The following is a 95,016-nucleotide window of genomic DNA, read 5'->3' on the forward strand; positions in this document are numbered from 1 at the left end:
AAGTCTATTATTTCAAGTATTCCTGTTGGTCGTTTAGGACGTGCAAAAGAAGTCGCTGATGCAGTTGCTTTTTTAGCATCTCCAGATAGCGGATTTATTACCGGCGCGAACTTGGACGTGAATGGTGGACAATATATGTAAACGGATGCTCAGGGTTTGATGTTGAGAACCTAGGCATTGTAGTGTTTTTTTATTCTCAAACCTCTTAACTTATAGAGAATCCTATGCAACATAATAATATCGTTTTGATAACTGGTGGTACTGGAGATATAGGCACAGCAATTGCGAAAGAATTAAATTCTTCTTACAAACATGTTTTTGCTCTTGATTTAATTGCTGAAGAGGATGGCAAGGAGTGGCAGAAAGAGCTCATTGAGCAAGGACACAAGAATATCTATTTTCGTCATATGGATGTCACTGATTTTGATCAATGCGGAATGGTTATTTCTTCTATTATTGAAGAGTTTGGAAATATCGATGTGTTAATTAATAACGCCGGTATCACTCGAGATGCTGTATTTACAAAAATGACTAAAAAACAATGGGATGAAGTATTAACTGTAAATCTTGATGGTATGTTTAACGTAACTCGCCATGTAGTTGAAAACATGAGAGAGCACGAATCAGGACGAATTGTTAATATATCTTCGGTGAATGCCCAAAAAGGACAGTTTTCGCAAGCAAATTACGCTGCCTCAAAAGCCGGTGTCTATGGTTTTACCAAAAGTTTGGCACAAGAATTAATGAGTAAGAATATCACCGTAAATAGTCTTTCACCCGGTTACGTTGATACTCGCTTAATGAAAGGTATTAGACCCGATATTCTGGATGCGATTATTGCTCAAATTCCTGCAAAGCGCTTGGCTCAAACACAAGAAATTGCTTGGGCTGTTGAGTTTTTAATTAGTGAGAAGAGTCGATATATTACTGGAGCTAATCTAAGCGTCAACGGCGGTCTTCACATGTATTAAAGAGAAAAATTATGGCTCGATTAATAAAAAAATACAAAAATCGTCGACTCTATGATACTGAGACAAGTCAGTACATAACCCTTGAGGAGTTGCAGCGTTACGTTGTAGATGGCATACAGTTTACAGTGGAAGATTCCCTAACCGGGAAAGATTTAACTAACTCCATCCTGTTACAAATTATTGTAGAGATGGAGGCTGGTTCAACTCAATTTTTGTCTTCCGATATTTTGCGACAGATCATTGCCCTGGCAAATCATCCTATGCATGCTTCTTTGAAACAAATGATGGAGCAAATGTTTCAGGTGATGGAGAAACCGTTACAAAATAATCCTTATCTTCAGGCGACTGAAAATTGGAATCAACAAATGCAAAAGATGATGCAACAATGGCAGAGTTTATTCAAAAGTTAAAAATATTATTTTGCTTATGAATGGCGTAGATATTTGAAGATTATTTTTATGGTGCACTGCAAAAAAAAATTAGTTAACCCATTGACAAATTTGTCATCAATATACTAATATTAAATTGTGCAATGCAACATAGTGGAGAATATCATGAGTCAACAAAATTTTGAAAGATGGACTGAGGTGGCTAAAAAGTTTCAAGAGCCTTTTCAAGCAATCGCTGAATTGAATGTGAAAACTTTACAAGGTATGACTTATCTCAAACCTGAAGAGCTTGCTGGTATTAAAAAGCCTGAAGAATTATTAGAAAAACAAATTAACCTAGCGGTTGAAAATGGTCATAAGGCTTTGGATTATATGCAAAAATCTTTTCAAATTCTTGAGAAAGCGATGTTAGGTTTCGTTCAAGAAGCTAAAAAAGCGACTGAAGTAAAGCATTAATTAAATATCTTATTTGAAAGCAGTTGAAGCTATTACGCTTGAACTGCTTTTTTTATTTCGATCTAATTCTATGAATCTATTGGAAATGCCCCACTAGACCGACTCAATATGCTCTATCAAGAGTGATCCGCATTAACTGCGAAGAAATTGATTTTCTAAAAAAAGTTATACGTTTTGATTTATTTTTAACCAAATGCGTGATTTTTATAATGATTAAGGAGATTAATCCAAGGAGGTTATGCCTCGGTTGTAAAATAACTCATATCAATTGAATAGATCATGCAATTCTATATGTCGATTGTACCTGTTGAAATTTTTCCAAGGGTTCTCTTTGTTTGCCAAACGTTGAAATATATTGTTTATGTGAAAAGATTGTGGATTTAATGAATTATCGTTGAGTTCTTCCCATTCAAGCGGAGTCGCTATAGGAGCTCCTTTTTTAGCACGTAAAGAATAAGGGGCAATTGCAGTCATGGCATAATCATTCCGTAAAAAATCGATGAATACTTTATTCCCTCGTTTATCTTTTCTTTGTTCTAAAGTAGTGATTTGAGGGGTTTGTTGATGCAGTTTTTCTGCTATTTTTTTTGAAATTTTTTTGATTAGATCAAACTTATAGTGCACTTTAATAGGAAGATGGATATGCAGGCCGCGAGAACCTGAGGTTTTGACAAAGGTCGTGATTTCATACTCATCTAGTATCTTTTTTAGAGTGAAAGCGGTTTTACGAATTTTTTCAAAATCATTATCTTGGGGATCCAAATCAAAAATAATTTGATCTGGTTTTTCAAGCGCAGACATTGTTGACAACGAAGTATGCAACTCTAGAGTATTTTGCCCAGCCAGATAAATCAAAGCCTTTTTAGAACGAATGCCGGTCATCTTCATTTCCGAATTATTTTGTACCGTTGGTACCGTAAATTCTTCAATGAACCCTGGAAAGTAATCAGGGCGATGTTTGTTATAAAAGCCCTCTTCATTAATCCCATTAGGATATCGTTTAAGCGATATCGGTCTATTTTGCACAAAAGGCAGGAGATGGTCTGCGATTTTATAAAAATATTCTACAACTTCTTTTTTTGAAATTTTGTCATCTGGATAAAGTAATTTATCGGCATGAGGTATATCAACACCTGCAATTTTCATAGTGACTTACTCCAAGATGGTCCTATTCTTTGTTCTTCAATAAATTATCCCTTTACAAAATCAATTGAAATTATGGTTAACAAATAACCTATATATAAATTTATTATTCAATTGATTAAATTTCAATAAAATAATCTTGAGGATTGATTGTTTCTTAGTGTGGATAGAAAAAGACTTTTTTAGTTCTCTGCAAGAGGATACAATGCTTCAAGGTTAGAAAAGAAAAAGTTAGAAAAAGTTAGAAAAGTTATTGAAATAGGGGCATTGGGTGATCATTTTTCGTTATTTAGCTAAAGAAGTGTTCCTTACTTTAATTGCGCTCACCACCATACTCGTATTAATTTTTCTGAGTAATCAACTCATTCAATACCTCAATCGGGCTGCTTCTGGAAATATTCCAGGTGTCATTATTATGAAGTTAATGATGCTTGAATTACCTACGTTACTGAGTTTACTTGTTCCATTAGGTTTTTATATTGCCATGTTGCTCGCGTATGGCCGTTTGTATGCTGAAAGTGAGATGACTGTATTGCGTGCATGTGGCTATGGCCCAAATCAGTTATTAAAACACAGTTTTATCATGGCGACCGTAGTAGCCATTATCGTAGCTGTAATCATGATTTGGGGGAGTCCGTTAATTTACATTGAACGAGCCAAGCTGTTGCGAACCACAGGGATAAAAACTTTAGTACAAACAATTATGCCTGGACGTTTTCATGCGATAAATGAAGGTCAAGAAGTGTTTTATGTTCAATCCATGAGTCGTGATCATACCAAAGCGGAACAAGTATTTTTGGCAAAACGAAGCACTGTCAATGATCAAATCCGCTGGGATATATTATGGGCGGATCAAGCCTTTGCAGAAACTGATGCGAAAACGGGGGAGGACTATATCATTCTGCAAAAGGGCAAAGAATACCAAGGCATTCCTGGACACGCAGATTATCAAGTCGCGGAATTTGGCCAATATAAAGCACGATTACCACATCCTGTTATAGAAATCTCGGAAGATCTACGCACGATGAGTACAGCCAGTTTATTACCTTTTAATAATGAAGATGCTGCCAAGGCAGCTGAATTACAATGGCGTTTATCGGTACCTATTATGGTATTTACCTTAACTTTAGTCGCTGTTCCTTTGAGTCGTATTAACCCACGTTCAGGGAAATATGCCAAGTTACTCCCTGCAATCATTATTTATATCTTATATGCTAATTTATTGTTTATTGCGCGTGATGCAATGGTTTCTGGGAAAATGCCGCAATGGATCGGTTTGTGGTGGATACATCTTATCGTAGTGGCCTTTGGATTGTTTTTAATTCGGCGTAATCAGGCGAAATTGGCATGAGTATGAAAATATTAGATCGCTACATTGCGAAAACTGTTCTTGGTTCTATTGGTTTAGTCACGCTCATGCTCGTAGGATTACAAATTTTTATTTTATTTGTTGATCAAAGAAATGACATAGGTCGAGTGGATTTCGGGATTACACAGGCTGCTTTTTTTGTCTTGTTACAAATGCCCTACCAAGTCTACTTATTTTTTCCTATGGCAAGCCTTCTTGGCTGCTTGATTGGTCTTGGAATTTTGGCCAATCATAGTGAATTGGTGGTTATGAGAGCCTCAGGAATGTCTATAGGACAGATAACTTGGGCAGTTTTAAAAGCATCAATAGTACTTATTGTGTTGGTAACTGCATTAGGGGAAACGTTAATTCCTTCCTTATCTCATTATGCCAATGATTATAAGACAGCTGCGGTCAGTGGCGGACAAACATTAAGAACTTCAAAGGGATCTTGGTTGCGTTATGGCAATGATTTTATTTCTGTGGGGTTAATACTCCCTGATAATATTTTAAATAACATTTATCAATTTCGTTTTGATAATCATCATCATTTAAAAATGTCTCGTTTTATTAGTGAAGCCCGGTATACCCCCACAGGTTGGGTGGCGTATAATGTACAGCAAACAGATTTTGAAACAGATAAAACCAAAACTCAGACTTTTGCTTCTCTTCCCTGGGATGTATCCGTAAAACCAAAAATTTTGACGATTAGCAGTATTGCACCTGATGAAATGACGTTACAGGAACTAAATCGTTACATACGAGAACAAAAGCGTAATCATCAAAATGCGGATAATTATCAGTTTGCTTTTTTACAAAGGATTATTCAACCGGTTACGACTATGGTTATGATGATCCTCTCCATCCCATTTATTTTTGGTCCTTTGCGTTCAACGACTATGGGGTCAAAACTATTGGTTGGGGCTGCAGTGGGATTTAGTTTTCATATTTTGAGCCGTTTTTTTGGTCCGCTGAGTACCGTATTTCAATTACCGCCTGAATTAGCTGCTTTAGGTCCGACCTTTATTTTTGCTTTATTAGGTTTGTATTTGATGAGAAGAGTTAGGTAATAAAACTGTTTTGAGGTAGTTTTTCTGTTTCTCTTCTATTTCATGGTAAAATATTAGCCATATAGTATTAAAACCTAATAATATGAAAATCCAGTGTAAGTTTTGCCGACAGCGCATGGAACCTACTGTGTGTTGGGAAAAAAGATTAGTCACCACGGACCAAGCGGTTTATTATTGCAGTTTATGCAAAAAACAATTATTTGTTCTAGGCGGTTTTTTGGATAAACCATTTTGGCAACGCCCTATCTATTTATGGTTTTGTGGCTCGTTTATCGTCGAACTGATTGATTATTGGGAAAAAGCGAAAAATCTTTTAAGTGAGCTGCATCTTGGTAAATTAGCTTATTTAGTTTTATCCATAATCTTAACTGTAATTGCTTATTTCTTTTTGAAATAAATTCGCATGTAGCCTGGGTGCAGCGAAGCGGAACCCGGGATCAAGTGGTTCATATGATAGAAAACCCGGTTTACGCTACGCTACACCCAGGCTACAGAGCTATACCACTTGTCCAGCAGCCCATCCTGATGACCAAGCCCATTGAAAATTATAGCCGCCTAGCCAACCGGTGACGTCTAAGGCTTCGCCAATAAAATAAAGTCCTGGAATATTTTGGGTTTCCATAGTTTTTGAGGAAATTGCGTGGCAATCCACACCGCCAATGGTTACCTCAGCGGTACGATACCCTTCAGTACCATTAGGTTTTACCTGCCAAGAGTTGAGCTGTGTCGCTACGGACTCCAAATCTCGATTTGAGAGTTCAGCAAGTTTTTTTTCGACAATCTCTGGCGCAATGAAGAGTTCAATGACGCGTTTGGGTAAGTGCAAAGACAAGATTGAATTTAATTGTTTTTGAGGTTTTTCGGATCGTGCGGTTTTTAAGTAGTTCAGAAGATTGATTTCAGGTAATAAATTAATACAAATACTCTCTCCTGCATGCCAATAAGAAGACAATTGCAAAATGGCGGGGCCACTCAAACCGCGATGAGTGAATAAGGTATTTTCACGAAATTCAATGCGTGCATTTTTAACTAAACTGTCAACACCAATCCCAGAAAGTAGGGCTATTCGTTCCTTTTCCAAAACGTCCAGAGTAAGAGGAACTAATCCGGCGCGAGTTGGCCATACTTTGATACCAAATTGCTCCGCAACTTTATAAGCAAAAGGACTGGCTCCCATTGTGGGTATGGATAAACCGCCACTGGCAATAACCAGTGATTCACAATGAAAAATCCCTTTAGTGGTTTGTATTTTAAAGCTTTGTGATTTTTGAATGTTTTCTATGCTAGTATTCAATTGGATTGTAACTGTTGCAGCATCACATTCTTTAAGTAACATATCAACAATATCTTTTGATTTATTATTGCAAAATAATTGCCCTAAGGTTTTTTCATGAAAGGGAATCTTATGTTTTTTTACAAGATCAATAAAATCCCATTGGGTATAGCGAGTTAAAGCGGATTTAAAAAAATGCGGATTATGGGAGTTATATTTTTCAGGTTCGATGTAATAATTAGTAAAATTACAACGACCACCGCCAGACATTAAAATCTTCTTTCCAACTTTATTGGCATGATCCAGTACCAAGACTTTACGGCGACGTTTGCCTGCTTCAATCGCGCACATTAAACCTGCGGCACCTGCACCTATAATAACGACATCAACTGCTTCCATAATCGGATTTGACTTGTATTAAATAATCGGGTCCAAGGGTACCATGCATCAAGGGTAATGCAAAGGGTGATCCTTGATCGGATTGAGATTTTTTTATACGATGATTATTCACACTTTATAAAATAAATGGATTTTATGTCTTTTTTGACACGACTTTGGGCAATCTTACTAGGAAGTACTGTCTTACCCTTACGTATTCTGGCAAACAATGCCCTATATGCAATGGCAGCATTCCTTTTAGGAATTGTACTTGTAATCGATTTTCCTATTAAGGTGGCGATTAATTTTAAAAATATGGGTGTGTCAAGCGGGACGAATTTTCTGTTATCTACGCTAATTGTTTTTCCGCTGGTGGCGATAATAATTACAGCAGCTCTTGCAGTTGCAACGGCTTATCTCACTTACAATACTGTCATTAATGTGCTTGAGTCATTCTGGCTTGGTTTTAAAAATGGTTTATTCTATGGCATGGACGGTTTTTGGAGTGCATTAGATTCACAATCTCTTTTTGATCCAAGTTTGTATCTAAGTGCTTTTCAAGGGGGAGTGAGTCCAGATCAATTAATTGATGATGTAGATTTTGATGGGTTTCAACGGGTCCCAGCGGAGTTGCGAGACGTTGAGGTGGTGCACGAGGATTTGGAAGTTCCTGATTTGCAAGATATCCCTCCAAAAATCGCTACCAAGTTATTAAGTGACATTGAATTTAAAAAAATTGATGAATTAATAAACCTGCTTAGCCTTCCTAAAGAACCTTTACGGCCAGAGATAAAAAGAAAATTAGATGTTTTAAAAACTTTGTATACCCAATATAAGGACTTGACGAAAAAATTGGAGGATGTACGTACTGCTTTAGTTGAGGGTGATAAGTCCAAAATTAAGGATGAAATGATCGCTTATAATGAGGTGGAAACGCCTATTTTGTTGGTTAAGCAATATAAAGACGGAGAAAAATGGCATAATGTTCCCGCTGCCAGTTATGTGACGGATAAAGGGAGTTTATTGCGTTGGTTAAAACTAAATCCAAAACATACTTTACTTAAAGATTTTCTGAAAACCCCCGACCCTTATAACAAAAAGGAAACCAAATATATTTGGTATGAACTTACAAAAGATGATTGTTCTTCCCAAGAATTAGATGAGGCAGCTGTTGAGATGCGTGTTTTGGCTAATACCTTATTGCCTCTATTATCAGAACAACAAAAATTAGATTTAGAGCCAGGGTCTTCCCCGCAATCATTTTTTGTTCTTGGAGTTCATGATAATTCTGATCTGTCTCACGATAAGGTGAGTGCAATCAATCCTCAAATTCTTTAGGGAAATTTATGGTTCAAAAAAAGAGCACATCCGTTTTTTTTCTTTTTTGATTTATAACCCAGAGGTCAATTTAAGCTTATACTGTAAATATGCAAAAATGATTCAGTTAAGGGTCAACATCATGAATGAACTTGATATTTTACAATTATTTTATGATGAGATGAAAAATCGTGGAATCACTCGGGATCAAGTATTTTTAAGTATGGAAGAGGACGCAGCGGCAATGCTTTCTCAAAAATTACAGCAGCCTGTATCAGTGGAAGATGTACAAAAGTTAACTGACATATGCATTGCCAATGAATGGCTGGAACGGACGACAGCGGATCCTCATTATAAATATTTGTCGTTAACTGAAGCGGGATTACAAATCATTTTAGCAAATCGATACAGTTAATTACGCCTCAAGGGTATAAACTTTAAGCAAAAGTAGGTAAAATACGTCAATTTTATTCTTTTTTGTTGTCAATATGCCAAAACGAACCGATATTAAATCCATTCTTATCCTCGGAGCAGGTCCTATTGTGATAGGACAAGCATGTGAATTTGATTACTCTGGTACCCAAGCGGTACGCGCCCTAAGGGAGGAAGGGTATCGAGTAATCCTGGTAAATTCTAATCCTGCTACCATTATGACTGATCCAGAACTTGCTGATGCAACTTATGTTGAGCCTGTTTCCTGGAAAGAAGTAGCGCGTATCATTGAAATTGAGCGCCCAGATGCTCTTTTGCCTACTATGGGAGGACAAACAGCTCTGAATTGTGCTCTGGATCTAGTACGTGAAGGAATCTTGGCGAAATATGATGTTGAAATGATCGGCGCAACACGAGAGGCAATTGATCGCGCTGAAGATAGAGAAAAATTTCGTCAATTGATGATTAAAATTGGTTTGGATATGCCACGTTCGGCAATTGCTCATAGTATGGAAGAAGCGATCCAGGTACAAGCACAATTAGGTTACCCAGCAATTATTCGTCCTTCATTTACTATGGGTGGTAGTGGTGGCGGTATTGCTTATAACCGAGAGGAATTCGAAGAAATTTGTATGCGTGGTTTGGAGTTGTCACCAACCCATGAATTGTTGATCGACGAGTCAGTGCTGGGTTGGAAAGAGTTTGAAATGGAAGTAGTCCGCGACAAAAATGATAATTGCATTATTGTCTGTACCATAGAGAACTTTGATCCTATGGGGGTGCACACTGGAGATTCGATTACTGTGGCTCCAGCACAAACGCTCACCGACAAAGAATATCAACGCATGCGTGATGCAGCCATTAAAGTGTTAAGAGCTGTAGGAGTGGACACAGGGGGATCGAACGTACAATTTGCTGTTAATCCAGAGGATGGTCGTATGCTTGTTGTAGAAATGAACCCTCGAGTTTCACGAAGTTCTGCTTTGGCTTCCAAGGCAACTGGTTTCCCTATCGCAAAAGTTGCAGCAAAACTGGCTGTAGGCTACACTCTTGATGAGTTAAAAAATGAAATTACAGGTGGCAAAACCCCTGCTTCATTTGAACCAAGTATTGATTATGTTGTCACAAAAGTACCCCGATTTAATTTCGATAAATTCCCTCAAACCTCAGATACACTGACTACACAAATGAAGTCCGTGGGCGAGGTGATGGCCATCGGCTCCAATTTCCAGGAATCGTTACAAAAAGCAATTCGTGGATTAGAAATAGGGCGTTCTGGTTTGCACCCTCTGTTCCAAAAAGGCGATTTAGCACGTTTAAGAGGGCATTTACGCGAGCCAACCCCAGATCGACTTTGGTACATTGCTGATGCATTTAGAAGCGATATGTCGCTTGAAGAAATTCACCAGGAAAGTCGTGTTGATCCTTGGTTTTTGGCCCAAATCGAAGAACTGGTTGCCCTGGAGCGTTCAGTCGCAGGTAAAAAACTGGCGGATGTGGATGCCGTGACCTTACGGTTGCTGAAACGACGCGGTTTTGCTGATGCTTATTTAGCTAAACTCTGGTCGTGTGCCGAAGAACAAGTACGTACACAACGTAAAGAACTAGGCATTGTTCCTGTTTACAAGCGCATAGATTCTTGCGCTGGGGAATTCCCGAGTGATACGGCTTATATGTATTCTTGTTATGAAACCCGTTGCGAAGCTCGCCCAGATACTACTGACAAGAAAAAAATTATGATCCTTGGCGGTGGACCTAATCGTATTGGTCAGGGTATTGAGTTTGATTATTGCTGTGTGCATGCCGCTATGGCGCTTAGGGAAGCGGGTTGTCAAACCATCATGGTCAATTGCAATCCCGAAACAGTATCTACTGATTTTGATACCTCAGATCGCTTGTATTTTGAGCCGGTGACTTTAGAGGATGTTTTAGGTATTGTCGACGTAGAAAAACCAGACGGAGTTATTGTGCATTACGGTGGTCAAACCCCCTTAAAATTAGCACGTGCTTTAGAAGCAAACGGGGTTAAAATCATTGGGACTTCTCCTGACGCCATCGATAGAGCGGAGGATAGAGATCGGTTTCAAAAGTTAGTGACGGCGCTGAAATTACATCAACCTGATAATGGTACGGTACGTAGTGAGGCAGAGGCTATTACTTTAGCAAATAAGATTGGTTATCCATTGGTCGTTAGACCTTCCTATGTTCTCGGAGGTCGAGCAATGGAAGTTGTCTACCAAGAAGATGATTTACGACATTATCTCTCGCATGCGGTGGCTGTATCTAATGATTCACCCGTATTGTTAGACAAATTTTTAAATGATGCCATCGAAGTAGATATTGATGCAGTTTGTGATGGAAAAGAGGTATTGATTGGTGCTGTAATGGAGCACATAGAGCAAGCGGGCATTCATTCGGGAGATTCTGCGTGTACCTTACCTCCATTTAGCCTCAGTGTTGTGGTGCAACAAGATTTAATGGAGCAAATGCGTCAAATGGCATTGAATTTAGGCGTAGTGGGTTTGATTAACGCGCAATTTGCGATTCAAGCGGATGACATTTATGTTCTAGAAGTTAATCCAAGAGCGTCAAGGACAGTTCCTTTTGTTTCCAAAGCGACAGGGCTTCCTTTGGCTAAAATTGCTGCGCTTTGCAAGCTGGGAATTAGTCTAAAAGAGCAAGGTTTAAGTCAAAATCATCATATGCCATCGTTTTATTCAATAAAACTCCCAGTTTTTCCTTTCATCAAATTTTCTGGAGTAGATTCTATTCTTGGCCCTGAAATGAAATCAACAGGTGAAGTAATGGGTATTGCCAGACGTTTTGGACAAGCTTATGCTAAGGCACAATTGGGAGCAGGCTGTAATATAGCCAAACGACGACGTGCATTTGTCTCCGTTCGTGATGCAGATAAAACACGAGTGGGGGAAATTGCAAAGCGATTGATTGAGTTGGGTTTTGAAATCATTGCAACGCGTGGCACTGCTTTGGCTTTGCAGGCAGCAGGTGTGGATTGTCGCAGAGTATTTAAAGTGAATGAAGGTAGACCACACGTTTTGGATTTTATAAAAAATAACGAAATTGATTTTATTGTCAATACAACCGAGGGCAAGCAAGCAATCGCCGATTCTTTTGCAATCAGACGCAATGCATTACAACACAAGGTTAGCTATACTACGACTTTGTCAGGTGCTGAGGCAGCTTGTTTGGCTATGAAATATGAGGATAGGGAGACTGTAACCCGGTTACAGGATTTACATTAGGTGCGGTTGATAATTGTCAACGGACCATAATAAAACGTGTAACCCGGATGATTGGATATCGTATTCCCGGGTTACGCTTCGCTGCACCCAAGCTACAACGGTTTCTTTAACTTAATGCGAAAGCTCTTTTTCTTGATGTATTGGAGAAAAGGTAGAATTACCAGGGAAATATTTTTTTGAGGTAGATATGAGTAAACACCCCATGACAGTACATGGTGCAGAAGCACTGAAAGAAGAATTACAACGTTTAAAATTTGTTGATAGACCTCGTATTGTTGAAGCGATTGCTACAGCACGAGCTCATGGCGATTTGAAAGAAAACGCTGAATATCATGCTGCTCGCGAACAGCAAAGTTTTAATGAGGGACGTATTCAGGAGTTAGAAGCAAAATTATCTCATGCACAAATTATTGATATTAGTAAATTGCCTAACAATGGCAAGGTAGTTTTTGGTTCAACCGTTACCGTTAGCCATACAGCAACAGATGCTCAGGTAACTTACAAAATTGTGGGTGAAGATGAAGCCGACATTAAACAAAATAAAATCTCCTACAGTTCCCCTATGGGTCGTGCTTTAATCGGTAAAGAGTTGGATGACTCAGTCACAGTCAATACACCAGGCGGTATGGTGGAATACGAAATTATTGATGTTCAATATGTATAAAAATATTGAGCTATCGTAGCCTGAGTGCAGCGCAGCGCAACCCGGGATTGAGGCTTATTCATTTCCAAAAAACCCGGATTCCGCTGCGCTGCACTCAGGCTACCTGAATTGAACTTTTCAGATGTAAAGGTCTATAATATAAAGAGCATTCTTTGAGCGCTTCACTGCCTAACTTTTAATTTAATCTTTGTGTTTCTATTACAGGAAGTAATAATGGACACTTTTTCTGAGTGGTTTCAAACAACTTCAATTCCCGCTGATGTAATAACGGGTCATTATGATTTGAAGTTAGTGTTCTTATCCTATGTAATCGCAGTTTTTGCTTCTTATGTTGCATTAAATCTTGTAGGCAGGCTTCGCGCTACAAAAAATAAGCAGGCACGAATCTATTGGCTTGCTGGTGGTGCTTTTGCCATGGGGGCAGGAATATGGTCAATGCATTTTGTGGGTATGTTAGCTTTTATCATGCCTATGCCTATGGAATATGATTTAAGTTGGACTGCTGCCTCGCTAATTGTTGCCATACTTGCATCTGCCTTAGCTTTGTTTATTTTACAGAAAAAAGATTACTCCATCTTACATTTTGCGTTGGGGGGGTTAATCGTAGGTCTTGCTATATCCTGTATGCACTATGCGGGTATGGAAGCAATGAAAGTTCATGTAACTATTCATTATTTACCGGGTTTATTTTTTCTTTCTATTGCTATTGGAATCGCTGCTGCAGAAGCCGCAATTTGGTTAGCATTAGAAAGTAACTATGGTTCAAGTAAAAGACAATTTAATCTGAAAATCATTAGTTCTTTACTAATGGGACTCGCTATTTGTGGCATGCATTATACTGGAATGTCAGCAGCAGTATTTACCCCCAATTTATCCCATGTGATGGTAAGTGAAAATGCAGGGATACAACCTAGTTATTTAGCCTTTTTTATTGCAGGAATTAGTGGATTGATTTTTGCTCTTGCACTGACTGCATCAAATTATTACAAAAAAATGGTCACGGCGATTTCAAATGAGAAGGAGTTTCTCAATGCAATGCTTGATAACTTAGAAGATGGAATTATCGCATGTAACGCAGATGGGCGAATTACTGTCTTGAATCATACGATTCAAAAATACATAAACTCAGACAAGTCAAATAAAAATATTAACAATATATTGGATTATTTTAACCTTTACACACCGAATAATAAGCCAATTAACCCCAATGATTTTCCGCTCAAGCGAGCCTTAAACGGCGAACGTTTGCGCGGTGTTGAACTCATGATGCACATTAAAAATAATGGGATTCGCAATGTGGTCATTGATGGACAAAAAATTATTAATTCAGAGGGAAAGAACCTAGGCGCAGTGATTGTAATCCATGATATCACTGATCTGAAACAAACTGAAAAACTAAAGAATGAGTTCGTTTCCATCGTAAGTCATGAGTTACGAACGCCACTTACTTCAATACGTGGCTCCTTGGGGTTATTAGTGAGTGGGGTTATGGGTAAATTCTCCGAAAAGATAATGAAATTGCTTGAAATAGCAAATAATAACTGCGAACGTCTCCTGTTGTTAATTAATGATATTCTGGATATTGAAAAAATTGAAGCCGGTAAAATGGATTTTGAATTAAAAGTCATAAACTTAAATGAAATAGTACAAGAATCAGTTGATGTTAATAAGATGTATGCAGATAAGTTTGGGGTGAAAATTGAATTCATCCCTCCTGAAAAAGAATATTTAGTAACAGTCGATTCAGACCGTTTAATGCAAGTTTTAGCCAATTTAGTTTCTAATGCGTGTAAGTTTTCTTATGAAAATGAGAAGGTGACTTTAAGAATTCAACAAGTAGATTCTTCTGTTCGTGTATCTGTTTCAAATAAGGGGAATGGAATATCACCTGAATTTCAGCCACGAATTTTTCAAAAATTTTCTCAAGGAGACTCCTCAACAACCCGTGGAAAGGGGGGGACTGGCCTAGGGTTAAACATTAGTAAGACCATTATAGAAAAAATGGGCGGGGGGTTAAATTTTGAGAGTAAGCCTAATGATCTAACTACATTTTATTTTGATTTACCATTAGCACAGCAATTACTTATTAGCCAAGAAAAAAATCAAATAGTCGTCCCGGAATCTAGAAAGAAATTGCTTATTTGTGAAGACGATAGTGATCAATCCAATTACATCAAATTACTTTTGGAATCAGCCGGTTTTCTTGTAGAGGTGGCCAATACTGCTGACGAGGCACGAAAATTGTTAAAAAAACAGGAATACCATGCACTCTTGTTGGATCTCATATTACCGGATCAAGATGGAGTTTCATTTATCAGAGAACTGCGTGCCAACAAAAAAACGAAGAATTTGCCCATCATTGTACTTTCAGTCATTGCTGAGACAGGAAGGGAGTTGTCAAATGGGGATGCTGTGTCAATACTCGATTGGTTGGATAAACCAATAGACTTTAATAAGCTGCTTTTTACAATCAGCAAAATACAGAAAAATAACGCCCACGGCATACCGCACATATTGCACGTTGAAGATAATAAAGACACACAAAAAATTTTAGAGGTTCTTCTGGAAAAACATGCGAAAGTTTCAGCCGCGAATAACTTAAACGAAGCAAAAAAGATGCTCGAAAAAGAGAAATATAATTTAGTGATCTTGGATTTATTGTTGCCAGATGGAAATGGCGCAGACATTCTACCCTTGATATCGAAATATCATGCGCCAGTGCTTGTATTTTCTGATACTAAATTAAATGAAGATTATTCTAAATACGTGAGCCAAGCCTTGCTTAAGTCGAATTCTTCAAATGAAATTTTATTAAATACGATTAAAAACCTTCTTTAACAGATAGATTAAAAGAGAGAAATATGACTGATAAAGAACTTAAAAAGATTTTATATGCTGAAGATGAAGAGGATATAAGGGCAATTGCTCAAATTGCATTGGAAGATATTGGTGGTTTTTCAGTAAGGTATTGTTCTAATGGGAAAAAAATTCTTGAAGCAGCAAAAGAATATATCCCGGATTTACTTTTATTGGATGTCATGATGCCTGAAATGGATGGACCTACTACGTTACGCGAATTACGTAAGAATCCAGATTTTATAAAAATACCGGCTATATTTATGACTGCTAAAATACAAAGTAATGAGATAGAGGATTATAAATCAATTGGAGCAATTGATGTCATTAAAAAACCTTTTGATCCTTTGACTCTTGCAACGTCAATAAAAAATGCATGGTTGAAATATAATGGATGAAAAAATACAGAAAAAATTACATGATCTTTTTGTTCTCTATAGTAAGAATTTACCCGAGAAAATTCATAGTATAGAGATGCAATGGCATGAGCAACTCAAACAATGGGATTTGACGGGTTTTCAAAGCTTTCATCGCGATGTCCATAGTCTGTGTGGCTCAGCAGGAACCTATGGTTATACCGAATTAAGCGGCACAGCACGCAAGATGGAAATATTATTAAAGGAAATTCTAGCTAAGGGTACATTAACCCATGATGATCAAGAAAAAATTAATTCCTTTTTTGGTCAACTAAAGAGTGCATTGGCTCAAGAGGCTCCTAAAAAACCGTTAACTTTTGCAGATGGAGCGAAGCTTACAGACAATAAATTGGTGTACATATTGGAACCGGAAACTGAGTTAGTTGATGAACTGAGTGAAAGTCTTAAACAGGCTGGTTATCACGCACAAACCATCAAAGATACATCATCATTATTAAGTTTAATTCAAGAAAAACAGCCCATTGCTCTAATTATTAATACTCATTATTTGAAAAAATCAGCTCTGGATCAGCTGCTTGACCTACAAAAAAAACAAAAAACACCGACCCAATTATTTTGTATCGTTCCAAATGCTGATTTATTCCCTCGGCTTACGGCCATACGCGCTGGTTGTGTGGCTTATTTTCAAAAACCCCTCGATGTATCTTATCTGGTACAAGAATTAAATATAAATTGCAGTTCAACTATGAATGAAGCATATCGCATTTTAATTCTGGATGACTCTAAACCATTAGCTGAATACTATTCACTGATTTTAAAGCAAGCGGACATGATTACTCGTGCCATCACTAATCCATTAAACTTATTAAAAGAGCTTGAAACGTTTCAGCCAGATTTGCTGTTAATGGATATTTACATGCCAGAATGTTCTGGTTTAGAGCTTGCTGCGTTGTTACGTAAGGATAGACGATACACAAAAATGCCTATTATTTTCCTCTCTACTGAGGATGATAAAAATAAAAAATTAGCAGCCATTAGTTTGGGTGGAGACGATTTTCTTACCAAACCTGTTTCTCCACATGATTTGGTTTCAGCGGTACGCTCGCGATCAAATCGCGCGAGTATTTTAAATTATTACATGACTACTGATAGTCTGACTGGTTTATTAAACCACTCGAGTATTTTGAATCGCTTAAATATTGAAGTAGCAAGAGCAAAACAGCAGAATTTACCTTTGTCTTTTATCATGATCGATATTGATCATTTTAAATTGATTAATGACACCTACGGTCATCCATTTGGTGATCTTGTAATTAAAAAGCTGGCCTCTTTATTTATGGTGAGTTTACGTAATCGAGACATTATTGGGCGATACGGTGGAGAAGAATTTGCACTCATATTGCCCGGTGCTGATCTTGAAAGCAGTCAAAAAATTTGTAATGACTTGCGGCTTCAATTTTCTAAAAATTATTTCACTGTGAATGAACAAAAAGTACATGTAACGATTAGTGTTGGAATCTCTTATTTTAATGGCAATCATGATATCAACAGCATCGTAATCCAAGCAGATAAGGCTTTATATAAAGCCAAGGAAAATGGCCGAAATCAAGTAGTAGTCTTTGATGAGACTCTGATTTTGAATTAGTTTCTCAATTTATCACTAGCTATCATCTTAAAACTCTGCTGCGCTTTATTTTCCATTTGGAGCAAAATGCTCCCTCATTAGAAACTTTAAATCTTTCTCAACAAAGCTTAGAAGTTGGCGAGTTAATAGCAATTCTAGAGGTGCTTGAAAAAACCACCGCTTCTATCCATCAAAACAGTCTTACTGCTCTGACCGTTTAGATAAAGTAGGGTCGTAAAATTTCTAGAGCTTTTTCCCAAGAGGAAAAAGTTTCTTCAAACCGTATGCTTAAACACCATCGCTCTTTTTTAAGATCTTTCATCACTACGTTGTGTGGAATGTCAGTTCTTACCAACGTGGGGTGAATGATCTCCACAGACTCGAGTAACTGTAACTGGTGTGGTTCGAAGTAAATGTTCGAACGTGTGCCATAGTGAATGCCATTGAGTATATCAATACCTGGTATGGTTGCCTCTTGCTCAGAAGGCCATATTTCGGAAAGAGTACATTTCCACCAATTCATGATAGAGGAAGCCTTTGTTAGATTCCAATTAATTGCACATACACACCGCTCCCAACGATACCCATTGCGAATCACATCAGAATGAATTAAACCAGATGCTCCTGGCTTTTTATAAAAAAGAATCACCCATTTGATTTTTAATCCCACTTTTTTAAATAACTGAAAAATTTCTTTATTCAATATTTCATCGGGAAAATAAGTTATATATCTAGCTTTCACATCTTGATTCATATGTGGGTATTCAAAATAGGGACTTAGAGGATTGTGATTTAAGTTTAAAACTTGATAGTAAGATGGCATAAAAACCTTGCAAGCTGGAAGCATAATATAGCACCTATTAAAGGTGATTCTCTCTTATTATAGCCATAAATCGACAAGACCAGGACAAGCGCGTGAGTGCTTAAAAAATAACAATTCTCAGTTATATGCTTATAACTAATCAAAATACTATCAGAGAGTTATTTTGGAGCCACTATTTGGGCTAGGCTTGTAATGCTTCAATGATTAAATCTGGACCGATGCCCACAATCCAAATGAAGTAGGTCATGAGAAATCCTGGGTCTCACTGAAACCCAGGATAATTTAATGTTAAGGCTGAAATACGTCTTGCTGAATCCCACCGACAACCCATTGAGGACTGTTAGGGAATTGGCGAAAGTGCCAAATTTCATCAAGCTGGCTTATAGGCTCATCATTTTCTTTAATAGAGCCAGTAAAGCGAACACTAGCGATTAGGGAATTAGATTGTCTTGAAACATCAAGTAATTCAGCCTCCAAAGTGATTACTTCTGTTTTATTGGGTGCATCTCCCCGTTCATCTAATTGCATTTTGATTTCTGCAAATACTTCAGGTGCTGTGAACTCACTCAAATCCTGAATATTTTTTTTGTCGTAAGCGGCTTGTAACCGATTAAATGTTACTTTGGCTTCACGTAAAAAGGACTCAGGAACAAAACCTACAGGATATTCAGAAACGCCATTATCGGTATTGCTTCCTGAACTGCTATTGAATGATTGAGTAAAATTACTAAAAGGACTTTGGTTAAAAGAGTTGGTTTGTCCTTGTCCTGATTGAAAACCAGGTTGCATTCTTTTGCGGAAAAAACCGACAATAAAGAAAATAACGACACCTAGAATTAACCATGACAAGATCCCGCTAGTAAGACCATGTCCCATAAATAAGCTAGTAAGCAAGCCGCCAATTAATAAACCACTAAGTAGTCCACCCCATCTGCTTGGATTTTTAGTACTTTGTCCCATAACACTGGATTTCTGTACTTTATTTTGGGAAAACAGGGCGTTTTGTGAACGCTGTATACCGAAACTTCTACCGGCACCAAAACGTTTGGCAGAGGCTTCGTTAATTAACAGTCCAAAACTTAATAATGCAATAAGCAAATAGGAAATAAACGTACGCATAGAATAGACCTTTTCTTTTTTCAATAGAGATCAAGAGTATATATGAATTTGAATGAATCTGCCTCTTTGTTGTTAAAATTTTAACTAGGGTTTGTTTGCAATTCTACCATTTTGGCTCAATCTAGCGAATTGCAATCAGACCCTATATTAATATAAAAAATTGGACGATTTTAAAAATTCATCTCAGACAAGTAGAATCGGATAAAATTCAATAAGGGCTAGAATCTCTAGACTATTGAGTCACGCAATGTAAATCCATTCAAAATTCCTGGTGTGAAGGGATTAACTTGATTGTTTGTTTTTAATAAGTAACGCCCTGAATTACTGTTAATTTCAAAGAGAATTTGCAAGCTGGAACTGTCTTGCTCATCAACCAGAACATTTACTTTTTCGAGTAGTTTAAATAATGCCCAGGCTCCTTGTTCTGCAAGTTCGTAATGATTGCCTTCAATGGAATCCAGTGCCAGTTTTGCATTGGCTTGCGGCCAGGTAAAACGAATGACTGAGTCACTTCCTTGATTATCAGTTAATTTAGTGCCACCGATTTCAAGCACTAGATTAGCAACTACAGGATCAAGGCTGATTTTTTGTAAACTAAAATCAATTTTGCTTTCTTCGCCATGATTGGGGAAAAACATATTGGTAATAATATTGGCTCGTATGAGTGCATCTAATGTTTCTGAAGCTATGGGTAATACTGAATCATTGACTGCTTTAGGTTTCCACTCTGCGTTGGAAACATCTAAGAAGGGTTTCACAAAATTTTCAGTAAATGTGTTCAAGGAACCATGAGTAGAAAAGAAATGATTAAAATCATTGATTGCTATTTCTTCGCGCTGTGATGCGTCAAAAGGATAGCGGCTGGCAATCGTTGTTTGGAATTCTCTATAAACAGTTTGTTGCCATTGTTGGTTGATATACTGACGGCTGTCTTTTATTAAAATACCCCAGGTGTCGCTTGCTAATTGTTTTGTCCAAGTGCTTAAAGGCTCCGGTAATTGTCGCGCTTGATTGTAAAGCAGACTTACTGGATCGGATGCAGTATCACTGGCAAAGCGTGTTCTAATAATATTAAACGCGGTTTTGCCGCCATCATTTATCATGGATAAGGTTGAAATAAAGCGTTCCAAATCAACGATTTTCAGACTAAGTTCTTTAGTACTGGAGTGGCTCATCAAGTTTAAATCAGTAAACTGATTGGCAATAGAATGATTAAAGGGAGAGGAGTTATTGGTTAGATCCGCTTTCGTTTCTTGTTGAATTAAGGCAATTATTTTACTTAGTGCATGAGACTGCTCTAGGTTTTTAACTACCTGTCGTCCTGCTTGATAATCTTGGTAATGCAACGGTTGTGATTTTCTCATGAACGTTTGCCACCAAGTAACATAATCAAAACAATACGCTTGGGTTATCATTTCCTGTAATTGGGCCAAATCATTGCGTGCAAGCACCCAGTTTTCTTTTTGCAGGTTATGGCTAATATCAGGAATTTTTTGCATGATTTCATTAAAACCAGCTCGGGTAAAGTAAACCGGAAGCTCGTTGGTTGCTACCACAAACCCATTGATTGCAATTTTTTGTTTTGCAGAAGGGAAGGACTCTTTTGCAATGGAGTAATAGAGATAACTGGAGGGTAATGCATTTAAATAATTTCTGGCATCACTAATTACTTGTGGTTTCACAGTTATATTTTTAGGGGGTTTGCTTAATAGAAGTTTGAGTAGTGCTAATTGTTTCTTTAAAGCACTTTCAGGTTGATTTTTCCATCGTGTAGCAAACCAATCATGTACTTGTATTGTTGAAAAATGTTCAGGCTGGCTAAGCATCAAGTAAATTTTCAATGCATTATAGCGAACAATAGGTGTATTTCCTGGATTGTTGATTACCTCTTCCAGTTCATTGGTTAATGAGGGCAAAAATTCACCATGAAGACGATTTTCTGCATTGCGGTGCAAATTAAATTTTAATTGATGTACTGTAGGTAGTGACAAGGAGTTGCTCGGAATATGACTCATCGTTTTTGCAGCATTAGATAAATGATAAAGAGCTTGCTTTTCTTTGTTTTGTTGACTATTAAGTACATCGTATGCGAGTAATTCTTTGCTTGCCTCATCCAATAGATGAGCTGTTTTGTAATGGTTGTAGCTTAAAAGTAGCAAACTGATGCCGGCAATACTTGCGGTAGCTGCAATAATGGGCTTCTGTGAAAATCTTCTCACTTGTGGCACCTGGCTACAGTGTTCTTGAATCGTTTTTAATGCCCCTTCAACAAAATAAGCCCTGAAATTTGTAGCTTGTGGGAAGGTATCTTGTACGATTAATGCATATTCATGCTGAATTTTCTTATTCAGACGATCAATACTCACACCGCCTTGCTCCGCGCTACTAAAATAAATGGAATGTAAATTAAAAAGCTTAGGTGAGATCCCTTGAATTAATGCTTGGATAGGAGCGCGTAAGCTTGCTACCTGTAATGGAAATTCCCGAATTAAACTGCGTCTCATTGTCGAACGAGCGGGATGCATTTTATTAATTACTTGTTGACCAATTTGTTCAGTAAGTTGATTAAATTGTAATGAATAGGCTTCTACTTTTTTCTTGAGTTCGTTTCTACAGTCAAGCGAAAATCCTAGAGGTTTCGATAAATCGGTTGCATGATCTGCTTGGTAAAATTCAGTGAAACCCGCAAGGGTATCCATTTTAGTAAATATTAGTGCAAGATTGACAGAATAACCTAAATTTATTCCAAATCGTTCCAGTAGTTGCAAATGTGCTTTTTTATGCTCTGCAAATTGCCCCGGATCAGCAATAAGTAACTCGTTTACATCAATACATAAAACAAGGCCCGTAATTTTTAGAGATGCGTTGCATCGATTTAATTGTTTCAGAGTAACTTGTAATAAGGTTTTGCTGTTGGTTAGCCAATTTTCACCAAGCTCAATGATGATTCCTTTCTGATTGAAATAAATTTTGGCATGTTGTTCGCTAAAAACGGGTATTTCTTCCATATTGCTTTGCTTTAATATGGCCGATTTTCCCTGGGCATTTCTCCCGGTAATTACAATAAAAGAGAGTGGATTACTTTGAGGCTTTAGTTGTGAAAGTATTTTTTTTAAAGCATCACATAATGCGCGTAAAGAATTGTCCATCAGCTATCCAGAAGAGCAAGTTGGGTATGTCCAAATAAAACGGTTTTTGCCTTATTTTCCAATAGATATTGGCTGGTAAAAAAAGCAAGTGCTACTACAGCAACCGCGGAAATCAGAGTTATTATGACTGCTTTATAATTCTTTTTAACTATTTTGGGTATGGGGTTTTCATTAAATAAGCGACGTGGCTGATTAAACCGATTTTGTTGAATTATTTGATAGAGATCTTCAATGTAATTATCTAAAGCTTGTCGCCCATCAGGTTTGAGATGGTAATGGCCTTCAAAACCAACAATCAGAAAAAAATAAACCAGCTCAATCAGATCAAGGTACTGAGTTGGTCGTTCCTTAATGTAATTAAGAATTTCAAAAAAACGATGTTGTGGTTGCGCACTATCACTCGTCAGAGGCGTAAATGCTTTAAATTCAGCATTAAGTTGATACACGCGCATGTAATTTTTACCAATTAGTTCATCTATCGTTGCTGACATTAGATAATAGGCAATAGCAGCAAAGTCTGTCGGGTATTTGGATGCGTCCATCTTGCTCTGAAAAGCAAGTAATTCATGCTCAATGTTGTCCCTGATGTTCTCAATGGGGGGGAGTGAAGGACTAAGGCAGAGTCGTTCCAATAGTGATAATAGAGGACCCGCTGCTGCAACTAAAGCATTAGTAGAAAAAGGAGCAATAAATAATTTTGAGCGATAGTAACCTTGCGGGACAAGCATGGATCCCGAATTAACAAGATGACTGCTGACCAGTGAGGCTGGATAATGCGCAACGGTCATGGTCGTGCTCCTAATGGGTCTTGATTCAAGCATGAAATCGTAGTGCAAACACTCTCATATTTAAAAAGAAGATGATACGTTATATAGCGCGCATAGTTCAAGTGATCAAGTTATGGGTGTGACCCTATTTTATCGGGCACGGGCACGTATACGGGCACTGGCATGTGAATAAGCGTTAGCGCTTCGTTTTCGTGCCTATGCCGTGCCCGATAAAATTAAATTGCCCCATGCGTTTGAATATTTCATTTGCATCATTCCTTAACAATAATGTACTATTCATGTTTGCCAGATATAGAACTATTTTGGTACTATATTTATATATATAGATAAAAAATTAATTAAGCCGGATTTTTGTCTCTAATTAAGACTTATTCAGTACTAGATTATTCGATTTCGAGGTGTTATGCTGCGCATCAGCAAGTTGGCCGATTATGGAACAGTGGTGATGGTTTATCTCGCAAGGCACGCGCAAGGATTATGTAATGCTCGTGATATCGCATTACATACCCATCTGACTGTACCTACGGTAAGTAAAATTTTAAAGCGTTTGACGAGTGCAGGTTTGTTAACTTCGGTGCGTGGAGTGACTGGAGGATATCGATTGCGACGACCTGCAACTGAGATTTCAGTGTCGCAAATAATTTTTGCATTGGAAGAGCATCGTGGTTTCACAGAGTGTAGTTTGCAACCTAATGATTGTTCATTACAAGGCGTTTGTACTATCCAGGGTAATTGGCGGTTGATTAGTCAAGCAATTGAAACCGCTTTGGATAGTGTCAGTTTAGCTACTTTGGCTAAACCAACGTTACAAGCACATGATGTGGAGCGAGTTCGACAATTGGCAAGTGGAGTTAATCGTGGCTAAAAGCAGTGAGCAAATTAATTCTCTGCTCGATAGAGAATATCAACATGGGTTTACAACGGACATTGAAGTAGATACTTTTGAGCCTGGGCTGGATGAAGAGGTTATTCGTCGTTTATCCAAAATTAAAGGCGAGCCAGAGTTTTTGCTCGAGTGGCGTTTAAAAGCCTATAGGCATTGGTTAACCATGTCGCCTCCTCAATGGTCCAGCGTGCATTATCCGCCCGTGGATTACAATGCCATTTCTTATTATTCAGCACCTAAAATGAAAAAAGATGCGCCCAAGAGTCTGGATGAGGTTGATCCCGAATTACTGAGGACCTATGAGAAATTGGGTATTCCTTTAAGAGAGCAAGAAATGCTGGCGGGTGTCGCTGTAGATGCTGTGTTTGATAGCGTTTCTGTGGCCACTACATTTAAAGCCAAACTCGCTGAGAAAGGCGTTATTTTTTGCCCTATTTCTGAAGCAGTACATAAATATCCTGAATTGCTGATGCAATATTTGGGTTCCGTAGTGCCTTATCGTGATAATTTTTATGCTGCGTTGAATTCAGCTGTTTTTAGTGATGGTTCTTTTGTTTATGTGCCCAAAGGGGTACGTTGTCCTATGGAGTTATCTACTTATTTTCGGATTAATGCAGCTTCTACAGGACAATTTGAACGTACTTTGATTATTGCGGATGTGGACAGTTACGTTTCTTACCTTGAAGGGTGTACTGCGCCTATGCGTGATGAAAATCAATTGCATGCAGCTGTGGTAGAGCTGGTTGCTTTAGATGGCGCACAAATTAAATATTCCACAGTCCAAAACTGGTATCCTGGTGATAAGGAAGGGAAAGGGGGTATTTATAATTTTGTGACCAAGCGTGGCGCATGCCGTGGCAAACGCTCTAAAATTTCCTGGACACAAATTGAAACAGGTTCAGCAATTACCTGGAAATATCCTAGTGTGATTTTACAAGGGGATGATTCCGTTGGTGAATTTTATTCTGTGGCCTTAACCAATAATTATCAACAGGCTGATACAGGCACTAAAATGATTCATATTGGTAAAAACACGCGTTCAACCATTATTTCCAAAGGAATCAGTGCAGGACGTGCACATAATGCTTATCGTGGGTTGGTTCGTATTGCACCAACAGCGACTAATGCGCGTAATTATACTCAATGTGATTCCATGCTAATGGGTTCTGAATGTTCCGCACATACTTTTCCATATATAGAGGTCAAAAACCCAACAGCGCAAGTAGAACATGAGGCAACAACTTCAAAGATCAGTGAAGAACAATTGTTTTATTGCCAGCAACGAGGAATCGACACAGAGGACGCTGTTTCAATGATTGTAAATGGTTTTTGTAAACAGGTATTGAAAGAATTACCTATGGAATTTGCGGTGGAAGCGACTAAATTGCTAGGTCTGAGTTTAGAAGGGGCAGTAGGCTAATATGTTAGAAATTAAAGACTTAAATGTTGAAGTAAATGAGCAAGCCATTTTAAAAGGCATTAATCTTCAAGTAAATGCTGGGGAGGTTCATGCCATTATGGGGCCTAATGGTTCCGGGAAAAGTACTTTGTCTAAAGTATTAGCTGGTCATCCTTCATATCAAATGACTGGTGGAAAAATTAGCTATCTAGGCAAGGACTTGGCTCCTTTATCTCCCGAAGAAAGAGCGCGGGCGGGTATATTTTTATCTTTTCAATATCCTGTAGAAATACCGGGTGTTACTAACGTTAATTTTCTTAAGGCTTCTGTTAATGCAGTACGTAAAGGCCAGGGAAAAAATACATTAGATGCGATTGAGTTTCTGACCTTCATTCGTGAGAAATGTCAGTTACTGGAAATGGATGAAAGCTTTTTATACCGCAGCATTAATGAAGGCTTTTCTGGTGGCGAAAAAAAACGTAATGAAATTTTGCAGATGGCTGCGCTGGAACCAAAGCTTGCTATTCTTGATGAGACGGATTCAGGTTTGGATATTGATGCATTGCGTATTATTTCTCATGGTGTTAATGCGATGCGTTCACCAGAACGCTCTATTATTTTAGTAACGCATTATCAGCGGTTGCTTGATTATATTGAGCCAGATTTTATTCATGTGTTGGTCAACGGTCGTATTATTATGTCTGGTGATAAATCATTAGCACTTGAATTAGAGAAAAAAGGGTATAGCTGGCTTGAGGAAACGGTGTAGTGATGAGCGAGATTTTGGATTTTTACCAACAACGGGCAAAAGCCAGTTTTTCTACTTTGCCATGGCTTGCCCAATTGCAAACTAAAGCATTAATGGATTTAAGTCGGCATGGTTTTCCAACACGCCATGATGAAAATTGGAAATATACCAGTGTTGATGCCTTGTTAAATCAACCCTTTATGCATTCTGATGCGGCAGAGAGTCCTAAAGATTCTAGGATCGCTGCATCCGATGAAAAAGTGCACTCTGATTTGCCGATAAAACAGAATTTATTGATTCTAAATGGATCCATTTCTGGTGAAGAGCAGCTTGCTAAAGTACTGCCTAAGGGGGTATTGGTACTTCCTTTATCTGTAGCGTTAATTCAGCATCCTGAGTTGTTGAAACCCTATTTAGGCACTATTTTAAAACAAGAGCATGGTTTTCATTATTTAAATACAGCCATGATTGACTGCGGCGTGTTGATTTACATACCCGCAGGAGTTGTTATTGAAGAACCGATCGCTTTAACCCATATGCAAAACCGAATGAATCAAGCGGTCTATTTGCGACATCTGATTATTGCTGAAGCAAACAGCCAGGCTACAATCATTGAAGATTATCAAGGTTTGACGGATTGTTGCTATTTGACCAATAAAGTAACCGAGGTTGTGGTGGGTGTTGGTGCAAAATTGACACATTGCATGATTCAAAGAGAGAGTAAATCTGCTTTTCACTTAGGTCATCTATCAGTGAAACAATTAGCAGGTAGTGAGTTTGCTAATCATTCGCTAAGCCTTGGTGGACAATGGGTGCGTTCTGATATCAGTTTGTATTTGCAAGAAGAAAAAGCACATTCCTTGATGAACGGGATTTATGCGCCTGCAGAGGGACAACATGTGGATCATCACACAACGGTGCAGCATCTGGTACCTTATTGCAGCAGCGAACAGGATTATAAAGGCATTCTCACAGGGCGTTCGCGTGCGGTATTTAATGGCAAGGTGATTGTTGCAAAAGATGCACAGCATACAGATGCCAAACAACAAAATAAAAACCTGTTACTTTCAGCAAATGCAGAAGTAGATACCAAACCGCAGTTGGAAATTTTTGCTGATGATGTATTGTGTTCTCATGGTGCAACAGTTGGACAATTGGATGAGGAAGCATTATTTTATTTGGCAACTCGTGGAATTGATCGACTTGAAGCATCGCAGTATTTAATTCATGCCTTTGCCAGTGATAATCTACGGCTTATTCCGCATCGTCAATTGGCAGACTACATGGGTCATTTATTAACACAACAGTTGGGGTAAACTAATGGACGCTTTGAATATTCATGCAATTCGTAAAGATTTCCCTGTACTCAATCAAAAAATAAATGATTTTGATTTAATTTATTTTGATAACGCAGCAACGGCTCAAAAGCCTAAAGCAGTGATTGATGCTATGTCTCGTTATTATGAGCATGATAATTCGAACGTCCACCGTGGTGTTCATACGTTAAGTGTCAGAGCAACAGAGCATTTTGAAGCAGCTCGTTCCAAAGTAAAACGTTTTATCAATGCTAACTCTGCATGCGAGTGTATCTTTGTTCGCGGAACAACTGAAGCAATTAATTTGGTAGCGCAAAGCTTGGTTGCACCGCGTATTCTACCGGATGAAGAAATTTTAATTACTCATATGGAACATCATTCCAATATTGTTCCTTGGCAGATGGTGTGCAAAAAAACAGGAGCAAAACTGCAAGTTGCTCCTATTTCACTTGATGGTGAAATTTTATTAGAAGAATTTGCCAAAAAATTAAATAAAAATACCAAGTTTGTTGCGATTACTCATGCTTCTAATGCCTTAGGTACGATTAATCCAGTAAAAGAAATGATTAAGATGGCCCATGAGTATGGTGCTGAAGTATTACTAGATGGTGCGCAAGCCATTCCTCATTTGCCTGTAGATGTACAAGATTTAGGGTGTGATTTTTATGCATTCTCAGGGCATAAATTATATGGTCCTACAGGCATAGGTGTTTTATGGGGTAAAGAAGAGCTTTTGAATGCCATGTCTCCTTATCAGGGAGGGGGCGAGATGATTAATTCCGTGAGCTTTGAGGCAACAGAATACGCGGCTCTTCCACATAAATTTGAAGCAGGCACGCCTGATATCGCAGGTGTAATTGGGTTAGGGGCTGCTATAGATTATTTAGAATCTTTGGATATGGACGCAGTTATCGCTTATGAGTCCGGGTTATTAGAATATGCAACTGCCGGGGTTCAGTCTGTAGGCGGATTTAAGATTATTGGAACTGCTCAACAAAAAGTACCGGTTGTTTCTTTTATACATGGAACAATCCATGCTCATGATGTGGGGACTATTTTGGATAGTGAAGGCATTGCAGTACGTAGTGGCCATCATTGTGCCATGCCCTTGATGGATTTTTATAACGTTGCTGCTACGTCACGGATTTCCTTGTCATTTTATAACACCAAAGAGGAAATTGATCGGTGCATCAAAGCGTTGCACCGAGTTAGAGAGGTATTTGCATGAGTGCTGAACTGCGCGAGCTTTATCAGGAAATCATTATCGATCATAATCGCAACCCACGCCATCATTATGAAATGAAAGATGCGACGGTTCAAGCGAATGGTTTTAATCCTTTATGCGGCGATAAATTAACTGTTTATGCCAAAATCGAAGAAGATTTGATCACTGAATTAAGTTTTTTAGGATGTGGTTGCGCCATATCCCAAGCCTCAGCCTCTTTGATGACTGACTCTATAAAAGGGAAAACCATAGAGGAAGCCCATGAAATGTTTCATCGCTTTCATCATATGTTGACGCAAAATGAAGAAAGCCAGTTACTTTATATGGACAAGTTGATGGTTCTTGCGGGCGTGAAGGCTTATCCAGCTCGAGTAAAATGTGCTACTTTGGCATGGCATACCTTGGAAGCGGCATTGAATAAAGACAGCAACATAGTCAAAACAGAATAGAAAGGATTGTAGCCTGAGTGCAGCGAAGCGAAACCCAGGAATAATGAATAATGACCGATCCCGGGTTCCGCTTCGCTGCACCCAGGCTACAGTTACCCAGAAAACGCAGGTACTTTTATGTTTGGTTTTAAGAAAAAACAGGATGCAGAATTACTGAAAGAGGCCATTATTAATGCGCTTAGGGAAATTTATGACCCTGAAATTCCTGTTAATATTTATGATTTGGGTTTAATTTATGATGTATCTGTTGATGATGAAGCCCATGTTGCCATTCAAATGACTTTAACTACTCCTGGTTGTCCTGTTGCGCAAACTTTTCCCGGAACAGTAGAACAAGCAGTCAATAAAGTTGAAGGTGTTCGTGATTGTACTGTGGAATTAGTCTGGGAACCGCCTTGGACTCAGGAGAGAATGACCGAAGCAGCACGCCTTGAGTTAGGAATTTTTTATTAAAATGTGGCAACCATCAGCGCCTATTGAGCTCTTGCGCCAACGCGCGGAAATAGTAACAAAAATACGTCATTTCTTTACCGAACGTGGTTATTGGGAAGTTGAGACGCCAATTATGGCACGTTATGGTACAACCGATATTTATCTTAGTAATATCAAAGCAATTTTTCGCGGTGAAACCTATAGTTTACAAACTTCCCCTGAATATCATATGAAACGTCTGCTCGCGGCGGGAAGTGGTTCTATTTTTCAAATAGCACGCGTATTTCGCGACGATGAATTAGGACGTTGGCATAATCCTGAATTTACTTTATTAGAATGGTATCAACTGGGTATTGATCACCATGCATTGATGGATGAGATGGATCTTTTTTTACAAATGGTGATGCAATCGAAACCCATGATCAGAAAAACCTATCAACAGGCTTTTCTTGAAGCGTGTGCCATTGATCCATTAACTGCGACAATACCGCACCTTCGCCAAATATTGGTACGTTTTGATTTGGATAATGTATTACCTCCCCAGGAAGAAGATAGAGATCAATATCTATTTTTACTGATGAGTCATGTTGTAGAGCCTTTTCTAGGAAAAGAAAACGCGCCCGTTGCAGTGTATAATTTTCCAGCATCACAAGCTGCTTTAGCAAAAATTAATGAAGGAGTCGCAGAACGTTTTGAGGTCTATTACCATGGGGTGGAATTAGCGAATGGCTTTCATGAGTTGACGGATGCGGATGCCCAAGCAAAACGCTTTATTGAAGACCAAAAACTAAGAAGCGAAAAAGGCTTTCCCTCTGTAGAGGCAGATCACTATCTTTTGCAGGCTTTAGAGCATGGGTTGCCCTCATGCAGCGGCGTGGCTTTAGGTATTGACCGGTTATTGGCTTTAGCCTTAAAACAATCTGAGATTGCTAAAATAATTTCTTTTGATTTTGCCAGGGCGTAGCCTGGGTTCCGCTGCGCTTTGCCTAGGCTACACTCTAAAAATGGACTCTAAGGAAAATTGGTTTAAACCATAGGGGGTTCAGAGCCTTTATGTTTTTCTTGCTGAAACACGATGTAATCTCTTTGTTCTTTTTCACTGAATTTGCGAAATTCATTTATTTTTGCGGTGATTCTTTCCTTAAGAATTTGTTGATACTCAGAATAATCCGCAGCAGATTTCACAAAATCTTTAGGGGTATTAAAACAATAACGTATGTAGTTTAGTTGATCTTGTGTTGCTTTTGGAAGGACAATTTTGGGACAAAAAATGCTTTTAATAGCCAAGACAAAATCTGAGGTAATAATATTTTGTAAGTCTTGAGCAATTAAATTAAATTCTTCGCGTCGCTCCATGGGAATACTATCCAACTCCCAATTAATCATTTCAATATAATCTGCTTTTAATTTAGTAGAAAACGGCATATTACAAATACTCTTCCTGATATTAATTGTCCGCATTATATAAAATTTGATCACGCGATATCAATAGGATTGATTGATCTTTATCTATTAAAAGTCCATTTCATAATAAGCAGGGTCTGCTTTTGTATAATGATTATTTTCTGTAGTTAATTTTATAATTAAATTTTGACAGTCTTTTTCAGAGATACAAAGTTTCAAGTGCAGGGAACATAAACCTGGTTTTATTTCATCGGCTGGTAATACGGCACATAATCCCCCCTTAGTTTTAATCACATCAGGGTTTTTGACTGAAAACAAGGGAGCGTAATTTTGACAATCTTTACTTGTTTCGACGGTAGAAGAATAAAGTGATGTTTTATTGGTATTAATTTTGATTACGGAAATTAAATCACTTTGTTTTGCGTATAAATTTTCTAATGCCAGTTGGCAATAGTCTGTTTCGGCGAAAGTAATATTGGCTACAAGAGAAAATAGTAGTGATAAGATAAATTTTGTCATAATGTTTGGTTTTAAGTGAGGATGCTTTAATTATATTGGAGAATTTTGCTCGTTAAATATATTTTTGTTTCGGTACCCTCACCCGACGCTTTGCGTCGACCTCTCCCACAAGTGGGAGAGGTGATCATTCCTCAGTAGAAATATTTAAGATCATTTTTATTTTGAAAATGATCAGAATCACCTCTCCCACTTGTGGGAGAGGTCGACGCAAAGCGTCGGGTGAGGGATATTGAACATGAGTATTTACTCCAATGCCTTTAATATTATCTCTAAAACCCCATCGATATGATTAAGAACATCATTATTCCACACACGCAATACAGTATAACCATAGGTTTCTAAATGTGCGGTGCGCAACTTATCATATTCCACAGCCTCCATATGTTGGCCACCATCAATTTCAATAATCAATTTTTTCTCACGACAAACAAAATCTACAATATACTGCTCAATGACATATTCTCTTATGAATTTACATCCATTAAACCGTCTGTTTCGTAAAAAATACCACATTCGTTCTGTTGCAGGAGTACGATTTTTTCTTAGATCTCGAGCTTTCTCCTTCATGAATTTTCCTTGTCGATGCTCGTTATTACACCAAAAGTCCTCCCGACGCTTTGCGTCGACCTCTCCCGATCATTCCTCACATATCGATTTGTTTTCGGCAATGATGGAATAAACCTCGTTATCGCCAATAATTAAATGATCGAGTAAACGTGCATCAACTAATTCTAAGGCATCCCGGATGCGTTCAGTTACAACGATATCCTGATGACTGGGATCGGATAAGCCTGAAGGGTGATTGTGGGCGAGAATCAGTGCTGCTGCATTGAGTTGAAGAACGCGTTCTATGATGGGTCTTGGATGAATCGTTGCTGTATTGATTGTACCAGAGAAGAGCTCCTCGTAAGCAATGATGCGGTGCTGATTATCAAGAAATAACGCAGCAAAGGTTTCATTTTTACTATCGCGCAAACGTTTTTTTAAATAAGCATAGGTTTGCTTGCTGTTGGTGATTTGGGTTTCTTTTTGTAATTGGATAAAATCACTACGTCGACACATTTCTTTGGCTGCTTGCAGCTGGGCATAACGAACTTCCCCTAAACCAGGTACTTGCTTGAAACATTGTTTATCCGCGTTAAGAATGGCTCGTAAGTCACCCAAATGTTTGAGGAGGTCAAAAGCTAATTGCACGCAGGATTTTTTACTATTACCAGAGCTGATAAAAACAGCGAGTAACTCGGTATCTGAAAGGCTTTGTACGCCCTGGGTGAGCAGTTTTTCACGCAGGTTCAACTGCCGTGTTGATTGGACAACCGTCATTTTTCTATTCCTTTATTGCGAAGTTTATGCTTTGATCGATGCTATTCTTATCAAAAAAGACCAGTCATGCAAGATTTTATTGGGAAAAAAGTACTTCTTGGAGTCTGCGGGGGAGTTGCTGCGTATAAATCAGCATATTTGATTCGAGAATTAACTCGAGCCGGGGCTGAAGTAAACGTAGTGATGACGCAATCAGCTCAAGAGTTTGTGAGTCCTTTGTTAATGCAAGCGTTATCAGGCAACAGCACACGTGCTGATTTATTTGATGCCCAAGCAGAACGCGCTATGGGACACATTGAATTGGCACGTTGGGCGGATTATTTAGTTATAGCGCCTGCTTCTGCAAACATGCTTGCCAAAATGGCTCAAGGTATTGCGGATGATTTACTTTCTACTTTGTACCTTGTAGCAGAAGTCCCGGTCATTGTTTGCCCCGCTATGAATCATAGTATGTGGGAGCATCCTGCAACCCAAGCAAATTGCAAAATTTTGCGGGACAGAGGAGCAATTTTTGTTGGTCCTGAAGAAGGTTCACAAGCGTGCGGTGAGTATGGATTGGGGCGTGTAAGTGAAGTGGAACAAATTATGGGGGCATTACGTTTATACGATATACACCAGTTATTGGCGGGTAAAAAAGTACTTGTCACCGCTGGACCTACTCGTGAACCCATGGACCCAGTACGCTATATCAGCAATTACAGTTCTGGAAAAATGGGGTACGCTATGGCAGAAGCCGCTGCTATGGCAGGAGCACAAGTTACCTTAATTAGTGGACCAACTTTGTTACAGGCTTCAGTTGGAATCAAGCGAATTCAGGTTGAATCCGCACAAGAGATGCTTGATGCCGTAATGAAAGAAATTCCTACAGATGGTATATTTATAGGAACAGCTGCTGTAGCAGATTATCGGGTTGAGTCGCCTGCGTCAGAGAAAATGAAGAAAAAAAATCATGAAGAAATGACGCTTAAATTGATAAAAAATCCTGATATTCTAAGTCGTGTTGCTGATTCAGCTCGGGCTTCTTGTGTGGTTGGATTTGCTGCTGAAACCACAGATATCGTGCATTATGCTACTGAAAAGTTACAACGTAAAAAACTGGATATGATTGTGGCTAATTCAGTAGGAAAAGGACTTGGGTTTGATAGTGAAATGAATCAAGTTATTGTCATTACAAAAAACAAGCAAATCGAATTGCCCTTAACCCATAAAACACGTTTGGCAGGACAAATTATTGCAATCATTGCTGCAACTCTGCAAAATGATGCGCATTAAGATTAATAGGAAAAATTATGACCCAAGCAATTCAATTAAAAATTCTTGATGCCCGAATAGGCGATACAATTCCATTGCCTACTTATGCGACCCATGGTGCAGCTGGATTAGACTTGCGAGTTTGTATTAATGAACCCATTCAAATTGCACCGCAAGAAACCGTATTATTGCCTACAGGATTATCAATTTATATCGCAGATCCTAAATTGGCGGCAGTGATTTTACCCCGCTCAGGTTTGGGACATAAAAATGGTATCGTTTTGGGTAATCTAGTGGGGTTAATTGATTCTGATTATCAAGGTGAACTTAAGATCTCTTGTTGGAATAGAGGCGTTGAGCATTTCACAGTGAATCCAGGAGAACGCATTGCACAATTAGTTTTTGTTCCGGTTGTGCAAGCTGCCTTTGAAATCGTTGATTCATTTACCGAAACCTCCAGAGGTGAAGGTGGATTTGGCAGCTCAGGGAGACATTAAATGAAATATGAACAAAAACAAGTTTCTCGTTCTGTGTTTCGTGCTTACGATATCCGAGGCATAATCGACCAAGAGTTGGATGAAAATGCCTTTTATAGTATTGGACTTGCTCTCGCATGTCATTTGCATGATTTAAAACGCCAACAAATCTTTTTGGCACGTGATGGTCGCCTCACCAGTTTTGCTATGGCTTCGGCTTTAAAGCAAGGACTTCTGGATAGCGGGATTGATGTATTTGATTTGGGTGCAGTTCCAACACCAGTTATGTATTTTGCAATTCATACCCAAGGTCTTGATTGTGGATTGATGGTAACAGGAAGTCATAACCCAGCAAATTACAATGGGATTAAAATAGTATTGTTGGGTAAAACCTTAATGCAAGAAGATATTGATATCTTGTATCACTTGGTTCTTGAACGGAAGCGAGTTGTTGGTCAAGGAAAAGAGACTGCACTTGATGTGTTGCCAAAATACAAGCAACGGATTGTAAGTGATATAAAGATCAAACGTCCATTAAAAGTCGTGATTGACTGTGGAAATGGCATCGCCGGACCTATTATACCGGAAGTACTTAAGGAATTAGGTTGTGAGGTTATTGCACTTTATTGTGATGTTGATGGTCACTTTCCTAATCACCATCCTGATCCAACTATAGAAGCTAATTTAGCTGATTTAAAAGCTGCAGTGGCTTTGCATCAAGCGGACTTGGGTTTAGCTTTTGACGGAGATGCGGATCGATTAGGTTTAGTGACAAATAATGGTGAGATGATTTGGCCCGATCGTTTAATGATGCTCTATGTTCGTGAATTATTAACGCGTCTTCCCGGAGCTACTATAGTTTTTGATGTGAAATGCTCAAGTCATTTAGAGTCTGTGATCAAAGAGTCTGGCGGGTTACCTAAAATGTGTCCCACGGGTCATTCCATCGTGAAGCACGTGATGAAAGAAGAAGGTGCGGCTTTGGCAGGTGAAATGAGTGGGCATTTGTTCTTCAAGGATCGCTGGTATGGATTTGATGATGCATTATATAGTGCTTGTCGTTTGCTCGAGATCATTAGTGCATCGAAGCTAACGATAAGTGAACAATTTGAATCAATTCCTAATAGTGTTAATACCCCTGAATTGAAAATTGCCATCGCCGATGATGAGAAGTTTCAATTTATGAAGCGCTTTAATGAAATGGCAGAGTTTCCTAAGGCACGAGTTATCTCAATTGATGGCTTACGTGTTGAATTTGATAAAGGTTGGGGCCTATTGCGTGCTTCAAACACCACTCCTTGTCTTGTTGCCCGTTTTGAAGCGGATGATGAAGATAATTTAGAGCAAATTCAACAATTGTTTAAGAAACAAATGCATTTATTGAATGATAAGTTGGAGTTGCCATTTTAATGTGGGTTTAACCTGGGTGAAGAGCTGTAACCCGGGTTTAAAAGGCTTAAATTACTGTTCTAAAATAAATCATTTTATTGAAAAGTTTTATAAAAAAGAACACACTAAAAAGATAGGCCATGATGATTTTTTCATTACGATAAATGGAGTTTACGGTTGGAACATCTAAAGTCTTTCAATACGCCCCAAACGCCTCATACTGTAGATGTGAATGGAAAAGGCATGCCCATTGTAACAATTGGGTATGGTTGTCAATTGACTATTGCTTCTTCTCAAGCATTGGCACATTATTCATCACCAGTGGCCTTACCACCACAGGCGATGGAGGCGATTGAAGCGTCATATCAATTTTTGAAAACTCATGTTGATTCGAGGGTTCCTATTTACGGTGTGAATACAAATTTTGGTGATCAGGTCCGCTATATCGATACTGCACTCAAAGATACTGACACACTTGATTACTATGATTCGATTAATGAACGACAAGAAAACATTATTCGTTCGCTTTCTTGCGGTTTAGGTACTGTAGTTTCACCTCATATTGTACGTGTCACGATGATGTTGCGTGCCCATTGTTTGGCGCAAGGGTATTCAGGCGTTCATCCTGAATTGATCAATTCACTTTTAGACTTTCTCAATGCAGGTATTACTCCTGTTGTCCGTTGTTATGGTTCTATTGGTGCTAGTGGCGATCTAATCCCTCTTTCTATGATTGCAGCAGCACTTATTGGCGAGCCAGTCGCAGTTACTTATCAAGACAAAGTGATGTTGGCACCTGAAGCAATTCAATTAGCTGGCCTCAAACCGTATAAGCCCGTGATGCGTGATGGACTAGCTTTAATTAATGGCACTTCATTTATGACTGCAATTGCCAGTTTGGCAGTTTATGATTTGCATCATCTATTTAAACGTATGTTGGCTGCGGTTGCGATGACATTAGAGTCCTTACTCGTGATTAGTAGTGCGTATCATCCGATGGTACACCAACTGAAAAAACAGAAGGGTGAAATAGAAATCAATCAATTTTTTATTGATTTCTGGGAAGGTAGTCAACTATTGACTGATTTAGATGAGTTGCGGACAAAAGATTATACCTATAAACCAGTACAAGATTATTATTCTATTCGTTCTGTTCCTCAAGGATTCGGCCCTTTCCAAGAGAATTTGGAGCGTGCTATCGGGTGGATAGAAAGTGAAATGAATTCCGTTAATGATAATCCTGTTATCGATGTTACTGCGAATAATATTTATCACAGTGCAAATTTTATGGGTTATTATGTTACTGATGCATGTGATATTTTGAAAATGAATATTGCGCAAGCTTCAACTTGGATGCATGCATTGCTCGCAAATTTAGTTCATCCACGGAAAAATCATAATTTACCGGTGAACTTAGTACCTAATCCAGAAAAACACAACGGTTTTCGTTCCATGCAGCTTTTGTCTGCTGCTCTTGCGGTACAAAATCGCAAATTGGCTCAGTCACATCAGGCATATACTTTACCGACTGAAGGTGATAATCAAGATGTGAACAGTTTGGGAACACATGCTGCTTTTGATTTGCAAGAGTCAGTTGCCAATTTAGAACGTCTAACCGCTATTTTGCTTCTCGCAGCAACACAAGCGCTTGAATTTCGTGGTGTTGAAAAAGCAAGTAAAAAAGCTCAATCTATTTATCACACGGTTCGTCAATATTCTCCAAAAATAGAACATTGCAGACCGATGTCGGAAGAAATTGAGATGATGGTTAATTTATTAAAGGATGGCAAAATATAGTAAATGGTCACCTTGTAGCAAGGCCTACGTGACCTATGGCAAAATATAAGGGAGTGAACGTGCGCCAATTGTCTCATTTATACCTAGCGATTTCTGTATTTGGTCTTTCTTCACCTGTTTCGGCACACTCCGATTTTAGTTTGCCTTTTGTTAATTCATCGAGTTTGGGGGTGGCTTATGCAGATTGGGCATCCGCCGCCAGTGATGCAAGTACGTCTTATACAAATCCGGCGGGTTTGGTGAAATTACCGCATCAACAAATTGTGGGCAATTTATTAGGTATCACAGGTACTGCGCGTTTTACAGGAACTTCCGTCACTCCGTCATTTCCTTTTCCTTTCCCTGTGGTGCAATCTGGGGTAGCACATAGTCAAATTAAGGCGTTCATGCCTTCATTTTATTATGCAGCCCCCCTGAACCAGCGCATTAGTGTTGGTTTAAATTTTACGACTCCATTTGGGTTGGGCACGAATTATGGTTCTTCACGCTCATCAATCGCGCGTTATGCATCAACACGTTCCCAAGTTGTAGGGATTGATGTAGGTCCGAGCTTGGGTATGAAAATAACCGACCGTTTTTCTATAGGCGGAGGATTTGATGCGCTTCATTTGGCATTTACACTCAATAATATGTATGGCCCACCCATTTCTTTTCCTTTCGATTCAAGGCTTGAAAATCATTTAAGTGGCTGGGGATACGGTGGGCATGGTGGTTTGTTATTTGACTTTTCGCCGGTAACCCGAATTGGGCTAAGTTATTACTCTAAAATCTCAATTACGACAAATGGACACAGTACTGTTCGTATACCTTTTGGAGGAGTCTTCAGAACCAATCAACAAGAGACCAAAGCCGCTTTGCCCGCCCGAGCTCAATTAAGTGTGCAACATGATTTTACCCCGCGATGGACGGGGATGGGCACGGTGTTTTATACCAATTGGAGAACATTTAATCAAATAACAATGGAACATACGGAAACTCCTTTTGGAGTAACAATTCCAGTAACGATTCCTTTCAATTATCACAATTGTTTTGATTACGCAGTTGGTGCTACGTTTAAGGCAACCGAAAAATTGTTATTACGCGGTGGTATTCAATTTATGAGCACACCTTCCAATGACAAGGATCGTGGCATTGCAGATCCTGTAGGCAGTGCAACGATTCTGGCTGTGGGAGCACATTTTCAACCCACTGAGAATTTAGGCTATGATGTAGGAGTTGGTCATTCGTTCTTCAACCAAATGCCGGTGAATCTTGTTACTCCTGTGACATCACTTTCAGGACATACCAACACACAAACGACAGCGATTGGTGGACAAATTACCTGGAGTTTTGCGTAGCGCACCGTGCCTAAATTTACCGAGCGGATGTATTTGGCGCATCTTGCGTGATAATAATACTTCAAAAGCTTCACATACGGATGTATGCTACGTTCCTCAGCATCACTATCACGCAACCTGTGCTCAAATCCAACCGTTCACCAAGATTCATCCACTTCTCCTGAACGGGTTGAGTTTATTAGTCGTAGCCTGGGTGCAGCGTAGCGTAACCCGGGTTCCAGAAGCATGATTTTTAAATCTAAACCCGGGTTACGGCTTTGCCTTCACCCAGGCTACATTAGACATCACATGCTTCTTTACAAAAGTGCTGTAACTTTTCGGTGATTTTTTGAATTACTTTCGATCGTATTTCTTTTTCTCTTATAAAAAGATGTCCGCTATCAAATTGTTGAAATTCACAATGTCCTGAGGTGTGCTCGGCCCAACCTAAATGGTCTTCTGGAGAGACCCAAGCATCGTGTTTTCCTAAAAATACAGTAGTGTTTAGCTTTAAAGGGTGTTCATCGCGATAAGTATAACTTTTTACAATATTCATATCACCGATAAAAATGGGTAATAATACTTTAATGATGCTTTTGTTCATTCGTTCATCGCTGTAATCAACAATGCCATTTTCTTGAAATACGATGGATAAAGCAGTTAATTGTTCGTCATCTAACTCACCAATTCGTTCAGAGTTTAAATCAAATAAATTGATATTCATGTGCTGCAGTTTTGCCAGCAGATTATTTAAACTTTTGGATGGTACTCGTGGATCAGGATAGGCTGATGCAAAAAGATGGACAGGTGTGGGTAGGTGATGGCTACGTAAATATCGTGTCAGCTCAAAGCCAATCAGTGAACCAAAACTATGCCCAAAAAAGGCAAAAGGTAAATTAAATTGGGGTTTAAGTTGATGGGCTAATAAAGAAACTAAGGTGTCCAGGTTTGCAAGAGGTTGTTCTTCCATTCGATTTTCCCTACCTGGCAATTGCACTGGGCATACTTCAATAAAATCAGGGAATTCCTGCTGCCATTCGCGATAAATGGAGGCGCCTCCACCACCATATGGAAAACAAAACAAACGAACTTGGGCATGTTCTTGCATTTTTCGATTGGCGATCCAAATGTTATCAAAATGGGTTGATGGTGCAGGCTCTGGTTTCGCTCCTATCCATTGGCTTGATAACACATACTCAGCAATCTCATTAATTGATGGACCTTGCATCATCAATGGCAAAGAATAAGTAACGTTCAAACTGGATTCTATGATTCGGATTACGGCTAATGCCATTAGAGAGTCCATTCCTAATTCATGCAAGGATTGAAAGGGATTGAGATCACTCTGAGGCATTGAAAAGATAAGAGCGAATTGCTCGGTCAAATAATGGATCAATTTATTTTTACATGCGTCATAAGGCAAAGATAAATCAAGTTGAAACTGAGACTGAATTTCCATGATTTGATTAATTTGTAGTGTATCGTTGAGTATGGTCATGCGTAGATCATGACATTGGGCGATTAAACGATAGTTTTTATCCAACAAATACCAATCAGCAATGATGTGTTTTCCTTCTGGATGCAGTTCTTTTAATACCGTGTAGATGTATTTCTGGTCCTCTACTGAGCCATAAAACTCGATAGTGCCCATATGTGATGCAATATAGGGTTTAGTAAATTGTTCTGGCAATAGTAAAAAGAGGGTTTGAATGCAGGCATCGATGATGCCCGGATGCATTTGGGTTGCAAATTGTTTTCCACGTTCTGAGGCTTTAGGTTCGCGTAACTCACAAAATAATTCATTGTTGTTTGCCCAATATTGCTGGGCCCAACGAATGGTGTCACCCGCCGGCATCCCCATGCTGGTGATGCGATTGTAGAAAGTTTCGATACTTCCTGATGTAGGAAGTCGTTTGATCAATTCCTTCTTAGTTTCGAGTTGACTGGAGAGCGAAGTATTCAATGCTATAGTTCCTGTTGCATGCTCTATCCAATGTTCTTTGTCATTACAGCTGTAAAAACGAAATGATAATGCATCATGTTCCCTTTTCTCGATAATTAAGTGGACCAAAACAGTTTTTCCATCCAGAACTAATATCGGAGATAAAAAATTAAGATGATGCACACTAAAGGACACGGTGGGTTGTAATTGCTTTGTGGCATACGCTAACATTTCCAAATAATAACCTGCATGCAAAACATAAAACGTATCCTGGATCTCCGGCATTGTTTTTGTATCAAAGACAAACTCAAATTGTCGCGCGGATAAAGGCGAAGAAAGGACTTTGCCTCGCATTGGATAGCTTGTATTTATAAATTCACTTGAGCCTTGATCAAAGGTTGGCCAATAGATTTTGTGTTGCCATGGATAAAACGGCATATCCAGAGGCATATAAGTTCGTTCTGCTTCAAATTTTCTCCAATCAACCTGTGCATGGTTTACATAGTTTTTTGCTAAAAGTGGTAAATCTATGGTTGAAAACTCGGATATTTGGAGTGGCGTGCTGGTTTTTTTTAGTTCACGATTAATCAATATCTGTTTATTTTTAGTGTTAGGATCGGCACGCAAAATCTCCAGTTTTTGATAAAGATCTGCAATTGAACTGGTAATTATTGCTAAACGATGTATGTAATGAGAGCGCCTGATATGGAGGTTATAACAGAGTTGTGCCAGGTTCGTTTCGGGATAGTTTTTTAAAAAATCACACCAACATTCAATCAAAGCAGATAATGCAGAGGGTTCTTTTGCCGAAATGGTGAATAATTCTTTATCCCGAGCAATGACATTTGTAGAATCGGGTTGTTCATTTACAGCAAGTTCTCGGAGCACAAGATGTGCATTGGCACCACCAAAACCAAAACCACTCACTCCAGCAATACAAACATCACCATATCTAGGTAATTGTTCTGCTTTAAGTGGGATACGCAAAGAATAACGATCAAATGGAATATGTGGGTTCGCCTCAGCAAAATTAAGATGAGGTGGAAGCAAACCATTTTTTAAAGCTAAAGCTACTTTAATCACACTCATAATACCTGCTGCGGGCTCCAGATGGCCTACATTGGTTTTAACTGAGCTTATCCAGCATGGTTTTTGGGGATCGCGATTTTTACCGATGACCTCTCCCAAAGCTTGTACTTCAATAGGGTCTCCTAGAAAAGTTCCTGTTCCATGGCATTCGATATAGGAAACATGAGCAGGATCTGTTTTGGCTGCTCGATATGCTGAACGGAGTAAGTGTTCTTGTTGCAAACCATTGGGTGCAGTTAAACCATTTGTTTTGCCATCTTGGTTGATTGCTCCACCCATAATCACTGCATAGATTTTGTCTTTATCCTTTAATGCCTTGGAAAGTGGCTTCAGTACAATGGAACCGGCGCCTTCTCCTTGCACATAACCATCCGCTTTGGCATCAAAAGTGTGGCACTGTCCAGTAGGAGAGAGCATCGTTGCTTTGGCCAAAACAGAGTGTATGGAAGGTAATAAATTGATATTCACCGCGCTGACTAGCGCGGTATCACATAATTTTGCTTGCAGGTTGAGACATGCTAATTGAATGGCGATCAACGAAGAGGAGCATGCTGTATCTAATACCAAACTGGGCCCGCGTAAATCGAATAAATACGATAAGCGATTTGCTGCCATACTGATAGCACTTCCGGTAGGAATAAACAAAGCATCCATATCCGAATCCAGTTTTTGCAGATGACTAAACTGGCTTGCGTATAAACTGGAAAAAACGCCCATATTTGATCCTGCCAAGGTCTCAACAGTTAAACCGGCATCCTCAAGAGATTCATAGGCGACTTCCAATAAGATCCGTTGCTGTGGATCCATGCGCATGGCTTCGCGTGGACTAATGCCAAAAAAATACGCATCAAATGCCTCTATGCGTTGTAAATAACCACCCCAATAGGGCAAATTGGCATCACGTTGTTCTGGTTCTCGAGTTCCTTTCAGGAGTTCCCAACGCTCGTCGGGTATTGGGGAAATGACATTGTGACCTTGGCATAACAATTCCCAAAATTCTTGAGGGGTATTCGCAGAGGGTAAACGACAACTCATCCCAATAATTGCAACGGGGTCAAATGATTTTTCATTTTGTTCCTGCAAAAGCTTTTTTAGCTTTTGAATCATTAACAATGATTTTTTTAAAGTAGTTGTATCATTCATAGGTAAGCTCTAGCTCTTTTAATTCCAATTCAAGCAGTTCATTGAGTTGTGCATCGTTTAATTGATCCAAATCAATCGTTCCTTCGGCACTAAAAAGTGGTGCAGGACTGGGTTCGCAGTTTATTTGCACCCGTTGCATGATGTAATCTGTCAATTGATTTAGGGTGGGGTAGCGGTATAAATCCATCGGTGCGACCACATCAGGGAAGTGTTTGCCCAGCTCTTCGGTATAATCGATGCCGGTAATGGAGTCCATCCCATAGTGTTGGAAGGGAGTTTCCCGGTCAATTTCAGCCACTTCTAATCCTAATACGGTGGCAAAGAGATTCAGAACTAATGCAATAATTTCTTCCGGGGTTAATGAAGAAACGACTGCGGTTGGTGGGCTTGCAGCATATTTAGCGACGAAATAGTTAAAGAAATCAAGTTGCTTGGCGGTGGGATTCACTTGTAAGAATTTCTTCCATTGAATCTTACACACGGTAATTTCAGCACGATTAAGTCTGAGGAGGGTATGAAACAGTGCAACTCCTTCTTTAATACTCAAAGAAGCCATGCCCACAGCATCTAAAAATGCATCATGATTATGTCGGTGACTCATCCCTTTTTCCGACCAGGCGACCCAGTTAATGCTGGATGCGGGTAATTGCATACCGCGACGATACAGAGCAAGACCGCTCATAAATTCATTTGCTACGGCATAGGCACTCAGCCCAGCCATGCCAAAATGGGGCACTGCTGCAATAGAAGAAAACAACACGAAACATGATAATGGAGCTTGCAAAAAGAGTTCATGCAATACCAATGAGCCTTGTATTTTTACGCGTATCACATTGTTCCATAATGCTTCATCCATATCGGCAATTGTGACATTATCTGTAGTGATTCCAGCCAAATGGAAAACGCCATCAATGGACTGCTGCCATGCTTTTTCGGCATCCATGATGACCTTGTGCATTTGTTCTTTGTCAGCCACATCGACTGCAGCATATCGAACTTGTGCTCCTTTCGCTTCTAATTGTCTGAGCCAAGTATTTTTCTCTGCAGTTTGCGGGGACAGTTCTGTAGTTCCCGTAAGTAAAATAAAGCGCGTACCCTGGGCTACAATAAATTCCGCTATTTCATAACCTAAAGCACCTAAACCGCCAGTAATTAGTGCAGCAACAGGAGTACTGCAGGAAGGCGGCATCTCATGATTTTTTGGCATTTCATAAGGCATAAAGCGAATGGTGTAGCGTTCCGCAGCACGATAGGCAATGTGATTTTGCTGGGTTTGATACAGAGTCAATTCTTTGGCCAGGATCTTCGAATGATGCTCCATACGTTCATCCACATCCAAATCAAGCAGTAAGGCTTGGTATTTTGCCTGTTCAGCGGCAAAAATACGGGTCATGGACCAAAGATGGTGTTGCCAGATGTTCACGGAATCACTGGGATTCACGTATTGAGCAGATTGTGATGCAAGACAAAAGATTAATTGATGTTGCCAAGAATGCTGGATCATGGCTTGGAACAGATATAATAATGCCTTGGCGGGATCTGATTGGTTTTCTTTGCTTGCAGTATGCTCAGAACATAAATAGATGATTCCGCGTAAATGTTCTTGATGCAATGCATGGACTGCGGCAAATAATTGGTCATAATCTGCTTTTTGAGACCCATTAATTGCGAATTCATCATGATGAATCGATACAAATTGATTGCTTGCAAAACAATAAATACTGCTAGCAAATTCTTGTCTCAATACAGGAACTGATTCTTGGTCACAAAAAATAAGCCATTTCCCCTTATTTTTTGTCAGTCCAGGCTGAGTTGTTTGCGGATTTTTCTCCCATTGGGTCATGTAAAGCCAATCTTGGACATCAACTATGTCCATATCGGGCGCTGCAGCCGGAGTAGTTGGTTGCACAGTGGGTAACACGATGGGAGATGTTTCTACTTCCTTAGTAGGTATCCAGCAACGTCGTTTGGTAAATGGATAGGTAGGTAACGAGATCATATTAGGGAGTACTTGTTTGTATAATTGTTCCCAATCAATTTTTGTTCCATTAATCCAAAGCTGGACTAACTCTTCATACCGTGCGTTGCTGATTAATTCTGCTAATTGAGCTGCTGGTTGAGGATTACTCTGTGCATGATGATTTATCCAGTTACCCTGAGGATAATTCGCCAAAGCTGCAAGCAATTCCTCTTTGTTGCTGGCAATCACTGCAAATCGTGCGGCCATATGCTCTCGCCCTGTTTGCAAAGTAAAACATGCATCTCTGAGCCATTCTTGATTTTCGGTATAACGGTTTTGCAGCAAATAGTGATGCATTTGCTGTATTTTTGCCGCCAATCGCTCCTCATTTAATGCAGAGAGTAAAAAGATATATGGGCTATTTACCAGAGTTTGTTGTTTTATTGGTGGTATGTATTCCTCAATAATCATATGTACGTTCGCACCACCTGCACCAAAGGAACTGACTCCGGCGCGACGCGGTACATGATGATTAGGTTTCCAATCAGTGAGTTCTTGTTGTACATAAAAAGGCGAGTTTTTAAAATCAATAAAGGGATTTAATTGGGCGCTATGTAATGTGGGCACTAGTTTTTGATGACGCATTTGCAAGAGTACCTTGGCCAATTGCGATACGCCTGCTGCGGACTCCAAATGTCCAATATTGGATTTGACCGAGCCGATCGCACAAAATTGCTTGTCTTCCGTATAGTGTTCAAAGGCATCTTGCAAGCCCCGAATTTCTATGGGGTCTCCTAAAGAGGTTCCTGTACCATGGGCTTCAATATACGATACAGTTCGAGCATCAATATTCGCATTCTTTAAGGCTTGGAGAATCACAGCCGCTTGAGCATTGGGATTAGGAACAGTATAGCCGCTGGTTTTCCCACCATGGTTCATACTACTCCCTTTAATTACCCCATAAATCATATCATTATCGGCAATTGCATCAGCCAAAGGCTTCAATAATACAGAACCAACACCTTCTGCGGGGACATAACCGGTTCCACCTTCAGCAAAACTGGCACAACGCCCTTGTTCGGACATAAAATTAAAACTGCCTAGGAAGTGGTACTTGCTGGGATGTAAGGACAAATTAACGCCGCCAGCAATCGCCATCCTGCAATCGCCTCGTAACAGACTCTCGCAGGCTAAATGGATTGCTGCCAAGGAGGATGAACAGGCTGTATCGACCACAAAGCTTGGGCCGTTTACATCAAGGAAGTAGGAAATCCGGTTTGCTACTGAGAACGATTGGATATCCAGTGGCACACGATTTCCCTTTTGCCACTCTTCCGCAATAAATAAAGGGTAAAAATTATAAGTTACGCCAGCAAATACACCGACTGAATTGTTCGCCTTACGTTTTAATTTGTCACGTGTATAACCTGCATCTTCCAGAGTAGACCATACCGATTGCATGAATAAACGTTCTTGGGGATCCATGAGCCCAGCATCGCGTGGCGAGATATTAAAAAACAAGGGATCGAATTTATCGACATCAGGAATAAAGCCTCCATGTGGGAAATAGTGTTCTTCTCCTCCGATCACTACAGGATAGTCTTTATAATTCCAGCGATCAGCCGGTACCTCACCCACACAATTACGTCCTGAGCTTAAGTTATGCCAAAACTCATCCATAGAGTTGGCCATAGGGAATGTGCCATTTAAGCCAATAATTGCAATATCGCGAGATGATTGGTTCCAGTGTTCATGAGTTGATGTTATGGGTTTTACGGCTTCTATCTCAAGAGGGATTGCTGCTGGCTTGGCATGGATCGCAGATACCAGGTCAGACAATTTTTCTTTATAGTTTTTGATAAAATATTTGGCTAAATCATTTAACCGATTGCGTTCATAGAGTAACGTTTTGGGTAAGGTGCCAAAGTCTTTTTCCAAACGATTAGTAATTTCCAAGCCAATCAATGAGTCAACACCATAAACCTCATAGGTTTCATCCAATTGAATGAGTTCAGGAGCCGTACGTAATTTTTCCGCGAAGATTTGCTGTAAATAGGTTAATACCTGACTGGAAAGATCCATTTCTACCGGGAGGACTCGCTTGCTTACTGGTGCGAGGACTGTGGGTGCTGGTGTGGTATTCAATTCCTGATCATACCAATAGCGTTGTTTGATGAATGGGTAAGCAGGTAAAGTACCTAATCGCGATATTCTTTCCCCAAAATATACGTGTTGCCAGTCAATCGCATAATGTTTCGTATAGAGATCAGCCAGGATAAATAATTTGTGGCGATACTGGTCTGGATTGTCTGACTGGTGCAACGCATTAATTGCTGCTTGATATACTTCATCAAATACTGGTCCCTGAATCGTCAAGGTTTGACCTTCATTTAACATGCAATATTCCGGAATTTCATGTTGGATTAACAACGTCAACGCGTGGAGTAATGCATCAATAGAGTCTACTACCAGAGCACAGCGGTACACAAAATGAGCACGACCAGCGTTCAGTGTAAAACTGAGTGAAGGTAAGCAAACCGTTTCTTTATTTTGGTTCAGCCATTGATACAGGTCTTCTATTTTTTGTTGCAAACTCTCTTGGTGTTTGGCTGAAAGAGCAATTAAATAACAGGGTTTCGTTTGATGAGGCCCAACGATGGTCTGGTGGGGGCGACCTTCCTCAAGAACAATATGAGCATTAGTGCCACCAAATCCAAAAGAACTAACGCCAGCACGCAATGGGATATCTTCTCCAGCTTCATTTTTGATGCGTTGCCAGGTTTGCGTCTCTTTGAGGATGTAGAAAGGTGTATTGATTAAATTGATATAAGGATTTAACTCATTTAAATGCAAAATACCGGGTAAGGTTTCATGGGTCATGGCCATAATCAGCTTGATTACCCCTGCAATTCCTGATGCAGGCTCTAAATGACCGATATTGGTTTTTACAGAACCTAAAGCAATCGAGTCTGGTTTGATTTCAGATGCAAGTAAAGTAGTAAATGCACGTTTCAATCCTTCAATCTCTACCGGATCACCTAAGGCCGTTCCCGTACCATGGGTTTCAATGTAAGTCACTGTATCTGGGTTGAAATTGGCTTGAGTGTAAGCACGAATTAATAACTCACTTTGTGCGGCAGCATTAGGTGCCGTCAGGGATTGCGCCTTCCCGCCATGATTTACTGCCGAGGCTTTTATAACCCCATAGATATGATCTCCATCTTCTTGTGCTTGTTTTAAGGGTTTTAGTAAAAGGCCGGCTACGCCTTCTCCTTTGACATAGCCATTTGCAGTCTTATCAAAACTTTTGCAACGCCCATCGGCAGATAAGGCGCCTAATTGGCTCGTGACCACCAGGGTATCTGGACTTAATATAAGGCTTACGCCGCCCGCAATTGCCATATCACACTCCCCATGGCGAATGGCTTGTACCGCGCGGTGAATGGCAACCAGAGAGCTTGAGCAGGCGGTATCGATGGCTTCACTCGGACCTTGAAAATTGAAAAAATAGGAAACGCGATTGGCAATCATGCTATGTGAGTTACCTGTAGCAATAAATCCATGATGTTCTTTTTGTTGTTTGGCAATTAACGTTTGATATTCGCTAAACTCAACACCGGCAAAAACCCCAATGCTCTGTGAGGATAAAGCAAACGGATCGTAGCCTGCATCTTCAATGACTTTCCATGCGATTTCCAAAAAGAGTCGTTGTTGTGGATCCATAAGATTTGCTTCGCGGGCTGAAATATTAAAGAAGCCTGCGTCGAATTGATCGAAATTGTTGATAAAAGCACCCCATTTGGTGTTACTTTGATTTGCTTCAATGCCGTAATGATCACGCCAGTCCCAGCGTTCTGCAGGGATCTCAGTCACTAAATCATGACCATCAACCAAATGTTGCCAAAATGAGCTAAGGTCATCTGATTGAGGGAAAAGTCCTTGCATACCGATAATCGCAATCGAATCCGCTTCATCAGTTACAATACGTCTGGACTTTACTGGATGAGTATTAACGTGCAGTTGGGCTACTTGATGATGGGTTGTCGCCACTGCTTCGGGAAATTGATTTATAAGATATTGGCTGATTGCTAAGACACTACTGTGAGTAAAGAAAACGGCAGGTGTGAATTCTACTTTGTAGTGTTCCGCAATCTTTTTGGCCAATTCAATAAAATGCACTGAATCCATCCCATATTCACCAAGATTTTTTTCGATTGCAATTCGGTGTTGCGTTATTTTCAAGATTTGAATAATGTGCCGCACCAGAAACGAGTTTACTTTATCAATAAGCCCATTTTGCGTTAATGTCCAATTGATTGGCTTTTCTTGAGCAAAAGCAAGTTGTTCCTCATCAGAGTACCAATAACGTTCTTTGGCAAAAGGATAGGTAGGTAAAGATATTTTTTTCCTGGATTCACCGGCGTGGATATGATTCCAATCCAGATTTTGACCCTCCACATAAAATTTTGCCAGCGTCAGCAAAGCCTCTTGATAGTGAGTGGCTTGTGACAATTGTTGCATCACTAGAGGTAAAAGCGTTGTGTTAATTAGGTGGTTTTCAGATTTATTGCCCGCATTTTGTTGCATAAACAAGTGCGCTGGATTTTGTCGTGCTTTAAGTTGTTGAATTAAACGGATCACCTCATCAAGTGAGCTGGCAACCATGGAACAACGATACTCAAAATGACTTCTGCCTGCATTTAAGGTGTAGCTAACCTGTTCTAGCTGTGCTGATGGATTTTGCTCTAGCCAAGCCAATAAATCATCGAGACGTTGATTTAAGGCGATTTCGGTTTTGGCCGATAGCGTGAGCAAATAATGCGATTTATTCCTTGTCGAAGAAGAAAATACCTCCGGTGCTTCAGACAAAATCAAATGGGCATTCGAACCTCCTGCACCAAAAGAGCTAATTCCGGCAATTCGTGGTAAATTGACCAATGGTTGTGCCCATTCACTGATGGTTTGCTGTACACGAAATGGGGTGAGTGACCAGTCTATGTTGGTATTCAATGGTTCAGAGAAAAGTGAAGGAACTAAGGTGCGGTGTTGTAATTGCAATACCACTTTGGTGACTGCAGCGATTCCTGCGGCAGACTCACAATGACCGATATTCGATTTGACTGAACCAAGTGCACAGTGGTGTTGTATGGATTGGCCGAATACTTTATTTAATCCGGCAATTTCAATAGGGTCTCCCAGCGAAGTTCCTGTGCCATGTGCCTCGATATAACTGACTTGTGCCGGATCGACATTGGCTTTTTGGTAGGTTTCTGCAAGTAACTCAGCTTGCGCATTCGGGTTGGGTACCGTGTAACCATTTGTTTTACCACCATGATTGAGGTGACTTCCCTTAATTACCGCATAAATAAGATCGCCATCTTCCAGTGCTTTATCCAGGGGTTTGAGCAATACTGCGCCAACGGCTTCACCTGGTACATAACCATCGCCGCCTTCACCAAAGCTGCGGCAATGTCCGTCACGTGCTAAAAACTTTCCGTGGCTCAGCAAAAGGTACTTATTGGGATGCAGCGACAGATTCACTCCACCAGCAAGTGCCATGTCACATTCGCCTTCATGGATGCTTTGACAGGCTAAATGGATGGCCGTAAGCGAAGAAGAGCACATGGTATCCAGCGCGATACTTGGACCATGAAAATCAAAAAAATAGGAAACCCGATTTGCAATGGAAGCAAAAACTGAGTTTGTTGGTGAAAACCGCGATGATTCATGACCAAACAACTGGTACTGACCATACATCACACCTACATAGACTCCAATTTTTCCCCCAGCTAATGCTTCACGAGCATATCCGGCATCTTCTATAGTTTTCCAAGCTGTTTCTAAAAATAATCGTTCTTGAGGATCCATTAACGCTGCTTCGCGTGGTGAAATATTGAAAAACAAGGGGTCAAATTGATCCACATCCCTTAAAAAGCCGCCCCATTTGCTGTACATTTTACCCTGGTGCTCTTGATGGGCATCAAAATAATCTGCCCAGTCCCATCTATTCTTAGGGATTTCTGTAACGCAGTCTTTGCCTGCGCAAAGGTTGTGCCAAAACTCGGTTAAATCATCCGCCTCGGGATAGCGTCCACTAATACCAATAATGGCGATGTCTTGAGATTTTGATGAATTTTTTTTAAAACCAAGAGGTTTGGGCCTTGTTATTATGTTAAGGATTTTCCCTTCTCCCCATGGGAACAGGGCGGATGAGGGTATTGATTGTGGACAATGAGCCCTCAGCCCAGCCCCTCTCCCACTTGCGGGATAGGGGATTCTTAACTCATGGGAGTGATGTTCTATGAAGTATTCAGTTAAATCAGCCAAGTTGCGACATTCAAAAAATAGTGTTTTGGGTAACGCGGTGAACTCTTTGGCCAGGCGTTGATTGAGTTGAATAATCATTAAAGAGTCGATGCCATAATTTTCGAAAGGCGAATTTCTATCAATACTTTCTGGCGAACACTTTAAGGTTTCGGCGAGTATGTTCTTTAAAAACTCTTCGGTTTGTTCATGTAAATTGCGATTTACTCCTTTGGAAGAAGTTATAGATTGTTTCAACACTGAATTTTTTTGCATTGCATGCATGAGTTTTTGCTGATAACCCGGGAGAACAATAAAATTTGCAACAGAGTGATGTAAAGCGTGCAGGAAGGCGCTCAATCCTTGCTGAGTGGATAAACTCAGAATACCTAAAGTTTGCTCAAGTTCCTGTTGGTATTCGGGAGCAATATGTAGTCCCCCCTCTTCCCAAAGAGGCCAGTTAATTGAAAGAGTATGTCCATAACAGTCCCCCTGAGCTCTTTGTTTCTCTCGTTCGCAGGCAAATTCATCGAGAAAACGATTGGCATAGGCATAATCACTTTGTCCTAAATTACCAAACACTGCTGAGGCGGATGAAAACAGAATGAAAAAATCTAAAGGCTCTTTACATGTTGCAGTATGCAAATTACAGGCGCCATAAATTTTGGGTGCTACAACCTTTTCTATTTCGGGTATTGTTTTATTGACAATCAATCCGTCTTGAGTAAGTCCTGCAGCATGAATAATGCCATTTAGTGCACCAAAGCGTTTTTTAGTGGTTTGAATCAGTGTTTGCACATCCTCGTAGGAGGATACATCTGCTGATACATAAGCTACTGAGGCGCCGTTCTGTTCCAGTTCTGCGACTCTTTTTTGATGTTGTTCAGACAGGGTTGTACGACCTGTTAATACAATTTTGGCCTGATAATGTTTTGCCAAATACGTTGCAAATAAATACCCCAGCCCACCCATGCCACCAGTAATTAAATAAACTCCAGATTTTTTGAGCATTGGCGGCGTTTCTTTTAGTGAAGGAAGCGGGACGTAATGTCTGATATATCGCTGATTCTGTTCATCATAGCGGACATAAATCTCATTTTGGGTTATTTCATTTGCAAGCAGGCTTAGATCATGTAATTCAATAAAGCGGCAGGAGATGTTGGATTGTTCCTGATGTACGCACTTTGCAAATCCATCCAAGGCCCGAGAAAAAATGGAGGGGGTTTTACTAATACCAATTAATTGTACGGGGTGTTTGGGTTTTAATTTACTGATTTGGGTTACTACAGTATGAACCAGATAATAAGTTTGCTCGAGTTTTTTTTGAATCTCTGTCGTTGAAAGGGACTCACCATTTAATTCTTCCAGTGCAATAATAATACATTCGCTGAGTGCATTGATGTTTACCTGTGCCAGATCGTGTAAGAGCAGATACGAGACAGTATGGCCTGAGAATTGTTTTCTTATTGCTTGTACTGACTGTTCATTACTTCCTAAAATTAGAATGGAGTCTGGAGTTTTCCTCGTTGATGCACGCACCGCTTGTGTAGTCCATTGATGAGAATAATAGGCTACAGTTGCTTCAGGTTGTAACGGCTCATGCACTGCATATAAAGTAAATCCAGTAATGACCAATAAGAGTGTTCCTTCAACATCAGTGACTTGAATGTTACATGTCGGCATACGCAAACTGTCTTCTGTGGAAATCAGGTGAGCATGTACATAACAGGTATTGGACAAAGCCCTATAAATATCGACTTGTTCAATAGAAAAAGGGAGATAAAGCGCTTCGCGATTTTTAAGCAGTGCCTGAGTTGTCTGTAAGATTCCATCGAATAAACAGGGATGTAACACAAATTCATTATGCTGTAGGTCTGCAGGCAGAGCAATTTCTGCTAAGAGCATATTTTCATCAAAGTGTATGCTTTGGATGACTTGAAAACTAGGACCGTAGGATATGCCTGTATGATTAAAATGGGTGTAAATGGCTTGGGGATCTTGAGTATAAGGCAACGCTGTTTTTAATTCGTGTAGGTCAAGTGCGGTATGTGGCGTCTCGGCAGCATTATCCAGATAATGCATTGTGCCAGTCACATAAGAAACCACCTCATCTTTGTCAGTTACTGAAAATGAGACGCAATCGGTTTCAGGAAATAAAAGAACATGCAGTGGGGTCGATAAATCCGGATTTATTATTGGTTTTTTCCAAGTGATCTTGCTTAGAGTGGTTACTTGCTGATTATTTGCAGCCATGTTGGCCGCAACGCGAACCATTTCCAAACACACAGCACCGGGCAATACTTGCTCATTGTTGATTCGGTGATCGCGCAAATAGAATTCGTTTCCAGTAAATCGTTTACTGAAAGCGGAAGCGGAGAACGTAGAAATATTCTCATCTATTAATGTATGCGTATCGCATTGTGAATTATTTTTGATTTCTACCCAATGTGATTCTTTGGCGAAGGGATAAGTAGGAAGCGATATTTTCCCCTGATAATCGCCATAGATTGCCTGCCAATCGATTGATTGACCTTGTAGATAATTGATACGTAGTTGAATTAAATCATTAGTCTGCTGATTTAATTCATAGTCAAGCACATGAGACTCTATATCTTTGTGGGATAAAATAGACTGCAATTGTTTTTTCAACTCCGCAATGGTTTTCACAATCACGCAAAAACGCTTGCTAAAATGTTGTCTGCCTGTATTTAACGTATAACTGAGTGAAGCTAAACTTGGTGCATCTTTTTGGTTATCCAACCACTTGAGCAGATCAACAATACGTTGCTGTAATGCAGGTAAAGTCATTGCCGACAAACTAATAAGATAAGAGTGATGATTGGGAAATGGGGCGGGTGTTCGCTCAGGACTTTCTTCAAGGATAATGTGAGCGTTTGCACCACCAAAACCAAATGAACTTACTCCCGCTCTTCTGGGCTTACCGGGCACTTTTGACCATTTAGTTAGCTTATCAACGAGATAAAATGGGCTGTCCTCAATCTCGATGTAAGGATTTAATTCATTTAAATGTAGGTTAGCCGGCAACATTTCATGATTCATGGCTAACAATGTTTTTATGATTCCTGCGATTCCGGCTGCAGATTCCAAATGACCAATATGTGTTTTAACTGCGCCTAATCCACAATATTGTTTTGGCAATGATTGAATGTTTTGCTCCAAGGCCAAGTGTTGGAATGCTTTTTTTAGGCCATTAATTTCAATGGGATCACCGAGCGGTGTACCGGTTCCATGGGTTTCAATGTATTGAATACTGTCGATGGGCACTTGAGCCCGTTGGCAGGCTGAAATAATGACCTCTGCCTGGGCATTGGGGTTGGGGGCAGTTAAGGTATTAACATGTCCACCATGATTCACAGCAGTTCCTTTAATTACCCCATAGATGTGATCGCCATCCTGTAATGCCCGAGATAATTTTTTTAATAAAATAGCGCCTGCACCTTCGCCACGAACATAACCATTGGCGTTTTTATCAAAAGTTTTACAACGTCCATCGTCACTTAGCATGCCTGCTTGATGGGCTGCAACAAATGAAGTGGGGGTGATTAAAGTATTCACTCCACCTGCAAGCGCCAGATCACAATCACCTTGCAAAATCGCATGGACTGCCTGGTGAATGGCAACCAGGGAACTGGAACATGCTGTATCAATTGTTTCACTTGGCCCGCGCAAGTTTAAAATGTAGGAAATACGATTGGCAATCATGCTGTTCATCGTGCCCGTAGTCAGGTAGGCATCCATGACCTCATTTTTTTGCAATAATTCGGCATAATCATGATTAAATACGCCCACAAACAAACCTGTTTTCAATGCAGCAAGGGTTGCAGGGGTGTAACCGGCATCTTCAATTGTTTTCCAAGCGGTTTGCAGAAACAATCGTTGTTGTGGATCAATGAGCTCTGCTTCGTGAGGTGAGATATTAAAAAATGCAGCATCAAATTGATCTACATGATCAATAAAACCACCCCATCTTACGGTTAAATCACGCCAATTCCAGCGCGATGAAGGCACTTCGCTGATGCAATCTTTCCCCTGATATAAATTATTCCAAAAGGCATCCACATCGGGTGCTTGCGGGAAAATACCGCTCATCCCAATGATTGCAATGTCGCTGGACTCCAGTGTATGTTTTGCTTTTTCTTGATGCACGACTGCAACGTTTTTTGTAGCTAATAGATCGGTATAAAACTCTGCTAAAGTGGTGTATTCATACAAAGCCGCAGGGGATAGGGCGAGTTGATACGTTTCATTAAGCACACTGGTGAGATGAATGATGTTCATGGAATCAAAGGAATAACGACTTAATGGGGCATGCAAGTCAATTTCATCCTCATCTATTTTCAATACATGAGCAACCAGGGTTGTGAATTGGATTTTGTTGTTGCCTTCATTTTTGTTGGGTGTTGGCTTTATGGATATATCTTGGATTAATACGGCAAGACTTTGTTCATTAAATAGTAATTGCGCTTTTTTTCGTTGTAATTTGCCACTTCCGGTTTTGGGAATTGCCCCCTTAGGGCTTAAAACGACTTCATGAACATCCACACCATGATGTTTGGTGATCGCATGACGAATCGCATTCTTGATTTCAGGATAGAGCGATTTATGCGTTTCTTCCGACAATTCCTGGACAATGATAATTTTTTCATTGCCCGCAATTTCTGTTGAAAAGGCTACTTGGGGTAGTTTGATCTGGAACGTTGCCAGTGCATTGGCGACAGTGATTTCTAAGTCAAGCGGGTAGTATTTTTTGCCATAAACGACGATAACCTCTTTTAATCTTCCAGTTAAATAAATTTCATTATCCAAGATAAATCCGAGATCTCCAGTTTTAAAATAGTGAAGATCACTTCCTGGTACCGTTGCGTGAAATACTTCTTGGGTTTCATCAGGACGTCGCCAATAACCTTGGGCCAGTGATTTGCCGGATAACCAGATTTCACCACTTTCTCCGTTAGCAACAGCTTGCTTGGTTTCGGGATCAACCACAATGGCCCGTAATCCTGCTAATAATTTGCCACTACTGACCAATTGTCGCTGGGCATTATCTTGAAGTGTTAACGAGCAGGGTTCGCGACCAAAAGACGTTACTGCAATTGCTCCAGATAATTCGGACATCCCGTACGCGGAGCAAAATTGCTTTAAAGCAAAGCCACATACCTTGAATTTAGTGATGAAATTGATAAGTGTTTGATATTGAACAATATCTCCGCCATTAATCGCTACTTTCCAATGTTTTAAATTAAGCGAAGCAAGCTCCCCATCCTGAATATCACGTACGCAAATATCATAACCAAAATTAGGACAACCACTATGGGTGACGCGATAGGTTGAAATGGCGGATAACCAGGTAACAGGCTTATTAATGAAGGCTGCAGGCGGCATGATAATTGCCAGTGTGCCATGATATAAAGGTACAAGGATACCGCATACTAATCCGTATACATGGGTATGGGGAGCCCAGGTTAACGTGATGCTTTTCTTGGTGTAATGCCAAACTTTAATTGTTTCTTGCAGGCTATGTTGCAAATTGCCATGCGTGATTATTGCTGCTTTGGGCGCAGAAGTTGACCCCGATGTATATTGTAAATAGGCAATAGTATCCTCAGTGATACGAATGGGTTGATAAGCTTTGGTAGATGGTTTTTTTATCGCATCCGTGGCCAATACAGGTACTTTTTTCTTTAGAGTCGTTTCAATACTGGAGCGATACTGATTCAAGCTTAAAACCGCAGCAATGTCCGCATCGTAGGCTATGGTGTTCAGGAGCGCTTCATGTTTTGCAAATTCATCGATTTTAGGGCATGGCACTGGCACTGCAATGACACCTGCATACCAACATCCTATTAAACTTGCTATAAATTCAACCCCGGCAGGATAAAGAAGTACAACTCGATTGCCTTTCATTTGCTGGGTTTGTAAATAGGACGCAATAATTTTGGCTTGATGATCCAATTCGGCAAAAGTGAGACTTGCTTTCGGATTTTTCCCATCTTCTAAATAGAGGACTGCTTCAGATTGAGGATGTTTTTGAGCTCGGTTCTGTAATACATTAACAATATTTTGCATGCGCAACTTCCATTTGCTAAATCGATCATTTGAACTTGCTTCATGCTACCAATACTCTTAGGTAATGTCATCTGATATTGGAGAGATAGAGAATAGTCATGTAGCCTGGCTGCAGCGTAGCGAAACCCGGGATTCGGAGTTTGAATGAGCTTCACAGTCCCGGGTTTCGCTGTGCTGCACCCAGGCCACAAGAAATTTTTTTCAGGAAAGAATGGATGGATTTAGTGTTACCAATTCGTTAGCGCTTCATAGGCATTTTTAGAATGTGTTTTTAAAAACTCAGAAAATTCTTTGACATCCAGTGGCTTACTAAAGTAAAAACCTTGCATTATGTAACACCCATTTTCTTTTAAAAATTTAATTTGCTCTAAAGTTTCTACACCTTCCGCCAAGCAATCAATATTCATTCGATGGGCCAAGGCAATGGTGTTGCACACGATATTTCTACTATCGATGCTGACTTCGATATCTTGAATAAATGTTTTATCAATTTTTATTTTATTCACTTTAAATAACTTAAGATTACCAAATTCTGAGTAGCCTGTGCCAAAGTCATCAATGGCTAGTGCGATACCCATCTCAGTAAATTTATTAATAATTGGTATCGCTTCGTTGTGAAATGCATTGGACTCCGTTAGTTCCAGCTCGAGGTACTTAGGAGGGAGTTTCAGGTTGTTTAAAATTTGTCCTATACGATCGACAAGATCATGTTGTACTAACTGTTTTGCCGACAAATTAACTGAAATAATCAATTTAAATCCGCTGTTATGCCATTTTTTCAATTGTTGGCATGCAGTGCTTAATACCCATTCACCAATAGGAAGGATCATCCCATTTGTTTCTGCTAAAGGGATAAACTCCATTGGAGAAAGCATTCCCAGCACGGGATTATTCCAACGTATTAAAGCTTCTGCACCACACACAGTCCCGGTTCTTAAGTCAATGAATGGCTGGTAATTTAGTATTAATTCATTATTTTCAATCGCACGATAGAGTTGATTTTCAATGTTCAATTGCCTACAGGCATCGGCAGTAATTACCGTATTGTAAACACGTACACTATTGCCTCCGCGCTCAGTTGCAAGGGTACGCGCTGCTTCTGCATGGGTAATCAGTGTGTCTACATCTCGGCCATCACTCGGAAATACACTGATCCCAATACTGGCAGTTAAATTCAATTCTTGTTGCGCCACATAGACAGGATTATCTAATACAATAAATAAATCCTGAGTACATTCTTCAATTTCCAGCGTGTCGATGATTGGATCAATTAAAATAACAAATACATCTTTGCGTAACAGTGAAATGAAATATTTTGTGTTTTTCTCTGCAAGTTGAGCAAAACGTTGGGCAATACGATGAACAATGGTGGCGGATGCTTGATGACCAATACTGTCATTAATTTTTATCATATTGTTTAGTGAAAAGCAGGCAATGGCAAATTTGTGATGATCTTTAACCGCTTTTTCTGCGACATTATGTATGTGCTCATAAAGGAAACGTTCATTAGGTAAATCGGTTAATAGATCATGCGTTGCTTGGTAGGTCACCAATTTCAGTGATTGCTCCAATTCTGTGGTGCGCTCTTTGACGCGACGTTCCAAGGAAGCATTCATGTTTTCCAGTTTATTACTGAGTAATGCATTTTCATAACCTAAACGAAATAATTTTAAAAGGATTCTATTTCCTACAAAACACGCAAAGAGCATAAATATTCCAAGTACCACAAATGAGCCTATAATTGACAGACTGAGTTGATTTGCCTCGGAATCAGCTGAGTTAATGATTAAATAGAGACGGTATAAAAGTGTGGGGGTGAGTAAACAAACGATGCTGGCGACTCCCATCGTTAAATCAATTGCCGTTGAGAAACAAAAACAAATCAAAACAGCTGATAAAAAGATAATGGTAGTCATTTGTTGATGTATTCCATCATGCATAAATACAATGCCGATGCTGCTCCATATCAGACATATTAAGATGACAATGTAGAGAAAGCCTTTTCGACATTTAAGTATTTCTTCACGGCTTATATGTTTGTATTCAAAACGAAGCGCCCATAGCACATTGAGTAAGTTTGCAATCACCAAAAGAAGATACCAAGAAATGATCAATCTGGGTTGGGTTGAACTATAGATAGCAAGAACATAAAGAAAGGCACCAAAAATATTGGCGAAAGCACCAAGCTTAACCATGCTGTGAAATGATTTTGCGGTTTCAAACTCAATTTTCCGGTTGATTTCATATTGTTCGTCAGAAGTTAGTTGCGGGGCCTCGACAAATTTACGTGCATTGATGGGCTTCGACATATAAGCTCCTTGCTCTCTATAAAAGTGGTAGAGTCACTTTCCTATTCCCTACTATATATAGTATATCTACTATTTTGCTTTATTGCTTCAAATTATTCAAATTGTTAAAATATAAAGCATAACTTCCAAAACACGTTGTTCTTGTATGCGGGCAGGAATTTTTTCCTGTTTTACGAGCTGGAACCGATTTTGTGCTACTAATTGCTTAATGTAGTCTGGATGATGGCTGAAACGAGCACTTGTTTCAAGTGACCAGGGATTTTCCAGGCTGATTTCTGTGGTGAAAATAAAATAGCCTTTGGATTTGAGATGTCGATGAATCGTATGGAATAGTGTATCGAGCTCGCCAAAATAGGGGAGGACATCGGCTGCAACAATCAGGTCATAGGTTGCTTTGTTTTGCTGCAGAAATTCATTGAGCTCAGCTTCCACCAAATTGTCATAAATTTCCTTGGCCTTAGCTTGGGCCAGCATTTTTCCTGAAATATCAACTCCGATTAAATGTTTACTGACTTCACGAAGAATAATTCCAGTTAAACCGGTTCCGCAGCCTAAATCTAAGGTATGGGTGTTTGCTGGTAATTCTAATTGGTGGATTACTCGTGCTATGTGTTGTGGAATGGAATAGTTTAACGTGCCTTTCATGTGTTGATCATAATAAAGCGCGTAGTTATTAAATAAGTTATGGGCGTACTCAGGAGTCGTTTCTGCTTGTTTATCTCCAGTTAGGGCGTGGAGCATGTGAGCACTTATTGTATCTTTAGGATTAATTGCCAGAGCACGTTCTAGGTAATCTTGGGCTTTAGCCCTTTGCTCCAATTTAAGATAAATTGCGGCCAGATTATTGAGTGAGGAAGTATGCGTGTGCTCTAACTCAAGTATGTGGTCAAACAGAATAATGGCTTCATTTAAATGGCCTAAAGCCATTTGTGCGACCCCAGAATTATATAAATATTCAATATTATCCGGTTCTTTTTGCAGCAATACATCATAATGCATGAGTGCATTCTCAAAACGATCATGATGCATGAATGTGGCAGCTAAGTTATTTCGTGCTTCAACATTCTCATTATCCAGGGCTAATGCCTTACTAAAATAATCGATTGCCAATTGGTTTTGTTGCCTTTTTAAAGCGATTACACCCAAGTTGGAAAGAGCTTCTATTTGCTTACTGTCTTGTTCTAAAACATTTTGAAATGCTTCCTCTGCTTCGGCAAGAGCATTTTTCTCCAGATGCAAAACACCAAGATAAAACAGTGCTTCAGTATGAAAAGGATTTAAGGAGACTACGTTATTAAATTGAATTTTGGCTGCATCTAACTGATTATTTTGTAGCAATAATAAGCCTAAATTAAAATGTGCTGCACTAAAATCAGGTTCAGCATGAACTGCTCGGGTATAATGTAATAAAGCTTGGGCATAATTATTTTGCAATGCATAGACAGTGGCCAAGTTATTATGAGCTTGGGCATAATCTGGCTTTAGTTTTATAGCGTGTTGGTAATATTCAATTGCCTTATCAAGGTTATGTAGTTTTTTGTATGCATTCGCTATGTTGTTAAGCAAACCAGCATTCTCAGGACTTAAGGAAAGTGCCTGTAACAGATAGAGAATTGCATTATCCATGTCGCCTAATTGAGCATAAGTGAGCCCTAAAAAATGCAAAGTGTTCAGGTGTTTGGGTTCTTGCAACAAGATTTGCTCATATAGGCTAATGGCTTGTGGCAAGTGACCTTCGTACTGGAATTTATATGCTTGCGCAAAGAGTGCATCAGTGTCCATCGTCAATTCTTAAGTAGGGTACGCAGTTGCTTTAATGCTTGTGCGCGGTGACTGATATTATTTTTAATTTTAGCAGGTAATTGTGCTACCGTGCATTGAAAGTCAGGAATATAAAAAATTGGATCATAACCAAATCCGCCTTCGCCAACGGGTTGATTATGAATCATCCCCTTGCATATTCCTGTTGCAATGATTGGCGTAGGGTCTTTCGCATGCTGTACTAATGCTATGGCACAATAAAACCAGGCCTCCCGCTGTTTTGAGGGAATATGAGTCATTTTTTCCAATAATAAATGGATGTTTTCCTCATCGGTTGCATCATTACCCGCATAACGAGCAGAATAAATACCCGGCTCGCCATTTAAGACAGGTACTACTAAGCCCGAATCATCGGCCAAAGCAGGTTTCCCTGTGTGCAAACTGGCATGACGGGCCTTGATTAGTGCATTTTCAATAAAACTTAAGCCATTTTCTATGGCATCTGTGACACCTAAATTGGTTTGCGGGATACATTCTATCGGTGCTAATAAATCACGTAATTCTTTAATTTTACCGGGGTTGCTGGTAGCGAGAATAATTTCTTTCATAATTTAGTCCACAAAAAAATAGAATATCGTAGATACTGTCTTTAAATGCAATCTTTTAATGAAAATTTAGGTTGCTTTTTTGTGATCATGGTAGCCTGGGTGCAGCGTGCGAAACCCGGGATTTAGGCGCGTGATTTTTTTATCCGAAACCCGGGTTACGGCTTTGCCTTCACCCAGGCTACAACTGACTACATCGGTGTTTATGATTGCTGTATTCTGGGTGCGATGCATTCAAGCTTTGCTTTTTTTAAACATTTTAGTGGCTAAAAAATAAACTATTTAAATGGCTTTATTACAGCCATTAGGCTAAAATATAGCTTTTGCGGGAGCACTTGATGATGCCTATTACACATCTGTTATTGGCTCTTTTAGTTGTTTTGATTTGGGGGGTAAATTTTCTTTTTGTTTCCTTTGGATTGGAAGAAATTTCACCTTTGCTACTCTGCGCCCTACGTTTTTTATTTGCAAGTGTGCCGGCTATATTTTTTGTCAAAATACCTCAAACGTCATTCAAAGAAATTGTTCTCTATGGCTTTGTAATGTTTGCTTTGCAATTTGCTTTTCTGTTTATCGGCATGAACATTGGTATGCCAGCTGGAATGGCGTCATTACTCATGCAAACGCAAGTATTTTTTAGTATGTTTTTTGCTGTGATTTTTTTGGGTGAGCAGCCCAATCTAGGCCAGATTATTGGTGCCCTTGTTGCGTTTACTGGGATTGGCTTAGTGGCTATGCATTTTGATAGTGATATCTCTTTGCCAGGTTTTATCTTTATTCTTGCCGCTGCTGCAACATGGGGATTTGGGAATCTGATCACTAAGAAAATTAAAGGCAGCAATAGCAACATGATGGCAATTATTGTGTGGGGAAGTTTTGTTGCCTGCATCCCGATGTTTCTTTTTTCTTTAATGTTTGAGGGGACTTCGAGTTTTGTTTATACCTACGAACATATAAGTTGGCGGGGCACATTGTCATTGTTCTACATCGTTTTTGCTTCGACTTGGATAGGTTATGGGGTTTGGAACTGGCTCATTGCTCGTTATCCAGTAGGGATGGTCGCACCTTTTACTTTATTGGTTCCCATTGTTGCCATGTTGAGTTCTGTTTTTGTATTGGATGAACCGTTTCAGCTGTGGAAGCTTGCTGCAGGATTATTAGTAATCGGTGGTTTGTGCATCAATATTTTGGGCGCTCGTTTTTTTCTTGTAAAAGCACAGTCAGAAGCAGTCTAGTTAATCCTTAAAACCAATCATGTAGCCTGGGTGAAGGCGTAGCCGGAACCCGGGTTCCGCTTTGCTTTACCCAGGCTACATGTTCATAGCAAAAATGATATATCATATGTTTTTGTTTCAAATATTGGTGCTTGATTGTGATTGATTCGAAAACCATTGTCTTATGTGCCGATGATTTTGGCTTGGATTCCGGGGTTTCTGAAGGCATTTTAAAGTTAGTATGCATGGGCCGCTTGTCTGCGGTAAGCTGCATGGTGAATATGCCGGGTTTTATTTCTTATGCCAAAGAACTTCTTTCTTTAAAAAAGAGTAAACACATCAAAATTGGTTTACATTTCAATTTAACCGAAGGTTATCTAGCATCCACCCCAGAAAAATTGGGTTTTACTTTGCATGAATTGTTAATTAAAACACATATGCGCTCGATGAAATTATCCTTCATTGCAAAAGAATTTTTAGCCCAATTGGACCAATTTATAAATATCATGCAACAACCCCCTGATTTTATTGATGGTCACCAGCATGTACATCAATTTCCCGTAATACGGCAGGTTATTTTGGATCTTTATGAACAAAGATTAAAAAATTATGGGACCTCAATTCGTTCCACTTGGCCTTCCATTAATTTGCCACAAAGTCGATTTAAAGCAAAAGTATTGGGTTTTACAGGAGGTAAGGCATTACTGAGGCAGCTTATCAAATTAGGTATTCCACATAATCGTTATTTCTCAGGCATTTATGATTTTGCACCCGAGACAAATTATAGAGAGTTATTCAGGAAATGGATGAGTTTAATTAAGGAGAACACACTGATTATGTGTCATCCAGCGGAAAAAGTGAGTCCTGCTGATCCTATAGCTCGTGCTCGTTTGAATGAATTTAATTATTTTTTAAGTGATGAATTTTTAAAGGATTGTGACGAGTTTCATGTGCATTTAGCCCAACACGAAGGTTCATTATAGGTAATTTAGGTTAAATTTACGGGCCTATTTTTTTTATGTATTATCTTTTTTAGACCATTGTGATCTGTTTGAATAAAAAGGAAGAAAACCTTGAGTGACTTTTTTTGGGTCTCCTTCGGAGCGATTTTTGGGGCGAATTTACGTTATTTAGTGAGCCGTTTTTCCGTCAAATATTTATCAGCAGATATTCCTTTTGGAACATTGATTGTTAATCTTACAGGAAGCTTTATCCTGGGTTTTTTTATGGCCTGGACTTTAGAGCGGGTAGAGATTGATCCACGATGGCGATTGTTTGTTGCAGTTGGATTTTGTGGTGGTTATACAACATTTTCAAGTTTCAGTTATGAAACTTATATGCTATTACAACAAAGTGATTACGGTCTTGCTGCACTAAATATTATTTGTAATAATGTTTTTTCAATAGCAGCAGGTATTGCGGGTGTAGTGCTCGCTCGGACAATCTGATATGAATCATGTAAAAGTTTCTATCTATATTAACGAAGCCGATAAATGGCAACATCGTCCTTTGCATGTCGAGCTCTTAAGTATGCTTGATAAAAATGACATTGCAGGTGGAACAGTGTTGCGCGCAATTGCTGGATTTACACGTGGAGGCCCTGTTGTCACTACATCATTGGTTGATTTAGGGAGCAAACTTCCTTTAGTGGTAGAATTCATTGATACCGCAGAAAAGGTGGATGCTGTATTACCTAAAGTGCAAGAAATGGCAGGAATACGCCTCATCATTCGTGAGTCTGTAGAAGTAGTTACTGGCAGTTACCCCGATTCTTATTGATCTAAATTTTTTACAATTCCATGTACGATGCATGAAAATCTATGAAATCCCATGACTAAGCAAATAAAATGATTCTAACGGCAGGCCCAAAATTTAGATACTGTAAAGCTATAAACAGAAACAAATCCCAAAACGAGAAATAAAGCAAACAAGTAATTTAAGGTAGTGTAGCGTAAAAGAAAAAAATAGAGCATTTCATTAATGGCTCCAGCAGAAGCTGCTACCAAAAAAAAATGGGGTAGGCGCAACATTTTTTCATTATGCAGTCGGGAAAAAGTAAGATATTTATGCCCTAAAAAACTGACATTAAATGCAATTAAAAAGGCAAAAACATTAGCAGTGAGCGCTTGCATCTGCATGAAATTCACTAAATTGAATACTGTAAAGAGGTGTATCAAAGCAGCAGAGCCACCTATACCTACAAAATAAATCAGCCTATGCCTTAACTTAAGTTGAGCTGTCATCAAAGCTGGATTCCTCATCAATAATGTAATGGGGTCTATGTTTGACTTCATCAAAAACGCGGCCTATGTACTCACCAACTACGCCTAAGGCAAAGAGTTGTAAGCCACCAAAAAAAGTAATCGTTGTGACTATGGTTGCCCAACCAGGGGTTTCAATACCAAATATCAATGTACTGATTATAATCCAAATGCCATAAAATATGGCTAGGGTTGCAACACTAATCCCACCAATAGCAATCATACGCAATGGAAATGCAGTAAATGAGGTAATTCCAGTGATTGCCAAATCCAAAAGTGAGTAAAAATTCCATTGTGAAGTACCTGTCTTGCGAGGTTGTACTTCAAAAGGAATAGCAACTTGTTTAAATCCAACCCAACTGTATAAGCCCTTCATAAAACGATTACGCTCAGGCAATTTTTGAAGTGCTTTAACAATCTTGCGATCCAACAATCTGAAATCGCCAGCGTTTGCAGGGATATTAATCCGATTTATTCGCGAAGTCAGTTGATAAAATGCTTTGGCACAGGTTCTTTTTAACCAAGATTCATTAGCGCGATTTTGGCGAACAGCATAGACCATATCATAGCCTTCTTCCCATTTGGTAAGAAATTGACTTAGGAGTTCCAGAGGGTGTTGGAAGTCAGCATCCATTAGAATCACCGCATCACCTTGGGCATGGTCAAGGCCGGCACTTATGGCATTTTCCTTGCCAAAATTCCTACTAAAACGAATGCAGCGAAGAGGAAATCGTGTCCTCAATTGTTGAATAATTACAGGTGTATTATCCTGGCTGCCATCATCCACTATCAGTATTTCATAAGCGTAGCCAAGTTTATTTAGCGTATCAGTTAATGCCGTAATAAATTCGGCTATTCCTGCTTCTTCATTGTAAACTGGAACAACATAAGAGACGCGTTTTGTATGATTTATTGGTTTGGACATGTTTGGGTTTAATTGGTCTACGGCTACTTTAACAAGCGCTTATATTAACCTGAATCGAGAATTCTCGTAAGTGGATTTAAATTTTTTTTCTTATTAAGAATAAGCTGATATTATGGGTATCCTATTTTTGCTATTTTGCGTTATGGAAATCGCATGAAGTATATTGATTTTAATGAACTATGGAATAATCCGCAGCAACCAATTTTTCTAGATGAAAAAGTTGCCAAATTTTTATTTAAGCAAAATGAAAAAGTAAATTTTTTACCCTCAGTCTTTGATACCCCGTTTCCATTAAAATCGTCAAAATCAAAATTAAGTATTTTTAATAAGAACAATCCCAAATTTACTTTTAGCCACAGTTTGGTTCTTTCAGATAAAAATCAATGGCATATTGTTGATAGTGCCCATAAAGGGAAAGGTGGTTTTGGTTCTGTTAATGAATCAAAATATAAAATCGTTATAACTCATGAACCTAAAAAGAAGCGTTATCAAGCACAACTTATCCCTGTAAACGATGTGGTCAAAATACAATGGCCCTCAGAAGAAATCCCCTACATTGATCTATTGAAAAGAACAGAAAAAGAAGCATTAAGACAAAAAAAGCATGGGGTGAACGTTGTTGGTGTTGTTGGAGCAGGAGATAGAGTCTTTACAGTCCTTGAAGATTGTGGGCTCAGTTTGGATAAGCTGTTGCCTTTTAAACCCAGCAACAACTATTCATTTCAGTTTCGCCTGGAAGTCGCAGCGCGGATAGCCAGTGAAATGCTTTTATTACAACAAAAAGAGGTGGTGCATCGCGATCTTAAACCCGCAAACATTTGTTATAAGGCACTGCCTAATGGACAATTTCTTATCATTTTTATTGATTTTGGCTTGGCTGAAGATATTGATTCAAAAAATAATCTAAAACGTTCAGGAACGCCTGCTTATATGGCGCCGGAAGTAATTCTTGGGGAAGGAAGTTCTTATCAATCTGATATGTATGCTTTAGCAGCAATATTGGGTGAGATTTTTGGAGCTAAAAAGGTTTTACAATATAAAAACGCAGCGACAACTCTGTACGAATTAGCAACGGCGCCTTATTGTTTGGATGGTCTGTTTACAGGTTATGATGTATCCGAAATCGATCCTTATCTTTTAGACGATATAAAAACTTTACTCAATCATCTACAAAGTAGAAAACCGATGGACCGCCCGACGATTGATGAAGTAAATAAATTTCTAATTACACTACCTTCCAGAATGGATGCATATAAAGATTTTAATGATAATTGGGCAGTGATGGTTGAGCACTTTAAGGAATTCGAAGAGTACCATCAACAAATGAATTTGTCGAAAGCAAAACATGATATATTTCCATATAGAGTCAACCTATTCAATGAAAATAATCCACTGAGTAATGCATTTAATCGGGTGATGCTCCAAAAAAGAACGATAATTTATAAAGAAATCGCAACATTTGCTTTTCCTCAATCTCATTACGAATTGGCAAAAAGATTGATTAAAGAAAATCGAAGGGCAGATTTTGATGATGAAGATAACCCTTATCCTAATGTGGAAAAAGTAATTCACATGTTGCAGAAGGAAAATGGGAAATTTAAAAAGGCAATAGGTAGTTTTAATGAATGCGTTTGGCGTATTGTAGAAGGCAAACAGTTAGCAAAGAAATTTATTAATACAAACAGTACAGGGATGAGAACAATTGCCCGCATTTTATGTTCTCAATTATCCCCTTTAGAACAATTGGAAAAATTAAACCAAATTGGTCAGGCAAAGATTGAACCAGGATTTTTTTACTTTTTCAGCCACTCCAAGGTTTTAGGAAAAGGCCGGCATCAGAATATAGAGAAACTTTATCGAAAACTCGCGCAAATTGATCCGGAAAAAGAACAAACAGAGTATTTTGCAAAAAATCAATTGGATGAAATCGCGCAATTTATTCAGAACACAACTGCTTTTACGTATTAATTATACCTAGCCTGGATCGGTAGTTCTGTAGCCTGGGTGCAGCGCAGCGGAACCCGGGATCAAGAAGCTTTTTCCCTAGTGAAACCTGGGTTCTGCTGCGCTGCACCCAGGCTACGGGCTACATTATTCAATAATGATGTAAATTCGGATTATGTTTTAGCCTTGAAACCGAGAGATAATAATCAAGACCCACACTACAAGAGCATTAACAATCGTAATAAACACTGCGGCTGAACCCAGATCTTTTCCTTTTTTAGTTAAAGGGTTCCAGGCGCGATCAATTCGATTTAACGTGGTTTCTACAGCGGAATTCAATAATTCAGCGACCAATACTATGAGTAAGGAACTAATTAATAATGCCCGTTCAACAGCTGTTTTCCCTATTAAAAACGCAGCCGGTAAGGCAATAATACCGACAAACAATTCAAGGCGAAAAGCAAATTCGTCTTGAAAGGCTGCTTTTAACCCAGCAAAAGAATAAATGCTGGCTTCTTTTACTTTCAAAATGGCTTTAATCATGAATTTGAACATTCAATTAATCCTACAACGTCGTTTAAAACTTTTTTAGTTTGTCTGAGATTGCTGTACTTTTCAAATAGATATTCCATAATAAATTACTTAAAAGATTATTTATTACTTAAAGAGCATTTCGAAAAATTTTACACGAAGTTTTTTAGTATCGATTCAGGGGTTTGGTATGGGGGAAAGTTACATAAGTTTGGTCGATTTACTGGAAAAAAAAGTAGAGCAAAATCTGGATTTCCCAATCTATACATTCATAGACAAAAAAATACAAGAAAACAAGAGCCTAACTTATGGTGAATTGGCAGAGCAGGCAAAAAAAATAGCAAGTGTTCTATATGAAGTAACACATCCCGGTGATCGAGTATTAATTATTTATCCCCCTGGTCTAGATTTTATCGCTGCCTTCTTTGGTTGTTTGTATGCAGGAACCATTGCTGTCCCTTCTTATGCTCCTACTACCAAAGACTGGGCTGAAAAATTTCAACAGATTATTGAGAATTCCGGAGCACGTGTTGTTTTGACAACAAAAGAAATTGTGCTGCAACTCAATAAGTTAAATGGAAAATATAAGAATTATGAAGCGGTACGGTTTATAACTACAGAAGATTGGATTCATGCAGTAGATACATGGCGCTATCCTTCGTTGACTGGAAATCACCTCGCTTTTTTACAATACACCTCAGGTTCTACCGGAAAACCTAAAGGGGTTATGATAAGTCATGATAATTTGCTGCATAATTTATTTGTAATCGAAAAGGCAACTCAGCTTACTCAAGAGGATGTTAGTGTTTCTTGGTTACCTCATTTTCATGACATGGGACTAATCGGGGGAATATTACAACCTGTTTTCAGTACAATTCCTGTAAAACTTATGTCGCCATTGACTTTTTTGCAGCGTCCGGCAACTTGGTTGGAAACCATCTCACACTATCGTGCTACGGCAACTGTCGCTCCCAATTTTGCTTATGACTTATGTACGAGTGAAATCAGTGAGGAAGAAAAAAGTCTATTGGATTTAAGTAGCTTGCAATTTGTCATGAGCGGCGCAGAGCCTATTCGCAAAGCGACAGTTGATCGTTTTATTCAACGCTTTGCATCATGTGGCTTTTCGCCTGAGATTTTTTATCCTTGTTATGGACTTGCTGAATCGACATTGATGGTTACCGGAGGGAGTCGCAAGCAAGGAATAAGCAGCCAATGCGTAGATAAGAAAGCACTCAATCAGGGCAAAGTACTTTATTGTGATGAAACGCATCCTGATGCCCGCAGTTTGATTCACTGTGGACAACCTATAGACAATTGCTTTCTTGCGATTGTTAATCCGGAGACCTTAGAGGAGTGTCCCGAAAAAGTGGTTGGCGAGATATGGGTAGCAGGTAAAAGTGTTGGCCAAGGTTATTGGCAATTACCTGAGGAAACAAAATATTATTTTAATGCGCATATTGCCAGTAAGGAGTATTCTTTTTTACGCACAGGAGATTTGGGCTATCTGGATCAGGGAGCACTTTATGTAACAGGACGTTTAAAAGACCTGATTATTATGCGTGGGCGTAATTATTATCCGCATGATTTGGAAGATGCCATCCATACATGCCATCCTCATTTACGAGCGCATAGTTGTGCTATTTTTTCGGTGGAAGAAAATGATCGTGAGTTATTGGTTATTGTCCAAGAAATTAAAAAGAAAGTTCAAGCACCGAACTTAGAAGAAATCATCAGCACCCTACGCAACAATTTATTACAAACACATGGGATTGATGCAGATGTGGTAGCGCTTGTCGGTCGTAATTCAGTTCCCAAAACAACAAGTGGTAAAACACAACGTTTATTGTGTAAGAAAAAATATTTGGAAAAGACTTTAGATATTATCTGTATTGATAGGATTGCTGCGGATCACACAGAGAAACAGGTAATGGATGCTGCGAATTCAGAGATCACCCAGTTGCTCAAACCGATCTTTAATAGCGACATTACCGCCTTAGATAAAGAGAAAAAATTAAGTGAATTAGGATTGAATTCGGTGAAGCTGGCCCAGTTACATTATGTCCTTTCAACCCACTCTGATAAAGACATATCCATTGAGTTTTTGCTTGCGGATCCCTGCCTAAACGAAATTATGGACTTATTCTATACAGAGAAAGCGGAACGACAAAAACGGCTTGATCATGCCTTCGTCGATCTGGCCGCTGAGTTTAATCAATATAAAAACATAGCACCACACATCACCTGTTCACCCCAATCTATGCCACAGCATATATTATTAACCGGTGCTACAGGCTTTTTAGGAGCTTATTTACTGCGTGAGCTATTGACCTATACCAACTGGCGCATTACGTGTCTTGTTCAAGCCAGTTCATTCACTGCTGGAATGGGCAGAGTGATTAAAAACATGGAACATTATGGTCTATGGAATTCAGCTTTTCATGAGCGGATCAAGGTGGTATTAGGTAATTTGGAAAAAAACAACTTAGGCCTTTTCAGACAAGATTGGGAATATTTGGCCGATACGGTCGATCTTATTGTTCATGGGGCGGCGCTACTTAATTTTATCTATCCTTATCAAAAACTGATGGCGAGCAATGTACTTGGCACGAAACAACTCATTAAATTAGCTGCATATAAGCGCTTGAAGGCACTGCATTATATTTCAACCGTAGGTTATTTTATGGCCGCTGATTTGGCAGATGACGTGGTGATCAGCGAACAAACGGAATTAGCGCCAGAAGATGGAATTTATGGTGGATATAATCAAACAAAGTGGTTGGCTGAACGATTGGTAGTTCATGCGCGCAGTTACAATATTCCAACAGTAGTTTACAGGCCAAGTTTGATTACGGGCGAAAGTCAAACGGGTTATTGGAACCATGGGGATGTGGTATGCCGTATACTCAAAGGCTGTATCGAATTAGAGGCTAGGCCCAATCTTGATGTAGGATTTAATTTTGTCCCCGTCGATTACGTTGCCAAAGCAATTACACATTTTGCTAAGGAAAAACCCTACCATGCGGACACGTATCATTTGATAAATCCACAAGAAGTCTATGTAGATCAACTGTTTGGCTATGTGCAAGCAAAAGGGTTTAAGGTAAAGAAAGTTACCTATCCTGATTGGGAAAAAATGATTAAACAAAATAGTGGGTATCTTAATCATTCCTTTTCTCCTTTACGCCCCTTTTTCACGGAAAAAATAGTGCATAAAGGCAGTTCATTATTTGATTTATATCTCCACAATAATAAAGCGAAAATTGATTGTACTTATACTAAAACGCAGTTAGCGAATCATGAGATTTATTGCGAAAAAATAGATGGGGCGTTATTCAATAAATACCTTGATTATTTAATTCATTGCGGTTACTTAACTCAAGTAACAGAAGAAGCATCTAATGAGGAATAAACTGCAAGTAAACTAAGGTCTGTTGACAATTGCTCTACAACCTCGACGTAACGCGGCTTGTCCCTGAACATTGGAAAATAGGTCCATAGGAGCGAAACCCGGGTTCCACTGCGTTTCACCCAGGCTACATTACCATATAGGAGACTTCAGGGCTTGTTCACAGTACGTAGTGATCAAATATGAATTGTCCAGACCCTAGTGTGCTGATTCTTTATGCTATAGTTCTACAGAGAGTTATTGATAAGGAAAAGCATGACTCGCATTCATCAAATTACATCATTGCCTCATGATAAAGAGATTGTCTGTGAGCATGTAAAAGAACATAGTTTTGGTTTATATGAGACTATGGGAGCCCGTCCCAGCCAAGAGGATGCGGCTTTTGCCTGTTGGTATACCCCAGATCATTTTCATTTGCTTACTCCCCAAGAAATTGGTCGTCGTTTATGGACCAGTTATCACCTGGTTAACCGCTCAGGTCAGCATGTGATCTATGGTGGTACCACTGCATCAACAACAGTGTACGATGGTCAAGGAACTTTAATCACTGCAACTTTAGCGGACTCTGTTTCTTTTGCAGTGGTTTATGACAAGCACGAAAAATTGATAGGGGTGTTACGCCTAAATAGCATCATTCATCATCCAAATGTCGAGCTAGAACGTATAAAAAGAGCTGGTGGTTTTGTTCTTTTTGATCGCATCAATGGTCAGTTAGCTGTTTCTCGTGCGATAGGTGATTTCGATTTTAATGATAAGGTCGTTTGCGCTGATGCGAGCATTGACATTAATCCGCTCGATAAAATTTATGAGCATCTAGATATTTCCTCAGAAAAGGTAGGGAAGGTACAAATCATTAGTACTTGTGATGGTTTTACCGAACCTTTAATTTCGCAGACTCAGAAAGAGCATGAGCAGTGGCTTTTTAACTGTTTAAGTAAAATACCCTCTGCCAGCAAGCAACAAGAGCAGCAATTAGCAAAAACGCTCGTTAATGAAGCGCTTGAATGGGGTTCACGAGATAATATTTCAATTGCCATACAAACGCTTTCACCGTCTTTACCCTTCTTGATAGGGATTTATGATGGTCATGGTGGAAAAGGTGCTTCACATTACACGGCAGAGCATATTGGCGCTATTTTTGACTCTCAGTGTGCCTTAACTCAAGAAGCCTATGCCCAACAATCTTTGAGTGCGGATAAAAATTTCATCATCTATTATCGTGATAACAAGGATCAAAAATGGTATGAGCCCCTAGCTGAAGCTGAAAAAAAGAACAGAGAATTAAAATGTTTTGGAACGAGTACTATTCACTCCCCATTGAACTTGCTGCGGGCTGAAACAGAAGTGTATCTCACCAAAACTAATAAAAAGGATGCCGAGATTTTAAGTACAGCAGTACAAGGTTTTTGCCATTTTTTGGATGCCTTATGCAGCCACTATGTTGATCTGTCACTTAATGAACGAGAGTTTGTTGAATGTTTGAGTTATCTTCTTAAAAACGATGCCATGTATCGAGGTATTGATGCACGATATTCATTTTTATCCTTAGATTTTAAAGCATGTCGGGAATATGTAGACATCATTAAAAAGTATGATTCATTAAGACAGATATTGATGCGATTAGTCCTATCTGGATAAAATGCTTGTCTGTTCGTTGCCATGCAAGAGAGCAGGGGTTTTTTCTTGGTGATCTGAACGCAGAATGGCGATGAGCGTGAGGCAGGCACAAACCAATATGTATAGAGCCGGTGCTTCAGGTACTCTCAAGATATGGATGAGTTGCGTAAAGGCAAGGGGGGCAATACCCCCAAATAGCGCGATACCAAGGCTGTAACTGAATCCAACTCCAGAGTAACGTAAATGAGCTGGAAATGATTCACTAATAAGGACCACATAGCTGCCATTGATCATTGCTCCAAATAAAGCAAAACATAATGTGAAAATCCAAACAAAAGATTCACCAAAATGACTTAGTCCATAAAAAAGTGGATAACTCGATAAAATCAAAAGTAAGGCCCCAGCCATCAGTAATTTTTTACGATTGAAACGATCCGATAAACTACCAAAGACTGCAGTTAACACAGCAAAGCTTAAAAAGCTTACTAAATTAATCAAATAGGTATGCGTTATCTTGAGTTTGACTATAGAAGTAAGATAGGCCGGCAAATACAAAAAAAGCGAAATAATACTGGAAGAGACGGCGGTGAATAAAAATGCATGAAATAATTTTTCCCAAGATAAAGTCCACAGCCCCCAAAATGGTTGACGATGTAATTTTTTTTCTTTTGCCATAGCAAGAAAAACAGGGGTTTCAATCGATTGTCTTCGAATAATGTAGCTGATAATTCCTAAGCCAAATCCGATTACAAAAGGAATGCGCCAGCCCCAAGACATCATTTGTTCTTGGTTTAATAGTGATGTAAGAATAAATCCTATTAATGCGCCCAGACTATTACCCAGGGTGATGCACATAAATACAAGGCCGATAGCAAATCCACGCTGTTTCTGAGGAACGTGTTCCATGGTAAATACTGCAGCACCAGGAATTTCACCCCCCACAGAGAATCCTTGTATCAATCGCAAAAAAATGAGGATAATGGGAGCGGCAATGCCAATGGAGTGATAATTAGGTAAACATCCCATAAGCAGGGTTGCTGTTGCCATCATGAAAACAGCTAAGGAAAAAGCAGATTTTCGACCAAATTTATCGCCTAAGTGTCCAAATACCATGCCGCCTATAGGTCGTGCCAAATAACCTAGGGCAAAGACGGCAAATGTATTAATTAAGCCAATCAGCGTATTGGTGTTTGTGAAAAAATTCTGGCTAATGTATGAAGCAAAGAGTGCATAAATCGTAAAATCATAAAATTCTAAGGCACCACCAAGTGCAGTAAGGGAAACAATTTTATATTGAACTTTATTCATGATTATTCTTTATTCTAGTTGAGCCCCATAATAGCATATTTGATTAGAGATACTTAATGGAGAGTTTCGCTTTTTTGCTTCATGCATTGGATCATAAATTTTCCGGGGGCTTGGATGTCCCCGGATTTATGGTTGCCGTATTTTCTGGGTATGGTTGATAATAGCTGATTCACTATTATGTCCTATAATAGGCTGAAATATACTTAATCGATGTGATGTACTGAAAGACGGTGGTGGTAAAATCTGATTTCTCTGTTTATCAACGAATGTTTGGGCATCTTGGACGAGCAGCTTAAACTCTCCACAACAATTTTCGCCATCTAATCGCGTAGAATAATTTTTAATAAAAAATTGAGCTGTTTCTGTGGTGTGGTATTTATTGAGAATGATCCTTAAATGTTCAAAATTGATATTAACTGTGTGCTCTAAACTTGCGAAGGTATCCATTTCAATCTTATTGAGAAGACGAATCGATGATATTTTTGCTCTTTCCTTCTTATCCAAAATTAAAAAGTGCTTAATTTTTCCTTTTTTTAATGCTGGAACAAAATCCGAATTCCAAATAGCGAGATCGTCACTGGATTTAACATAGAGCAGAGTGAGTCCCAAAATATGTTTGCAGAATTCAGTCAAAGAGACTGAGCCAGGTTCTTTCCTCTCAAATTTTAAAAATGATTTCTCAATCAAACCTAGAAAAAACTCTATTTCCGTTTGTTGTTCGGTTATTTCTTCAACCGAGAAAAAAAGCTTATTTAAAAAAATTCTTCCATCTTTTCTACTTGCCTCCGGAAGTACAGACAATAATTCACGCATTATTTTTAAGTACCACATAAGGACTCACCCCAAAGTTAATTTGTACTGCACGGAATACATAAAAAACCAGATTAAGTGATTATTAGGGTCTGTTTACAATTCTACTATCTTGGCCCAAAATGACATGATTTTATGCGCTCCGATACTCACATACTTCGTGTATGCTGCGTTTCGGTGCTCTAAAATCATGTCATTTCGGCTCAAGCTAGCGAATTGTAAACAGACCCTAGTTGAACATGGAAAAATTGCGTTCGATGGTTCATTTAATATCTAATATACAGTCATACACTATAGGCACTTTTTTTTCAAATTAGGGTTGAAAAATTAAACTCATGTAATTTTTTTGAACTAATATTGATACTAGGTGAGTACTGACTTCGGTGCTTTATAATGGAAATCAGGGATAATTTGGACAGCAAAAAGTGGATGCCGTTACTTTTTATAGGTCATGGCTGTCCCATGAATGCGGTTCAAAACAATAAATTTACATTGAGTTTGCGAGCACTAGGCAGCAAAATTCCGCAACCAAAGGCAATTGTATGCATTTCAGCGCATTGGCTAACTGAAGGCACTTGGGTTACCCATATGCCGAATCCCAGAACAATTCATGATTTTTATGGCTTTCCCAAAAAGCTTTTTAATATTTCATATCCGGCCCCTGGATCTCCTGAAACGGCGGAACTGATTAAAACCATTGTGACATGTGTTCCAATCCGTCTTGATGACGAACAATGGGGATTGGATCATGGAACTTGGTCTGTGATGCGGCATGTATATCCTCGTGCGAATATTCCTATCGTTCAACTGAGCATCGACTTGGAACAACCAGTAGAATTTCATTATCAAATCGGTCAGCAATTACAATTGCTTCGAGAACGAGACATTCTTATTGTCAGTAGTGGTAATCTAGTACATAACCTTTCTAAGATTAGTTGGGAATGCAAATCAAAACCCTATGATTGGGCAATTGAGTTTGATCAATGGATCAAGAAAAAGCTAATAGCCAGAGATTTTGCCGCATTGCGTACTCATTATAGTGATACAATTTCAGGCCAGCTAAGTGTTCCTACAATGGACCATTATTATCCATTACTTTATATTTTAGGAGCGGCACGAAATGAAGATGAACTTGTTTTTATTTATGAAGGAATTGAGAACAGTTCTATCTCAATGCGTACGTTTTCTTGGGGATAAAAATTTAAATGAAAATAATGCTGAACTTTTTGATCTAATTAAAAAATACTAGGGAGTTATAAATGCAATCTCAAATGGACACCCCTCATATTCAATTAGCGATCATGTCACGTTGGTATGTGGTTTCACGTGCATTACATACTGTAGCGAAATTAGGTATCGCGAATCATCTTTCATCTGGACCTAAACGGATTGATGAGTTGGCCAAACTGACAGAAACCAAGCCCGAATTACTGGATAGAGTATTAAAATTTCTAACAAGTTATGATTTATTTAATTACGATAATGGTTTTTACTCATTAACTGAATTATCCAAACCGCTTCGAGATGATGATCCACATTCCATGCGCGATGTGTTGTGTATGGTTGATGACATTTGGTGGCAAGCATTTTCTCAGTTAGATACCAGCCTTAAGACAGGAACGCCAGCATTTGAAATACAACATGGCGATGACTTTTTTAGCTTTCTTAGTCAACACACAGAGAAACAACAGAATTTTGATAGAGGGATGGCGAAATTGTCTTCTTATGATGAAATGGCAATCAGTCGTGCATTCAATTTCTCTATTTTTTCCAGCATCGTCGATATGGGCGGTGGGAGAGGGGGACTTTTGAAAGCAATCACCACTCAATATCCTGAGTTAAAAGCCATTCTTTTTGACACGCCGGCAGTGATTTGCCAATTGAATCCCAATGATTTTTCCGAACAAGTTACTCTGCAAGAGGGGGATTTTTTTGCGACGATACCGAAAGCAGATGCTTATATATTTAAGGGAGTACTGCATGATTTTAATGATGAAATGATGCATAAAATATTAAAGAATTGCGCACAGCAAATGCCTAAAAATGCAACTTTGTTCATCGCAGAACAAGTCATGCCAGATGACAATAAGCCTCATCCCAATAAAACGATGGATCTAGTGATGATGGTTTTATTAGGAGGTAGACAACGTACCTTATCCGAATGGCAAAAATCAATTGAACCCACAGGCTTTACTTTTAAAAACAGTTATCCAACGAATAGCTTATTTACTTTAATGGAATTTGAACCGAAGCGGTAATCCCCTCACCCTAACCCATGAATGAGAGAGGGGACTTCTTCATTTCGATGTAGCCTGGGTGCAGCGCAGCGAAACCCGGGATCTTTTTCTGTCATCCCGAGTGCAACGAGGGATGACGGAGCCATTGCGCAGCACCCAGATTTGGTATTCAATACAGCGATTAATAACATTAGAATAAAATTTTTATTTTTATTGAGGATTGTATGACAACTATTTCGTTCTCACAGTTAAATTGGTTTGATAATGTGAATGAAAGACCACATCCGTGGCCTGGGTTAAATTGGTTAACCGCCATGTTAGTAGTGGCGGATGTAAAAAAAGCAATGAGTTTTTATGAAGAAGCTTTTGGCATTGTGCCAATTTTTGAATTGCCTGACGAATCAGGGCAAATCGTTTTTGCCCGAATGCGTTATAGAGGAACAAATTTTACACTAAATCAAGAGGGTGCATTTAATTTTGATGGGAAAGCTCCCTTAGCAACGAACACCACCCCACCATTTATCTTTTATATATATGTTGATGATGTAGAAAAGACTTATAACGCAGCAATACAAAAAGGCTGTAAATCACTGGAAGAACCACACATAGAATTTTGGGGTGATAAAAAAGCTCGCCTTATAGATCCTTTTGGATATGTCTGGGATATCGCTTTGAAAATGGACGAATGAGTTACAACTCATTCTATAAGATGTTGCCTGGGTGTAGCGCAGCGAAACCCGGGTTTTGGGGCATGAATGAATCTGGCGATCCCGGGTTACGGCTTTGCCTTCACCCAGGCTACAAAAGCATAGGTTATTATTCAGGATGTAACACAGAGCAAAAAATATTTTGTGGATCATACTGCTCTTTTAATTTAACCCAATCATCATATCGTTCCTCGAAATGATTTTGCCAAAATTTTTTATCTGGGTTATCACCTAAATATCCAGAAAGATAACGTTTGCCTCCTTGGGGTAGGAAAAGCGCATCTAAGTGTTTGATGGTTTCCAAACAACTTGGAATTAATGCTTTTGGTAAACCTGGATTCAGGATCATCAGTGCAAAAATATCTTGGCCTTTGGGCAGTTGTAAAAATCCAGTAGGGGAAATTGGGGCAACTCGCGCAATATGCACTACGGTAGCATAATGTACAGGTAAAGTAGCTAATAACTCGTCCAGATTCTCTAGTTGTGCACCAGGTATAAAGCACTCGTACCACGGATGTTGTAGCTCCCATTGCCCAGTCATTTTCATTGCATGAAAGCGCGAATCATGACGATGTAAATAAGAATGGACCGATTCCTCTTGAGTATGCAAAAGTCTCCAGGGCTTTAATCCCAAGTCACTGAATCCAGGAGGATCGTTGTCGTATTCCAGAGAGACATGAAGCGCATAAAACCATTGCGCAAAAGGTAAGCGGCCTTTTTCCGATAATTTCGCACCTTGTAGTGCCGGGGTACAAAAGGACTCTACATAATCTGCCTTTGTTTGGCACAAAAGCATGTCATTAAGCCATTCATGCTTATCTAAATAAAGCAAAAAGAACGTTTTAACATTTTTTAAACAAGGTTTTAATGAAATACATGCTTTGGTGATAAGGCCAAAGCGTCCTTGTCCACCCAAACAGGCATGCATTAAAGGTGATTTTTTCTCTATATGGAGTACCTCTCCATTCGCTTGTATCACTTCCAATGCGTTTACATGAGCAACAGCGCTACCGTATTTAAATGATGCAGCACCTACTCCTCCAGCAGAGAGCACACCTCCAACGGTTAAATTACAATTATTGGGTATTACATAAGGGACCCTGGACTGTTTTAATGAACACTCTAATAAAGAAGCCCAAGAGGCATTTGCTTCAACCCAAATCGAATCTGCAGCAGCTTCTGATACCTTGTCAAGGTGTTTCATACTCAGGATTAATCCACCAGGAACTGCAAGCGATTGTCCGCTTTGGCTCATTCCATTCCCGCGTAATGTGATCGGCAATTGATGTTTATAAGCGTATTGTATGAATGATTGGGCGTCTTCAATGGTCTTAGGTTCGAAGACAGCTACAGGATTAGAATGGATTAATTTCCCAAAATCTTCATGAAATAAAAAAAGCGAGTGCTCATCGCTGAGCACCGCTTGTCCAAACACTTTTTTACACTGCTTTATGTGAAATGAGTTCCACTGGTTCTTTGTTTGCAGCATCTTGATGAGTCCTTTGTTTTGCCAATTCGAGTTTTCGATTACAAGCAATAATCAATCCATCAAACATCGTGTTAAAAGCATCATAGCATCGGTCTACCAATTTTAATGCTTCACGTCGAGTGTGGATAGGTATTTTTCTCGAAAACAATGTGCGTTCCATTTCTTCTTCAAACAAGGCATGTGCCATTTCTACTTCCAAGTGTGATGTAGAGAAATATTGGAGGTTTTTATCTTCTCCTGTTTTTTTCACTTGTTTTGAAACTTTTTCAAAGAAAACGTGTCCGGATGATTCAATAGTTAAAAGAAGAACAATATTGAGAATTTCATCACTCGCTTTATACACCTCAGCTAAAATAGCATAGGCGGCGTCACGAGTTAATTGAGTTTCTTTACTATAAAGCCAGGTTACATCATTTGTATTATTTGTTGGATCGATATTAACTGCTCCCATATATTTTTTATCATGCAGAAACCATTTTTCATGGCCTGCATCTTCGAGCCTGTGATGACGAGCAACTTTTCTTAAGTAAGGGTCGGTCACTCTTTCTTCATTTAGTCTTAATATGTCTTGGAAGGTCATAGCCCAAAAGGTTAGTTCAGGAACAAAGTAGCTCAATTCTTTTAAACTTTTCAATTGTTCGAGTATTTCAAAAAAAGGATGATTCATGAATTCTTGTTGTTTGGAATCAATATAATCTTGTATGATTTTCATAGCTATCTCCATGAGAATAAATTTGTTGGACAGTTTTAGCAATGCATGCTGCGTACCAACTTTTTTCTCTTTTTTTTTGCAAATACTATGAAAAATGGGCATTTAGACCATCTTTTTCATCAAAAAAAGCTCAATTCGTCAATAAAAATAGCTAAAAAATAGTCATAATGTCAAATTTTTGACAAAGTAACCCCTTGAATTTTTTAAACCATTTTAAAATTCAGTTCAATTATGCCAATTTTTTGTCATATTGTTTAAGTTCTTTCTCTACTTTTTTCCAATCAATCTCTTCAATTCGCTCCACTTTGTCGCATATTTTATTTAAAAATGCTGCCTGTAATTCCCCATGCGCTTGTGCTTCAGCATATGGGGTATTGGTAAACATCACCAAAACGTGTTTTGAAACATAATCTTCTGGATATCGATGCATTAACTCATGTTCCAGTTGTTTCTTTAAGTTAAATTGTTTGTCTCTAATGTCGATTTGAATTTCATGAAAATTATCCATGGACATTTGTGCCACAGCATCAGTATTCACTTTTCTGGATTGATAAAATGCTGGCATTACTTGTGTCCAGTCGTCATGATATTTATCCAGAAGATCATTTAAAATACGACAGTCTTCGAAAGCACTGTTCATTCCCTGGCCGAAAAAGGGTACTACCCCATGAGCGGCATCTCCTATTAATAAGCATTGATCCTGGTAATACCAAGGATCGCATTTTATAGTACTCATATTACCGGTAGGATGTTTCGTAAATTCTTCAAGCAAGTTGGGCATTTGCGCATACGCATCCGGGAATGATTTTTTAAAAAAGGTAGTGATTTTTAATTCATTTTCCAGTTCGGCAAAACTGTTTTTCCCTTCAGATGGCAAGAATAAGGAACCTGTAATTGACTGGTTAAGATTGGGATTGCCTAGCAATAAAAAGGCATCTCTTGGCCAGAGATGTAAATGTTCATGAGCGAGGTGATTTTGAGCAGGCTCCCCAATGGAAAGCTCTTTGTATCCGTAGGGTAGAAACGTGCGTGATGCATGAACCAAATGCTTTGCTTGTAATTGTTCACGAACACAGGAGCCAGCGCCATCTGCACCGATTAAAAGCTCGTAGTTTTTCCTCAAAAAGGTGCTATTTTGTAGTTCAAAAGTGGCCCTTTTCTTGTCCACATCCAAATCAATGAGCTTCGTGTTGAAATTAAGCTTAACCTCAGGAAATTTTTCTAATTCATTAAGCAATAACATATTGAGTTCATTGCGTTGAATGGCATTAATGTATTCATCATGATGCCGTCCAAACGATTGAAATTTAATTTGTCCCTGAAGTTCATGAATCGCACGGGCACGCATGGGGACCATGAGTTTTTTCACCAGGGGCATGATGTCTACACCTTCCATACCGGTAATACCACGACAGGACAAAGCCAGATTGATGGAGCGTCCATCATCTGCATGCATGAATCTTAAATCCGGTCTTGCATCAAATAATTCAAGTTTATAACCTCTTTTTGCCAAATAGAGTGCGAGTAAGGACCCTGCCAAACCCGAACCAATAATGGTTGCCTCTTTCATCCAATTCTCCTTAGAACGATCGCAGCCTTAGGTGAGAGTAGGGTTTTCGCTACTACCCGCAGGGCGGATGAGGGAACACCCTCACCCCTGCCCCTCTCCTACAAGTGGGCGAGGGGATATTTTCTTAATGGCAGTGAACCCATACCAAATCACATTAGGCAACAATACTGCGATTGCTTATTTCATTTAGTCAATCAAATCAACATAAAAACTCTCTAAATCAGCACAACATAATTTTTACCAGCAAAAATCATACCGAGTTGAGAGAATAATTAAAGAAAATAGTAGGCGGGTCAGTGGCAAAGAGGGTAGAGAGGTAAAGACTAAATATGCTGAATAATAAAGTCTTTTAATTCTTCCGGTTTTTGAGGTGTTGCAAAATAATATCCTTGAGCATAATCACAACCATGTTGCATAATAAATTCACGTTGTAAATCCGTTTCTACTCCTTCAGCGAGTACCTCCAAATTTAAGCTATGGCCCAAGTTGATGATTGCTCGGGTAATGGCTGCATCATTTTCCCGATTGACTAATTCACTAATAAATGAGCGATCAATTTTTAGTTTATCAACAGGAAATTGCTTGAGATACGATAAACTGGAATAGCCAGTACCAAAATCATCAATGACTAATTTTGCCCCCATGTCTTTCAATTCATACATGGTTTCGACAGCATGTTTTACATTATCAACAAGCAAGCTTTCAGTGAGTTCCAATTCCAGAAATTTAGCCGGCAGACCTGTTTCAAGAAGGATTTTTTCAATGACCTCAGATAAATGAGCTTGGCGGAATTGTCGACCAGAAATATTTACAGCAACCGTTAACTGGTCATAGCCTTGAGCATGCCAACGTACCAGTTGGCTGCATGCTTCTCGCAAAACCCACAGACCAATATCAAGAATTAAGCCATTTTCTTCTGCCATGCCTATAAAATCATTGGGTGGGACATTGCCTAAAATATGGCTATGCCAACGCAATAAGGCCTCGAAGCCAATAATTTTATTCGTAGCCAAATTAATAAAGGGTTGGTACACCAGATGAAATTCATTTCTCTTGAGTGAATCACGTAAGGCATTATCCAGTTGCATGCGATTAATGATGCGCATGTTCATTTCTTTATCGTAGGTGCGGAACGTATTGCGACCGCTGTCTTTGGCATGATACATCGATAAATCAGCACTTTTCATTAAAGATTCATAATCATCACCATCTTTAGGGTAATAGCTGATGCCTATACTACCGGTAATTTTTAAATTGTGCTGATCAATTTGAATGGGTTTAGCGATTGAAGTGAGGATTTCTTCTGCCTTTTGTTGTGCTTGCATTTCAGTTGCAACATCTTGTAATAAAATGACAAATTCATCACCACCTAAACGGCAAACGGTATCAAAATCATCGGTAGCAATAAGTAAACGGTTGGATACTGCTTGTAACAGTCGATCCCCAATGCTATGCCCCAAGGTATCATTGGTCATTTTGAAATGATCCAGATCAAGGAATAAAAAACCTAACATAGAACCCTTTTTCTTGGCTTGTAAAATTGCTTGATCCACACGGTCAATTAATAAAACTCGGTTAGGTAATTCAGTGAGCGAATCATGAGTTGCTTGTTGAATTAATTGTTGTTCCATCTCACGACGTTGGGTAATGTCATTAAGGATACAGACGTAATGTTTGACGTTATCAAATGAATCTCTAACTGGAGCGACACTCACTTCAGCCCAAAAAACTTCACCATTGCGTTTATAACTTTCTAATTCAACTGTTTCTTCACGCAATTCTTTAATTGCCAGATTAATTCGCTTTTGATTCACATGTTCCATTTTACTGCCATGCAAAAAGGAAAGATTTTGTCCTAATATTTGCCGCTCACTGAATCCAGTGATGCGCTCGAATGCTTTATTAACATAAATAATTGGCAAATTGGGTTTGGAGATATCAAGAATTACAACGCCATGGGTACTTGCTTCAATGGCACGCTCTCGAATGCGAAGTTCATCTTCTTCCATTAGTTTCTGGGTTATATCCCTAAAACTGTATACTCTTCCAACAATCTCGGAACCTATTCGTTGTGGCTGGGTAAAGCGCTCGAAAATTCGTCCATCTTTAAAATGCAAAACAGGTAATTCTCCTTGCCATTCTGGATTTTCGTAAAGATATTTCACATCAGCAATGACTGCTTCTGGATTACTTAGCTGTTGTAAAATGTATTCAAAACCGATACTTTCGGTACCAGATTCCAACATATGAGAGGGGATACGCCACATTTCAACGAACTTTTGATTCCAATCCACCACTTGTCCCTTGCCATTAACCATCATAATGCCATCAGCAGTTGATTCAAGAGTAGCGCGCAATAGGGATAAGGATTTTTCCAATTCTATATTTTTTTCAAGAATATTATGGGTCTTAACATTAATATTTTCTGATAAAGGCGCCTTAATAGAACGTTGAAATTCAGGTTGTGTGTGATACCATTTTTCAAGAAGGGTTGATAGATTAGGTGTTGGTGTAATAATTCCCAATTCTTCGCATACATTAGTAAGCGAAGGTTCTCGGCCTTGCTTTTTAACTTTTTCAGCAGCATTAGCCACTTTTTGGTAGTCTATTTGACGTCTGGTCATGTTCCCTCACTCATTCCCCTCAACTACTTGCAAATGTGTAAATCTGTTGCTCTGAGCTAGTTTACCTTAAAGTATATACTGTTAATGCATTTTTTGCTTAAACCAAAATCAGAGGGCATAATTTGTTCTCTCTTTTACTGTTTTTTTTGGAATAAGTAATCACTTTTTGTTAAAAACATGATTAAAAAATAGGAAAAACTGGGATGCTTGGACATGAGGATTTCCCGCTTTTGCGGGAAATGCCATTTAATTTATTTTATTTTTTTCCCGGAGCAGCTGGCGCTGGGACGGATACGGGTTGCATGCCTTGTTTACTCGCTAATTGTTGAACTTGAGAGTTTACCGTTTGTATTTGTGTTTGGAGCTGGCTTTGCATTGTTTTTATCTGATTTTGCAGTTGCGTATTGACCGATTGTATTTGTTGTTGTAAATCAGTTTGTACTTTTTTAATTTGAGCCTGAAGTTGTGTATTCATTTGTTGGGTTTGCTGTTGCTGATCTGTTTGTAATTGTTTGAGCTGATTTTGGATTTGTGTATTAAATTGTGATACATCATCAGCAAAAGCAATATTAGCTAAAAAGATCATACAAAAAAGTGATTTTGCTAAAGTTTTCATTACCATTCCCTTAATTGAAAAATATTAGAAATGATACTTTAACCTAATAATCTATAAATTGACTAGGACCTATTTACATTTCTACTATCTTGGCGAAATGTAAATAGTTCTTCTGAATTCATTGCTATTTTTCACGTCTAAAACCCAAATAGCAGAGGATGATTCCAATGATCAGATCAAAGCCAGCAGCGCTGTAGGCAATACTTCTATTTTGCACAAAAAGAAGGCTTGCTTTATCAATATAATGTGGATAAAAAATGATACTCGCCCCTTTTAGTAAGATGAGCCAGGCAATAATGGTGATTAAAAGTCGCCAATTCCATTGCCAAACATTATGACTGACAACCATAAGTAACCCAAGAATAAAGGTCCAAAAACCCAGAACAAGCATTAATGGAGCATTCTTTAGCAATTCTTGGACATAGATTGTAAATTGATGCATATTGGTAAATATGGCTAAGCTGGCTACGATTAGATAGATCCCCAGGACCTTACTTAAAAACTTTGATGTGTCCATTTGAACACTCCTTTTATACCTTATAACTCAAGTGTAGTTCCGGATGAGAAGAAGCGCTACGATCTGATTTTCTGCTTTAGGTAGCATATTTACTTGCCGTTTCTAGTTTACCTAGGTCCCTTCCTTAAACACCTTGACCCGACAATATTACTGCCCTGAGTTCTAGTTATCAGGCCCCGACCTATAGAGCGTCTCTAGGAGTGCGGAATATAATTAATTACCTATATACACAAACAATTGAGTAAATTACTATCCACATTCAATAATAAATAAACGGAGTTGCCAATGACTAAGCATAAGCGTATTGACGAAAATCGTCTAACTGCAAATAGAAAATACAAACTAGCCCTTACTCTACTTGATAGTACTCAAGAAATGGATGATCCAGCAACGATACAAGCTATAAAGTTCTTAAAAGAATCGATTGAACTGCTCGAGAATATTGCATTCGATTTTGGCGAAGAGGATATGATTGCGTCTGATTATCTTCTTTTTGCCGGAGCAAATTGTGGTTTAGCACGTGCCTACGCAAAAATGAGCACTGGTATAAACCCCGGTGATATTAGTTTTCGTTTAGAGATGACTACTAAATACATCAACTCGGTTGCTTCTAAATCTGCTGAAGAAAGTACACTTAGAAAAGAAAATTCCCCTCATGTAAGTCTTTCTTTATTAAATACAACCCCACCACCATCCGATAATGACGGGGCTAGAAATGAGCCCACATTAAATATCTAACATAAAGCAGCAGATGTAGGTCGGTCCAAGGCCCGACCCCGTCCAGTTGCTTTTTCCGGGAATAACTTAACTGAGCTAATACCCCAATACTTCATGTCTTTGTTCTTCCTCCGCTACTTTCATCACATTTCGTGAGTTTGGAGGAGGGAATAGACTTTGGCTTTGCGCATAAGTGCGCGCTGAAAAATATTCCTCAGTCAGGTTTTTTGCCTTCTCTATAAGTAATTGGAATTTTTCTGTCAGTATTTGTATGAACTCACTGAAGTTATAATGGCTTAACTCAATAGACATCAGTCGATTATCTAACGCTTTGGATAAAGGCTGTCTGCCGTGAAACGTAGTCGGGTTCTGGGTACCAATAAGACAAAAACCTGACTTATTAGGTGGATTGCCCTCAAGGTCATAACCCGAGAGTAATGCATTAAGCAATTGTTCATGAACTTGAGTATTAAACTCTTCTATAAAAACGACTTGTCCCTTATGAAACGCATCTAAGAGTTTCTCTTGCATTTCTTTAGGATTTGTTGGGGCAATGGTGATGTATTCAATCCCTTTTGCTTTCAGCAATGCATAGACTAACTGGCTTTTACCTAGTCCCGGTTCTGCTTCAAGAATGACTCCATTGATACCCAGCTCCTGATCCCAAAGGCCTTGTATTTTTTTTTCTCGAATAAGCAACAACATTTCAATACTTAACGCGACTTTTTTGCGTGAGTCAGTCCAGATGAATTTTTTATCAGTAGTTTTGGGCTGTAATGCTTCTAAGACTTCTTTGAGTGACTTCTTCTCTTGTTTCCAGCTGTTTGCCTGCTTAATGTCCTTGCGAATATGCTGGCTCAGTTTTTTATCGAGATTTAATGTTTTGATTTCACTTAAAATGGCATAACGCATCAGGAAATCATTGGGCAGCAATTTGGTTTGTGACAGTTCTTTTAAGATAAAAAAGCGCAGACACATCATTTGCGCATTACGGGAGGTAATATTAAGCCCAGCATCTTGTGCTTTGGTATAGTATGTTTGAATGAGATTGAATAAACTCTTTGCATCATCATAGTGCTCAAGTAGAGGACTTAAAATTTTATCCAAGCGTTGCCCTTCAAAAGGCAAATAATTAGGGAAGCGTCTAAATAAATCAGGCTCGAAACGTCCCTCATAATGAGTAGGATTCCCTGCAAAAATAATTTTATGATTTTTAAGCGGATAACATGTTCCTTCATACCAAAACTCTTTATCGCTACGTGCCAGCGCTTCGAACAAAGCATAATGTTCCTGACTTATATTGGCTTCATCAAGAAATAATATAGGTTGGCTCTCGCCCTCATGCTTAAGCCAATTTTTCACTCCAGCCAATCCATGATAGATAGTGATGGGCTTTAGATGTTCTTTTCCATACTTAGGTAGGATTTTCTGGACAAAATAGCTCTTCCCGGCCCCAGTTTTACTGGTAAGAAACACAAATGAATGATCATCCAGATAGTTCATCACCATTTCAGGAGTAGTTGGCTCTGCATTTTCAGGAAGGATTCCTCCTCGCCACCCCAGGCGCTGGACTAAATGATCCATCCATTTTGCATGCTGAATCGGATCTTTGGGCAAATCAATAAAATGGCTATGGCATGGTGTCAGTTGAAGTTGTTGATAGATTTTCTTTAATTGTTCTGCCAAATCAGGGGTTAAACGTGCAAAATCATCCTCAGGTTTATAGACATGAATTGTCTTATGGATGGCTTTAAAAGGAGCGGCATTGTCACTGATTAATAGGATGTTTTGAGCTGAAACGGGTTCACCATTGACCCAAAGAGTGGGTGGATCAACAAAGAGGGTCTGTAATTGTTGGGCAAAAGTTGTCGAAAATTGTCCTTTGAGAAGTACAGGTTTACCCTTTTTAATGGCGTTTAATAATTCAGTATCTTCACCTTTAAATTGTTTGCCTTTTAACGACACATGGAAGAACAAACTATTAAAATTGGTTTTAGGATCCACATTGATGGTGATTGCGTCTGCTGGTTTATAATGTTCCTCAGCATCATCTAAGTCATTGGAAATAATGAGTCGATTATTTTCTCCTAATGGTTCTATGGGAATAACCAATTTTTTCAACGGTTCAGGAATGAATACTTTAGGCGTTGCTTTAAGCGTTAGTGCGCACTGTGCTTTTTTGGCCTCTTTTAAGAGACTGTACCATTGAATTTCAGTTAAATTATCGGTAATGAGTAATTCAAGAGAGGGGTCTGCAGCAAAAAATCCAGGAAGCAGTTTCAGTGTATGATGTTTGGTGATTTTGTACTGACTAGAAAATAATGGCAATGTGGTTTGGTTGACAATTCGTTTTTGTCCAGGAGTTTCTTTAGGCGTAATAACCTCAGGGTAAGTACTCAAATCAGGCTGAGCAAATTCAAAGTGAAAATCCTTATGTAACTCATGCCATTCGCCATTAAAGAAAAAACGCTTCCTTGCCATTAATTCTTTGATTAAGAAACGGAATTTAGGATCTTCAAATGGAGCATTGTGCAAAACTAACTTGGTGGTTTTATTTTTGGATGCTTTCATGAGAGCACCCGGTAAAATATCTAAAGTACCCTCATCAAAAGTATGCCGCCCTAAAAAAATGGATTCCCAATTTAAAGGCGAAGGAAAAAGAACATCATCGTCATTTACCGGTTGATTCGGTTTAATTTCTGGCAATACTGTGGGAGGGATTTGAGGCACTTGGCTGATTGCATCAAAACGCGAATAAAAATCATCACCCATTTTGAATGCAGAGCGTTCGTCCATTCCCACAACGACATGCACATTGGGTGGGATAGTCAGATCTCCGAGCTTACGGTCTTCATTATCAATAACACTATTTAAGCTGACATGACGTGCTTTGGGATCAGACCAGTTAATGAACCACGTATAGGATTCATTCGGATTTAAAGTCGCATTTTTTAAAAATTGGCTTACCGGGCTATCCACCTTTTGGTCTTTGTTGTGCTCTACTCGTGTGTTACGGAGGACCAACGAATCTAAGTCACGTGAGAAAAAAGTGTTTTTGCACTGCAAGGATGCTTGATGCAAGGCTTCTATACCTTGATTGTCTTTAAAAATAAGCCATTGCCTTGGGTGTGAATCATTAGAAGTTAGTTTCTGTGCAAGCTCATCCGCGGTTTTGGCTTGAATAGGGAAGCTATTCCAGGTTTGAAATCGATTACCTGCCTTTAGGGGGGGAATGGTTTTCTTTGTTTTTTCTATGGGTTCTTGTGTTGCTCTTGCTTCTTGTCTTTTGTTAAGTGGCGGCATGGGCAGATTCACAACATTCGCCGCCCCTCCACCTAAATTCAGAATAAAATTCGCGTTCATGCATTTTACACGAACGAATTGATGAATGTCGTTATCCACTAGGCTTGCTTCGATCTTCAATGCATCTGCCAGAGCTGAAAAGAGTTGGGCTCTGTGTCGACAAACCCCCGATCGTTTTTGAATTAAGGCATTCAAAACGTCAATGACATTACCTTCTATATCTGATTCCGCTGCTTCGTTTTCAAAACGACAATATTCGGCTAACGCTTGAATACGTTGCATTACATCGAGTTGTAACAACTGTTGATATTCAGCGCAGTCAACTAATTTTCCTGTTGCATCAAAAGATAATTTGGATATCCATTTGAGATGTTCTTTGGGGGCATTTCGGCTAAGGGTGAAATCAATATTTTTTCTTAGGTCAAAGATGTAATTCACAAGACAAGAATTGACCCCTGTCTTAAACTTGATGAAGTAATAACCTGAAGTTTTATCTCTTTTGATTTCAAAATTCGGGGGTTCTGCTGCATAGTTAATGAGTTTATCGTGGGTACTTAACGCAGGTAATTGAAGCCATTTGCCGACCTGGGGATTTTCAAAAATAAATTGACCATATACCGATTTTTTGGATGTATCTGGATGGTCAAATTGTTCATCTAATTGTTGTGTCGTCCGTTTTAGGGATTCAGAAACGGGCTCCAAATTTTTTTCTAAAGGGATATACGGTTTAAAGCATTTACCGGAGGTAGACCAAAAAAATGAATTAAGGTGATAATCAGAAACTGGAGGATTTGCACCCTTTTTTGCTCTGAAAATTGTTCGTGCCGGTAAGGTTGGAATATGATCCGTTTTACCTATGTTCCCATCAAGTGAAAAAGAGCCATCACTGGGTCCAGCGTATTCTTGAGTTCCTTTTGCATCTTCCTCTAAAAACTTGATTTCAATTTGTGGATAACTGTATTGAAGCCATTGTGATCCAAGTACATCCACTCTATTTCTTGGATTAGGACAAGATATTGATTTTAAATTAGGTGCTACCTTAATTAATTGATTGAATTCTTCAAAGGTTAACGCGTCCGAAGTAAGGGTAATGTGTGTTAACGAAGGAAGCGAGCCCGGATCCAAACTATTAAGCAGATCAAGAAGATTGGCGGGATAATTAATTTTAATCTTATGTAAATTGGGTGCAGCTGCGAAAAGGTTTAATAATTGTTTGGGCTGTAGGTTATTTTGGGGAGCAATAACTTCTTTTAAATTAGGTAGTGAATTGGGTGCTAAATTGATAAAGTCAGAATCAATAATGCAAGACGAAATTTCAAGATGGGTTAAATTAGGAGCACCGATTAGGAGGCTATGGAATTGTTCTGCAGTCATTTTCCCTTGTTCGAGAACCACTTTTTTTAGGGATTTGAGCGGATTATCTAATTGAAATAAAGGTGCTTCGTATTCTGTCCAATCGAAGTAGGAAATGGTCAGTGATTCGAGATTAGGCGCAGAATTAACGAGCGTATGTATGTCATCAAAAATAAAACTGGAATTGACGTACAGTTCTTTTAAATGGATAAGTGGGGCATCAATTATAATGGGCCAATCCCAAGGCCCATAAAGTTTAGAGAGCGTCAGATCAGTTAAATTGGGTGTCGCATTAATTAACTCGTTTATGTGAGAGACCGCTATGCTTGTGTTTATAAGAGAAATTGATTTTAAATTGGTTAATTTTTGAGGATTAAGGTTGAGCGGGGTATTATGTTTAATAGATCCCTTTAGGAGGTAAAGAGACATCAAATGAGGCGAATTATTCAATAAGGTTGAAAAAAGTTTTTCTGAAAAATGAGTTTTTTGCGCGATAAAAAATCTTAATGCAGTTGTTAAAAGGGATTCATCATCCTGCTCTTCCTCCTCGTCCAGTGTTCTTAACTCACAATTCTCCAAAGAAAGTGAGAGCAAACTTTCTCTTCGATTGAGGAAAGAGAATAATGATAACCTGCTGTTTGTCAACGAAATATGAGTTGGTTTTTTGAGCAGGTCAGGGTGATTTTGCAATAAATATGAAAAATAAAGTTTATCGAGTTCCTTAGCAGTTTGTGTCGCTTGTGTCGATTGCAAAAATGAAGGAATTGGTTTTCCTGGGGTTGGGTCGGAAATTTTTTGCTCAAAATAGAGGTATTTTTTCAGCCAGTTTCTATCCAGATTGGGGTGAGTATCAAAAGACCATTCGAGCGCACTGTTTAAATCACTGATGTGCATTTCGGAATAACTTAGATCGCTGTCAAATTCAGGAAAATCCAGGGTGAGAAAATTGATAAAATGAAAAAACGCATTGGGAGATTTTAAAATTTTTTCACAAAGATCATCAAATCCAGGGATATCCAAAAAAGCAACGCGATCGCCAATGAGATTTAATTTTTTTAACTGCTCGGTTTCTTGTGTGAGATCCAACGCACAATATTGCTCATGGATGCGAGCAACCTGTTCCTCATTCTCTATTTTTTTTAAACCTTCCTGAGTAGGAAAGTACACGGAAAAATGATCATCAATTAATTTTTTTATAATCCGTTGTTTCAGGTAAAGATTGCTTGTAGATTCATTTATATCGCATTTGATAATAATTGCTTTTTTTTCGAGCTGCGAGGAACCTATAGTGATGGTATCCCAGCATTCTGGATTCTCTGCGAGCGCTTTATCAAGGTTCAGAGTCCCACCATTTGGCTCAACAGAAGATTCAATAGTGGGTAATTGATTCTTTTCATACAATAAGTCTAGGACTTCGAGGATTTCAGTCTGGGTTTTCATTTAATTCCTGAATGTTATTTTATGTATGGTTCGTATTTCTAATTGCTAAAATGCGTAATTATATATCTTTTGGTGATTTTGTGAGCATTTTATTGTAAAAATGATGAGGGAAGTAATTACTTATATTATCTAGCGCGCATGGCCAAATATTTATCTATCATTTGGCGTGAAAGACTAATGGGTTTGGGTAGTTGTGGCAGTTTTTTTATTGAAAACCATTGGGCATCTTCGAGCTCGGTCGCATCGATTTGAATCTCGCCACCATCATATTCAGCAATAAATCCTAACATCAAATTACTTTGAAATGGCCAGGGCTGGGAGGAACAATAATGCAAGTTTTTGATTGTCAGTCCGACTTCTTCTTTAACTTCACGGATAACCGTTTGCTCAAGTGTTTCTCCAGGTTCCACAAAGCCTGCTAAGATACTGTAAATTCCAGGCATAAAGTGAGGAGAACGTGCAAGTAAGATTTCATTATTTCGCCAAATGAGTGCCAACATAACGGGGGCAATTTGTGGAAAAATTAATGAGTTACAGTTGGAGCATACTTTGGCTCGCTCTTTATTACTGTACTGGGTTTTATGGCCACAATATCCACAAAATTGAGTGCTACTGTCCCAGTGCAATAGTTGTTTCGCTTTGGTAACCAGTAAAAACAAATCCTCATCGTTTATCAGTTCATGAGCCTGGCGAATATGCTGAAAAGCCATATATTCTGGTAATCCTTGAGGTTGTTTACTAATCTGCACTGCAAAACATGGGGTATTACCATATATCCCTAAATAAATTTGACGTTCAATCGATAGATTGAGTGCATTGATACCAAAAAACTGAGGTATGGTATGGTTCTGCAAAAGAAGGTCTTCGCCATGAAAGATGAACCAGAACGCGGGTTCAACAAATGAAGCAGGAGGATGTATTTGAGGAATAAATGGTTTTGACATCATGAGAAAATCCAATTGGTACACTATTAAGTGTACATAATGGTTTTGTACGTGGTCAAATTTTATGATTTTTCCCCTCACCCTGGCCCTCTCCCGAAACGGGAGAGGGGACATAATGGTACAAACCGGGTAGACTGGTAACACTTTAAACCGGGATGATAGGTAACACTTTCTTAGGAGAAAAAGGTGTTACCGATGA

At 39.1% G+C, this 95,016-nt stretch carries 66 protein-coding genes (1 of these 66 running past the window's edge); 38 read left to right on the top strand and 28 right to left on the bottom strand.

What is annotated here, in order from left to right; translation table 11 throughout:
* The 4 genes from phbB (Lstg_RS05870) to Lstg_RS05885 all read left to right on the top strand — a co-directional run.
* Window positions 1-141, top strand: partial view of an acetoacetyl-CoA reductase gene (gene phbB, locus Lstg_RS05870; protein ID WP_058476730.1) — the end only. Its footprint begins 600 nt before the window's first position; only the last 141 of its 741 coding nucleotides appear in the window; the start codon falls outside the window, past its left edge; the stop codon is at window positions 139-141.
* 83 nt (window positions 142-224) lie between these two features.
* Window positions 225-971: an acetoacetyl-CoA reductase gene (gene phbB, locus Lstg_RS05875; RefSeq protein ID WP_058476731.1), complete on the top strand. Its 747-nt coding sequence runs from the start codon at window positions 225-227 to the stop codon at window positions 969-971.
* Window positions 972-982: 11 nt separating this feature from the next.
* Complete coding sequence (locus Lstg_RS05880) at window positions 983-1,381, top strand: polyhydroxyalkanoate synthesis regulator DNA-binding domain-containing protein (RefSeq protein ID WP_058476732.1); 399 nt, start codon at window positions 983-985, stop codon at window positions 1,379-1,381.
* Between the two features lie 144 nt (window positions 1,382-1,525).
* Window positions 1,526-1,816 carry a phasin family protein gene (locus tag Lstg_RS05885; protein WP_058476733.1) on the top strand — a complete coding sequence of 97 codons (291 nt, stop codon included), beginning with the start codon at window positions 1,526-1,528 and terminating at the stop codon, window positions 1,814-1,816.
* Between the two features lie 264 nt (window positions 1,817-2,080).
* On the opposite strand, the gene ligD is transcribed toward Lstg_RS05885, so the two are convergent.
* Window positions 2,081-2,962, bottom strand: a complete 882-nt coding sequence (gene ligD, locus Lstg_RS05890; protein WP_058476734.1) for a non-homologous end-joining DNA ligase — start codon at window positions 2,960-2,962, stop codon at window positions 2,081-2,083.
* A 268-nt stretch (window positions 2,963-3,230) separates the two neighbouring features.
* Here ligD and lptF point away from each other — a divergent pair, with 268 nt between their 5' ends.
* From lptF to Lstg_RS05905, 3 genes are all read left to right on the top strand, one after another.
* Window positions 3,231-4,310 carry an LPS export ABC transporter permease LptF gene (gene lptF / locus Lstg_RS05895; RefSeq protein WP_058476735.1) on the top strand — a complete coding sequence of 360 codons (1,080 nt, stop codon included), beginning with the start codon at window positions 3,231-3,233 and terminating at the stop codon, window positions 4,308-4,310.
* The gene (gene lptG, locus Lstg_RS05900) at window positions 4,307-5,377 is read left to right on the top strand and encodes an LPS export ABC transporter permease LptG (protein ID WP_058476736.1); all 1,071 of its coding nucleotides are present in this window, start codon (window positions 4,307-4,309) and stop codon (window positions 5,375-5,377) included. Before lptF ends, lptG begins: the two co-directional genes overlap by 4 nt.
* Window positions 5,378-5,504: 127 nt before the next feature.
* Complete coding sequence (locus tag Lstg_RS05905; protein WP_238585379.1) at window positions 5,505-5,774, top strand: hypothetical protein; 270 nt, start codon at window positions 5,505-5,507, stop codon at window positions 5,772-5,774.
* Window positions 5,775-5,873: 99 nt separating this feature from the next.
* On the opposite strand, the gene Lstg_RS05910 is transcribed toward Lstg_RS05905, so the two are convergent.
* Window positions 5,874-7,049, bottom strand: coding sequence for a BaiN/RdsA family NAD(P)/FAD-dependent oxidoreductase (locus Lstg_RS05910; protein WP_058476738.1), 1,176 nt, complete (start codon window positions 7,047-7,049; stop codon window positions 5,874-5,876).
* Between the two features lie 135 nt (window positions 7,050-7,184).
* Here Lstg_RS05910 and Lstg_RS05915 point away from each other — a divergent pair, with 135 nt between their 5' ends.
* The 7 genes from Lstg_RS05915 to Lstg_RS05945 all read left to right on the top strand — a co-directional run bounded on the left by Lstg_RS05915 (window position 7,185) and on the right by Lstg_RS05945 (window position 17,582).
* A complete protein-coding gene (locus Lstg_RS05915; RefSeq protein ID WP_058476739.1) occupies window positions 7,185-8,366 on the top strand; it encodes an APC family permease in 1,182 nt (393 codons plus the stop codon).
* A gap of 121 nt (window positions 8,367-8,487) precedes the next feature.
* On the top strand, window positions 8,488-8,760 hold the full coding sequence (locus tag Lstg_RS05920) for a hypothetical protein (RefSeq protein WP_058476795.1): 273 nt from the start codon (window positions 8,488-8,490) through the stop codon (window positions 8,758-8,760).
* Between the two features lie 73 nt (window positions 8,761-8,833).
* Window positions 8,834-12,040 (top strand): carbamoyl-phosphate synthase large subunit, encoded by a 3,207-nt coding sequence (gene carB / locus Lstg_RS05925; protein ID WP_058476740.1) that lies wholly within the window; start codon window positions 8,834-8,836, stop codon window positions 12,038-12,040.
* A 187-nt stretch (window positions 12,041-12,227) separates the two neighbouring features.
* The gene (gene greA, locus Lstg_RS05930; RefSeq protein ID WP_058476741.1) at window positions 12,228-12,704 is read left to right on the top strand and encodes a transcription elongation factor GreA; all 477 of its coding nucleotides are present in this window, start codon (window positions 12,228-12,230) and stop codon (window positions 12,702-12,704) included.
* Window positions 12,705-12,917: 213 nt separating this feature from the next.
* The gene (locus Lstg_RS05935; protein ID WP_058476742.1) at window positions 12,918-15,542 is read left to right on the top strand and encodes a hybrid sensor histidine kinase/response regulator; all 2,625 of its coding nucleotides are present in this window, start codon (window positions 12,918-12,920) and stop codon (window positions 15,540-15,542) included.
* Between the two features lie 23 nt (window positions 15,543-15,565).
* Window positions 15,566-15,958: a response regulator gene (locus tag Lstg_RS05940; protein WP_058476743.1), complete on the top strand. Its 393-nt coding sequence runs from the start codon at window positions 15,566-15,568 to the stop codon at window positions 15,956-15,958.
* Window positions 15,951-17,582, top strand: a complete 1,632-nt coding sequence (locus Lstg_RS05945) for a diguanylate cyclase (RefSeq protein ID WP_058476744.1) — start codon at window positions 15,951-15,953, stop codon at window positions 17,580-17,582. Before Lstg_RS05940 ends, Lstg_RS05945 begins: the two co-directional genes overlap by 8 nt.
* Window positions 17,583-17,778: 196 nt before the next feature.
* Here the strand turns inward: Lstg_RS05945 and Lstg_RS05950 are convergent, their stop codons facing one another.
* The 4 genes from Lstg_RS05950 to icmH all read right to left on the bottom strand — a co-directional run bounded on the left by Lstg_RS05950 (window position 17,779) and on the right by icmH (window position 23,440).
* The gene (locus Lstg_RS05950) at window positions 17,779-18,384 is read right to left on the bottom strand and encodes a hypothetical protein (protein ID WP_133129184.1); all 606 of its coding nucleotides are present in this window, start codon (window positions 18,382-18,384) and stop codon (window positions 17,779-17,781) included.
* Between the two features lie 288 nt (window positions 18,385-18,672).
* Complete coding sequence (locus Lstg_RS05955) at window positions 18,673-19,503, bottom strand: Tim44 domain-containing protein (protein WP_058476746.1); 831 nt, start codon at window positions 19,501-19,503, stop codon at window positions 18,673-18,675.
* A 227-nt stretch (window positions 19,504-19,730) separates the two neighbouring features.
* Window positions 19,731-22,652 (bottom strand): type IVB secretion system protein IcmF, encoded by a 2,922-nt coding sequence (gene icmF, locus Lstg_RS05960; protein WP_058476747.1) that lies wholly within the window; start codon window positions 22,650-22,652, stop codon window positions 19,731-19,733.
* Window positions 22,652-23,440 (bottom strand): type IVB secretion system protein IcmH/DotU, encoded by a 789-nt coding sequence (gene icmH / locus Lstg_RS05965; protein WP_058476748.1) that lies wholly within the window; start codon window positions 23,438-23,440, stop codon window positions 22,652-22,654. Before icmH ends, icmF begins: the two co-directional genes overlap by 1 nt.
* A 403-nt stretch (window positions 23,441-23,843) precedes the next feature.
* Between icmH and Lstg_RS05970 the strand changes: the two genes are divergently transcribed.
* From Lstg_RS05970 to epmA, 8 genes are all read left to right on the top strand, one after another.
* Complete coding sequence (locus Lstg_RS05970) at window positions 23,844-24,305, top strand: SUF system Fe-S cluster assembly regulator (protein WP_058476749.1); 462 nt, start codon at window positions 23,844-23,846, stop codon at window positions 24,303-24,305.
* The gene (gene sufB, locus Lstg_RS05975) at window positions 24,298-25,746 is read left to right on the top strand and encodes a Fe-S cluster assembly protein SufB (RefSeq protein ID WP_058476750.1); all 1,449 of its coding nucleotides are present in this window, start codon (window positions 24,298-24,300) and stop codon (window positions 25,744-25,746) included. The genes Lstg_RS05970 and sufB overlap by 8 nt, the downstream gene beginning before the upstream one ends.
* 1 nt (window position 25,747) lies before the next feature.
* The gene (gene sufC / locus Lstg_RS05980) at window positions 25,748-26,494 is read left to right on the top strand and encodes a Fe-S cluster assembly ATPase SufC (protein ID WP_058476751.1); all 747 of its coding nucleotides are present in this window, start codon (window positions 25,748-25,750) and stop codon (window positions 26,492-26,494) included.
* A gap of 2 nt (window positions 26,495-26,496) precedes the next feature.
* Window positions 26,497-27,789 (top strand): Fe-S cluster assembly protein SufD, encoded by a 1,293-nt coding sequence (gene sufD, locus Lstg_RS05985; RefSeq protein WP_058476752.1) that lies wholly within the window; start codon window positions 26,497-26,499, stop codon window positions 27,787-27,789.
* Window positions 27,790-27,793: 4 nt separating this feature from the next.
* Window positions 27,794-29,017 carry a cysteine desulfurase gene (locus tag Lstg_RS05990; RefSeq protein WP_058476753.1) on the top strand — a complete coding sequence of 408 codons (1,224 nt, stop codon included), beginning with the start codon at window positions 27,794-27,796 and terminating at the stop codon, window positions 29,015-29,017.
* On the top strand, window positions 29,014-29,463 hold the full coding sequence (sufU, locus tag Lstg_RS05995; protein WP_058476754.1) for a Fe-S cluster assembly sulfur transfer protein SufU: 450 nt from the start codon (window positions 29,014-29,016) through the stop codon (window positions 29,461-29,463). Before Lstg_RS05990 ends, sufU begins: the two co-directional genes overlap by 4 nt.
* A gap of 117 nt (window positions 29,464-29,580) precedes the next feature.
* Window positions 29,581-29,916 carry an SUF system Fe-S cluster assembly protein gene (locus Lstg_RS06000; protein ID WP_058476755.1) on the top strand — a complete coding sequence of 112 codons (336 nt, stop codon included), beginning with the start codon at window positions 29,581-29,583 and terminating at the stop codon, window positions 29,914-29,916.
* Window position 29,917: 1 nt separating this feature from the next.
* A complete protein-coding gene (gene epmA, locus Lstg_RS06005) occupies window positions 29,918-30,859 on the top strand; it encodes an elongation factor P--(R)-beta-lysine ligase (protein WP_058476756.1) in 942 nt (313 codons plus the stop codon).
* Window positions 30,860-30,921: 62 nt separating this feature from the next.
* Here the strand turns inward: epmA and Lstg_RS06010 are convergent, their stop codons facing one another.
* The 4 genes from Lstg_RS06010 to radC all read right to left on the bottom strand — a co-directional run bounded on the left by Lstg_RS06010 (window position 30,922) and on the right by radC (window position 33,141).
* Window positions 30,922-31,320: a hypothetical protein gene (locus tag Lstg_RS06010; protein ID WP_058476757.1), complete on the bottom strand. Its 399-nt coding sequence runs from the start codon at window positions 31,318-31,320 to the stop codon at window positions 30,922-30,924.
* 87 nt (window positions 31,321-31,407) lie between these two features.
* Complete coding sequence (locus Lstg_RS06015; protein WP_058476758.1) at window positions 31,408-31,818, bottom strand: hypothetical protein; 411 nt, start codon at window positions 31,816-31,818, stop codon at window positions 31,408-31,410.
* A gap of 243 nt (window positions 31,819-32,061) precedes the next feature.
* Window positions 32,062-32,385, bottom strand: a complete 324-nt coding sequence (locus tag Lstg_RS06020; protein ID WP_058476759.1) for an endonuclease domain-containing protein — start codon at window positions 32,383-32,385, stop codon at window positions 32,062-32,064.
* 69 nt (window positions 32,386-32,454) lie between these two features.
* A complete protein-coding gene (gene radC / locus Lstg_RS06025; RefSeq protein WP_058476760.1) occupies window positions 32,455-33,141 on the bottom strand; it encodes a RadC family protein in 687 nt (228 codons plus the stop codon).
* Between the two features lie 66 nt (window positions 33,142-33,207).
* Here radC and coaBC point away from each other — a divergent pair, with 66 nt between their 5' ends.
* From coaBC to Lstg_RS06050, 5 genes are all read left to right on the top strand, one after another.
* Window positions 33,208-34,413 (top strand): bifunctional phosphopantothenoylcysteine decarboxylase/phosphopantothenate--cysteine ligase CoaBC, encoded by a 1,206-nt coding sequence (coaBC, locus tag Lstg_RS06030; RefSeq protein ID WP_058476761.1) that lies wholly within the window; start codon window positions 33,208-33,210, stop codon window positions 34,411-34,413.
* A 17-nt stretch (window positions 34,414-34,430) separates the two neighbouring features.
* Window positions 34,431-34,889, top strand: a complete 459-nt coding sequence (gene dut / locus Lstg_RS06035) for a dUTP diphosphatase (protein ID WP_058476762.1) — start codon at window positions 34,431-34,433, stop codon at window positions 34,887-34,889.
* Entirely contained in the window at window positions 34,890-36,278 is a 1,389-nt protein-coding gene (locus tag Lstg_RS06040; protein ID WP_058476763.1) for a phosphomannomutase/phosphoglucomutase, read from the top strand.
* Between the two features lie 222 nt (window positions 36,279-36,500).
* Window positions 36,501-38,054, top strand: coding sequence for an HAL/PAL/TAL family ammonia-lyase (locus Lstg_RS06045; RefSeq protein WP_115324594.1), 1,554 nt, complete (start codon window positions 36,501-36,503; stop codon window positions 38,052-38,054).
* A gap of 35 nt (window positions 38,055-38,089) precedes the next feature.
* Window positions 38,090-39,391 carry an OmpP1/FadL family transporter gene (locus Lstg_RS06050; protein WP_238585380.1) on the top strand — a complete coding sequence of 434 codons (1,302 nt, stop codon included), beginning with the start codon at window positions 38,090-38,092 and terminating at the stop codon, window positions 39,389-39,391.
* A gap of 277 nt (window positions 39,392-39,668) precedes the next feature.
* Here Lstg_RS06050 and Lstg_RS06055 read toward each other — a convergent pair whose 3' ends face one another.
* The 5 genes from Lstg_RS06055 to rdgB all read right to left on the bottom strand — a co-directional run bounded on the left by Lstg_RS06055 (window position 39,669) and on the right by rdgB (window position 62,572).
* Entirely contained in the window at window positions 39,669-43,544 is a 3,876-nt protein-coding gene (locus Lstg_RS06055; protein WP_058476766.1) for a beta-ketoacyl synthase N-terminal-like domain-containing protein, read from the bottom strand.
* Window positions 43,537-57,894: an SDR family NAD(P)-dependent oxidoreductase gene (locus tag Lstg_RS06060; RefSeq protein WP_058476767.1), complete on the bottom strand. Its 14,358-nt coding sequence runs from the start codon at window positions 57,892-57,894 to the stop codon at window positions 43,537-43,539. Before Lstg_RS06060 ends, Lstg_RS06055 begins: the two co-directional genes overlap by 8 nt.
* A gap of 227 nt (window positions 57,895-58,121) precedes the next feature.
* Window positions 58,122-60,203, bottom strand: coding sequence for a putative bifunctional diguanylate cyclase/phosphodiesterase (locus Lstg_RS06065; RefSeq protein ID WP_058476768.1), 2,082 nt, complete (start codon window positions 60,201-60,203; stop codon window positions 58,122-58,124).
* Window positions 60,204-60,299: 96 nt separating this feature from the next.
* Window positions 60,300-61,985 carry a tetratricopeptide repeat protein gene (locus tag Lstg_RS06070; RefSeq protein ID WP_058476769.1) on the bottom strand — a complete coding sequence of 562 codons (1,686 nt, stop codon included), beginning with the start codon at window positions 61,983-61,985 and terminating at the stop codon, window positions 60,300-60,302.
* 2 nt (window positions 61,986-61,987) lie between these two features.
* Complete coding sequence (rdgB, locus tag Lstg_RS06075; RefSeq protein WP_058476770.1) at window positions 61,988-62,572, bottom strand: RdgB/HAM1 family non-canonical purine NTP pyrophosphatase; 585 nt, start codon at window positions 62,570-62,572, stop codon at window positions 61,988-61,990.
* A gap of 338 nt (window positions 62,573-62,910) precedes the next feature.
* Between rdgB and Lstg_RS06080 the strand changes: the two genes are divergently transcribed.
* The 4 genes from Lstg_RS06080 (at window position 62,911) to Lstg_RS06095 (ending at window position 65,562) form a co-directional block, all read left to right on the top strand.
* Window positions 62,911-63,804: an EamA family transporter gene (locus tag Lstg_RS06080; RefSeq protein WP_058476796.1), complete on the top strand. Its 894-nt coding sequence runs from the start codon at window positions 62,911-62,913 to the stop codon at window positions 63,802-63,804.
* Between the two features lie 137 nt (window positions 63,805-63,941).
* Entirely contained in the window at window positions 63,942-64,766 is an 825-nt protein-coding gene (locus Lstg_RS06085; RefSeq protein ID WP_058476771.1) for a ChbG/HpnK family deacetylase, read from the top strand.
* Between the two features lie 90 nt (window positions 64,767-64,856).
* Window positions 64,857-65,231, top strand: a complete 375-nt coding sequence (crcB, locus tag Lstg_RS06090; RefSeq protein ID WP_058476772.1) for a fluoride efflux transporter CrcB — start codon at window positions 64,857-64,859, stop codon at window positions 65,229-65,231.
* Between the two features lies 1 nt (window position 65,232).
* Window positions 65,233-65,562, top strand: a complete 330-nt coding sequence (locus tag Lstg_RS06095; RefSeq protein ID WP_058476773.1) for a DUF190 domain-containing protein — start codon at window positions 65,233-65,235, stop codon at window positions 65,560-65,562.
* Window positions 65,563-65,636: 74 nt separating this feature from the next.
* Here Lstg_RS06095 and Lstg_RS06100 read toward each other — a convergent pair whose 3' ends face one another.
* Both Lstg_RS06100 and Lstg_RS06105 read right to left on the bottom strand, forming a co-directional pair.
* Window positions 65,637-66,026 (bottom strand): GtrA family protein, encoded by a 390-nt coding sequence (locus tag Lstg_RS06100; protein ID WP_058476774.1) that lies wholly within the window; start codon window positions 66,024-66,026, stop codon window positions 65,637-65,639.
* On the bottom strand, window positions 66,010-66,969 hold the full coding sequence (locus Lstg_RS06105; protein WP_058476775.1) for a glycosyltransferase family 2 protein: 960 nt from the start codon (window positions 66,967-66,969) through the stop codon (window positions 66,010-66,012). Before Lstg_RS06105 ends, Lstg_RS06100 begins: the two co-directional genes overlap by 17 nt.
* 153 nt (window positions 66,970-67,122) lie before the next feature.
* On the opposite strand from Lstg_RS06105, the gene Lstg_RS06110 reads away from it, so the two are divergent.
* On the top strand, window positions 67,123-68,937 hold the full coding sequence (locus Lstg_RS06110) for a protein kinase domain-containing protein (RefSeq protein ID WP_058476776.1): 1,815 nt from the start codon (window positions 67,123-67,125) through the stop codon (window positions 68,935-68,937).
* Window positions 68,938-69,093: 156 nt separating this feature from the next.
* Here Lstg_RS06110 and Lstg_RS06115 read toward each other — a convergent pair whose 3' ends face one another.
* Window positions 69,094-69,468, bottom strand: coding sequence for a diacylglycerol kinase (locus Lstg_RS06115; RefSeq protein ID WP_058476777.1), 375 nt, complete (start codon window positions 69,466-69,468; stop codon window positions 69,094-69,096).
* 166 nt (window positions 69,469-69,634) lie between these two features.
* Between Lstg_RS06115 and Lstg_RS06120 the strand changes: the two genes are divergently transcribed.
* Both Lstg_RS06120 and Lstg_RS06125 read left to right on the top strand, forming a co-directional pair.
* Window positions 69,635-72,856 carry a thioester reductase domain-containing protein gene (locus Lstg_RS06120; protein ID WP_058476778.1) on the top strand — a complete coding sequence of 1,074 codons (3,222 nt, stop codon included), beginning with the start codon at window positions 69,635-69,637 and terminating at the stop codon, window positions 72,854-72,856.
* A gap of 252 nt (window positions 72,857-73,108) precedes the next feature.
* Window positions 73,109-74,491, top strand: coding sequence for a PP2C family serine/threonine-protein phosphatase (locus Lstg_RS06125; RefSeq protein WP_082650801.1), 1,383 nt, complete (start codon window positions 73,109-73,111; stop codon window positions 74,489-74,491).
* On the opposite strand, the gene Lstg_RS06130 is transcribed toward Lstg_RS06125, so the two are convergent.
* A complete protein-coding gene (locus Lstg_RS06130; protein ID WP_058476779.1) occupies window positions 74,480-75,778 on the bottom strand; it encodes an MFS transporter in 1,299 nt (432 codons plus the stop codon). The genes Lstg_RS06125 and Lstg_RS06130 overlap by 12 nt on opposite strands.
* 126 nt (window positions 75,779-75,904) lie before the next feature.
* Window positions 75,905-76,609 carry a hypothetical protein gene (locus Lstg_RS06135; RefSeq protein ID WP_058476780.1) on the bottom strand — a complete coding sequence of 235 codons (705 nt, stop codon included), beginning with the start codon at window positions 76,607-76,609 and terminating at the stop codon, window positions 75,905-75,907.
* Between the two features lie 390 nt (window positions 76,610-76,999).
* On the opposite strand from Lstg_RS06135, the gene ygiD reads away from it, so the two are divergent.
* The 3 genes from ygiD to Lstg_RS06150 all read left to right on the top strand — a co-directional run bounded on the left by ygiD (window position 77,000) and on the right by Lstg_RS06150 (window position 79,514).
* Window positions 77,000-77,785 (top strand): 4,5-DOPA-extradiol-dioxygenase, encoded by a 786-nt coding sequence (gene ygiD, locus Lstg_RS06140; protein ID WP_238585381.1) that lies wholly within the window; start codon window positions 77,000-77,002, stop codon window positions 77,783-77,785.
* A 62-nt stretch (window positions 77,786-77,847) separates the two neighbouring features.
* Window positions 77,848-78,846, top strand: a complete 999-nt coding sequence (locus Lstg_RS06145; RefSeq protein ID WP_058476781.1) for a methyltransferase — start codon at window positions 77,848-77,850, stop codon at window positions 78,844-78,846.
* A gap of 203 nt (window positions 78,847-79,049) precedes the next feature.
* Entirely contained in the window at window positions 79,050-79,514 is a 465-nt protein-coding gene (locus Lstg_RS06150; RefSeq protein WP_058476782.1) for a VOC family protein, read from the top strand.
* 127 nt (window positions 79,515-79,641) lie between these two features.
* On the opposite strand, the gene Lstg_RS06155 is transcribed toward Lstg_RS06150, so the two are convergent.
* The 6 genes from Lstg_RS06155 to Lstg_RS06180 all read right to left on the bottom strand — a co-directional run bounded on the left by Lstg_RS06155 (window position 79,642) and on the right by Lstg_RS06180 (window position 87,060).
* A complete protein-coding gene (locus Lstg_RS06155) occupies window positions 79,642-81,021 on the bottom strand; it encodes an FAD-binding protein (RefSeq protein WP_058476783.1) in 1,380 nt (459 codons plus the stop codon).
* A complete protein-coding gene (locus Lstg_RS06160; protein ID WP_058476798.1) occupies window positions 80,972-81,733 on the bottom strand; it encodes a hypothetical protein in 762 nt (253 codons plus the stop codon). The genes Lstg_RS06155 and Lstg_RS06160 overlap by 50 nt, the downstream gene beginning before the upstream one ends.
* 229 nt (window positions 81,734-81,962) lie before the next feature.
* Window positions 81,963-83,303: an FAD-dependent oxidoreductase gene (locus Lstg_RS06165; protein WP_058476784.1), complete on the bottom strand. Its 1,341-nt coding sequence runs from the start codon at window positions 83,301-83,303 to the stop codon at window positions 81,963-81,965.
* Between the two features lie 323 nt (window positions 83,304-83,626).
* The gene (locus Lstg_RS06170; protein WP_058476785.1) at window positions 83,627-85,927 is read right to left on the bottom strand and encodes a bifunctional diguanylate cyclase/phosphodiesterase; all 2,301 of its coding nucleotides are present in this window, start codon (window positions 85,925-85,927) and stop codon (window positions 83,627-83,629) included.
* 256 nt (window positions 85,928-86,183) lie between these two features.
* Entirely contained in the window at window positions 86,184-86,543 is a 360-nt protein-coding gene (locus Lstg_RS06175) for a hypothetical protein (RefSeq protein ID WP_058476786.1), read from the bottom strand.
* 124 nt (window positions 86,544-86,667) lie between these two features.
* A complete protein-coding gene (locus Lstg_RS06180; protein ID WP_058476787.1) occupies window positions 86,668-87,060 on the bottom strand; it encodes a hypothetical protein in 393 nt (130 codons plus the stop codon).
* Between the two features lie 285 nt (window positions 87,061-87,345).
* Between Lstg_RS06180 and Lstg_RS06185 the strand changes: the two genes are divergently transcribed.
* Window positions 87,346-87,798 (top strand): hypothetical protein, encoded by a 453-nt coding sequence (locus Lstg_RS06185; RefSeq protein WP_058476788.1) that lies wholly within the window; start codon window positions 87,346-87,348, stop codon window positions 87,796-87,798.
* Between the two features lie 75 nt (window positions 87,799-87,873).
* On the opposite strand, the gene Lstg_RS06190 is transcribed toward Lstg_RS06185, so the two are convergent.
* Window positions 87,874-93,873, bottom strand: coding sequence for a MoxR family ATPase (locus Lstg_RS06190; protein WP_058476789.1), 6,000 nt, complete (start codon window positions 93,871-93,873; stop codon window positions 87,874-87,876).
* A gap of 125 nt (window positions 93,874-93,998) precedes the next feature.
* Window positions 93,999-94,820, bottom strand: coding sequence for an NAD(+) diphosphatase (gene nudC, locus Lstg_RS06195; protein WP_238585382.1), 822 nt, complete (start codon window positions 94,818-94,820; stop codon window positions 93,999-94,001).
* Between the last annotated feature and the right edge of the window lie 196 nt (window positions 94,821-95,016).

Origin of the sequence: Legionella steigerwaltii, assembly GCF_001468065.1 — a bacterium.
Taxonomy (GTDB): domain Bacteria; phylum Pseudomonadota; class Gammaproteobacteria; order Legionellales; family Legionellaceae; genus Legionella; species Legionella steigerwaltii.

Coding starts and splice junctions, on each gene's coding strand:
- phbB (WP_058476731.1), top strand. CDS start 225: ATGCAACATAATAATATCGTTTTGATAACTGGTGGTACTGGAGATATA.
- Lstg_RS05880 (WP_058476732.1), top strand. CDS start 983: ATGGCTCGATTAATAAAAAAATACAAAAATCGTCGACTCTATGATACT.
- Lstg_RS05885 (WP_058476733.1), top strand. CDS start 1,526: ATGAGTCAACAAAATTTTGAAAGATGGACTGAGGTGGCTAAAAAGTTT.
- ligD (WP_058476734.1), bottom strand. CDS start 2,962: ATGAAAATTGCAGGTGTTGATATACCTCATGCCGATAAATTACTTTAT.
- lptG (WP_058476736.1), top strand. CDS start 4,307: ATGAGTATGAAAATATTAGATCGCTACATTGCGAAAACTGTTCTTGGT.
- Lstg_RS05910 (WP_058476738.1), bottom strand. CDS start 7,049: ATGGAAGCAGTTGATGTCGTTATTATAGGTGCAGGTGCCGCAGGTTTA.
- Lstg_RS05915 (WP_058476739.1), top strand. CDS start 7,185: ATGTCTTTTTTGACACGACTTTGGGCAATCTTACTAGGAAGTACTGTC.
- Lstg_RS05920 (WP_058476795.1), top strand. CDS start 8,488: ATGAATGAACTTGATATTTTACAATTATTTTATGATGAGATGAAAAAT.
- carB (WP_058476740.1), top strand. CDS start 8,834: ATGCCAAAACGAACCGATATTAAATCCATTCTTATCCTCGGAGCAGGT.
- greA (WP_058476741.1), top strand. CDS start 12,228: ATGAGTAAACACCCCATGACAGTACATGGTGCAGAAGCACTGAAAGAA.
- Lstg_RS05935 (WP_058476742.1), top strand. CDS start 12,918: ATGGACACTTTTTCTGAGTGGTTTCAAACAACTTCAATTCCCGCTGAT.
- Lstg_RS05940 (WP_058476743.1), top strand. CDS start 15,566: ATGACTGATAAAGAACTTAAAAAGATTTTATATGCTGAAGATGAAGAG.
- Lstg_RS05945 (WP_058476744.1), top strand. CDS start 15,951: ATGGATGAAAAAATACAGAAAAAATTACATGATCTTTTTGTTCTCTAT.
- Lstg_RS05950 (WP_133129184.1), bottom strand. CDS start 18,384: ATGCCATCTTACTATCAAGTTTTAAACTTAAATCACAATCCTCTAAGT.
- Lstg_RS05955 (WP_058476746.1), bottom strand. CDS start 19,503: ATGCGTACGTTTATTTCCTATTTGCTTATTGCATTATTAAGTTTTGGA.
- icmF (WP_058476747.1), bottom strand. CDS start 22,652: ATGGACAATTCTTTACGCGCATTATGTGATGCTTTAAAAAAAATACTT.
- icmH (WP_058476748.1), bottom strand. CDS start 23,440: ATGACCGTTGCGCATTATCCAGCCTCACTGGTCAGCAGTCATCTTGTT.
- Lstg_RS05970 (WP_058476749.1), top strand. CDS start 23,844: ATGCTGCGCATCAGCAAGTTGGCCGATTATGGAACAGTGGTGATGGTT.
- sufC (WP_058476751.1), top strand. CDS start 25,748: ATGTTAGAAATTAAAGACTTAAATGTTGAAGTAAATGAGCAAGCCATT.
- sufD (WP_058476752.1), top strand. CDS start 26,497: ATGAGCGAGATTTTGGATTTTTACCAACAACGGGCAAAAGCCAGTTTT.
- Lstg_RS05990 (WP_058476753.1), top strand. CDS start 27,794: ATGGACGCTTTGAATATTCATGCAATTCGTAAAGATTTCCCTGTACTC.
- sufU (WP_058476754.1), top strand. CDS start 29,014: ATGAGTGCTGAACTGCGCGAGCTTTATCAGGAAATCATTATCGATCAT.
- Lstg_RS06000 (WP_058476755.1), top strand. CDS start 29,581: ATGTTTGGTTTTAAGAAAAAACAGGATGCAGAATTACTGAAAGAGGCC.
- epmA (WP_058476756.1), top strand. CDS start 29,918: ATGTGGCAACCATCAGCGCCTATTGAGCTCTTGCGCCAACGCGCGGAA.
- Lstg_RS06010 (WP_058476757.1), bottom strand. CDS start 31,320: ATGCCGTTTTCTACTAAATTAAAAGCAGATTATATTGAAATGATTAAT.
- Lstg_RS06015 (WP_058476758.1), bottom strand. CDS start 31,818: ATGACAAAATTTATCTTATCACTACTATTTTCTCTTGTAGCCAATATT.
- Lstg_RS06020 (WP_058476759.1), bottom strand. CDS start 32,385: ATGAAGGAGAAAGCTCGAGATCTAAGAAAAAATCGTACTCCTGCAACA.
- radC (WP_058476760.1), bottom strand. CDS start 33,141: ATGACGGTTGTCCAATCAACACGGCAGTTGAACCTGCGTGAAAAACTG.
- coaBC (WP_058476761.1), top strand. CDS start 33,208: ATGCAAGATTTTATTGGGAAAAAAGTACTTCTTGGAGTCTGCGGGGGA.
- dut (WP_058476762.1), top strand. CDS start 34,431: ATGACCCAAGCAATTCAATTAAAAATTCTTGATGCCCGAATAGGCGAT.
- Lstg_RS06040 (WP_058476763.1), top strand. CDS start 34,890: ATGAAATATGAACAAAAACAAGTTTCTCGTTCTGTGTTTCGTGCTTAC.
- Lstg_RS06045 (WP_115324594.1), top strand. CDS start 36,501: ATGCCCATTGTAACAATTGGGTATGGTTGTCAATTGACTATTGCTTCT.
- Lstg_RS06050 (WP_238585380.1), top strand. CDS start 38,090: ATGGCAAAATATAAGGGAGTGAACGTGCGCCAATTGTCTCATTTATAC.
- Lstg_RS06055 (WP_058476766.1), bottom strand. CDS start 43,544: ATGAATGATACAACTACTTTAAAAAAATCATTGTTAATGATTCAAAAG.
- Lstg_RS06060 (WP_058476767.1), bottom strand. CDS start 57,894: ATGCAAAATATTGTTAATGTATTACAGAACCGAGCTCAAAAACATCCT.
- Lstg_RS06065 (WP_058476768.1), bottom strand. CDS start 60,203: ATGTCGAAGCCCATCAATGCACGTAAATTTGTCGAGGCCCCGCAACTA.
- Lstg_RS06070 (WP_058476769.1), bottom strand. CDS start 61,985: ATGGACACTGATGCACTCTTTGCGCAAGCATATAAATTCCAGTACGAA.
- rdgB (WP_058476770.1), bottom strand. CDS start 62,572: ATGAAAGAAATTATTCTCGCTACCAGCAACCCCGGTAAAATTAAAGAA.
- Lstg_RS06080 (WP_058476796.1), top strand. CDS start 62,911: ATGCCTATTACACATCTGTTATTGGCTCTTTTAGTTGTTTTGATTTGG.
- Lstg_RS06095 (WP_058476773.1), top strand. CDS start 65,233: ATGAATCATGTAAAAGTTTCTATCTATATTAACGAAGCCGATAAATGG.
- Lstg_RS06100 (WP_058476774.1), bottom strand. CDS start 66,026: ATGACAGCTCAACTTAAGTTAAGGCATAGGCTGATTTATTTTGTAGGT.
- Lstg_RS06105 (WP_058476775.1), bottom strand. CDS start 66,969: ATGTCCAAACCAATAAATCATACAAAACGCGTCTCTTATGTTGTTCCA.
- Lstg_RS06110 (WP_058476776.1), top strand. CDS start 67,123: ATGAAGTATATTGATTTTAATGAACTATGGAATAATCCGCAGCAACCA.
- Lstg_RS06115 (WP_058476777.1), bottom strand. CDS start 69,468: ATGTTCAAATTCATGATTAAAGCCATTTTGAAAGTAAAAGAAGCCAGC.
- Lstg_RS06120 (WP_058476778.1), top strand. CDS start 69,635: ATGGGGGAAAGTTACATAAGTTTGGTCGATTTACTGGAAAAAAAAGTA.
- Lstg_RS06125 (WP_082650801.1), top strand. CDS start 73,109: ATGACTCGCATTCATCAAATTACATCATTGCCTCATGATAAAGAGATT.
- Lstg_RS06130 (WP_058476779.1), bottom strand. CDS start 75,778: ATGAATAAAGTTCAATATAAAATTGTTTCCCTTACTGCACTTGGTGGT.
- Lstg_RS06135 (WP_058476780.1), bottom strand. CDS start 76,609: ATGTGGTACTTAAAAATAATGCGTGAATTATTGTCTGTACTTCCGGAG.
- Lstg_RS06145 (WP_058476781.1), top strand. CDS start 77,848: ATGCAATCTCAAATGGACACCCCTCATATTCAATTAGCGATCATGTCA.
- Lstg_RS06150 (WP_058476782.1), top strand. CDS start 79,050: ATGACAACTATTTCGTTCTCACAGTTAAATTGGTTTGATAATGTGAAT.
- Lstg_RS06155 (WP_058476783.1), bottom strand. CDS start 81,021: ATGCTGCAAACAAAGAACCAGTGGAACTCATTTCACATAAAGCAGTGT.
- Lstg_RS06160 (WP_058476798.1), bottom strand. CDS start 81,733: ATGAAAATCATACAAGATTATATTGATTCCAAACAACAAGAATTCATG.
- Lstg_RS06165 (WP_058476784.1), bottom strand. CDS start 83,303: ATGAAAGAGGCAACCATTATTGGTTCGGGTTTGGCAGGGTCCTTACTC.
- Lstg_RS06170 (WP_058476785.1), bottom strand. CDS start 85,927: ATGACCAGACGTCAAATAGACTACCAAAAAGTGGCTAATGCTGCTGAA.
- Lstg_RS06175 (WP_058476786.1), bottom strand. CDS start 86,543: ATGAAAACTTTAGCAAAATCACTTTTTTGTATGATCTTTTTAGCTAAT.
- Lstg_RS06180 (WP_058476787.1), bottom strand. CDS start 87,060: ATGGACACATCAAAGTTTTTAAGTAAGGTCCTGGGGATCTATCTAATC.
- Lstg_RS06185 (WP_058476788.1), top strand. CDS start 87,346: ATGACTAAGCATAAGCGTATTGACGAAAATCGTCTAACTGCAAATAGA.
- Lstg_RS06190 (WP_058476789.1), bottom strand. CDS start 93,873: ATGAAAACCCAGACTGAAATCCTCGAAGTCCTAGACTTATTGTATGAA.
- nudC (WP_238585382.1), bottom strand. CDS start 94,820: ATGATGTCAAAACCATTTATTCCTCAAATACATCCTCCTGCTTCATTT.